General features: G+C 63.5%; 103 protein-coding genes (1 of these 103 only partly in view). 25 read left to right on the top strand and 78 right to left on the bottom strand.

Going from position 1 to position 113,463, the window contains the following annotated elements; genetic code table 11:
* Positions 1-37: 37 nt before the first annotated feature.
* Positions 38-412 carry a hypothetical protein gene (locus tag ACP7DW_RS11735; protein WP_426054867.1) on the top strand — a complete coding sequence of 125 codons (375 nt, stop codon included), beginning with the start codon at positions 38-40 and terminating at the stop codon, positions 410-412.
* On the opposite strand, the gene ACP7DW_RS11730 is transcribed toward ACP7DW_RS11735, so the two are convergent.
* Complete coding sequence (locus tag ACP7DW_RS11730; protein ID WP_426085208.1) at positions 413-3,394, bottom strand: sensor domain-containing diguanylate cyclase; 2,982 nt, start codon at positions 3,392-3,394, stop codon at positions 413-415.
* 324 nt (positions 3,395-3,718) lie between these two features.
* Between ACP7DW_RS11730 and ACP7DW_RS11725 the strand changes: the two genes are divergently transcribed.
* Both ACP7DW_RS11725 and ACP7DW_RS11720 read left to right on the top strand, forming a co-directional pair.
* The gene (locus tag ACP7DW_RS11725; protein WP_426054869.1) at positions 3,719-3,967 is read left to right on the top strand and encodes a hypothetical protein; all 249 of its coding nucleotides are present in this window, start codon (positions 3,719-3,721) and stop codon (positions 3,965-3,967) included.
* Between the two features lie 45 nt (positions 3,968-4,012).
* A complete protein-coding gene (locus ACP7DW_RS11720; protein ID WP_426054870.1) occupies positions 4,013-4,402 on the top strand; it encodes a helix-turn-helix domain-containing protein in 390 nt (129 codons plus the stop codon).
* Here ACP7DW_RS11720 and ACP7DW_RS11715 read toward each other — a convergent pair.
* Together ACP7DW_RS11715 and queC are read right to left on the bottom strand one after the other, a co-directional pair.
* The gene (locus ACP7DW_RS11715; protein WP_426054871.1) at positions 4,386-5,291 is read right to left on the bottom strand and encodes a sterol desaturase family protein; all 906 of its coding nucleotides are present in this window, start codon (positions 5,289-5,291) and stop codon (positions 4,386-4,388) included. The two genes, ACP7DW_RS11720 and ACP7DW_RS11715, sit on opposite strands and share 17 nt — an antisense overlap.
* Before the next feature lie 88 nt (positions 5,292-5,379).
* The gene (gene queC, locus ACP7DW_RS11710; RefSeq protein ID WP_096233648.1) at positions 5,380-6,093 is read right to left on the bottom strand and encodes a 7-cyano-7-deazaguanine synthase QueC; all 714 of its coding nucleotides are present in this window, start codon (positions 6,091-6,093) and stop codon (positions 5,380-5,382) included.
* Positions 6,094-6,316: 223 nt separating this feature from the next.
* Between queC and ACP7DW_RS11705 the strand changes: the two genes are divergently transcribed.
* The gene (locus ACP7DW_RS11705; RefSeq protein WP_426055189.1) at positions 6,317-8,215 is read left to right on the top strand and encodes an autotransporter assembly complex protein TamA; all 1,899 of its coding nucleotides are present in this window, start codon (positions 6,317-6,319) and stop codon (positions 8,213-8,215) included.
* On the top strand, positions 8,215-12,639 hold the full coding sequence (locus tag ACP7DW_RS11700; protein WP_426054872.1) for a translocation/assembly module TamB domain-containing protein: 4,425 nt from the start codon (positions 8,215-8,217) through the stop codon (positions 12,637-12,639). Before ACP7DW_RS11705 ends, ACP7DW_RS11700 begins: the two co-directional genes overlap by 1 nt.
* 170 nt (positions 12,640-12,809) lie before the next feature.
* On the opposite strand, the gene ACP7DW_RS11695 is transcribed toward ACP7DW_RS11700, so the two are convergent.
* Both ACP7DW_RS11695 and ACP7DW_RS11690 read right to left on the bottom strand, forming a co-directional pair.
* Positions 12,810-13,049 (bottom strand): hypothetical protein, encoded by a 240-nt coding sequence (locus ACP7DW_RS11695; RefSeq protein WP_034753464.1) that lies wholly within the window; start codon positions 13,047-13,049, stop codon positions 12,810-12,812.
* A gap of 241 nt (positions 13,050-13,290) precedes the next feature.
* Complete coding sequence (locus ACP7DW_RS11690; RefSeq protein ID WP_426054873.1) at positions 13,291-15,786, bottom strand: prolyl oligopeptidase family serine peptidase; 2,496 nt, start codon at positions 15,784-15,786, stop codon at positions 13,291-13,293.
* 184 nt (positions 15,787-15,970) lie between these two features.
* Here ACP7DW_RS11690 and ACP7DW_RS11685 point away from each other — a divergent pair, with 184 nt between their 5' ends.
* Positions 15,971-16,489, top strand: a complete 519-nt coding sequence (locus ACP7DW_RS11685) for a hypothetical protein (protein WP_426054874.1) — start codon at positions 15,971-15,973, stop codon at positions 16,487-16,489.
* 6 nt (positions 16,490-16,495) lie between these two features.
* On the opposite strand, the gene ACP7DW_RS11680 is transcribed toward ACP7DW_RS11685, so the two are convergent.
* The 8 genes from ACP7DW_RS11680 to ACP7DW_RS11645 all read right to left on the bottom strand — a co-directional run bounded on the left by ACP7DW_RS11680 (position 16,496) and on the right by ACP7DW_RS11645 (position 26,017).
* The gene (locus ACP7DW_RS11680) at positions 16,496-17,305 is read right to left on the bottom strand and encodes a hypothetical protein (protein WP_426054875.1); all 810 of its coding nucleotides are present in this window, start codon (positions 17,303-17,305) and stop codon (positions 16,496-16,498) included.
* A gap of 65 nt (positions 17,306-17,370) precedes the next feature.
* Positions 17,371-17,949: a nucleotidyltransferase family protein gene (locus ACP7DW_RS11675; RefSeq protein ID WP_426054876.1), complete on the bottom strand. Its 579-nt coding sequence runs from the start codon at positions 17,947-17,949 to the stop codon at positions 17,371-17,373.
* A gap of 4 nt (positions 17,950-17,953) precedes the next feature.
* Entirely contained in the window at positions 17,954-19,024 is a 1,071-nt protein-coding gene (locus ACP7DW_RS11670; RefSeq protein ID WP_426054877.1) for a DUF4424 family protein, read from the bottom strand.
* Positions 18,961-21,792 (bottom strand): ATP-binding protein, encoded by a 2,832-nt coding sequence (locus tag ACP7DW_RS11665; protein ID WP_426054878.1) that lies wholly within the window; start codon positions 21,790-21,792, stop codon positions 18,961-18,963. The genes ACP7DW_RS11670 and ACP7DW_RS11665 overlap by 64 nt, the downstream gene beginning before the upstream one ends.
* 8 nt (positions 21,793-21,800) lie before the next feature.
* Positions 21,801-22,535 (bottom strand): hypothetical protein, encoded by a 735-nt coding sequence (locus tag ACP7DW_RS11660; protein WP_426054879.1) that lies wholly within the window; start codon positions 22,533-22,535, stop codon positions 21,801-21,803.
* Entirely contained in the window at positions 22,528-23,898 is a 1,371-nt protein-coding gene (locus ACP7DW_RS11655) for a hypothetical protein (protein ID WP_116743079.1), read from the bottom strand. The genes ACP7DW_RS11660 and ACP7DW_RS11655 overlap by 8 nt, the downstream gene beginning before the upstream one ends.
* Before the next feature lie 244 nt (positions 23,899-24,142).
* Positions 24,143-24,904: a DUF3108 domain-containing protein gene (locus ACP7DW_RS11650; RefSeq protein WP_426054880.1), complete on the bottom strand. Its 762-nt coding sequence runs from the start codon at positions 24,902-24,904 to the stop codon at positions 24,143-24,145.
* Positions 24,905-26,017: a DUF3108 domain-containing protein gene (locus ACP7DW_RS11645; protein ID WP_426085207.1), complete on the bottom strand. Its 1,113-nt coding sequence runs from the start codon at positions 26,015-26,017 to the stop codon at positions 24,905-24,907. It lies immediately after the preceding gene.
* Positions 26,018-26,166: 149 nt separating this feature from the next.
* On the opposite strand from ACP7DW_RS11645, the gene ACP7DW_RS11640 reads away from it, so the two are divergent.
* Positions 26,167-26,889, top strand: a complete 723-nt coding sequence (locus tag ACP7DW_RS11640) for a PhaM family polyhydroxyalkanoate granule multifunctional regulatory protein (RefSeq protein WP_426054882.1) — start codon at positions 26,167-26,169, stop codon at positions 26,887-26,889.
* A 20-nt stretch (positions 26,890-26,909) separates the two neighbouring features.
* Here the strand turns inward: ACP7DW_RS11640 and ACP7DW_RS11635 are convergent, their stop codons facing one another.
* The 11 genes from ACP7DW_RS11635 to ACP7DW_RS11585 all read right to left on the bottom strand — a co-directional run bounded on the left by ACP7DW_RS11635 (position 26,910) and on the right by ACP7DW_RS11585 (position 38,330).
* Positions 26,910-27,125 carry a hypothetical protein gene (locus ACP7DW_RS11635; protein WP_010394693.1) on the bottom strand — a complete coding sequence of 72 codons (216 nt, stop codon included), beginning with the start codon at positions 27,123-27,125 and terminating at the stop codon, positions 26,910-26,912.
* 64 nt (positions 27,126-27,189) lie between these two features.
* Positions 27,190-28,920, bottom strand: coding sequence for a response regulator (locus tag ACP7DW_RS11630; RefSeq protein WP_426054883.1), 1,731 nt, complete (start codon positions 28,918-28,920; stop codon positions 27,190-27,192).
* Between the two features lie 11 nt (positions 28,921-28,931).
* Positions 28,932-29,651 carry a sensor histidine kinase gene (locus tag ACP7DW_RS11625; protein WP_426054884.1) on the bottom strand — a complete coding sequence of 240 codons (720 nt, stop codon included), beginning with the start codon at positions 29,649-29,651 and terminating at the stop codon, positions 28,932-28,934.
* A gap of 157 nt (positions 29,652-29,808) precedes the next feature.
* Positions 29,809-31,584: a family 2A encapsulin nanocompartment cargo protein cysteine desulfurase gene (locus ACP7DW_RS11620; protein WP_426054885.1), complete on the bottom strand. Its 1,776-nt coding sequence runs from the start codon at positions 31,582-31,584 to the stop codon at positions 29,809-29,811.
* Complete coding sequence (locus ACP7DW_RS11615) at positions 31,559-32,488, bottom strand: family 2A encapsulin nanocompartment shell protein (RefSeq protein ID WP_128141157.1); 930 nt, start codon at positions 32,486-32,488, stop codon at positions 31,559-31,561. Before ACP7DW_RS11615 ends, ACP7DW_RS11620 begins: the two co-directional genes overlap by 26 nt.
* A gap of 118 nt (positions 32,489-32,606) precedes the next feature.
* Complete coding sequence (locus ACP7DW_RS11610; protein ID WP_070305409.1) at positions 32,607-32,831, bottom strand: helix-turn-helix domain-containing protein; 225 nt, start codon at positions 32,829-32,831, stop codon at positions 32,607-32,609.
* Between the two features lie 7 nt (positions 32,832-32,838).
* A complete protein-coding gene (gene epsC / locus ACP7DW_RS11605) occupies positions 32,839-33,825 on the bottom strand; it encodes a serine O-acetyltransferase EpsC (protein ID WP_426054886.1) in 987 nt (328 codons plus the stop codon).
* A 19-nt stretch (positions 33,826-33,844) separates the two neighbouring features.
* Complete coding sequence (locus ACP7DW_RS11600) at positions 33,845-34,342, bottom strand: rhodanese-like domain-containing protein (RefSeq protein WP_298404932.1); 498 nt, start codon at positions 34,340-34,342, stop codon at positions 33,845-33,847.
* Positions 34,343-34,570: 228 nt separating this feature from the next.
* Complete coding sequence (gene mnmC, locus ACP7DW_RS11595) at positions 34,571-36,202, bottom strand: FAD-dependent 5-carboxymethylaminomethyl-2-thiouridine(34) oxidoreductase MnmC (RefSeq protein WP_426054887.1); 1,632 nt, start codon at positions 36,200-36,202, stop codon at positions 34,571-34,573.
* Positions 36,202-36,765 (bottom strand): DNA-3-methyladenine glycosylase I, encoded by a 564-nt coding sequence (locus tag ACP7DW_RS11590; protein ID WP_426054888.1) that lies wholly within the window; start codon positions 36,763-36,765, stop codon positions 36,202-36,204. The genes mnmC and ACP7DW_RS11590 overlap by 1 nt, the downstream gene beginning before the upstream one ends.
* Before the next feature lie 38 nt (positions 36,766-36,803).
* Positions 36,804-38,330 (bottom strand): PLP-dependent aminotransferase family protein, encoded by a 1,527-nt coding sequence (locus tag ACP7DW_RS11585; protein ID WP_426054889.1) that lies wholly within the window; start codon positions 38,328-38,330, stop codon positions 36,804-36,806.
* Positions 38,331-38,409: 79 nt separating this feature from the next.
* On the opposite strand from ACP7DW_RS11585, the gene ACP7DW_RS11580 reads away from it, so the two are divergent.
* The gene (locus ACP7DW_RS11580; protein ID WP_426054890.1) at positions 38,410-38,871 is read left to right on the top strand and encodes an OsmC family protein; all 462 of its coding nucleotides are present in this window, start codon (positions 38,410-38,412) and stop codon (positions 38,869-38,871) included.
* Positions 38,872-39,525 carry an FMN-binding negative transcriptional regulator gene (locus tag ACP7DW_RS11575; RefSeq protein WP_426054891.1) on the top strand — a complete coding sequence of 218 codons (654 nt, stop codon included), beginning with the start codon at positions 38,872-38,874 and terminating at the stop codon, positions 39,523-39,525.
* Here the strand turns inward: ACP7DW_RS11575 and ACP7DW_RS11570 are convergent.
* From ACP7DW_RS11570 to ACP7DW_RS11555, 4 genes are all read right to left on the bottom strand, one after another.
* Complete coding sequence (locus ACP7DW_RS11570) at positions 39,509-40,462, bottom strand: AEC family transporter (RefSeq protein ID WP_426054892.1); 954 nt, start codon at positions 40,460-40,462, stop codon at positions 39,509-39,511. The two genes, ACP7DW_RS11575 and ACP7DW_RS11570, sit on opposite strands and share 17 nt — an antisense overlap.
* A 97-nt stretch (positions 40,463-40,559) precedes the next feature.
* A complete protein-coding gene (locus ACP7DW_RS11565) occupies positions 40,560-40,997 on the bottom strand; it encodes a CHRD domain-containing protein (protein WP_426054893.1) in 438 nt (145 codons plus the stop codon).
* Between the two features lie 155 nt (positions 40,998-41,152).
* Complete coding sequence (locus ACP7DW_RS11560) at positions 41,153-41,710, bottom strand: winged helix-turn-helix transcriptional regulator (RefSeq protein ID WP_071080157.1); 558 nt, start codon at positions 41,708-41,710, stop codon at positions 41,153-41,155.
* 163 nt (positions 41,711-41,873) lie between these two features.
* Entirely contained in the window at positions 41,874-42,008 is a 135-nt protein-coding gene (locus tag ACP7DW_RS11555) for a hypothetical protein (protein WP_426054894.1), read from the bottom strand.
* 346 nt (positions 42,009-42,354) lie between these two features.
* Between ACP7DW_RS11555 and ACP7DW_RS11550 the strand changes: the two genes are divergently transcribed.
* Complete coding sequence (locus tag ACP7DW_RS11550; protein ID WP_426054895.1) at positions 42,355-43,161, top strand: response regulator transcription factor; 807 nt, start codon at positions 42,355-42,357, stop codon at positions 43,159-43,161.
* A gap of 9 nt (positions 43,162-43,170) precedes the next feature.
* Here the strand turns inward: ACP7DW_RS11550 and ACP7DW_RS11545 are convergent, their stop codons facing one another.
* The gene (locus ACP7DW_RS11545) at positions 43,171-45,738 is read right to left on the bottom strand and encodes a TonB-dependent receptor (RefSeq protein WP_426054896.1); all 2,568 of its coding nucleotides are present in this window, start codon (positions 45,736-45,738) and stop codon (positions 43,171-43,173) included.
* A 330-nt stretch (positions 45,739-46,068) separates the two neighbouring features.
* Positions 46,069-46,659 (bottom strand): nicotinamide riboside transporter PnuC, encoded by a 591-nt coding sequence (pnuC, locus tag ACP7DW_RS11540; protein WP_426054897.1) that lies wholly within the window; start codon positions 46,657-46,659, stop codon positions 46,069-46,071.
* 227 nt (positions 46,660-46,886) lie between these two features.
* Between pnuC and ACP7DW_RS11535 the strand changes: the two genes are divergently transcribed.
* On the top strand, positions 46,887-47,642 hold the full coding sequence (locus ACP7DW_RS11535) for a substrate-binding periplasmic protein (protein WP_426054898.1): 756 nt from the start codon (positions 46,887-46,889) through the stop codon (positions 47,640-47,642).
* A gap of 84 nt (positions 47,643-47,726) precedes the next feature.
* Here ACP7DW_RS11535 and ACP7DW_RS11530 read toward each other — a convergent pair whose 3' ends face one another.
* Positions 47,727-48,593 (bottom strand): pirin family protein, encoded by an 867-nt coding sequence (locus ACP7DW_RS11530; RefSeq protein WP_426054899.1) that lies wholly within the window; start codon positions 48,591-48,593, stop codon positions 47,727-47,729.
* A 119-nt stretch (positions 48,594-48,712) separates the two neighbouring features.
* Here ACP7DW_RS11530 and ACP7DW_RS11525 point away from each other — a divergent pair, with 119 nt between their 5' ends.
* Entirely contained in the window at positions 48,713-49,618 is a 906-nt protein-coding gene (locus ACP7DW_RS11525; RefSeq protein ID WP_426054901.1) for a LysR family transcriptional regulator, read from the top strand.
* A 46-nt stretch (positions 49,619-49,664) separates the two neighbouring features.
* Positions 49,665-50,468 (top strand): metallophosphoesterase family protein, encoded by an 804-nt coding sequence (locus tag ACP7DW_RS11520; RefSeq protein WP_426054902.1) that lies wholly within the window; start codon positions 49,665-49,667, stop codon positions 50,466-50,468.
* A 123-nt stretch (positions 50,469-50,591) separates the two neighbouring features.
* Here the strand turns inward: ACP7DW_RS11520 and bla are convergent, their stop codons facing one another.
* Positions 50,592-51,536, bottom strand: coding sequence for a subclass B3 metallo-beta-lactamase (gene bla / locus ACP7DW_RS11515; protein WP_426054903.1), 945 nt, complete (start codon positions 51,534-51,536; stop codon positions 50,592-50,594).
* A gap of 86 nt (positions 51,537-51,622) precedes the next feature.
* Here bla and ACP7DW_RS11510 point away from each other — a divergent pair, with 86 nt between their 5' ends.
* Entirely contained in the window at positions 51,623-52,480 is an 858-nt protein-coding gene (locus ACP7DW_RS11510; RefSeq protein WP_426054904.1) for a metallophosphoesterase family protein, read from the top strand.
* Here the strand turns inward: ACP7DW_RS11510 and ACP7DW_RS11505 are convergent.
* Positions 52,438-53,004 carry a dihydrofolate reductase family protein gene (locus tag ACP7DW_RS11505; RefSeq protein ID WP_426054905.1) on the bottom strand — a complete coding sequence of 189 codons (567 nt, stop codon included), beginning with the start codon at positions 53,002-53,004 and terminating at the stop codon, positions 52,438-52,440. The two genes, ACP7DW_RS11510 and ACP7DW_RS11505, sit on opposite strands and share 43 nt — an antisense overlap.
* 41 nt (positions 53,005-53,045) lie before the next feature.
* On the opposite strand from ACP7DW_RS11505, the gene ACP7DW_RS11500 reads away from it, so the two are divergent.
* Positions 53,046-53,633, top strand: a complete 588-nt coding sequence (locus ACP7DW_RS11500; RefSeq protein WP_426054906.1) for a TetR/AcrR family transcriptional regulator — start codon at positions 53,046-53,048, stop codon at positions 53,631-53,633.
* A gap of 7 nt (positions 53,634-53,640) precedes the next feature.
* On the opposite strand, the gene ACP7DW_RS11495 is transcribed toward ACP7DW_RS11500, so the two are convergent.
* The 28 genes from ACP7DW_RS11495 to ACP7DW_RS11360 all read right to left on the bottom strand — a co-directional run bounded on the left by ACP7DW_RS11495 (position 53,641) and on the right by ACP7DW_RS11360 (position 82,483).
* Entirely contained in the window at positions 53,641-54,318 is a 678-nt protein-coding gene (locus tag ACP7DW_RS11495) for a type 1 glutamine amidotransferase domain-containing protein (protein ID WP_426054907.1), read from the bottom strand.
* A 22-nt stretch (positions 54,319-54,340) separates the two neighbouring features.
* Positions 54,341-55,498, bottom strand: coding sequence for an iron-containing alcohol dehydrogenase (locus tag ACP7DW_RS11490; protein ID WP_426054908.1), 1,158 nt, complete (start codon positions 55,496-55,498; stop codon positions 54,341-54,343).
* Between the two features lie 94 nt (positions 55,499-55,592).
* A complete protein-coding gene (locus tag ACP7DW_RS11485) occupies positions 55,593-56,201 on the bottom strand; it encodes a TetR/AcrR family transcriptional regulator (RefSeq protein WP_426054909.1) in 609 nt (202 codons plus the stop codon).
* Between the two features lie 136 nt (positions 56,202-56,337).
* Positions 56,338-57,117: an enoyl-CoA hydratase gene (locus tag ACP7DW_RS11480; protein WP_426054910.1), complete on the bottom strand. Its 780-nt coding sequence runs from the start codon at positions 57,115-57,117 to the stop codon at positions 56,338-56,340.
* A 73-nt stretch (positions 57,118-57,190) separates the two neighbouring features.
* Complete coding sequence (locus ACP7DW_RS11475; RefSeq protein ID WP_100875372.1) at positions 57,191-58,387, bottom strand: acetyl-CoA C-acyltransferase; 1,197 nt, start codon at positions 58,385-58,387, stop codon at positions 57,191-57,193.
* A 60-nt stretch (positions 58,388-58,447) separates the two neighbouring features.
* Entirely contained in the window at positions 58,448-58,945 is a 498-nt protein-coding gene (locus ACP7DW_RS11470) for a PaaI family thioesterase (protein ID WP_426054911.1), read from the bottom strand.
* Between the two features lie 11 nt (positions 58,946-58,956).
* Entirely contained in the window at positions 58,957-61,356 is a 2,400-nt protein-coding gene (locus tag ACP7DW_RS11465; RefSeq protein WP_426054912.1) for a 3-hydroxyacyl-CoA dehydrogenase/enoyl-CoA hydratase family protein, read from the bottom strand.
* A gap of 14 nt (positions 61,357-61,370) precedes the next feature.
* Positions 61,371-63,161, bottom strand: coding sequence for an acyl-CoA dehydrogenase C-terminal domain-containing protein (locus ACP7DW_RS11460; protein ID WP_071079696.1), 1,791 nt, complete (start codon positions 63,159-63,161; stop codon positions 61,371-61,373).
* An 80-nt stretch (positions 63,162-63,241) separates the two neighbouring features.
* On the bottom strand, positions 63,242-63,844 hold the full coding sequence (locus ACP7DW_RS11455) for a TetR/AcrR family transcriptional regulator (protein ID WP_071079697.1): 603 nt from the start codon (positions 63,842-63,844) through the stop codon (positions 63,242-63,244).
* Positions 63,845-64,102: 258 nt separating this feature from the next.
* Positions 64,103-64,492, bottom strand: a complete 390-nt coding sequence (locus ACP7DW_RS11450) for an RNA-binding S4 domain-containing protein (RefSeq protein ID WP_426054913.1) — start codon at positions 64,490-64,492, stop codon at positions 64,103-64,105.
* The gene (gene clsB, locus ACP7DW_RS11445) at positions 64,489-65,652 is read right to left on the bottom strand and encodes a cardiolipin synthase ClsB (protein ID WP_426054914.1); all 1,164 of its coding nucleotides are present in this window, start codon (positions 65,650-65,652) and stop codon (positions 64,489-64,491) included. Before clsB ends, ACP7DW_RS11450 begins: the two co-directional genes overlap by 4 nt.
* A 9-nt stretch (positions 65,653-65,661) precedes the next feature.
* The gene (locus ACP7DW_RS11440; protein WP_426054915.1) at positions 65,662-66,483 is read right to left on the bottom strand and encodes an endonuclease/exonuclease/phosphatase family protein; all 822 of its coding nucleotides are present in this window, start codon (positions 66,481-66,483) and stop codon (positions 65,662-65,664) included.
* A 73-nt stretch (positions 66,484-66,556) separates the two neighbouring features.
* Positions 66,557-66,850 (bottom strand): hypothetical protein, encoded by a 294-nt coding sequence (locus tag ACP7DW_RS11435; protein ID WP_072457749.1) that lies wholly within the window; start codon positions 66,848-66,850, stop codon positions 66,557-66,559.
* A gap of 19 nt (positions 66,851-66,869) precedes the next feature.
* Positions 66,870-67,334 carry a dihydroneopterin triphosphate diphosphatase gene (gene nudB, locus ACP7DW_RS11430; protein WP_426054917.1) on the bottom strand — a complete coding sequence of 155 codons (465 nt, stop codon included), beginning with the start codon at positions 67,332-67,334 and terminating at the stop codon, positions 66,870-66,872.
* An 85-nt stretch (positions 67,335-67,419) separates the two neighbouring features.
* A complete protein-coding gene (aspS, locus tag ACP7DW_RS11425) occupies positions 67,420-69,222 on the bottom strand; it encodes an aspartate--tRNA ligase (RefSeq protein WP_170840575.1) in 1,803 nt (600 codons plus the stop codon).
* 63 nt (positions 69,223-69,285) lie between these two features.
* Complete coding sequence (locus ACP7DW_RS11420; protein WP_426054918.1) at positions 69,286-69,927, bottom strand: DUF502 domain-containing protein; 642 nt, start codon at positions 69,925-69,927, stop codon at positions 69,286-69,288.
* 40 nt (positions 69,928-69,967) lie between these two features.
* Entirely contained in the window at positions 69,968-70,276 is a 309-nt protein-coding gene (locus ACP7DW_RS11415; protein WP_099760875.1) for an FmdB family zinc ribbon protein, read from the bottom strand.
* A gap of 90 nt (positions 70,277-70,366) precedes the next feature.
* The gene (locus ACP7DW_RS11410) at positions 70,367-70,969 is read right to left on the bottom strand and encodes a methyltransferase (RefSeq protein WP_426054919.1); all 603 of its coding nucleotides are present in this window, start codon (positions 70,967-70,969) and stop codon (positions 70,367-70,369) included.
* 19 nt (positions 70,970-70,988) lie between these two features.
* Positions 70,989-72,560 (bottom strand): ubiquinone biosynthesis regulatory protein kinase UbiB, encoded by a 1,572-nt coding sequence (gene ubiB / locus ACP7DW_RS11405; RefSeq protein WP_426054920.1) that lies wholly within the window; start codon positions 72,558-72,560, stop codon positions 70,989-70,991.
* Positions 72,557-73,195: a ubiquinone biosynthesis accessory factor UbiJ gene (locus tag ACP7DW_RS11400; protein WP_426054921.1), complete on the bottom strand. Its 639-nt coding sequence runs from the start codon at positions 73,193-73,195 to the stop codon at positions 72,557-72,559. Before ACP7DW_RS11400 ends, ubiB begins: the two co-directional genes overlap by 4 nt.
* 152 nt (positions 73,196-73,347) lie before the next feature.
* Positions 73,348-74,289, bottom strand: coding sequence for a Tim44 domain-containing protein (locus ACP7DW_RS11395; RefSeq protein ID WP_426054922.1), 942 nt, complete (start codon positions 74,287-74,289; stop codon positions 73,348-73,350).
* A 31-nt stretch (positions 74,290-74,320) separates the two neighbouring features.
* Positions 74,321-75,055, bottom strand: a complete 735-nt coding sequence (gene ubiE, locus ACP7DW_RS11390; RefSeq protein WP_010394608.1) for a bifunctional demethylmenaquinone methyltransferase/2-methoxy-6-polyprenyl-1,4-benzoquinol methylase UbiE — start codon at positions 75,053-75,055, stop codon at positions 74,321-74,323.
* A 29-nt stretch (positions 75,056-75,084) separates the two neighbouring features.
* Positions 75,085-76,326, bottom strand: a complete 1,242-nt coding sequence (locus ACP7DW_RS11385) for an RNA polymerase sigma factor (protein ID WP_426054923.1) — start codon at positions 76,324-76,326, stop codon at positions 75,085-75,087.
* Between the two features lie 2 nt (positions 76,327-76,328).
* Positions 76,329-76,673 (bottom strand): YciI family protein, encoded by a 345-nt coding sequence (locus ACP7DW_RS11380; protein WP_426054924.1) that lies wholly within the window; start codon positions 76,671-76,673, stop codon positions 76,329-76,331.
* 98 nt (positions 76,674-76,771) lie between these two features.
* Positions 76,772-77,224 (bottom strand): gamma-butyrobetaine hydroxylase-like domain-containing protein, encoded by a 453-nt coding sequence (locus ACP7DW_RS11375; RefSeq protein WP_141171526.1) that lies wholly within the window; start codon positions 77,222-77,224, stop codon positions 76,772-76,774.
* A gap of 9 nt (positions 77,225-77,233) precedes the next feature.
* Positions 77,234-77,683, bottom strand: coding sequence for an HIT family protein (locus ACP7DW_RS11370; protein WP_426054925.1), 450 nt, complete (start codon positions 77,681-77,683; stop codon positions 77,234-77,236).
* Entirely contained in the window at positions 77,683-81,723 is a 4,041-nt protein-coding gene (locus ACP7DW_RS11365) for a DUF3683 domain-containing protein (RefSeq protein WP_426054926.1), read from the bottom strand. The genes ACP7DW_RS11370 and ACP7DW_RS11365 overlap by 1 nt, the downstream gene beginning before the upstream one ends.
* A gap of 268 nt (positions 81,724-81,991) precedes the next feature.
* Complete coding sequence (locus tag ACP7DW_RS11360) at positions 81,992-82,483, bottom strand: YqaA family protein (protein ID WP_071079715.1); 492 nt, start codon at positions 82,481-82,483, stop codon at positions 81,992-81,994.
* A 202-nt stretch (positions 82,484-82,685) separates the two neighbouring features.
* On the opposite strand from ACP7DW_RS11360, the gene ilvA reads away from it, so the two are divergent.
* The 5 genes from ilvA (at position 82,686) to rapZ (ending at position 88,156) form a co-directional block, all read left to right on the top strand.
* Complete coding sequence (gene ilvA, locus ACP7DW_RS11355; protein ID WP_071079716.1) at positions 82,686-84,221, top strand: threonine ammonia-lyase, biosynthetic; 1,536 nt, start codon at positions 82,686-82,688, stop codon at positions 84,219-84,221.
* Positions 84,222-84,302: 81 nt separating this feature from the next.
* Positions 84,303-85,145, top strand: a complete 843-nt coding sequence (gene queF, locus ACP7DW_RS11350; protein WP_426054927.1) for an NADPH-dependent 7-cyano-7-deazaguanine reductase QueF — start codon at positions 84,303-84,305, stop codon at positions 85,143-85,145.
* Between the two features lie 333 nt (positions 85,146-85,478).
* Positions 85,479-85,961 (top strand): PTS sugar transporter subunit IIA, encoded by a 483-nt coding sequence (locus tag ACP7DW_RS11345; RefSeq protein WP_096233534.1) that lies wholly within the window; start codon positions 85,479-85,481, stop codon positions 85,959-85,961.
* 36 nt (positions 85,962-85,997) lie between these two features.
* Positions 85,998-86,933, top strand: coding sequence for an HPr(Ser) kinase/phosphatase (hprK, locus tag ACP7DW_RS11340; protein WP_034753337.1), 936 nt, complete (start codon positions 85,998-86,000; stop codon positions 86,931-86,933).
* A 359-nt stretch (positions 86,934-87,292) separates the two neighbouring features.
* Positions 87,293-88,156: an RNase adapter RapZ gene (gene rapZ, locus ACP7DW_RS11335; protein WP_426054928.1), complete on the top strand. Its 864-nt coding sequence runs from the start codon at positions 87,293-87,295 to the stop codon at positions 88,154-88,156.
* On the opposite strand, the gene ACP7DW_RS11330 is transcribed toward rapZ, so the two are convergent.
* From ACP7DW_RS11330 to ACP7DW_RS11295, 8 genes are all read right to left on the bottom strand, one after another.
* Complete coding sequence (locus ACP7DW_RS11330; RefSeq protein ID WP_426054929.1) at positions 88,157-89,242, bottom strand: enoyl-CoA hydratase/isomerase family protein; 1,086 nt, start codon at positions 89,240-89,242, stop codon at positions 88,157-88,159. It lies immediately after the preceding gene.
* 135 nt (positions 89,243-89,377) lie between these two features.
* Positions 89,378-89,740: a ribosome hibernation-promoting factor, HPF/YfiA family gene (gene hpf, locus ACP7DW_RS11325; protein ID WP_141171519.1), complete on the bottom strand. Its 363-nt coding sequence runs from the start codon at positions 89,738-89,740 to the stop codon at positions 89,378-89,380.
* 69 nt (positions 89,741-89,809) lie between these two features.
* Positions 89,810-91,288 carry an RNA polymerase factor sigma-54 gene (locus tag ACP7DW_RS11320; protein ID WP_426054930.1) on the bottom strand — a complete coding sequence of 493 codons (1,479 nt, stop codon included), beginning with the start codon at positions 91,286-91,288 and terminating at the stop codon, positions 89,810-89,812.
* A 4-nt stretch (positions 91,289-91,292) separates the two neighbouring features.
* On the bottom strand, positions 91,293-92,048 hold the full coding sequence (lptB, locus tag ACP7DW_RS11315; protein WP_071079722.1) for an LPS export ABC transporter ATP-binding protein: 756 nt from the start codon (positions 92,046-92,048) through the stop codon (positions 91,293-91,295).
* The gene (gene lptA / locus ACP7DW_RS11310; protein WP_099760889.1) at positions 92,048-92,611 is read right to left on the bottom strand and encodes a lipopolysaccharide transport periplasmic protein LptA; all 564 of its coding nucleotides are present in this window, start codon (positions 92,609-92,611) and stop codon (positions 92,048-92,050) included. Before lptA ends, lptB begins: the two co-directional genes overlap by 1 nt.
* A gap of 25 nt (positions 92,612-92,636) precedes the next feature.
* Complete coding sequence (gene lptC / locus ACP7DW_RS11305) at positions 92,637-93,248, bottom strand: LPS export ABC transporter periplasmic protein LptC (protein WP_426054931.1); 612 nt, start codon at positions 93,246-93,248, stop codon at positions 92,637-92,639.
* Positions 93,249-93,293: 45 nt separating this feature from the next.
* Entirely contained in the window at positions 93,294-93,827 is a 534-nt protein-coding gene (locus ACP7DW_RS11300; RefSeq protein WP_141171517.1) for a KdsC family phosphatase, read from the bottom strand.
* Complete coding sequence (locus ACP7DW_RS11295; RefSeq protein WP_426054932.1) at positions 93,827-94,861, bottom strand: KpsF/GutQ family sugar-phosphate isomerase; 1,035 nt, start codon at positions 94,859-94,861, stop codon at positions 93,827-93,829. The genes ACP7DW_RS11300 and ACP7DW_RS11295 overlap by 1 nt, the downstream gene beginning before the upstream one ends.
* Positions 94,862-94,945: 84 nt before the next feature.
* On the opposite strand from ACP7DW_RS11295, the gene ACP7DW_RS11290 reads away from it, so the two are divergent.
* Positions 94,946-96,925: a monovalent cation:proton antiporter family protein gene (locus tag ACP7DW_RS11290; protein ID WP_298410290.1), complete on the top strand. Its 1,980-nt coding sequence runs from the start codon at positions 94,946-94,948 to the stop codon at positions 96,923-96,925.
* A gap of 14 nt (positions 96,926-96,939) precedes the next feature.
* On the opposite strand, the gene ACP7DW_RS11285 is transcribed toward ACP7DW_RS11290, so the two are convergent.
* From ACP7DW_RS11285 to ACP7DW_RS11275, 3 genes are all read right to left on the bottom strand, one after another.
* Entirely contained in the window at positions 96,940-98,100 is a 1,161-nt protein-coding gene (locus tag ACP7DW_RS11285; protein WP_426054933.1) for a DUF484 family protein, read from the bottom strand.
* Positions 98,101-98,134: 34 nt separating this feature from the next.
* A complete protein-coding gene (locus ACP7DW_RS11280; protein WP_426054934.1) occupies positions 98,135-98,986 on the bottom strand; it encodes an MOSC domain-containing protein in 852 nt (283 codons plus the stop codon).
* 128 nt (positions 98,987-99,114) lie between these two features.
* Positions 99,115-100,209 carry a type II asparaginase gene (locus ACP7DW_RS11275; protein WP_426054935.1) on the bottom strand — a complete coding sequence of 365 codons (1,095 nt, stop codon included), beginning with the start codon at positions 100,207-100,209 and terminating at the stop codon, positions 99,115-99,117.
* Positions 100,210-100,342: 133 nt separating this feature from the next.
* On the opposite strand from ACP7DW_RS11275, the gene ACP7DW_RS11270 reads away from it, so the two are divergent.
* Both ACP7DW_RS11270 and ACP7DW_RS11265 read left to right on the top strand, forming a co-directional pair.
* The gene (locus ACP7DW_RS11270; RefSeq protein ID WP_426054936.1) at positions 100,343-100,720 is read left to right on the top strand and encodes a hypothetical protein; all 378 of its coding nucleotides are present in this window, start codon (positions 100,343-100,345) and stop codon (positions 100,718-100,720) included.
* Positions 100,717-101,544, top strand: a complete 828-nt coding sequence (locus ACP7DW_RS11265) for a MipA/OmpV family protein (RefSeq protein WP_426054937.1) — start codon at positions 100,717-100,719, stop codon at positions 101,542-101,544. Before ACP7DW_RS11270 ends, ACP7DW_RS11265 begins: the two co-directional genes overlap by 4 nt.
* Here the strand turns inward: ACP7DW_RS11265 and ACP7DW_RS11260 are convergent, their stop codons facing one another.
* From ACP7DW_RS11260 to ACP7DW_RS11250, 3 genes are all read right to left on the bottom strand, one after another.
* On the bottom strand, positions 101,545-102,183 hold the full coding sequence (locus tag ACP7DW_RS11260) for a hypothetical protein (protein ID WP_426054938.1): 639 nt from the start codon (positions 102,181-102,183) through the stop codon (positions 101,545-101,547).
* The gene (locus ACP7DW_RS11255) at positions 102,183-106,412 is read right to left on the bottom strand and encodes an MBG domain-containing protein (RefSeq protein ID WP_426085150.1); all 4,230 of its coding nucleotides are present in this window, start codon (positions 106,410-106,412) and stop codon (positions 102,183-102,185) included. Before ACP7DW_RS11255 ends, ACP7DW_RS11260 begins: the two co-directional genes overlap by 1 nt.
* Before the next feature lie 63 nt (positions 106,413-106,475).
* On the bottom strand, positions 106,476-108,152 hold the full coding sequence (locus ACP7DW_RS11250) for a ShlB/FhaC/HecB family hemolysin secretion/activation protein (protein ID WP_426054939.1): 1,677 nt from the start codon (positions 108,150-108,152) through the stop codon (positions 106,476-106,478).
* 320 nt (positions 108,153-108,472) lie between these two features.
* Between ACP7DW_RS11250 and ACP7DW_RS11245 the strand changes: the two genes are divergently transcribed.
* Entirely contained in the window at positions 108,473-110,185 is a 1,713-nt protein-coding gene (locus tag ACP7DW_RS11245) for a PAS domain-containing hybrid sensor histidine kinase/response regulator (protein ID WP_426054940.1), read from the top strand.
* A gap of 67 nt (positions 110,186-110,252) precedes the next feature.
* Here the strand turns inward: ACP7DW_RS11245 and ychF are convergent, their stop codons facing one another.
* From ychF to ACP7DW_RS11230, 3 genes are all read right to left on the bottom strand, one after another.
* On the bottom strand, positions 110,253-111,344 hold the full coding sequence (ychF, locus tag ACP7DW_RS11240) for a redox-regulated ATPase YchF (RefSeq protein ID WP_099760900.1): 1,092 nt from the start codon (positions 111,342-111,344) through the stop codon (positions 110,253-110,255).
* Between the two features lie 151 nt (positions 111,345-111,495).
* Entirely contained in the window at positions 111,496-111,729 is a 234-nt protein-coding gene (locus ACP7DW_RS11235; protein ID WP_426054941.1) for a helix-turn-helix domain-containing protein, read from the bottom strand.
* On the bottom strand, positions 111,729-112,304 hold the full coding sequence (locus ACP7DW_RS11230; RefSeq protein WP_426054942.1) for a hypothetical protein: 576 nt from the start codon (positions 112,302-112,304) through the stop codon (positions 111,729-111,731). The genes ACP7DW_RS11235 and ACP7DW_RS11230 overlap by 1 nt, the downstream gene beginning before the upstream one ends.
* A 118-nt stretch (positions 112,305-112,422) precedes the next feature.
* Here ACP7DW_RS11230 and ACP7DW_RS11225 point away from each other — a divergent pair, with 118 nt between their 5' ends.
* A protein-coding gene (locus tag ACP7DW_RS11225; protein ID WP_426054943.1) for a serine hydrolase domain-containing protein crosses the window boundary here: on the top strand, positions 112,423-113,463 show its 5' portion. 57 nt of this gene lie beyond the right edge of the window; 1,041 of the gene's 1,098 nt are visible here — the first part of the coding sequence; the start codon lies at positions 112,423-112,425; its stop codon lies beyond the right edge, outside the window.

The following is a 113,463-nucleotide window of genomic DNA, read 5'->3' as shown; positions in this document are numbered from 1 at the left end:
TCATGCAACACCCCCTCCACCCACACTGAGGCTTACCATGAAAAAATTACTCACCTTCGTCCTCATCGTCATGCTCGCCTGCCTGTTGCTCGACAAGGTCGGCGGCAGCGACATGCACATGCAATTCCACGGCGACGATGTCGACGGTCCGCTGGAATGGCTGTTCGGCCTGGTGTTTGCCGGTGGCGGCTTGCTGGTCGCCGCCATTGCGCTGGTGTGCGCCGCCGTCGTCACGGGCGTGGTGCTGGCGGGAGTGGGCGTGGTGCTGATCGCCGTGCTGGCACTGTGCGTGGTACTGGTGCTGGCGCTGAGCACGCCCGTGCTGCTGCCGCTGCTGATTCCCGTCGCCATCGTCTGGCTGATCGTCAGCCGCAAGCACAAGCAGGCACAAGCGCACCAGCACAGCCTGTAATCACTGTGCCATGAACTTGCTGAGCACGCCGTCGCTGCCGCCATCATTCTGTTCGATGCGGTTGCGCCCGCCCCGCTTGGCCCGGTACAGCGCCTCGTCGGCGCGCGCCAGCACGGCGTCGCAATCGGCATCGGTGCCGGCCATGGCGGCCATGCCGATGCTCACGGTGATGGTGATCAGGATGCCGCCATCGGTGGTCAGCGAACTTTCCGCCACGCGCCGGCGCAAGCGTTCGGCAAACACGGCCGCCGCCGCCAGGTCGGTGCCCGGTAGCAAGATGGCGAATTCTTCGCCACCCACGCGCCCTGGCACGTCGACCTTGCGCAGCGCCTGGCACATCAGCGCGCCCAGGTGGCGCAGCACGGTATCGCCCACGGCGTGGCCATACTCGTCGTTGACGCGCTTGAAGTGATCGATATCGAGCATCAACACGCTGGCGCAACTGGCCATTTCACGCTGCAGCCGTGCATGCTCGTTTTCCAGTGCCGCCATGAAGTGGCGCCGGTTCGGCAAGCCCGTCAAAAAATCGGTGGTGGCCAGCTGCAGCAATTCCGCATTCATGCGCTTGCGCTCGGTGATATCGAGCGAGGACACCATGACGAAGTCCAGGCTGTCGGCATGGCCGGGCATCACCAGCAAGCTCAGCTCGTTTTGCCGCGCCGCGCCATCGAGACGCACGAAGCTGCTCTCGCACTCGTACAGGTGCGCACCACTGGCCAGCGCCAGCAGCGCATCGCCGAAACGGGGCAAGGCGCTGGCATCGAAATTCTGCGCCAGGCCCAGCGCGCCGCGCCGCTGGTCGCTCTCGTTGGCACGCACCTGCGCCAGCGCGGCGCCGTTCGCATCGATGATGCGCACCAGCCCCGCCAGCCGCTGCAGCGCGTCCGGATGGGCCTGGAAGTGGGCGCCCAGGTCGCGCACGCCCGCTTGTTCGAGCGCATCGAGCGCGGCGCGCACGGCCGACCAGTCCTGTTCCCACAGGGCCACGGGCGCATGGTCATACAGGCTGCGAAAACGCGCTTCGCCGGCGCGCAGAGCCAGCGCCACCTGCGCCTGTTCGATGGCCATGCCGGCCAGGTGCGCCGCCTCGCTCAGCCGCGCCAGATGCGCCGCGCCCGGCAAGGTAGGCTGGCGGTGATACGCCATCAGCACACCGAGCAACTTGCCCGAGCCGCCACGTACGGGCTCGGCCCAGCACGATTGCAGCTGGGCCCGCCACGCCAGTTCCATCGTCTCTTGCACATCGGCAACGGCATGCAGGTCGCCCACGATCACGCGCTGGCCGTCGCGCAGCGCTTGCGCGGCGATGCCATGCACGCCCTGCAGGGTATCGAGGTCATGGCCATGGCTGGACACGTTGAAAAACGCGGGCAAGCTCGGCGCCGCGCCCAGCACCAGGCGGTGGCGATTTTCATCGAGCAACAAGATGCTGCACAGCATGGCGGGATGGTCGGCTTGCACGCTCAGCACCACGCTTTCCAGCACCCGCTCCAGCGGCGCGCCCGTGGCCAGCATTTCCAGCACTTGCCGCCGCGTGTGCTCGCGCCGCTCCATCTGGCTGCGCTCGCTGATGTCGCGGAAGGTCCACAAGCGCGCCTGTTCGTTGCCCAGCTGCATGCTGCGCACGTATTGCTCGACCACCCGTCCATCGCGCAGGTGCAGCACGTCGCGCCGCTCGCGGTGGCCGTGCGGCGCGTGGGCGCGTGCTCGCAGGAAAGGCGCCGCCTGCTCCAGCTGGCTTTCCACATGGCGTACCAGTGCCGCGCCGTCCGCTTGCCAGTCGAGCGCATCGGGCACTTGCCACAGGTCGCGGAAGCGCCGGTTCGAGGTGAAGATGCGGCCTGCGATGTTGTCGACCAAAATCCCGTCGATGGTCGAATCGAGGATGCTGCGCAGCATGGCCTGACTGCGCTGCGCCGCCTCGGCCATCGCCAGCACGCTGGCCTGGCCCTGCTCCAGCTGATCCGTCAGCTGGCTCGAACGCGCCAGCGCCGCCTGGGCGCGGGCGCGGCCCGCCGCCAGCAGCCAGGCCGCCAGCGCCAGCACGATGCTGGCCAGTAAACCGGTCCAGGCCACCAGGCGGGGCCGCGCCAGCAGCTCGCCATCGAAGCCCGGCATGGCGCGCACGCGCAAGGTCCAGGCATGGCCGGCGACGCTGACCGCCTGCTGCGACACCATGCTGTCCGACGCGGCCGCCGCCTGCATGTCCGGCAAGCTGTCATACATCAGGGCCGCCTCAGCCTGTTGCACCCCATCATAGATTGCCAGGTCCAGCTGGCGCGCGCCCTCGCCGCCCACGCCCGCCATCAGGTCGACCATGCGGAACGGCGCAAACACCCAGGCGCGCAAGGCGGCGCGGCGCTGCGCCACGCTGGCATGCGGCAAGCCATTGTCATACACGGGCAGCACGATCAGGAAGCCATGCGCCTGGGCGCTGCCGCCATCTTGCACCAGCTGGATCTTGCCCGTCATGGCCGCTTGCCCCGTGTCGCGCGCCTGTTCGAGCGCGGCGCGGCGCACGGGTTCCGACCAGATGTCATAGCCGAGCGCCAGCAAGTTGCTTTCGTTTAAAGGTTCCAGATAAGTGATGGGCGCATGCCAGGCGCGCTGGCCCGGCGGACGCACGGCATAGCCGGGATAGCCCTCCGCGCGCACGCTCGCTTCGTGCCGCGCCAGCCCGGTACCGGGCACCAACGGCAGGTAGCCGATGCCGTGGATGCCGGGAAAATGCCGGTCCACCTGCTGCACCGCCAGATAGGCATGGAATTCGCTGCGCGTGACGTCCTGCGAACTGGCATACAGTCCCTGCACGCCGTGCAGCACCTGGATGTAGGTCTGCATGCGCACGACGATGTTGCCCACCAGTTCGCGCACGCGGAAGTCAAAATCGGCCTGCACCTGCTGTTCGCTGGCGTCGTGGGCATTGCGCCAGGCGCCATACGTCAGTCCCAGGCACAGCGCCAGCACCAGCGCAGCCAGCACGCGCGGCCCCACCCAGTGCGACACTGACCGAGCAAACCACGACGTAGACGCGCGTGTAGGCATGACAGGCGGACAAGCAGAATGGACATCAAACCGCTACACGGCCAGCAGCATGGCTGGCAGCGGGCTGCACGATTACCATCGGTAGTCGATGAGAATGATAGTACGTTACAGCGGGCGCCCTTGCAATGCTGAATATTGTATTAAAAAAATCACAAATTTCGCAAATGCAATAATGTGTACTTCGGGAACATTCGATGCCGTGACAACCATCCCCCGTCCGCCGGCATGCACGCCCCGCAATCCATCAGACAGGAGTCGCGTTTGCAGCAAGACGGCTGGCAGGGAACATTATGGCTGGCGCCCGACTTTGCCATCTTGCATGGCGCAGCGGGCGCCACGGACAGCCACGCCCATTATGCGCACCAGCTGATGCTGAGCACCGGGGCGCCCTTCACGGCAGAGCTCGACGGCATCGTCCACACGGCGCGACACTTGCTGATCGAAAGCCTGCGCCCGCACGCCATCGTGGCCGCGCCGGCTTTCATGCTGACCATCTATGCGGAACCATAGCGCCTGAGCGGCGCGGCATTGCTGGCGGCCGCCAACAGCGCAGGCGTGCCCAAACTCGACATCCTGGCCGCCGCGCTGCAGGCCCAGCCGCGCGAGCAGCTGGCCGACGCGCGCGTGCAGCGCGCGCTGGACCAGGTCGATGCGCTACTGTCGGGCAAGGTCAGCGCGGCCGCCGTGGCCGAGGCGGCGCATTTGTCGCTGAGCCAGCTGGAACGGCTGTTCAGCGCCCAGCTGGGCCTGCCCGTGCGGCGCCTGGTGCTGTGGCGCCGCTTGCGCCTGGCCATCCGTTTCATCTTGCTCGGCAGCACCCTGACGGATGCGGCCCACGGCGCCGGTTTTGCCGATGCGGCGCATTTTTCGCGCACCATGCGCAGCCTGTTCGGCGTGCGCGCCGACCGCAGCTTGCGCCGGCTCGACGTCAAGCTGCTCGATTGATGGCTTTACGCAAGTCCGCCGGCAATTCGGGCGCGCGCACGCCCTCTTCCGCGCGGAACGGTTCGATCAGTTGCGGCAGGTAGGCCACCGGGTAATCGGGCCGGCTGCCGATGCCCAGGTCCTCGCCCCGCATGCGGTAGCCCGGCGCATCGAAGGCGGTGCCCAGCAGGCGATCCCAGCACGTAAAAAACAGGCCGAAATTCACGTCGCCGGCCGTGCCGTATTTCATGTGGTGGAAACGGTGCAGCGGCGCCCAGGCGAATACATGGCGCAGCGGCCCCATGCGCATGTCGACATTCGCGTGCTGCAGCAACAGCTGGATCGCCACGGCAAACGCCAGCACGGCCATGACATGCTCGGGTATGCCCAGCAACAGCAAGGGCAGCATGCCGCCCGCCGCTTCCAGCAGCAGGTGCAGCGGGTGTTTCATCCAGCCATTCAAACCGTACAGGCGCTGCACGCTGTGGTGCACGGCATGCAGTTTCCACAGAAAATAAGAACGGTGGCTCAGGTAATGCACGAGCGTGATGCCGCAGTCGGCGATGACGATCGCCAGCAGCAGTTGTGCCCAGAACGGCAGCTGGACCGGCCAGAATGCGCCCAACGCCAGGTGCCCGGCCAGCAGGGGAAAAGCAGCCAGGCCCGGCAGGTACAGCGCCTCGTTGACGAGCGCGTGCAGCACGTCGCGCCAGCCGTCGCCGTGCGCATGGTTCCACGCGCCATCGTATGGCAGATAACGTTCGGCAAGAAAAGAGGTGAGCAGGGCCAGCAGCAGCAAGGGCGGCAAGAGCCAGAGAGAAGCGTGGCACGCGGCGATCAGGCAACTGGCGGCGCCGATGAAGCCGGCCCAGAACACGGGGCCGTACAGCGCGGCAAAGAGGGATTTCATGGCAAGACGCTCCTGTGGCAAAAACCACAGCATGGCTTGTCCCCCTGCCGCGCCGCTTGAAGAAACGGCGCAACTTACTACAACTTGCTTATTTCGCTGCCTTCCTCGCCGCGTATTGCTGGTAGCCATTCGCGCGCAGGGCACAGGCGGGGCACGTGCCGCAGCCATAGCCCCAGTCGTGCAATTGCCCCCGCTCACCCAGGTAGCACGTGTGCGTGCCGCTGCGGATCAGGTCGACCAGCGGCTGGCCGCCCAGGTCTTGCGCCAGGTCCCAGCTTTGCGCCTTGTCCAGCCACATCAGCGGCGTTTCCAGTTTCAATCGCGTATTCATGCCCAGATTCAGCGCCACTTGCAGGGCCTTCATCGTATCGTCGCGGCAATCCGGGTAGCCGGAAAAATCCGTCTCGCACATGCCTCCGACGAGCACCGTCAAGCCGCGGCGATACGCCACGGTGGCGGCCACCGTCATGAACAGCAAGTTGCGTCCAGGCACGAAGGTGTTCGGCAAGCCGTTTTCCTGCATGACGATCTCGACGTTCTGCGTCATGGCCGTATCGGAAATGGCGGCAATCAGGGACAGGTCGATCATGTGATCCTGCCCCAGGCGGCTGTCCCACTCGGGCGATTGCTGGCGCATCTGTTCGAGCACGCCGGGACGCACGGTCAGCTCGATCGCATGGCGCTGTCCATAGTCAAAGCCGATGGTTTCGACGCGGCTATAGTGCTTCAAGGCCCAGGCCAGGCAGGTGGTGGAATCTTGTCCACCGCTAAAGAGCACCAGTGCGGAGTCCGTTGCTAGCATAATTTCTTTCTTTTCAGTTTTACTCTGTTGCAATCGTGCGCGGGGAAACGTGATTCCCCGCGCAAAAAATACTTATTCGTCCGCCATCAGTTTACCTATTCCGGTAACATGCAGTCAGCATTTACTCATCTGGAGCACCATGTTTTCTGCACGACCCATACGGCATACGGCTGCCGGCAAGGCGATACGACCACGAATTTTGGCACAAGTAGTGACAAAAGTAATGGGGCAACTGACATTGGCGGCCGCCGGCGGTGCCATCTTGCTGTTCCCCATCGCCCATGCCGGCGCCCAGGAGGCCACGCAAGATGCTGCTCCAGAGAGCGCCAGCGCCACGGAAGCGGCACCCGCGCCGCTGCAGTACGAGGTCAAGGTAAACGCACCGGGCGACCTCGATGAGTTGCTGGAAAAAAACCTGGACCTGGAGCGCTTCCGCGGCAACCCGCGCATGGACCGCGAACAATTGCAGCGCCTCGTGCGCGATACGCCCGAGCAAGCCAAAAACCTCGTTGCCACGGCCGGCTACTACACGCCCGTCGTCACGGTGCGCGTCGATACGACGGGCGCCAAACCCGTCGTCATCGTCGACGTCGACCCGGGCGAACCGGTGACCATCGACAAGGTCGAGCTGGAATTGCGCGGCTTCGACCCCACGCCGCCGCTGGCCGCTTCCGAGCCCTTCGACACGGAAGCCCTGAAGCGCAGCTGGTCGCTGAAATCGGGCAACGTGTTCCGCCAGGCCGACTGGGAATCGGCCAAGCGCGCGCTGCTGCGCGAAGTGGTGCAGACGCGCTACCCGCGTGCCCAGCTGGTCGACACGCAAGCCGTGGTCGATCCGGAAACGCACAAGGTGTCCTTGCTGGTGGTGCTCGACAGCGGCCCTGAACTGCGCTTTGGCGAGCTGCGCATCGAAGGCTTGAAGCGCTACGATGCCAGCATCATCCGCAACCTCGACAAGATCCGCCCGGGCGACTATTACAGCGAATCGGCGCTGCAATCGTTCCAGGCGCGCCTGCAGGACACGGGCTACTTCGCCAGCGTGGAAGTGAGTGCCGACATGAGCAGCATCCTGGGCGAGCAGATCGAGGCGGGCCAGGAAAGCCAGCAAGCCGAGGCCGAAGGTGCCAGCGCCGGGGCCAAGCCCGCCAACCGCGGCCCCGCGCCGCTGCTGCCGCTGGTCGTGCGCGTGACGGAAAACAAGCAGCAAAACGTCAGCGCCGGTCTCGGTTTCAGTACGAATACGGGCAATCGCGCCCAGCTCAACTATGACAACCTGAACGTGTGGGGCACGCGCTTCAAAAGCGCGATCACCATGGAAACGAAGAAACAGGCGGCGCACGCCAATTTTTACTTTCCAACGACCGAACGCGGCTACAACGACAGCGCCGGCGCCTCGTTCGAGCGCAGCGACATTTCCAATGAAATCACGGCCGTCACCACCATCTCGGCCAAGCGCAACTGGGGCGGCACCAACCTCGAACGCAGCCTGACGTTCGAGTTCCTCAGCGAAGACAAGACGGTCGTGGGCCTGGAACAGACGCGCAGCAAGAGCTTGCCCCTGACCTATGCCATCACCAAGCGCAGCCTCGACAGTCTGCTGTTTCCCACCAGGGGCTATGTCATCAATGCCCAGGTGGGCGGCGCCCTGCTGCCCGTGCTGACGGACGAGCGCTTCGTGCGCGTGGCCGGCAAGGCCGTGTATTACCGTCCGCTCGGTGAAAAAGGCGAGCTGATCGTGCGCGGCGAAATGGGCGCGCTCGGTTCGAAGGAAAAACGCGGCGTGCCGGCCGTCTACCTGTTCCGCGCGGGCGGCGACCAGTCGGTGCGCGGCTATGGCTACCAGGAACTGGGCGTGAAGGAAGGCGACGCCACCATCGGCGGGCGCTACATGCTCACCGGCAGCGCCGAATACCAGTACTGGTTCAAGCCGAAATGGGCGATTGCCGCCTTCTATGACGCCGGCAACGCGGCCGACACGGTCAAAGCGGCCATGACGCCGAAATCGGGCTACGGCCTGGGCGGGCGCTACAAGAGCCCCGTCGGCCCCATCAATGTCGACGTGGCGTATGGCCACGCCGTTCAAAAATACCGTTTGCACTTCTCTCTGGGATTCACTTTCTGATGTCCGATATTACTACCGAGTCCCACGACGCCGCGCCGCCACCGCCGGCAAAAAAACCGCGCCGCTGGGTGCGCTACGTACTGATCGCCGTCGCCAGCCTGGCCGTGCTGCTGGGTGGCGCCTTCTGGTTCCTGGGCCGCGAATCGACCTTGCAGATGCTGGTGCAAAAAGTGGCCAGCGCCAGCGGCGGCGACATCGCAGTGTCGGGCGTGTCCGGCTCGCTGTACAACCGCATGCACCTGGGCCACGTCAGCTACCGCAGCAAGACGCAGCACATCACGGCCGACGATATCGACATCAACTGGTCGCCGTTCCAGTTCTTCTCGGAAGGCATCGCCATCAGCGAACTGCACGTGGCCAGCCTGTCCGTGACCAGCACGGCGCCGTCCGAGGAACCGTCGACGATGCCCGCCAGCCTGGCCTCGCCTTTTAAAATCGGCATTGCCGACGCGCGCCTGGACAAGGTCACGCTGGTGAGCGCGGGCGGCAACACGGTGTTTGAAAAAATCCATTTCACCTTGTCGGGCGACAAGACGCAATGGCAGCTGGAAGACGCCTCGGCGTTGACGCCGTTCGGCCAGGCCACGGCCAGCGCGACCATCGCCGCCACGCAGCCGTTCAAGCTGAGCGGCAAAGCCGGCTTGACGCAGCTCACCCCCGCCGCCGGTGAAAAGCCGGCCGCCCTGGCCCTGCAACTGGGCGGCGACTTGAATGTGCTGAACGTGACGGCCAAGGGCAGCGCGGGCGCGGCCACGGCCGATGCCCAGCTGGCGCTGGCGCCGTTCGACCCCGTCATCATCCTGCGCTCGGCCAACATCCGTGGACGCAACATCAATCCGGGCAAGTTCGACGCGACCCTGCCGCAGGCGGATCTGAGCCTGGAACTCGATGCCGCCATCGACACGCGGCCAACCAAGCAAACCGTGTCGGGCAAGCTGGCCATCCTCAACCACGCCACGCCGGGGCCCATCGACCAGCAAAAGCTGCCGCTGCGCCAGTTCGAAGCGCGCCTGGGCGGCACCCTGACGGCCACCACTTTAGAGTCGGCCATCATCGACTTCGGCAACGCGGGCAAATTCACGGGTAGCGGCAAGCTCAACCGCGACGCCGTTGATGCACCCATCGGCAATGCGCAGCTGACCTTGCACACCGACAAGATCGACTTGCAACATATCTACAGCAGCATCAACAGCACCAGGATCGTGGGCGATATCGTGCTCGACAGCGACGGCAAGACGCAAACCCTGCGCGCCAGGCTCGGTGAAGCCAAGCTGCGCCTGGACGTGGAAGCGACGCTTGCCGATTCCTTGGTGCAATTGCGCAAGGCGACCTTGCAAGCAGGCAAAAGCAGCGTGAACGCGACGGGCCAGATCAGCCTGAAGGATGAACAACCGTTCAAGGCCGTGGCCAGCGCCAGCCGCCTCAATCCCGCCGACTTCGGCGCCTTCCCCGTGGCCGACCTGAACCTCGACGTGCGCGCCAACGGCCACGTGGCCCCGCAATGGCTGGCGAATGCGGACTTCACCGTGCGCCCCAGCAAGCTGCTCGACCAGCCCCTGTCGGGCAAGGGCAAGCTGACGGCCGATGCGGCCCATTTCAGCGGTATCGATGTGCAACTGGCGCTGGGCAAGAATAATCTCACGGCCAAGGGCAACTTTGGCGGCGCCGGCGAAAAGCTCAACTGGAATGTCGATGCGCGGCAACTCTCCGCCCTGAAAAGCGACTTGCTGGGCAGCGTGCTGGCCAGCGGCGTGGTGCAGGGCACCTTGCAGCAGCCGCGCACGAGCTTTGTTGCCGATGCGAAGGGACTGGGCCTGACCAGCGGCAAGCGCCCCGCGCCGGACAGCGCCATCCATGCCAGCGGCGACGTGGGCTTGACGGGTCCGAAGCAGGCAGCGGAACTGAAAATGACGGGTTCCTTGCAAAAGATCAACCCGGCCGCCTTTGGCGCATCCCTACCCAACGGCAACGTGAATGCGGATTTCAACGGCAGCGGACGATTGACGAGCGACTGGCAGGTGGCCCTGAACCTGGCCCTGCGCGAATCGACCCTGCAAAACGCGCCGCTGGCCGGTTACGCCAAGCTGTCGGCCAACGCGAAACGCATCGACAGCGTGGATGCGGAACTGCGCCTGGGGCCGAACAGCCTGCTGGCCAAGGGCGCGCTGGGCGGCGCCACCGACAAGCTGACGTGGAAACTCGATGCGCCGAAACTGTCGACCCTCGGTCCCCGCTTTGCCGGCGTGCTGCAGGCGTCCGGCTCCGTCTCGGGCAAGATGGACGCGCCCGCCGCGCAACTGAGCCTCGATGGCCGTGACCTGACCTTCTTTGGCGAGCAGCAATTGAAATCCATCAAGGGCAGCGCCAGCGTGGGCGCCGGCCAGGGCGCGCTCGACCCCATGGTCAGCAGCCTGGAGATTACCGGCTACAGCACGCCCACCTTCAAGCTGGGCAGCGCACGCCTGAGTACCTCCGGCACGCGCGGCAGCCATACGGTGAGCCTGGCGGCGCGCAACGACGATGTCGACGCCAGCGTGCACATCCGCGGCAGCCAGAGCGGCGCCAGCTGGACGGGCAGCATCGACAGCCTGCAAAACAAGGGCCGCTATGCGCTGGTGCTGCAAGCGCCCGTGCCCGTGAAAGTGGCCGGTCCGGCCGGCAGCGGCGTGGCGGGCCTGGGCCAGCCGGAACAGATCAGCGTGGGCAACACCGTCATCAAATTGCCGGCAGGCAGCATCACCATGCAAAGCCTGGTCAAGAACGGCCCCCGCTGGAACAGTTCCGGCCAGGCGGCCGGCGTGGCGCTGACCTATCTGGCGCAAGTGATTCCCTCGCTGCAAGCCAATGCGCGCAGCGACCTGACCCTGGGTGCGCAATGGTCGCTCGACATGCAAGTGCCGACGGCCAAGCAGAAAGACCCGTCCCTGGCCGGCATGCTGCACATCTACCGCGAAAAAGGCGACGTGACGGTGGGCGTGGAACAGCCGCTGGCGCTGGGATTGCGCACCTTCGATGCGCGCATCGATGTGGCCAACCAGCAACTGCGCCTGGCCGTGAAACTCGACGGCGCGCGCGCAGGCCAGAGCGATATCAATGCCACCGTGCAAATGCTGAACGGGCGCATCAGCAATGACAGCGCCCTCTCGCTGACGGGCACCACCAGCATCGATACACTGGCCTGGCTGGCGCCGCTGACGGGCCAGCCAGGCCTGGAGCTGGGCGGCGCCTTGAAAGTGGCCCTGTCCGGCAGCGGCACCATCGGCGCGCCGCAATTGAATGGCGACATCAACGGCAGCAAGCTGCTGGTGAACTGGGCCGACCAGGGCTTGAAATTGCGCAATGGCGTGCTGCAAGCCAAGCTGGCCGGCGATCAATTGCAATTGCAGCGCCTGAGCTTTGACGGCGGCGATGGCAAGGTGCAGGCAGATGGCTGGGTACGCTTTGCGAATGGCGAAGCGAGCCTGGAACTGAAACTGCTGGCCGACCGCCTGCAGGCGCTGTCGCGCCCCGACCGCACCTTGATCCTGTCGGGCAACAGCACCCTGGTGCGCAACGACAAGCGCTTCAGCTTCGAAGGCAAGTTCAAGGCCAACCGCGCGCTGATCGAACTGGCGCCGCAAGATACCCCGACGCAAAGCAGCGACGTGGTGGTGCTGGGCAAGGAGGTCAAGGGCGGCAAGGAAGCGCCGTCACTGCCCCTGAATATCGACCTGGAATTTGACCTGGGCAATGCCTTCCACCTGCGCGGCATGGGTCTCGACGCCGACCTGGCGGGCAATGTGCGTGCCCGCGTCATCAACCGCGCCGCGCCGCGCGTGACGGGCAGCATCAAGGTCACCAACGGCCAGTACGCGGCCTACGGGCAGAAACTGTCGATCGAACGGGGCTTGATCGCCTTCACGGGCGCCTACGACAACCCGTCGCTGAATATCCTCGCCGTGCGCAAGCGCCCCGAGGGCGAAGCCTTGTCGGAAACGAATGTGGAAGCGGGCGTGGAAGTGCGCGGCACGGCCCAGGCGCCGACGGCCAAGCTGGTGTCCACGCCGAGCGTCTCGGACAGCGACAAGCTGGCCTGGCTGATCCTCGGCCACGGCGCGGAAACGGCGGCCGGCGATGAAATGGCCCTGCTGACGACGGCCGCAGGCGCCCTCTTCGGCGGCTCCGGCGGCGGCTTGCAAGGCAAGCTGGCCAATTCGCTGGGCCTCGACGAAGTGGGCCTGTCGCAGGCAAAGGGGCTGGAAAGCACGGTTGTCACGGTCGGCAAACGCCTGTCCTCGCGCGCCTACCTGACGTTCGAGCAAGGCACGAGCACGGCGACGAGCCTGGTGAAACTGCGCTACAAGCTGAACCGCCGCATCACCCTGCAATTCCAGACCGGCACCAACAATGCGCTGGACGTGTTGTACACGTGGGCATTTGATTAGAGTGGCGGCCAACAATGTTGTCGGATTACGCGTGGCGTTGCCGCGCTAATCCGACCTACGGACCACGTGCATGTGCGTAGGTCGGATTAGCGGCGCAGCCGCGTAATCCGACACCACCAGAAACAACAAAGGGCGCCTCGGCGCCCTTTTGTTTGGCTGCAGCAAACAGCTTACTCGGCCACGTCGAGCCCCCGCTCGATCATGCCTTCGACGTAGGCGCGCAGGTATTGCTCCAGCGCGGGGCCGGACAGCACGTTGGCCGTCAGCGCGCCGTGCGGCGAGCCTTTCAGCACGCCATCGTGGTACACGCGCGCAATCCAGGCCACGTCCGCGCCCTGGGTGTAATCGAGTTCATAGTCAAACGATTCTCCGCTGACTTTGCGTGTGTAGACTTCCTTGACAATTGCCATCTGAAACAGCCTTTCTTGAGATTAACTGGGGTGCGGGTGCGGCACCGGATCGTCCTGCGGCACCGGGTGCGCGGGCCCCGGATGGTGCCCGGGCGCTTCTTGCGGCTCCGGCGCCGGCATGGGTTCATCGACAGGCGCCGGGTCGGGCGCGCGGTGGGCGTGGATGACGGACATGGCTGGCCTCCCTGCAGACAAAAGAAGACCATACCACGAGATGTGCGCCACCTGCCCTGCGCGCCCCTTATTTCGCTGCCGGCTTGACGTCGGCGGCCGGCGGCGCGGCGTTCTTCACATATTTCTCCAGCCAGTTGTTGCTTTCATACAGCATCTGCATGATCGATTCGCGCGCGCGGTAGCCATGGCTCTCGTTCGGCAGCATCACCAGGCGCGCCGTGCCGCCCAGTCCCTTGACGGCCTGGAACATGCGTTCGCTCTGGATGGGGAAAGTACCCGAGTTGTTGTCCTGCTCGCCGTGGATCATCAGCAGCGCATCCTTGATCTTGTCCGCATAGTTGAACGGCGACATGGCCTGGTAGACGGCCGGCGCCTGCCAGAACGAGCGCTCTTCCGCCTGGAAGCCGAACGGCGTCAGGGTGCGGTTATAGGCGCCGCTACGGGCGATGCCGGCGCGGAACAGCCGCGTGTGCGCCAGCAAATTGCCCGTCATGAAGGCGCCATACGAGTGGCCGCCGATGGCGATACGGTTGCGGTCGGCCACGCCACGGCGCACCACTTCATCGACGGCCGCTTCGGCATCGGCCACCAGCTGCGGCAGATAGGTGTCGTTCGGCTCCTGCTCGCCGTTGCCGACGATGGGGAACGATGGATTGTCGAGCACGGCGTAGCCCATGGACAGGAAGGCGGCCGGGCCCCAGTAGCTGACGGCATTGAATTTGTACGGCGAGCCCTTGGTCTGGCTGGCCGCGCTGGCCGTCTTGAATTCCTGCGGATACGCCCACATCAGGGTCGGCAATGGGCCGTCGCGTTTGACGTCGTAGTTCGGCGGCAGCATCAGGGTGGCCGTCAAGTCCACGCCATCGGCGCGCTTGTAGCGGATCAGCTCTTTCTGCACGTCCTTCAATTGCGGCAGCGGATGGGGGAAGTGCGTGAGGGCCGTCAATTGCGCCTCGCCCTGCTGTTTCAGGTTGCGCACATAGTAATTCGGCTGCTCGGTGGGCGACTCGCGCGTCGACAGCAAACGGCTGCCGTCCTCGTCCAGCACGGCCACCACGTTTTCATAGTAGGGCGCGGCGCTCTGGAACAGGCGCTGCTTCTGTTTCGTCGCCAGGTTCAGGCGGTCGATGAAGGGACGGTCGCCGTCCTTCGAGGCGCCCTGGCCGTCGAGCAGGATGGAACCATCGGCGGCGATGAGCAGGCGCGGCAAGCCGGCCGCATCGGCGCGCATGACGGGCTGGCCCGGATCGTTGTAGCGGTCTTCGAACGAACCCGCATACACGAGGTCGGCTGGCGTGGAAGGTTGATCTGGCGAAATCTTCCACTGCTTGACGGCGCGCGTCTTGTACCACGCTTCGCTGAGCAGGGCCAGGTCGCCGCGGCCCCAGGCCACGCCCGCATAGCGCGAACCCAGCCTGGCCAGCACGGCCGGCTTGTCGGTAAACGGCGCCGCCTGCGTATAGACGATGTCGCGGATCTCCGCCGCCTTGGCCGGATCGCCGCCGTCCTGCGCTTCAGCCCACACCAGGGTGGCGGGCGCATCGACCCTCCAGCTGACGGAGCGCACGCCGGCGGACACGGCGTCATTGCCTGGCGGCAGCCCTTCCTCCAGCGGCAGGGCCGCCACCGCATGCTCCACCTTGCCATTCAGGTCGCGTACATCGATCTGGTGAGCAAAGTCATGCGCCGGCACGATGTACGAATACGGACGCACGATGCGGGTCGTCAGCAGGTGCTTGCCATCGGGCGAGGCCGACACGCGCGAGAACTGGCCCGGCTGGCCCACCAGGCGCTGCTTGCCCGCCACGTCCAGCAAGGCCAGCTGGACGGTGATGTAGTGTTCGAACAGCTGCGCATCCTGTTCGTTCTTCAACAGGTCGGGATAGGTGCGCAATTGCTTGACGCCACCGCCCGGCACGCTATCCTGGACGGACGGCCCCGTCGGGATGCCGCTCGCCACGGGCGCCCCACCCAGCTTGGCCGGCTTCAGCTGCACCAGCAGGGTCTTGCTGTCCGGCATCCAGGAAAAACCACGGCCATACACGGTCGACAGGGGCGCGCTGGCCAGCTTGCGCGCCGCTTTCGTCTGCACGTCGAGCAGCCACAATTGCACGCCCGATTCCTTCACGCCCTTGGCGGGATCGGCATAGGCGACATGCGTAAACGCCAGGTAGCGCTGGTCGGGCGACCAGGCCAGGTCGGCGATGCGGGGCGAGACAGGCAAGCCGCTGACCTTGATTTCCTTCTGCGTATCGATGTCGAGTAAACCCAGTCCCGTGTGGAAGCTGAAGCGGCTTGCCGAATAGGTGCGCGGATTGATGCGCAAACCCGCCAGCTTCAGTTCCGGCTGCGCCACTTCGCTAATGCCGGGCAAGGATGGCGTGGGCAGCACGGCCGCCAGGTTGCGTTTCGGGCTCAGGCTCAGGGTCGGCGCGCGCGGCGCATCGACGATGGCTTGCAGGGGCGCTGGCGGGGCTTGATAAGCGCCATCTTGCGCCATGGCCAGGGAAGACGAGGCCAACAGGCCGACAGTGATGGGCAGCAAAGGCAAACGAGTAGACATGAAACTCCAGTGTATGAAGGTGGTGACAAGAATGCACCGCACCGCTCATGGCGGTGCATTGTGACAAGGCATAGTGCGTTCATGCCATGTAAATGTCAACCAGCAACTTTTACCGTTTGACAAGCATCGCCGCCCGCCCCCATCTCGCTTACAATCGCTGTTTTACCCGCACCCGATTGCCTACATGGAAACCACCACCCTCGCCCTGCTGTTCCTGGTCCCGCTGCTGGTCTGGCGTATTTATTCGCGCCTGAAGAAACTGGTGGCGCGCCAGAAGTCGCAGCTGTGGCGCCACTGGAGCGTGGCGATCGCGTTTCCCGCGCTGCTGCTGTTCCTGGCGACGACGACGAAATTCGACATCCTGCCCCTGTCCAGCCTGGGCGCGGCCGCGCTGGCCGGTGGCTGGCTGGGCGTGCTCGGCTTGAAGCTGACGCGCTTCGAGCAAGTCGGAAAAGATTTCTTTTTTACCCAGCACCGCTACCTGGGGCTGGCCATCACGATGCTGTTCATCGCCCGCCTGCTGTACCGCGGCATGGAAATCTACCTGAACACGCGCCAGGACGTGCCCGTACCGCCGCCACCGTTCGGCCAAAGCCCGCTGACCATGGCCGCCTATGGCCTGGTCATCGGCTACTACGCCATGTATGCGTGGGGCTTGCTGCGCTGGCGCCAGCGCAACAAACCCTTGGAAGCCGCAGAGTAAGCCAGGTCAGTAGTACTGGCACAGGCCGGTACACGTCGTCACCGCCAGTGCCTGGCGTATCGTCGCCAGCGCCGGCGCCAGGGATGGATCGAGATCCTTGTCCGCATCGGCCAGGCTGGTCAGCAGGCGCTCGCGCAACGGTGGCGCCATCAGATTGGCATTCGCCGTGGCGTGCTGCGCGGCCGTTGCCAGCATCCGTTTCTTTTGCGCCACATTCCAGAACGGCACCTGCACGAATTGCACCACGTTCGCAAACATGGTGCTCGATCCCTTGCTGAAGGCGCGGGCGCGCATGCGCTCGGCACCGCTCACGTCCTGCGCCGGCTGCGTACTGAACTCGGCTTCCATCAAGCCGATCAAGTGCGCATGGCAATGCACGCCGAAGGCAAACAGGGCGGCCATTTCATCGCCATAATTGGCCAGGTTCTGCGTCACCTGTTCCTTGCGCGCCTGCTGCAGCTCGGTGCCGGACAGCGGCAGCGGCAATTGCAGGCCAAACGTGTAATACGCCTTACCCAGGTTGGTCGCCCGCTCGCACACGGCCACGCTCTGGTTCACGTCCTGCAGCGCGGCGACAGGCGCCTGGAACAGGCGCGGGCCGGCGGCGATGTGGGAAAACAGCTGCGCCACGGCAGGATCGCGCAGGCGCGGCAAGCCGCTGTGCGGCGTCGCCTTGGCCATCAGCGCTTCCAGCTGGCCGCTGGCTTGCTGAAAATCGGTGTAGCTGTCAGCCCAGGCGGCGGACGCCATGAGGGCGGAGGAAAGGCAGAACAGGAGGCCGAGGCGGCGCAGCGGCGAAGAAATCAAAAAGGACATGGGATCAGGAGAGCACTATTGGATAATTGGCAATTATAGGCAATCTATATCCATACTGCATCGAATCAGGCGATGATGGTGACGCGTGGCCAGCGCGCCGCATAGTCCTTGCTGGCCAGGCGCTGCGCATAGCCGTCTGCGCTGATGCGCGCCGGGTTGCGCCGCACCACCATATTGAACAGGTCATCGAGGCCATGCGGCGCGAGGATGCCGATCTCGCCGTCAGGCTGCAGCCAGACGCCAACCGAGGTGGCAAATTCGGGCCAGGTAGCGATGGCGTCGTCGAGCGAGCGCAAGGGCGGCACGGCGTAGCCAAACTCAGCTTCGAACCACAGGTGCACCCGGGCCTGGTTGCATACCTCCCACGGCACGCCGGGCAGCAAAGTTGCCAGGCGCTGGCGCAGTTGCACCTCGCTTTCCGCAAGCAAATCGTGCGCATCGAAATACGCCACGTCGATGTCGCTCAATGCCGATGGTTGTGAGTAAGCATGCAAGGCGTCCCACACCAGGTTGCGCACGGCGCCGGCGCCGATGCAACAGTGGGACAAGCCCAGCTGCGCCACGGCGTGCAGCGCTTGCATGCACCACGGCGTGGCGCGGGCGATGGCGCGCAGATGCGCGGCCAGCGCTTCCTGCGTGCGCATGCGGCTATGGCCGGATCTGCGGCGCCACGCCATCGTGGCTGACCGTGCCCTCGACATTGCCGAAGTACACATCCAGATCCTGCTGCGGATGGAAGTTGCGCAGCTTGACTTGCAAGGTGGTGGGGTTGATTTTGGTGAACGTGCCGGGGAAGCACAGGCTGACCAGCTCGTCCGACTTGCCCTTGACCAGGTTCAAGGTAAAGTCTTCGATGCCATTCTTCCAGGTGTTACCCGTCGTCAAAATATACGACACCCACACGGCATTGACGAAGCCGCTTTCGCCCTGCTTGGCCGCCAGGCGGTTCCACGTCTTGTAAAAGGCCTTGTCGCCGCAGTATTTCTTTTCAAAGGCATTCCCATCGCCCAGGTAGGACGCACCGGGGCCGGCCGCGACGAATGGCGCATATTGATGGCGCACGCGCACGACTTTACCGGCGGGAAATTTCTGCTGCCACAGGTAGATGACTTTCACGGTCCAGGCCGGCACCCATTCCTCATCGTACAGCTGGGCCAGCAAGCCTTCGCCGATCATGATCTTGCTTTGCGCGGCCGTCAGCGGCGCCACTTTCTTGTCGAACGGCGTGTGCGAGGGGAAATACGCGATCTGCGCGTCCGACAGGCCCAGCTGGCGCAGCCGGGCCGTCACGTCTTTGGCGTCGAGCTTGGCGACAAACGTGGTTTGATAGTCCTTGCGCTTGCCATCCACGTCAACAGTAAACTGCTGCGGCTGGCCATAATACGTGGGCGAGCCATGGTAGCCGGCCGCGTATTCGGGCAAGGGGAAGAAGATCGTCTCTTCCACGTCCTTGGCCGATTCATTGAGGAATTCGTACTCGACCTTGATCAATTCCGCGCTCACGCTGAGCACTTCCTTTTTCATGGCCACGGCATCGGTCTTGCCGAACAGGATGCCGCCCGCGCTGACGGAACCGATGCCGTCGTTGGCCGCAGCCGTCCCCGCCAGCACGGCCAGCGACACGGCGATGGCCGAAACCAGCTTGCGCACGGCCATCACGCGGCCTTGCCCGATACGGGATCGATGCGCCGCTGCAGCACGAAAATCGGTTGTGCCCATTGGCTATCCTTTTTCTTTTTGCTGGTGATCAAGGTCAGTTCCGACGGATCGTAGACATCGGTGTTGTGCGTCAACGGCGTCGTCATCAGGTATTGCGCTTGCGTGTTTTTCAGGAATTCGCCGACCAATTGAATGTTGCGGATATCAAGGTGGGCAAACGGTTCGTCGATGAAGACGAAGCCGCCGGAACCGTCTTCCGATTTCAGCAAGCCGATCAAGAGCACCAGCGACTTCATGACCTGCTGGCCGCCCGACGCTTCGCCATCGTTCATGCCGATCACGCCCTTGCCGTCAAATTTGAAACGCACGTGCAAGCCCGCCTGCGACAGCTGCACGTCGTCGTTTTCCAGGCGCACGGGGTCGGCATGCACTTCGATGCCGGCCAGCTCGCCCAGCTCCTTGATATTCTTGCTGTAGGTCTTGATGGTGTAGCGCAAGCGTTCCATGTAGGCGCCGCGCGCATTGCCCGTCGCTTCGATGGCGCGATTGTTCTGGTAGCGGCGCTCGTCCGTTTCCGACTGGCGGCCATGCAGCTGGTCCGACAGGCGGTGATGCTGATCGATGACGGTGGCGTCGAGTTCCCAGTCGTCGCGCGCCAGGCTGTTTTGCAGGCTGGCCACGCGCAGATCGACCTGGTGCGCATTCTGGTGCTCGGCGACGAGCGCCGCGCGGCGCGCGGGACGGCGCCAGCTTTTCGGCAGATGGCGCCATGCATGGCGCAAGGCCAGCAAGGCGCGCGCATGCTCGGCGCGTTGTTCAATCTGCTTCTTGTAGCCGAGGCGCGCACCGGCTTCCGCTTCGGACAACGCCAGGCGCGCGTTTTGCCACACGGTATCTGCACGCGTGCGCGCCACGGTGGCGTTCTTCGTCAGGTTTTGCAGCTCGCCCAGGCGCCCGCCCACTTCCAGGCGCTCTTCCTTGAGCGGCTTCGAGTTGCGCAGCGCTTCGGCAAATTCTTCCTGGCGCGCACTGAGTTCCTTGGCCGCGTCGACGCCGGCGATGCGCGCTTTCAGGGCGCCCACTTCGGCCGCCAGTTTCGAGATCGCCAGGGTCAGCGTATCTTCCTGTCCTTCCAGGCCCGGCAAGGAGCGCAGCAGCGCTTCCAGGCGGCCGCTGCGGCCAGCCTGGCCGAAGCGGTAGCGCGACGCTTCCACGAACAGCGAGCGCCCGCCGCGGCGTTCGCGGTGATACGCCTCGGGCGTGATCCACTCTTCGTGGTTGCCCAATTTAAAACCTGCTTCGACGGAATCGACACGCGCAATGCGCGACAGCTGCTCGATCAGCCAGCTTGGCACGGGAGCGGAAAATTTCACCACCGCCAGCAAGCTCTCGTCTTTCGCGACAGGCGCCGTGACCAGCTCGGGCACGATGAAGTGGCGGTAGCGCTCCTTCTCGGCCAGGCGGTAGGCGGCCGCCGCATCCTTGGCCTTGTCGAGCAGCACCACCGAAGCGTAACCGCCCAGCACGCCTTCGACGGCGCCCTGCCAGCGGCTGTCCGTCACTTCGACGATGTCCGACAGCATCGCGTGGGATATCCCCGCGTCGCGCAGCGCGCGGCGCATGCCGCGCACATTGTCCGGCTCCGGCATGGCCGTCTTGCCTTGCAGCGCGGCAATCGTCGCCTGCTCGCCCGCGATGCGCGCCGACAGGGCGTCGCGCTGCTGGCGCTGCTGCAGCAATTGCGCTTCCTTCTGTTCCAGCTGCGCCGTCACTTCGGCGATGTCGCTGCCCGAGTCAGCTGCCAGCTTGTGCAAACGGTCCTTCTGTTCCAGCAGGCTGTCCAGCGGTTTGAGCTTGCTATTGATCAGGGACAAGCGGCTCTGCAAGCCGATCGATTCCTGCTCCAGCAAGGTTTCGTTCATCTGTGCGTCGGACAGGGCCTTCGCTTGGGCCGCCAGCGCATTGCGTTTATCGGTCAGCTGCTGGTCCGCCTGCGCCATCGGTTTGCGCGCATCGCGCAATTGCCGGCTGGCCTGAGCCGCCTTTTCGCGCGCCTCGTGGTATTGCAAGCTGGGCAGCACTTCTTCCAGCAAGTTGCGGCGCTCTTTATGCAGCCCTTCCCACTGGTGGTAATTGGCTACGCGCAGGCGCAAGCCTTCCAGGTTGGTCTTCGACGCCTCGAGTTCCGTCTCGAAGCGTTTCAGCTCCACTTCCGTATCGCGCTGGTGGCGCTTGGCTTCGTCGTAGGCGTCCAGCACTTCCTTGTCGCCGAACACCTGGAACACCAGGTCGAGCAACTGGCGCGGCGCGTATTCGCACAATTTGTCCGTCTCGCCCTGCTCCAGCGCCAGCACTTTCGACATGGCGGGCGACAGGCCCGCATTGGCCAGGCGCTTGCGGTAGTTTTCCACGCCGAGCCAGTCGTTGGCGTCCGTGATGTCTTCGATCTGCACATTGCCTGGACGCATCAGATACTGGCGCTTCCAGTCGCCGCCATTTTTCTGGATCTGGCAAAACAGCGTCACTTCATCGTCGCTGAAGAAGCCGGAGCTGCGGAACGGGCGGTTCGACAGCTGCTTGCCCACGTTCTTGTTGTCGACCACGGCGCGCAGCCAGGCCGTCTGCTGGCCCGAGTGGCGCGCATAGTGTTTATACGTGCGGCCCATCGAGCAATCGAGGCCGAACAGAGTGCGCAAGGCGTCGAGCAAGGTGGTCTTGCCCGAGCCGTTCTGCCCCGCGATGGTGATGATCTTCGCGTCGAGCGGAATATTCTTGATGCGCTGCCAGTAATCCCAGTGCACCAGTTCAAGTGATTTGATATGAAACATGGGCGCTTTCAGTGAGGGAGGTCGGACGCAGGCTCGTCGCCGGCGTCGGGCAAGCCGCCGATGTCGGCGGACAGGTCGTCTGCCAGGTCGGCGTCAGGATCGACAGCCACCAGGCGCGCGGGCGCCCGCTTGAACACGTCGGCCAGGGCGCCGTTGATGATGCGTTCTTTCAGGACGTCGGTATCCATCATCAGGTCCAGCAGCGGGCCTTCCAGGATGAAGTCGCCGCGCCGCTCGATGAAGCCCAGCTTGGCCAGGGTGCCCAGGTTCATGTCCATGCGCGTCTTCTTGCCCAGCTTGTCGCCGAAGTCCGACAGCAGCGCCTTGTAGGAAATGCCGATCGAGGCGTCTTCCGCGCGCGGCAGCGGTTTTTCCGTGCCAAACATATCATTTTGATCGTCATCGGCATGCTGGTGCGTTTCCTGGCGTTCGCGCTTGGGCAGGATGATCTGCGCCCACAGCACCACCAGCAAGGCCACGCCATCGCGCGCCAAACCGAAATTATTGTTTTGCCAGACGTCGCGCGCGCCGAAGATCTTCGGCTCGATGGTGCGCGTCAGGGCCAGCGTCACATGGTCGGCATATACGTTGTCGAGCAATTTCAAGCCGCAGGCCAGCAGGCGCGCATCGATCTCGGCGCGGAACAGCTCGTCGGACAGCACGCGCTTGACGAGCTTGTCGTCGCGGCGCAGGGTTTGATGCGTGAGCAGGCGCGCAATCAGGATTTGGGAATCGTCATTCATCGGCAGTGCCGCTATCTAAATCAAGTGAAACATTCAGTGAAAGCGAGGCGATCGACATGGCCGCCACGTGGGGGTCGGTCAGTTGGACCATCTCGTCGGTCGGTGTAAAGGTGATCGGCAAACGGGCCAGTTCGGCCGTGGATCCCTGCAAGCTCGCTTCGGACACGTCGCCGAGCAGCGGCAGCATCGAGGCGCGGTACGAGGCCACGGCAAAGCTGGCCGGCAGCAGCGAGTCCTGCACCGGTACGCTCTTCGGCCCTTCTTCGCCGATGCTGGGGAAATTGCCCAGGCTGGCAAAGTTCGACAGGCGTTCGAGCAAGTCATCGAGTTCAAGCTGCATGGCGGGTCCGTCGCTGATGGTGGTGGGCGCGTCCTCTCCGCTGGGCAGGCCCGTGTTGATGACACCTGCCGCCCGTTCGGACAGCAGTTCCGTTTCGGCCACGTCGATCATCTCGGCCGGCGTGGAAAACAGGGGCACGACGGGCTGGTCGATGGCGCCCTCGGCCAGGCTGGCCAGGTCGTCATGCAGCAAGAGCCAGCGCTTGATGTCCGTGGTCGACAGGCCCGACTGGCCCAGGTGCACGCGCTGGCGCTCGATCTGGTTCAGCGCGCGCGAAAACATGCCTTGCATGTTCAACAATTTACTTTGCGCGCGGCCGATCGCCTGCGCCGCCTTGTGCGTGGCGCTGTCCGCGTTTTCATCGGACGTAATCGCCACGAGGATTTCCGAACCTTTTTCCACCCAGTCGCAGGCCATGTTCCACTTCGCCTGCGCCGTGCGCAGCCGGAATTCGGAACCGGAGGCAATCGCGTCGGAGAACTCTTCCGTCAAATCCACCAGGCGGCCCAGCAAATGCTGCAGTTGCTCGACCGACACGCCGCCGACGGCTTGCGCACCGGCCACCTGCGACAGCAAAAAGCCCATTTCCGCTTCGTCTTCCGTCTGGCCCAGGCCCAGCAGGCTGTCGATGGCGGACAGCACATTGCGCGCCATGGGCGTGACGCGGTACACGCCCTGCTGCGCATCCCAGGCCAGCAGCTGGTTCGAGCGCAGGCGCAGCAAGACCGTTTCCAGGCTTTCCGGCAACAGATACGCCAGCTTGGTGTTGATATCGGCGCGCGTATAGGCGGACGTGGCCGCATCGGACGCCAGCTCGCGCAACACCAGCAGACGCACCAGCACGCCATCGAAACCGCCATGAAACAGGGCCGTAAACACTTGCAGCAAAGGCTGCGCCCGCTTCAAGTGAAACACCTGCTCGATCTCGTCGGCCGAAATATTGGGCTGGAAATGCGCCTGCAAGGAATCGTGATGCTCTTGCTCTGTCTGATGTGCATCCGTAGCCACGGCTGCACTTGCCATTATATCAATCATTCTTTTCCGGATGAGTGTTCAGCGGGCGGCGCAGCGGGCTAGCGCAGCGCTGCGGGGCGGGGGCGTCAGTATATCAGTTCTGACATGCAATTCGACTGATCGCCGGAGGCGGCAGTCCGGGGTCAGACCCGCCTGGGGGAATGCCTTCCAATGGAAGGCATTCCAATCCGCCAGGACTGACCCCAGCACTTGCTTTGGGGTAAGAAAATCGAATACAAGCAAGCGTAGAAACCTACTTCTTGACGATCTTTTGCAAGGTTTGCTCGACGTAATCGCCGTCTTCATCGGCGAACGTCACCTTCACGGGATACCATTCCAGCGACGGCGCCAGCCACAGGTCCACTTGCTGGCCCTTCTTGTCCGGCGGCGGCGCCTTGACCAGGTGGATGGCGGCGACCTCTCCCATACCGGTGGCGACCTTGTCCTCCTTGACGACCTTGAAGGTCCACGGCTCGGCATCGTGGCGGCCGGCCACGAAGAAGCTCCATTCCGAACCGGGCGTGAATTTTTCGGGCGTGGCGCGCGCCACGCTGACCAGTTGCCAGACGGTGCTGTTGCGGTCCTGTTCGCCGCCTTTCAGCGGATAGCTGTCATCGCCCTCGCTGAAGACGATGGTCTTGCTGTCGCGCTTGAACGTGGTGGTGGCCGCTTCCTTGCGGAAACGTTTTTCCACGAATTGAGAAGGCGCCAGGCCGAAATCGTCGACCGTGCCTTCGCTGCGCTGCTCCAGAATCTTGCCGAACAGGGCCGCCTTGGTTTCGGCCAGCAGCGAATACTTGCCATCGCCCGCACGCCAGTTGCTGACCGATTCGCCGGACAGCCCGATGCCGCGCTGTTTCGCCTTGATCGAATAGACGAGGTCAGCCGATGGCGCCAGCTTGTAGGGGCGCTTGATGACGGGATGCTCCACGGGCGCGTCGGCCATGGCGGGAGTCAGGGCGGCGGCCAGCAAGCTGGCCAGCACCACGCGTTTTAAAGTACTCAAAGTCATCATTTATTTTCCTGTAGCGTCATTGACGCGAATTTGGGTCACGGTTTGCGTGGTCAGCGCCCCGCTCGCCTCGGTATTGCGTATTTGTACCGGATACCATTGCATGGACGGCGCCAGCCAGATATCGAGCTGCGACGAATACGTGCCGGGCTTCGGTGGCCGGCGCAGATGCCAGGTCACCAGACGGCCCATTTTGGTATCGAGTTCTTCCTCGCCCACCAGCTGGAAGCGGAACACGGTCGCTTCCTTTTCCTCGCCGACGAGGATGTCGATATTGCCGGCCAGCTGGTTGACGTCCGCGCGGCCGATGGCGGCCAGCTGGAACGGCACCGTGGCCTTGTCCTGCGCCCCCTCCTGCCATGGCGCCGTGGCCGTCGTGGCCGAAAACGTGATGGCCTTGGCGTCGCGCTTGAAATGCGTGGCCGTTTGCGCGCGGCCCTTGCGTTTTTCCGTGGCCGTGACGGGCACGATGCCGCTGGCATCGATCACGCCCTCGCTGGTCAGCACCAGCAGGTTGATGCGCGTGATCAGCATGCTCAAGCCCACTTCCAGTGTCAGCTGGTAGGTATCGCCTTTGTTGTCCCACGCCATGGCGGCCACGCCCTGCCACTTGGTGCCGTCGGCATCGCGCCGGTCCACATGCAGGTCGAACTGGGCCGAGGCAGGCACATTCGTCTTGTAGTGCCGTGCCTGCTCGACGGGTGGCGGCGCGGCAGCTGGCGCGGGCGCAGCCGCCACGGCGGGCACCGGCGCCGTGATGGCCGGGGCAGCCACCGCGGCCGGTTCGGTCGTGGCCGGGCCTTGCGGCACCTCGCTGGCGGGCGCCGTCCACTGGGGCGTTTCGCTCGACGCCAGTTCCGTCGGCGGCGGCGGTGGCGGCGGCCTGGGCTTGGGCATGGGGAACTCGGGCGGCGGCGGTGGTGGCACCACTGGCAGGGGCCTGGGCGGCTCGGCGATCAAGGCCATGCTGACCATCTGCGCATGATGCTGCCCCAGCGGCACCATGCGGGCATGCGAGGTGAGCCATTCCAACGCCACGTAATGCAGTGCGCCGATGACCGCGACAAAGATGACGGTGCGGCGGCGCGGTGGCGAAAAGAAGGAGTCGGGCATCATAGGCCGTAGTGTACCGCTTCCACCCCACTTCCCGCTTCTTGCCCGCGCTCAACTCCTGATGTTTAATGTAAGAAAATGTTGGCAGCGTTGCGTCAGTTGCAAGCTGATATCTGCTACGCTAGGGACATCCACCTACCAGGAGATTTCGCATGGCAAATCCGCAAATGCCCCAAATACCGGGCGCAGCAGTTGTGACCGATACCCTCGACTTCGTCAAAAACCTGTGGGGCAGCATGAGCGTGCCCGGCATGGGCATGCCCGGCATCACGGCGCCCACCATGTCGGTGGAAGAGCTGGACAAGAAAATCAGCGATCTGAAAGCCGTCGAAGCATGGCTGAACCTCAATACCAGCATGCTGCGCGGCAGTATCCAGGCGCTGGAAGTACAGCGCGGCACCATCGCCACGCTGAAATCGATGGGTGCTTCACTGGCGGCGGCCATCACTCAGCCGGGCGCCAGCGAGAAAAGCGTCTTTGAATCGGTGCCCTACGCTTCCGCGTTTTTCCAGCAGGCAGCACCTGCGGCACCCGCGCCTGCACCGAAACCGGTGCCCGCACCTGCGCCCGCGCCGGAACCGGTTGCGGCGGTGCCCGACGATGCCGGCAACCAGGCAGCAGCCCAGTTGGCCAATCCAAGTGCTTGGTGGAATTTGTTACAAGATCAGTTCAAGCAGGCCGTGTCGACGGCAATGTCGCCCGACGCCGCCAGTGCGGCAGCGGCCAGTTTCGGCGGTGGCGCCAAGGCCAAGCCAGCGGCCAGCAAGTCCGCCAAGCCTGCGGAAGCAGGCACGGCAGCCAAGGCCAAGGCCCCGCTGCGCAAGGCGCCCGCGAAACGCGCAGCGCCCAAGGCTAAAGCACCAGGCAAGGCCTGATACGCAAGCCAGCGATATGATCAGGCGATACGATGAATGCGGATCGCCTCGATCATGTTGTCGGCCTGGCGTTTTACGTCACCGATCGTGATCAGGCCTTCGTCGGCCAGCGCCTTGGCGTGCTCGTACGAAGACTGGAATGTTTCCAGCGTGTCTCCCTTGGCGGCGACCGGGCGTACCCAGGCAATACTGCCGACCTTCATTTTTTTGTACACTTCATTGACCACATCACGCATAGTTTCTTCCTTATTGTTGTAAAGCAACTCAAGCACGGGCGAACCCACGCTGGCCCCTAGTTTATCATCCGGCACGCTCGCGCACGGATTTTCCCCCTTTTTCCGGCGCCGGCGGCGTTTTTTCCGGCACTTCGATGGCCTGTTCCGGCCCGGGCGGCGGCGTCAGCTGCACCAGTTGCTCCATCAATTGCGCAAAGCGCTGCTGTCCCGGTGCAATTTTGTCTACATACAACAACACTTCCATGGCTTCGGCCGCCAATTCCGCCTGGTAACCGCGCTGCTCCAGGAAAGACACGATGATTTGCGCGGAATTGAACAGGATGCGCAGGTTGTTGGGCAGTTTTTCGCGTGCCGCGCGCATCCAGGCGACCGCCTCGTTGAGCTTGTCCGTCTTCCACAGCAGCACGCCCTTGTTCATCAAGTCCGACGCTTCCTTGCGCGCAGCGATGATCAGGCTGGTGCCTTCGTCGCCCATCTTCGCCTTGTCGAAGATCTTTTGCACCTCGTCCTGTACCACCTGGTTGTCGTGGTTGTTCTTCACCACGTAGCACAGCAGGCCGGCCGGCGCATCCTTGACGCCGACGGCGAACAGCAAAGTGGCCAGTTCCATGCAGATACTTTTTTCGGGCCGCGCCGGGTCTTCCAGCAGCATGGCTTCGAGTTCGTCGCCGCACTTGCGCGCGCGCCGGTAATCGCCCGTTTCGTGGTGCACCATCCCTTCCGTGATCTTCGCGCGCAAACCGATCTGCTCGGGCGGGAATTCACGCTGCGCCAGCAACAGCCATTGCAGCGCCTCCTTGGCATCCTTTTTCAGTCCGCACACGCGCGCCAGGCCCAGGTAGGCATCCGGCGTCTTCATGACAGAAAATTCACCGATGGAAATACACTTGCGAAAAGCCTTTTCCGCCATGCTGACATTGCCGACCTTCAAGGCGGCCAGCCCCAGATTGCGCTGGCGCGGCACGGAATTGGGCGACAGGCGCGCCGCCTTTTCCAGCACGCCGCAGGCTTCCTCATGCTGGCCCATCAGCTGGTACGCGACGGCCATCTGATCATAGGCATCGATGTAATACTTGTTTTCGACGATCACGCCCTGGAAGATCTGCCGCGCCGCCTCGTGCTCGCCGTTATTCATGCGGATCTTGCCCAGACCCGCCCTGGCCCAGCTGTAATCGCGCTCGGCCAGCACTTTTTCATACACGGCGCGGGCCTTTTCCGGCTCGCCGCTTTTCAGCAGCAAGGATGCCTTCATGCGCAGCAATTCCAGCGCGTGCAGCTTGTTGAGCTCGATCTGCGCGTCGCACAATCTGGCCGCGCGCAAATAGTCCTTTTCCATGCAGGCCTGGTCGATTTCGCGAAACACCTGCTTCTTGTGCCATACGCGGTTCAGCCGCGTCAGCAGCACGCCTTCCGTGATCGGCTTGATCAGGTACGCGTCGGGCTGGTGCTCGGCCGCACCCATCACCGATTCCACGCTTTTCTCGGCCGACACCATCAGCCACACGCTCGACGGCGCCGTCAGGTTGCGCACGCGCGTCTCTTCCAGCACTTGCTGGCCATTCTTGCCTTCACCGAGGTTGTAATCGCACAGCACCACGTCATAGCGCGTCTTGGCCAGCAGCTTCATGGCTTCGCCGCCGCTGGCCGCCTGGTCGATATGGCGCGCACCGAGGTTGCGCAAGGATTCGCGCAGCAGGATGCGGATGCCGATGAAATCGTCGACCAGCAGATAATGCTTGTCGGCCCAGTCGGTGCTGCCCGCTTCGGCGGCGGTGGCGTGGCTCTCTGTCGTCATGAATTCCTCGTTCAGGGCAGGCGCAGGATGAAACAGCCGCCGCCCAGCGCGCCGCTATTTTCCAGGGCGATGCTTCCGCTACGGCCCCGGTGCTTGTGCATCTTCGCCACTTCGCTGGAAAAATACAGGCCCAGTCCCGTGCTGTTGGTGGAAAAGTTCACGCCGGCCGCCATGCCATCCATGGCTGCGCTGCCCGCGTCGAGCAGCGCCTGCGAGTAGCCGTCGCCATTATCGTCCACGCGCAGCTCGAGCATGTCGTCGTGCTCGCGCACCGACAGGCGGATCGTGTCCTTCGTGTAGCGGATGGCGTTGTTGATGGCATGCGCCAGCACGCCGATGACCAGGTCTTCATCGAGGGTCCAGATCAGCTCGGCCGGGCAAGCCGTCTCCAGGCGGATGCCTTTCGAGGCCAGCAGGATCTTTTCCTGGTCCACCACCTGGTCGATGACCTGGCTCACCAGTTGCGGCTGCACGTCGAACGGGTAGCCGGGCTTGCCCACTTCCTTGTACAGGGCCAGCAGCTGGATCAGGTTATCGTTGAGGCGCTTGGTCTGGTACAGCATCTGCGCCATCTGCAGGTAGGCGGGGTCGGCCTGGGGCGCGGGCTTGGCCTGCTCGGCCGCCAGCAGCGACTCCAAAGTGCCGCTGACCACGCTGATCGAATTTTTCATGTCGTGCACGGTCGACGCCAGGAACAGGAAAAGCTCGGGCGAGCTGTGTTGATTTTCCACCGGGTATCTCCTTGGGGCCGCAGCTTGAATATTGCCAAGGATAAATTATACCGCCAGCCTGCGGACGCCAGCGAGCCGCGCGCAAAGACCGTGACCTGACGCAACAACGCCGCCCCCGCTGGCGCAAGGGCGGCATAGTCTTGACAAGCCGGCAAGATCAGCGGCGCGCACCCGCCAGGCGGCGCACCACCGCGATCAGCCGGTCGATTTCCTCATACGTGTTGTAGAAGGCGAAGGACGGGCGCACGGTCGCTTCCACGCCGAAGCGGCGCAAAATCGGCTGGGCGCAGTGGTGGCCCGAACGCACGGCGATACCCTCGTCGTTCAGAGCGCGCCCCACTTCCGCCGGCGCGTAGCCAGCCAGCACGAACGAGGCCACGCTGGCCTTCTCCAGCGCCGTGCCGATCAGGCGCACGCCGGGAATGGCCTGCAGGTGGTGCGTGGCGTATTCCAGCAGCGCGTGCTCGTAGGCGGCGATGTTGTCCAGGCCGATGCGCTGCACGTAATCGATGGCCGCGCCCAGGCCCACGGCATCGGCGATATTGCCCGTGCCCGCCTCGAAACGGTTCGGCACGCCCTGGTAGACGGTGCGCTCGAACGTGACGTCGGCGATCATGTTGCCGCCGCCCTGCCACGGCGGCAATTGCTCCAGCAAGTCCGCTTTGCCATACACGGCGCCGATGCCCGTCGGGCCGAACACCTTGTGCCCCGAAAACACGTAAAAATCGGCGCCCAGCGCCTGCACGTCCACGCGCAGGTGCGACACGGCTTGCGCGCCATCGACCAGCACGCGCACGCCGGCCGCATGCGCCAGCGCGATGATCTGTGCCACGGGCGTGACGGTGCCCAACGCATTCGACACCTGCGTCACGGACACCAGTTTGGTGCGCCCGTTAAGCAGCTTGCGGAATTCATCGACGATGATCTGGCCGCTGTCGTCGACGGGAATCACGCGCAGAGTCGCACCCTTTTCCGCCGCCAGCTGCTGCCACGGCACGATGTTGGCGTGGTGCTCAAGCTGCGAGACAATGATCTCGTCGCCGCTGGCTATGTACTTGCGGCCGAAGGTATTGGCGATCAGATTGATGCCTTCCGTGGCGCCGCGCACGAAGATGATTTCATTGGCCGACGCGGCGCCAAGAAAATTGGCCACCTTGGCGCGCGCGGCCTCGTACGCATCGCTGGCGCGCGCCGCCAGTGCGTGCGCCGCCCGATGGATGTTCGAATTCTCGTGCGCATAGAAATACGACACCCGGTCGATCACCGATTGCGGCTTGTGCGTGGTGGCCGCATTGTCGAACCACACCAAAGGCTTGCCGTTGACCCGTTCGGCCAGCACAGGAAAATCGCGCCGCACGGCGTGCACGTCGAACGGCGCGGGCGCCTGGCGTTGGCCCGGCGGCGTCGCTGCGGGCAGCTCGGTCTGGAAATAGAACGCGGGCTGGCTGTTGGCCGGCGATACGGGCAGCTGGCGCGCGGGCGAGCGCTGCGGCGTGGCATCGGGGGCCACCTGCCCCAGCCCCTGCTGCGCCAGGCCATCGAGCTTGCCGTTCGACGCGGGATAGCCATGCGCGCCACCGACAAAATAGTAGGGCGACGGTGCACCAAGGCTCGACGCGCGCGGCGTTGGCACGGAAGCCGGCGCCGGCGCAATCGGCGACTCCAGCGGCGCCGTCACGGGCGGCACTTGCGCCGTCGCCACGCCGGGGGCGATGGCGGCGAACGAGGGACCGGGCTGCGGCGGCGGCCGGTTGGCGTAGCGGGGCGCCGCATCGAGCACGCTGCCGAAACCACCGAGGCTGGGCGACTTGTCCAAGCCCGGCAGGCGTGCAAAAAATTCACCGGCCAGCCGATTCAGGGTCGCTTCATCGGGCAACAGGGACGACGGCGCCAGGGCCGCCGCGCCATCACTTGTAGGTGTCTGGGTAGTCATGGTATTTACCGATCTCCACATCTTCCAGTACGGCCAGCGCATCGTCGGTCAGCACGGCCAGCGAGCAATACAGCGAAATCAGATAGGACGAAATCGCGTGGCGGTTGATGCCCATGAAGCGCACGGACAGGCCAGGGCTTTGCTCACCCGCCAGGCCAGGCTGGAACAGGCCGATCACGCCCTGGCGCTGCTCGCCCGCGCGCAGCAGGATAATTTTCGTCTTGCCGTCTTCGATGGGCAGTTTGTCGGATGGCACCAGCGGCACGCCGCGCCAGGTCAAAAACTGGGAACCGAACAGGCTGACGGTCGGTGGCGGCACGCCGCGGCGCGTGCATTCGCGGCCGAAGGCGGCAATGGCCAGCGGGTGCGCGAGGAAAAAGCCCGGCTCCTTCCACACTTTCGTCAGCAGTTCGTCGAGGTCGTCCGGCGTGGGTGCGCCCGTCAGGGTAAAAATGCGCTGGTCGTCGTGCACGCTGGCCAGCAGGCCGTAGTCGGGATTGTTGATCAGTTCGCTTTCCTGGCGCTCCTTGATCGTCTCGATGGTCAGGCGCAGCTGCTCCTTGATCTGGTCGTGCGGGCTGCTGTACAGGTCCGACACGCGCGTGTGCACATCGAGCACCGTGCTGACGGCATTGAGAAAATACTCGCGCGGCTGGTCGTCATAGTCGACGAAGGTTTGCGGCAGTTCCGACTCGTCGCGCTGCGAGCAGGCCACGCGCACGTCCTTCGGATTTTTCACGCGATTGAGGCGGTAGATACCCGCTTCCACGGGCAGCCATTGCAGCAGGTGCACCAGCCAGCGCGGCGTGATCGTGGATAACTGGGGGACGCTCTTGCTTGCATTGGCCAGCTGGCGCGCGGCGTTATCGCCCAGCGCGAACTGGTTCTCTGTTGCTACTGTCATGACTACTCCTGATGAGAAAAGTGAATATGCTTATCTGAAAAACGAATAAAGTATCGGACGTCTCCCCTCTTCTCTCAACATGCTATCGCCATCAACGCGACGTTTTCATCGACCCGCTTTAATCCACCAATTCCGGCTCGCAGCGGGCCATCAATCCCGCCAGGCCGACGCCCAGCGCGACGGCCAGTTTTTCCACCGTCAGCAGCGACGGCGTGGCGGCGCCCCGTTCGATTTCGCCGATGAACGAGCGGTTCAAGTCGGCCGCTTCGGCCAGCCGCTCCTGCGACCAGCCATGCCCTTCGCGCAACTGGCGCACGGCCAGTCCAAACTGTTTGATCAACATGCTGTCCTCATGGGTGGTGGGCAAAAGCGGGGGGCGATGGCGCCGGCAAATCCGTTGCTTCCTGCTGGTTATGCGCCTGCGTGACATGGCTGCCGGGCGCCACGCTGCGGGTCAGCCAGACATTGCCGCCGATGACGGAACCCTGGCCGATGGTCACGCGCCCGAGTATGGTGGCGCCCGCGTAGATGACCACGTCGTCCTGCACGATGGGGTGGCGCGCCAGTCCCTTTTTCAGCACGCCGTCGGCGCCGGCGGGAAAGCGCTTGGCGCCCAGGGTGACGGCTTGATAAATGCGCACCCGTTCGCCGATGATGGCCGTCTCGCCGATCACCACGCCCGTGCCATGGTCGATGAAAAAGCTGCTGCCGATGTTGGCGCCCGGGTGGATGTCGATGCCCGTCTGCGAATGGGCCACTTCGGCGATGATGCGCGCCACCAGCGGCGCGCCCAGTGCATACAGGGTGTGCGCCAGGCGGTAGTGGATGATGGCCAGGATGCCCGGATAGCACAGCAGCACTTCATCGACGCTGTGTGCGGCCGGGTCGCCATGGAAGGCGGCCGCCACGTCCGTATCGAGCTGGGAGCGGATGCGCGGCAATGCGCGGGCGAAGCGCTGCACGATGGCCAGCGCCTGCTGTTCGATGGAGACCGTCTGCTGCAAGCCGTGCTGGCGCGCGTGGTAACTGAGTTCGCGCCGCACCTGTTCGTGCAGGCCCGTGAGCGTCGTGTCGAGCGTGTGGCCGACAAAAAAATCTTCGCTCTCCTGCTGCAGGTCGAGGGGGCCCAGGCGCATGGGAAACAGGGCCGCGCACAGGGCTTTGATGATGTCGTGCAAGTGCTGGCGCGACGGGAATTCGCGCGCGCCGCACTCCTGGCTGCCGGCCAATCCTTCGCGCCACTGCGCGCGTACGGCGCGCAATTCGTCGACGATCTGGCGCAGTTCCCATTGCGGCTGCGCGGCAAGGGAGACAGGGGGAATGGCTCGCTGGTGCATGGTGGCTCCGGGAAGAGATTTAATCTTGCAGCCAGGGCAGCGCATGCCAGCGCCAGCCGCCGCTGTGGCCACGCTGTTGCTGCGCGTCGAGGTCGCCCTCGAAGCCTTGCGCGATATTGAAGACGTGCGTGAAACCGGCCTTGGCGGCCGCTTCGGCAGCCGCGGCCGAGCGCTTGCCGCTGCGGCACAGCAGCACCACGACGGCATCCTTGCCGCCCGCCTTCGCTTCCAGTTCGCGCGTAAAGCGGGGATTGCGGTGCATGGCCGTGCCGGTGGCCCACGCCACGTGCAAAGATTGCGGCACGTAGCCGACGAACGTGCGTTCCTCATTGGTGCGCACGTCGACCAGCACGGCTTTGCCAGCCTGCACCAGCTGCCAGGCATCCTGCGCGCTGACGATGCCCGCATACGGCAAGCCCTGCGCCTGCGCCTGGGTGCGCGCGAGATGGAGTACTTCGTCAAAAGCCGCCTCGCCGTGCGCGGCGCGGGGGTCGAAAATCAGTTCTGCAGCAGCCATCGTTCCACCTCTTTATTCCGTCGTCAAAAACCAGCACGAGTCCACTGTAGCGAACTTATGTTGTTCGGAAAACAAATTAAAAAGAGTTTGGAAAGCTGAAAAACATATATAGGGACTACGCGCGGAGCGTCCGCATATGGGGTCAGACCCTCATATGCGTTGGCGCCAAGCTTTGCGTCAGCGGTGTTGGGGGTCTGACCCCAGCCCTCGCCTGCTCTGCGCCAACGCTCAAACAGCGCGGCGGCGTTCCCGCAGCAGGAAGCGGGCAGGATCAAGCGCCTCTGCCAGTTGGCGCTCCAGCGGCAACGGCTCCCCCTCCAGCTGGCACGCCAGCAGCTCGGCCGCCAGCGGCGCCCAGATCAGGCCGCGCGAAGCGTACCCCAGCAAGCCAAACAGGCCGGGCCAGCGCGGCACGTCGCGCAGGCGCTCGCAGCGGCCTGGCACGCCGGGATCGGGCAAGGCGCCCGCCAGCGGCAGGCGGTCCGGCGCCATGCAGCGAAAGCCCGTGCGCCCGGCCAGCGGCGCCTCGAACGGAGATAGAGCGAGGATGTCGGCGATCTTCGCGATATTGTCGTGCTGGCTATCCATGCGCAGGCTGCTGTCTGCATCGGCAGCATAGGTCGCGCCCACGCATACGACGCCCTGGTATGCCGGCGTCATGTAGGCCTCGCGGCAGACGACGAACGGCAAGGATGGCAGACTGCCTTCGGCCAGGTGCGTGACCTGGCCGCGCACGGCGTCCAGCGGCAGGCCGGCCGCCTGTTCGAAATCGACGGCACCCGTGCCGGCCGCCAGGATGACGGTGGGCGCCGCCGCGATCAGGGCGCCGTCCGCATCGCGCACCAGCCACTCCTGATCGCCACGTTCCAGGCGCAGGGCGCTGCTGGAAAAGCGCCGCGTGAGCAAGGTGCCGCAAGCGTCCAGCATGGCCGCGCAGACGGAAGACGGACGCGCCCAGCCGCCCTGTGCGAACCACCAGGCGCCATCGGGCGCCGGCGCGCCCAGCATGGCGCTCGCCTCGGGCGCTTCCAGCCAGCGGGCGAATTCACGCGGATACAGGCCGCTGGCGGCGATCTGCCGCTGCACCTGCGCATGCGCGCCGTCGCGCGCCAGGTGCAGCACGCCGCTTTGCGCACCCTCGATGGCGGCGCCGATGCCGCCCAGGTCTTTCCAGCGACGCAGCGAGTACAGATAGGCGGCGCGCGTCAGGCGCGTGGCGATATTGTCGTCCTTCGACAGCAACGGCATGAAGATGCCGGCCAGGTTGCCCGACGCTGCGCTGGCCGGCTGCGCGTGGCGCTCGATCAGGGTCACCTTCCAGCCGCGCGCGGCCAGCCGTTCGCAGGCGGCCGCGCCGGCCACGCCCGCGCCGATGACGATGGCGCGCCGCTCGGGCACGGTGACGGCCGCGTACTCTGCGCGCCGCGCATAAAACACGGCGCGCAAGCGGCTTTCGTCGAAGACAAAACCATTCCTTTGCAACTCCGCGCGCTGTGTCTCGTCCAGGTGCAGCGCATGCAGCTGGCCGCCATCGACCATCAGGCGCGCCAGCACCGCCATGGCGGCAGGCACCCACGCCAGCAGCACTTCATCGACACGCGCCGACAATTGCGCCAGGCAGGCATCGGGCTCGCCGATCAGCACATCGAGCGTGACGAGGCCGTCGTGCGAGACCATGCGGTGCAGGCCCGACACGCAAAGCGGCCACTGTGCGCGCCACTGCTCGGGCAAGTGGCTGGCATCGACGGGACGCGGCGCCAGCGCGATGTAATGCAGGCGCCGCCCGCCATGCGCCGTGCAGGCGGCGCGCAAGCGGGCAGCGTCAAAATCCGTGTCGAGCAGGACCAGCGGGCGGCGCATCAATGCCCCGCGCGGCAAAAGCAGGCCGGCGCATGGTCGTTGACCATGCCGATACCCTGCATGTAGGCGTAGACGATGGTCGAGCCGACGAACTTGAAACCGAGCTTGAGCAAGTCCTTCGACAACGTGTCGGACAAGGCCGTCTTGGCGGGAAACTCGCCCGGCTGCCAGCTGTTGACGATGGGCTGGCCTTCGACATACGCCCACAAAAAGCTGTCCAGGGTCTGGCCTTGCGCGCGCAGGCGCAGGTAGGCTTGCGCATTCGTGATGGCTGCCGCCACCTTCAGGCGGTTGCGCACGATGCCGGGGTCCGCCAGCAGCTGCGCCACCTTCTCCGGGCCATACGCGGCGATCTTCTCCGCGTCCCAGTCATCGAAAGCGGCGCGGTAGGTGTCGCGTTTATTCAAGATGGTTTCCCAGCTCAGGCCAGCTTGCGCGCCTTCCAGGTTCAGCATCTCGAACAGCCGGCGCTCGTCGTGGCAAGGCACGCCCCACTCCGTATCGTGGTAATCAAGGTAGCGGGGATTGGCCGGATTGGCCCAGGCGCAGCGGGTAATAGTCATGGTCGTGTTCTTCATGTGCGGGCAAGCACCAGTATAGTTTATCGGCCGCGCAGCAGGCGCCCCAGTTCCAGCAGGCCGTGCTGCATCTCTGCCGGGGCAATGGCGGCAAAGCCCAGCAGCAGTCCGGGCGGCGTGGCGCACGCCGGCCCAGCCGCCGGATCGGCATAGTGCCCCAGGGGACGCAGTTCGATGCCCCGTTCCAGCCCCGCGCGCGACACCGTTTCTTCATCGTGGCCGGCGCGAAAGTACGCGCACAATTCCAGGCCGCTGTCGGCCGGGCCGCACGCGAGCTGGTCGTCGAGTTCGCGCGCCAGGCCGCGCAGCAGCTGGTCGCGCCGTTCGGCATTGCTGTCGCGCGTGCGGCGGATATGCCGGCCAAAGTGGCCCTCGGCGATGAAGTCCGCCAGCGCCATCTGCGGCACGATGGCCGTGTGGCGGTCCATCACCGCCTTGGCCTGCACCAGCGCCTCGGCCAGCGCGGGCGGCGCCACCATGTAACCGAGGCGCAGGCCGGGGAACATCACTTTCGACAAGGTACCCACATACACCACGCAGCCATCGCGGTCCAGGCTTTGCAGGGACGCCAACGGCGCGCCCGTGTAACGGTATTCGCTGTCGTAATCGTCCTCCACCAGCCAGGCCTTGTTGTGTGCGGCCCAGGCCAGCAGGGCCAGGCGGCGCGGTAAACTCATGCTCACGCCCAGCGGCATCTGGTGCGACGGCGTCACGTAGGCCAGCTTGGCCTGCGGGCAGTGCGCCACGCCATACGCCACGTCGAGCCCCTGCGCATCGACGGGCACCGGAAAGACGCGCGCGCCGGCCGCGCGCAGTGGGCCGCTGGCGCCCCGGTAGCCGGGCGACTCCATCCAGGCCGCGTCGCCCGGTGCCAGCAGGATGGTCGACAACAGAAACAGCGCCTGCTGCGAACCCGAGGTGATGACGATCTGCTGCGGCGTGCACTGCACGCCGCGCGAGGCCTTCAGGTACACGCACAGCAGCTCGCGCAGCGGCAGGTAGCCGGCCGGGTCGCTGTAGCCGAACTGGTGGTCGGGGCGGCGCCAGCGCCGCGCTTCCAGGCGGTTCCACACGTCGAATGGAAAATGGTCGATGCGCGGCATGCCGACGCGGAAAGCGCGCAGCGGGCCCCGGTGGAAGGCCACCTGGCGCATGGCCGCCACCACGCCCTGCCCGCGCGCCGACAGGGGCCGCAGCAGGCCGGGCGCATCCATCTTTCCGGCCGGCGCGGCCACCGGTACGGACAAGGGAACGTCGCGGCTGACAAAGGTGCCGCGCCCCACGGCGCCATCGAGATAGCCTTCGGCCGCCAGCTGCGCGTACGCATTGAGCACCGTCTGGCGCGACACGGCCAGCAGGCGGCAAAAGTCGCGCGTGGGCGGCAGCTGCATGCCGGGACTCATGCGGCCATCGAGGATGGCAGCCTTGATGGCCGCATACAGCTGGCGAAACAGCGGTTCGGTGGTGCCGCGCTGCAGCGGCAAGGCGGCGATGATCTGGTTCAGGTGGGAAGCGGGCATGGCGGACGGTACTTGAATTGGTAGCTTCAAGATAGCACTTATTGGCTGTTTTAAATAGCCAAGACTGGCGCTAAGATGACGCATCCCCTCTGACTCCCGTGGAGCATCCATGCATCAGTTTTTCGCCACCGTGGCCTGGCAGCGCGACGGCCAGGATTTCGCCGGCCAGCGCTACAGCCGCGGCCATGAATGGCAATTCGACGGCGGCCTGACAGTCCCCGCCTCGTCATCGCCCCTGTCCGTGCCGCTGCCCATGTCGGTAGCGGAGAATATCGATCCGGAAGAAGCGCTGGTGGCCGCCACGTCGAGCTGCCACATGCTGTTCTTCCTGTCGCTGGCAGCGCAGCGCGGCTACGTCATCGACGACTACCGCGACGACGCCGTCGGCGAGCTGGGAAAAAATGCCGCGGGCCGCCTGGCCATGACGCGCATCGCGCTGCGCCCGCGCATCGCCTTCGCGGGAACACCGCCCTCGCCAGAGGCATTGGCCACCCTGCACCACGACGCGCACGAGCGCTGCTACATCGCCAATTCGCTGACGGCCGACGTGGTCGTGGAAGGCGTCGCCTAGATGTACACGCCCGCCACCTTCCGCGAAGAACGCCTCGACGTGCTGCATGGCCTGATAGCCGCGCATCCGCTGGGCGCGCTGGTGCGCCACGGCGCCGATGGCCTGTGCGCCGACCATCTGCCGTTCGAGATCGCCGCACCCACGCTTGACGCCCCATTCGGCATCCTGCGCGCCCACGTGGCGCGCGCCAACCCGCTGTGGCGCGCGGCCGGCGAAGACGATGAATGCATGCTGATCTTCCAGGGGCCGCACGCCTACATCACGCCCGCCTGGTATCAGGAAAAGCAGCGCAGCGGCAGGGAAGTCCCCACCTTCAACTATGCGGTGGTGCACGCGCACGGCCCCCTGCGCGCCATCGACGACGCGGCATGGCTGCTGGGATTGGTGGAGCGGCTGACGGCGCGCCATGAGGCAGATCAAGCCGCGCCGTGGCGGGTGAGCGATGCGCCGGCCGACTATATCGACAAGCTGTTAAAAGCCATCGTCGGCATCGAAATTCCCCTCACGCGCATCACGGGAAAATGGAAGCTGGGACAGAACCGCAGCATGCAAGACCAGGCCAGCATGGCCCACGGCCTGGCGCTGAACCATCAAGCCGGCGCGGCGCAGGCACTCGGTGCGCTGATCGCCGCGAACATCACGCCAGCCAGCTGACGGCCGCCGAAAACGTCAAAAACGACAGCGCCGTCGACACCAGAATGATGCGGGCGATGCGCGCCGTGTTCGCCCCGAAGCGCTCGGACAACAGCGACACATTGCTGGCGCTGGGCAGGCAAGCCACCAGCACCATGCAGGTCAGCGCGAACGGATCGAGCGGCGCGCCCAGCGCGATGGCCGCGTGACCGATGCCCCATACCAGCAGCGGATGCAGCAGCAGTTTTTTCAGCGCCACCGGGACATATTCGCCTAGCGGCGCCGGATCGCTGGTGCTCATCTGCGACCGGGCCAGCACGGCGCCGATGGTAAACAGGGCCACCGGCGAGGCGGCGTCGGCCAGCAGGCCCACCGTCTGCGTCAAAGGCTTGGGCAAAGCCAGTGCCTGCCACGACGTCAAGGCACCGAGCACGATCGCCCATGGCATGGGGTTGCCCGCCATGCCCTTCATGGCGTTGACGACGGCCGCGCGGCTGCCGTGCGCGCCGCCGCTGCCGATGCGCGACAGCGCGATGCACAACGAGCTGGTAATGAGCAAGTCGACGACGATGGTGACGATGACGGGGCCCGAGGAACGGGGCCCGAGCAAGGTCAATAGCAGCGGCACGCCCATGAAGCCGGTGTTCGGGAAGGCCGCCACCAGCGCGCCGAAGGCGGCGTTGTTCCAGTCGATGCGGTGGCTGAGCGTCATGGCCGTGGTGACGCCCACCATGATCAGCGCGCATAGCAGGTAGACGCCGAACACGCTGGCGTCGAGCAGTTGGGCGATGGGCGTGGCGGCGCCGAAGCGGTACAGCATGCAGGGCAGAGCGAAGTACAGGACAAAACTGTTCAAGCCACCGATGGCGGCCAGCGGCAGCAGCGTGCGCCGCACGGCCAGATAGCCGCACAGCACCAGGGCGAAGAACGGAAAGGTGATGGCGAGGATGGTCAGCATGGAGCACCATTGTAGCGCGCCCCGTGCAGCATCCCCTGGCGCAAAAAAAGGCCGCTCGCGCGGCCCAAGGAGGTTTCCGGAAAACGCCGATGGCAGGCTAAGGCTTGAGCTGGGCGCGGATCTCGCCGGCCGGGTAGGCGGCGCTGTGCACGTTCACGTACAAGTTGCCGGCCTGGTAGCTCGCATGCTGGGACGGCGTGAGCAGGGTGCCGGCCGGTACGGCAAACGTGCCTTCGGCGGTTTTCACCAGCGGCACGATGACGGGGCCGTTGGCGCCCACCGGCGCTTCATGGATATGCGCGACGGTAGCCAGCATGCCCGTGTAGCGCACGCCGCCGCTGACGCTGCGGTCGTGGGCGACGCGGATATTGCTGCTGCCGCTGGCCGTGCTGGTATTGGCCGGCACTTCCTGCGCGCCAGTCAAGGTGACATCATGACCGCCCGGATGATGCGGACCATGGGAACAGGCACCCAGCAAGGCGGCCAGCGCCAGCACGGTGGCGGCGCGGCGTACGTGTTGTTGCAATATGCTCATCGCAGATCTCCTTCAACGGACAGCGGATCAGGGAGGGCGCCCGGTCCGCATAAGCGGGCCTGCGCCGCACTGGTGTTGCATACTGCGACGGTAACGCCATACCGTCGTACACGCTTTGCTGTGCGCCAAACTTGCTGCTCGCCTGCCGTCGCGCCTCAGGCCAGATGCCCTTCCGCCACCCAGCCCCGGTTGGCTGGCGCTGGCTTCGGTTTGGGGGCGATGCCGCTGCTTTTTTCCGCATCGAGGATGATGCTGCGCATGCTGTCGCTGGCGGCCGGCCCCGGCGCGAACGCGTAGTACTCATCATTGATGGGCAAGCCCGTCATGGCATCGACCAGCACGGGATCGGCAGCCAGGCCCGTGTCGCGGCTGGCGATGACGAGGCTGGCGCCTTCCGGCGCGAAATTTTCATTGCCCCAGGCGATAAAGGCCAGCAAGACGGGCTTGAAGGCGCGCCCGGACTTGCTCAGCACATAGTCGTAGCGCGGCGGCTTGGCGCAATACAGGCGGCGCGTCATCAAGCCGCCCTCCACCAGGTCGGCCAGGCGGCGCGTCAGGATGGTGGGCGCGATCTTGAGGCTTTTTTCAAATTCGTCGAAGCGCGTCTTGCCATAAAACGCTTCGCGCAGGATGAGGATGCTCCACCATTCGCCCACCTTGCCCAGGCTGCGGGCAATCGGGCAAGGCAAATTGTTAAAGTTGGTATGTTTCATGACCATCTCCTCACATTAATTCAACACAACAATCGAAAAAATCTCAGTTGCAACACGGAAACATATGTTTTCCTGCGCGACGGGGCCAGCCTCGGCACGGACAAGGCGGAGCTTGAGCATCAGGGAAGCAGAACCGGCATTCACGCAGCGCCTGGCTTGACAGTCAACGGTGGCCGTGATGCCCGACTTGCAGGTATCGGGCGCCGGTGCCGCTCAGATACACGGCCGTGTCGGCGCCACGCGGCAGCAGTGCCGTGCTGGCGGCAACGATAAGGTGGGGGGAAATAACTCGCAACATGATACCTCCTGATGATCGAACATCATTAATGAGCCCGTCAATATGAAGGACGTCGAGGATAGTCACGGTATTGCCGGCGTTTTTTGGGGCACGCAAACCAGGACAACAAAATATCAGCGCCGAGAGCCAGGAACCTGAGGGCGTCGGTTTTTTTGCCGCATTTACAAAACAGATTTTTTAACCATCGACATTGCTTTAAGTCAATGCATGGGTGAATTATTAGCGATCTGGGAAATCGCCGCTTCTTCTGGCGGAGAAACCTCTTTTGAAACACGAGAAAAGCAGAAAAAAAGGAAAAGCGAGGCATAATAAGCCACACTTGCTTTTTGGTTAAGTCATCCATGCCATGCCATTGACCAGCGAAACCGTCAAAAAAAAAATCTTGATCGTGGACGATTCCGCGTTCGAGCAACGCATGCTGATGGAGCTGCTCAGCGAGCAGCCCTACCGTTTCACCATCGCGTTCAACGGTTACCAGGGCTACCAGCTGGCATTGGCCACGCTGCCCGACCTGATCCTGCTCGACGTGCGCATGCCCGAGATGGATGGCTACACGGCATGCCGATTGCTCAAGGCCAATCCCGAAACGGAACAGATACCCGTCATCTTTCTCAGCGGCGCCGATGCCGCCAAGGAACGCATCATGGGCTTGCAGGTGGGCGGCGTCGACTATATTTCGAAGCCGTTCACGCCGGAAGAACTGGCCGCGCGCATCCATATCCACCTGGGGTTGATGCGTAAGAGCAACAGTACCTTGCCAGCCACGACGCCTATCCGCGACAAGCCCCAGCATCCCGACCTGGTGTTCGTCAATGCGGTCAAACAGCTCATTATCGACAACCTGGGCAGCCTGCCCAACCTGTCCGAGATCGCCCGCAGCGTGGGCACCTACCGCGAAAAGCTGACCCTGATGTTCCGCGAACAAACGGGCATGACGGTGTTTGCCTTCATCCGCGAAGCGCGCATCGCCCGCGGCGTGGCATTGCTGCAGCAGACAGACATCGACGTGCAGGATATCGCCCTGCTGATCGGCTTTCACAACGCGGGCAACTTCGCCACCGCCTTCCGCGAGCGTATGGGCATGACACCCAGCGCCTACCGCCAGCGCCTGCAGGAGCAGACGGGCCAGCGGCAGGTGTCAAACGGGCATTAGCACTGCAGATCAGAACTTGTAGTTCAGCTTGAGCGAGGCGAAACGGCCGCGCGGGTCGGCCTGTGTATAGTCGAAGCCCGAGGCTGAGTAATCCCACGGCGCGCGTTTGTTGGCCAGGTTTTGCACGATGAAGGTGACGTTCGCCTTGGGTGTCACCTGCCAGCTGCTGGTCACGTCGAAGGTGCTGAACGCGGCCACCGATTCATCGGGATGCGTGTTTTGCGCATAGCTGCCCACGTAGTTCCAGGTCAGCGTGGATGACCACTTGCCCTGCTCCCAGGTGGCCGAGGTGACGCCGCGCCATTTCGGGATGGAGCCGAAATCATTGGTGCCGGCGCCGTTCGTCAGCGGTGCGCCATCGGACAGCGGCTCGGCAAAGCGCAGCACGCGGCTCAGCTGGCCGGCCAGGGTCAGCTTGCCCCAGTCCTGGTCGACGAAGCGCTGGCGCAGGTCGAGGTCGATGCCCGACACTTCACGCTGTCCCTGGTTGCGGTACTGGCGGTACAGGGTCGTGATGCGGCCATCGGCGTCGCGCGTGATCTTCTGCGGCGCCGACGCTTCATTGGCCAGCGTGGTGGTGGCGCTTTCCGTGCCGATCACGCCATCTTGCTTGATGCGGTAGTAATCGAGGCCGATGCTCGAGCTGCTGGTCGGCGAGACCACCACGCCCAGGTTCAGGTTATTCGACCGCTCCGGACGCAGCGCCGTATTGGCGATGGTAATGGCCGTCACGCCGCGCGTCTGCGTCGGTGTGACGGGGTCCTTCGGATCGAGCACGCTGACATAGCTGACGGCCGTGCTTTGCGTGATTTCCGGCAGCGACGGCGCACGGAAGCCGCGCGACACGGTGCCGCGCACCAGCAGCCACGGCGCGGCCTGGTAGCGCGCGCTGGCTTTCGGCGAAAACGCATTGCCGAAATCGCTGTAATGGTCGGCGCGGCCCGCCACGTTGACGGACAGGTCTTTCAGCACCGGCACGTTGAATTCGGCAAACAGGGCCGACACGCTGCGCGAGCCGTTGATGATGTTGATCGCCGGGCGCAGCTCCGTGCCCGACAGCACGGCCGTCGAGGTTTGCGAATCCATCTTTTCGCGGCGCCACTGCGCGCCGGCGGCAAAGCCCAGCGGACCGGCCGGCAGCTGCCACAAGTCTTTCGCGGCCGAAAAGTCGACGGTGTCGAGGGTCGACTCGGCCGGACGCAGGGTCGACAGGCGCAGGCGGTTGCGCACCGCTTCGCTGTTTTGCGACTGGTCAAAGAAGTTATAGCTGCCGTCGGCCAGCACCTTCTGGAATGCATAGCGGTTGACGAAGTTCTGCACGGTTTCCTCCAGCTTGCTGCTCGAGTGGCCCACGGCCGCATCCCAGTCCCAGCCCGCCAGGGTGCCCTTGGCACCGGCCAGCGCGCGGTAGAAGGTGACCTTGTCCTGCTTCAGGCGCGGTCCCAGGTCGAACAGGGTAGCCGTGAACGGCAGCGGCGTGGCGCCCGGATTGTTCGGATGGCCGACAGGCAGCACGACGGGGATCGTGTCGAGCGCCTGGGTGGCGTTGTTCCACACGCGCGTGGCATTGTTGACGGTGAGCGGCGCGCTGAAGGTCTGGTCGGCGCGCGAATAGCTGTGCAGCAAGTCGACATACGCTTGCGTGTCCGCGTTCAGTTTGAAGGTGGCGCGCGCGGCCGTGTGGATGCGCTCGATGCCGGGAATCAGGGTTTTATACGGCGACGGGTTGTACGCCAGCACGTTCCCCGTCTTGCCGGGCGTGATATCGCCATAATTGACCAGTTGCAGTGGTCCACGCACGCCGCCCAGGGTGCGGGTCGGGTCGGTGCCCGCGTAATTGGTGATGGCCCAGCCCAGGCTGCCCCGCTGCTGCTGGCGGAAGTCCGCATCGCGCATCCACGCCACGTCGCTTTGCTGCAGCTTGTCGCGCTGCTGCGCATCGACCGAGAAGACCAGGCTGTAGCCGTCTTCCTCGAGCTTGCCGAAACCCGTCTGCAGCGCCGCGCTCTTTTCATGCTGGCCCGTGCCTTCGGTCGAGCCGCCCCACTGCGCCGTGATGTCCGTGCCCGTGAATTCCTGGTACAGGATGATGTTGACCACGCCGGCCACGGCGTCGGAGCCGTAGACGGACGAGGCGCCATCCTTGAGCACCTCGATGCGCTGCACGGCCGCCATCGGCAAGCTGTTCAGGTCGACAAAGGTTTCCTGCAGGTTTTGCGCCGTCGCATAGCTGGCCACGCGCTTGCCATTGACGAGGATCAGGGTATTTTTCTGGCCGATGCCGCGCAGCGACAGGCCCGAGGTGCCGGCCGAGAAACTGCCCGTATATTGTTCGTTGTAGCTGTTGCCGCTGTTGGCGGAGATGGCGCGCAGCACATCCGACACGCTGGTCTTGCCGCTGGCTTTCAACTCCTTGGCCGTGATGACCTGCACCGCGCTGGCGCCCTCCTTTTCGCTGACGCGGATATTCGAGCCGGTGACGTTGACCCGCAGCATGTCCTCTTCGGCGTGGACAAGGGTAGGGAAAGCGGGAAAGGCGGCGGCAATGGCAAGACTGATGGCGAGTGGTTTGAACATGGTTTCCTCTTATTGGGATTGCAGCCTTTTTCAGATAAAAAAGGCCGAGCAGGGACACGCGGACCGGATGGGCCAGCGGGCAAAACGACGACGGGGGTATGCAGGAATTACGGGATGCGTGGACGGGCACGCACCGGCATCGACTGCGCCATGCATTGCATGGTCAGCTGGTGCGGGGCGGCATAAAAACAGGCGGAAAGACTAAAGCGCAACATAAAAGACACCGGTAAGCGGGGAAATGCCACTATATCCCGGTGTCTTTATGGCGTGAACGAATTAAAAATTGATTGTATATACGATTTGAATCTAAGGACTTGGCGTTTGGCAATATCAGGCGTCGGCCATCGCCTGCGGCGCGGCCGCCGCGCGGCGTGCCTGCACGCCCCACCAGTACCAGGAAATCAGGGCGTTGACCCAGTACGCCGCATACAGCACGGCCGTCAGGTGCAGGCCGCGGCTGTAATAGAGCGGCACGGCCACGGTATTGACCAGCAGCCAGAAGGCCCAGGTTTCGATGCGCCGGTTCATCAGCAAGAATTGCGCGATGATGCTAAATACCAACACTGCCGAATCGATGAAGGGCGCGTAGGCATTCGTAAACCGGTGCAGCAACATGCCGTAGATCACCACGGAAGCGATGCCGGCTGGCACCACCCAGGCCAGGCTGCGCCAGCCCGTGCGCGTGATCGGCAACGGTTTGCCGCCGGCGCCACGCCGCCATTGCAGCCAGCCGATGACGCAGGTGACGATGAAAAACAGCTGCAGCATCACGTCGGCGTACAGATTAACCTGGAAAAACAGCACGGCAAACAGCACGCAGCCGACGATGCCGATCCACCAGGAATGAATATTATTGCGTCCGGCCAGAATGATGGAGGCAGTCATCAGCACATTGGCGGCGATCTCGAGCGGGGGAGTCAAGCGGATTTCCTTTGCGGGGCAGTGGTGGCACCGCGCCACTATAGCCGATTACACTACCCGGTGTTCGCCACGCTGGAGGCGAAACCAGGGGAGAAAGCGGCAAAAAACGCGCCAATATCGAGGAAATGCGAACCAGGCCAGCCTTCAGCCGCCGCAGCCCTTGACTTCCATGGCCATTCTGGCAAATTGAATATCAAGTTGAAACTCCAGGAAGCTCTCTTATGCGCATGCGCCATCTCCTGTTTGCGGCAGTGCTCGGCATATCCGCCCTGCCCGCCGTAGCTTGCCGCATGACCATGGCGCTGGAACAGTGGCCGCCGTATCTCTACCGCGATGCCCAGGGCCGCGCTACGGGCCTGGACCTGGAACTGCTGCGCGCCATTTTCAAGGAAGCACACTGCACCCTCGTCACCCTGCCGGAACTGCCCACGGCGCGGCGCCAGTTGCTGTTCCAGAAAGGGGAGCTGGACCTGATGCTGGCCGCCTCCGACACCTCGGAGCGCCATGCGTATGCGCGTTTCAGCGTGAGCTATCGCGACGAAACCGTGGGCATCTTCGGCAAGGCCGGTACGCACGCAGCGCAGCGCCATGTCGGCAGCTTCGCGCAGCTCGCGCGCGGCAAGGCGACCTTGCTGGCGCCCAAAGTGGGCTGGTATGGCGCGCAGTATGCGGCGGCCCGGCCGGCGCTGGAAAAGGCAGGTCGACTGAATACCTTCGGCAGCTTCCAGCAGGGCGTGCGCATGCTCGAGGCGGACCGCGCCGACCTGCTGCTGGGCGACGTGCTGGCCGTGCGCCACGAAGCGCGCCTGCAGGGCGTTGCCTTGAACACCCTGCCCTTCCTGGTCCTGCGCGCCCCCGTGCACCTGATGCTCAATGCGCGCACGACCAGCGCCGCCGACCTGGCGCGCATGAACACCGCCATCACGCACCTGGAACAGCGCGGCGCGCTGGCGGCGATACGCAACAGCTACGAAGCGCCGTAGCGGCGTTCAATCCCTGGCAGCGGCCGCGAGGATATCCGGCTTTTGCACGCCTGGTGTCACGGGATGCGGTGGAGACGGTACACATTACGTCGCGATGCGGGCGAAGCGGCCGCTGTTGAAGTCCTCGAACGCCTGCGCGATTTCCGTTTCCGTATTCATGACGAAGGGGCCATGGCCGACGATGGGCTCATCGATCGGCTCGCCGCTCAGCAGCAGCACCACGGCGTCGCTGTTCGCCTCGACGGTGATGCTGTCGCCATCGCGTTCGAACAGCGCCATCTGCGCTTCGCGCACCACGCTCTCGCCATTCACCAGTACCGTGCCGTGCAGGACGATCAGCGCCGTACTCCAGCCGGCGTGCACCGGCAGCTGCGTCAGCTTGCGCTGCGCCAGGCGCACGTCCCACACCTGCATAGTCGAGAACGTGCGGGCCGGGCCATGCTGGCCGTCGAAGTCGCCGGCGATCACGCGCACGGAACCGCCGCCGTCCGGCAGCGCCACCGTGGGAATCGTCTCGCTGCTAATCGCCTGGTAGCCGGGCGCCGTCATCTTGTCTTTCGCCGGCAGGTTCACCCACAGCTGCACCATTTCCAGCGTGCCGCCCGACTGCGTGAAGGCGGGCGAATGAAACTCTTCATGCACGATGCCGGCACCGGCCGTCATCCACTGCACGTCGCCGGGGCCGATCACGCCGCCCTGGCCCGTCGAATCGCGGTGCGCCACTTCGCCCTGGTAGACGATGGTCACCGTTTCAAAGCCCCGGTGCGGGTGCGAGCCGACGCCGGGCGGACGCGTGCCGGGAGCAAATTCGGCAGGGCCGGCATAGTCGAGCAGCAGGAAGGGACTCAGCTGCTTGCCATGGCCGCCGTAGGAAAACATCGAGCGCACGGGAAAACCGTCGCCGACCCAGTGCTGGCGTGGTGCGCTGTAGATACCTGTGACTGTGTTCATCTCGATCTCCTGTTGGGGGTTGCCATACGATGGAGACAGAATACGCTTGCAACGATGAAGGCGGTAGACGGTAAAATTCGCCATCAGCGTTCCAAAAATAGAACGATCAAGGAGGCGGCATGCAGGACCTGAATGACTTGTATTACTTTGTGCAGGTGGTCGATCATGGCGGCTTCGCCCCGGCCGGGCGCAAGCTGGGCATGCCGAAATCCACACTGAGCCGGCGCATCGCGCTGCTCGAAGAGCGGCTCGGCGTGCGCCTGCTGCAGCGCACGACGCGGCATTTTTCCGTCACCGACGTGGGCCAGACGTTTTACGAGCATTGCAAGGCCATGCTGGTGGAAGCGGAGGCGGCGCAGGAAGCGATCGAGCTGACGCGGGCGGCGCCGCGCGGCACGGTGCGCCTGTCCTGCCCCATCGCCCTGCTCCATTCCCTGGTCGCGCCCATGCTGGCCGGTTTCATGCGCGAGCATCCGCAGGTGACCGTGCTGCTCGAAGCGAGCAACCGCCGCGTCGATCTGGTGGCCGAGGGCATCGACGTGGCCATCCGCGTGCGCCCGCCGCCGCTGCCCGACAGCGACCTGGTGCTGCGCGTGCTGGCCGAACGCAGCCAGTGCATGGTGGGCAGCCCGCTGCTGTTCGCCGGCGCGACGCTGCCGCAAGCGCCGGCCGACCTTGCCGACTGGCCCAGCCTGGCCCTGGGCACGCCGCAACAACAGTACCAGTGGGATTTGCATGGCCCCGATGGCGCGCGCGCCCAGCTGCGCCACACGCCGCGCTTCGTCACGGGCGACATGCTGACCCTGCGCGACGCGGCCGTGGCCGGCGTGGGCGTGGTGCAGCTGCCGACCATGATGATCACCGCGCAGGTGGCCAATGGCAGCCTGCTGCCACTGATGGCGCAATGGCGGCCGCAGCGCGAAATCATCCACGCCGTCTTCCCGTCGCGGCGCGGCCTGCTGCCGGCCGTGCGCGCGCTGATCGACTACCTGGCGCACGGCTTCGCCGCGCTGGAGGAAGAGTGAGGCTTTTCAGGTACGATGGCGTACTCGCCAATCGCCCGGATACCGCATGCGTTTATTGATCTTGTCGGACCTGCACCATGAGTTATGGCGCGAGGATGCGCCGCAAGGCGACCTCGCGCTCAGCCGTCCCGACGCCGTGATCCTGGCCGGCGACATCGACACGGGCACCCGCGCCGTCGCCTGGGCGGCCAGTACGTTTGCGGGCCTGCCGGTGCTGTACGTGCATGGCAACCACGAAGGCTATGGCCACCATCTGGACAAGGTGCGCCAGGAGCTGCGCAGCGCCTGCGCCGCCACGCAGAACGTGCATTTTCTCGACGCCGACAGCCATGTCATCACCGGCCAGGCCGGCAACGCCGTGCGCTTCCTGGGCGCCACCCTGTGGACGGATTTCCGCCTGCTGGGCGACGACACGCGGCAAGCGGCCATGCGCGATGCGGAAACCATCATGAACGACTACCAGCGCATCCGCCTGGCCAACATGGGTTATCGCAAGCTGCGCGCGGCCGATACGGCCATGTTCCACGCGCAGCAAAAAGCCTGGCTGGCGCACGAACTGGCGCAGCCCTTCGAAGGCCGCACGGTGGTCATCAGCCACATGGCGCCGTCGCTGCTGTCGGTCGATGATGCCTACGGCAGAGAAGCGTGTTCGCCCGCCTATGCTTCGCGCCTGGACGAGCTGGCCGCGCAGGCGGACCTGTGGGTGCATGGCCACCTCCACGTCTCGCGCGACTATCGGATCGGCCAGTGCCGCGTCGTAGCCAACCCCTGCGGCTACAAGACGCGCAGCGGCACGCCGCAAAATCCCGCTTTTGATCCGAACTTCATCGTCGAGCTGCCGGCCCGCTAATCGTCAGGCTTCAAACGCCCCGCCAGCCATTGCTGCAGGCGGTGCTTGCCGGCCGCCACCAGCCGATTGCGCGGCTTGGGCGTGGTTTTCACTTTGATTTTCATGGCGCATGCGCCAACGTTGTTAATTTGTCGCAGCCGCTTTTTCTTTCGCGATGCGGGCATCGAGCTTGGCTTCATTTTTGGCAGCGTAATGGCGGCACGCCTGCGCATCGATGAAGGGATTCGGCGTGACGCCTTCCAGCAATTGCGTCAGCTTGCCGTCGCCGCCGGAGTGGTCGGGGTGGGCCGAGATCAGGATGTCGCACGGCAGTTTGGCGAAGTCCTGCATGACGCGGCGGAAGGCCGGCGTCAGGTCCGCGTGGCGCTCATCGCCCAGGTAATGAAAATCATCGGCCGCCACCGGCGTGAGGCTGGCGCCGAACACCACGTTCAGGCATTCCTGACGCTGCGCATCCTCGCACGAGACCCAGGTCCAGCTGGTGCTGCCCGGCGTATGCCCGGGCGTGTAGCGCGCCGTGATGGTCACGTCGCCCAGTTGCAGGGTTTCGCCATCGGCGATCTCGCGCACGTTTTCCACGGCCGGCATGGGATCGATTTCGCCCGCTTGCGGGTCCATGGCGAGCACCGCTCCCGCGCGCAGCGCCTCCGCTCCCAGCGGACTGGCCACCACTTGCGCGCCGCTGTCGCGGGCCAGGGCGGCGATGCCGCCCGAATGGTCGAAATGCGCTTCCGTATTCAGGATGAACTTGATGTCTTGCAGGCGAAAGCCCAGCTCGAGGATATGTTCCTTGATGGCGGCCACCGATTGCGGCAAGGCACCATCGATCAGGATCAGGCCTGCGCGCGTATCGATCAGCACCACGCTCAAACCGCCCACGCCCACGTAATAGGTGTCGCCGTGGATGCGCGCCGGTTGCTGCGCACGGTTCCACTGCGCCGCATACGGCGAGGCGATCGGCTGCGTCAAAGGATCGATGGCGGGCGTGGCGGCATGCGCCGTCAACGGCAGCGCCATGGCGGCCAGCGCGATACTGAGCAAGGTCTTGGGAAAGAAGAAAGGCGGCATGCGGCTCCAGGAAGATAGGCGGGATGAATCGATGCCATAGAGTAACGTCGCCAGCCTGGCGCGGTCAAGCGGACGGACGCGGCCACTTGCGCTACGATAGAGGCCCATCGACTGCCGCGCGCCTTGCCGCGCCCACTGCCATGCGTTTGCTGATCCTGTCCGACCTGCACCTGGAAGTCTGGGGTGAAGACACGCCCGCCATCGACCTTGCCACCAGCCGCCCCGACGTGGTGATCCTGGCCGGCGACATCGCCACGGGCAACCATGCCATCGCCTGGGCCGCGCGCACCTTCGGCGCCCTGCCCGTGCTGTATGTGCACGGCAATCACGAGGGCTATGGGCACCAGCTCGAACACATGCAGGACGCCGTGCGCGACGCCTGTGCCAGCGCGAATGCGCAGGGCGCCAACATCGGCCTGCTCGACGGCGACGCCGTGGTCTTGCACGGCGTGCGTTTTCTCGGCATCACGCTGTGGACGGATTTTCTGCTGTTCGGCGCCGAGCGCCAGGAAGAAGCGCTTAACGCGGCGCAAGCCTATATGCCCGACTACAAGCGCATCAGCACGGGTGGCGACGCGCCGCGCCTCTTGTGCGCGGCCGACACGGCGCAGCTGCACGCGCGGCACAAGACCTGGCTAGCCGGGCAACTGGCGCAACCGTTCGCCGGCAAGACCGTCGTCATCACGCACATGGCGCCCTCGATGCTGTCGGTGGAAGAGCAGTACGCGACGAACCTGGGCTCGCCCGCCTTCGCCTCGCAGCTGGACGACCTGGTGGCGCAGGCGGACCTGTGGGTGCATGGCCACATGCACGCCTCGCTCGACTACCAGATAGGCGAGTGCCGCGTCGTGTGCAACCCCTGCGGCTACAAGCGGCCGGACGGCACGCCCGAGAACGAACGCTACGATCCCGGCTTCATCGTCGACATCGCCAGCGCGGTGTAATTTTTTCGATAGCGCAGCTGCGCCACGCCGCTGGGCAGCTGGCGCGTGCCGTCCAGGCGCCAGTCGCTGCGCGGCAAGCCATCCTCGAACAGGCGCACGCCCTTGCCCAGCACCACGGGCAGCACGGACAAGGTGACACTGTCGATGACGCCTTCGCGCAAACCAGCGCGGATGACGGCGCCGCCATCGAGATACACGTGGCGGCAGCCCTCCTCTGCCAGCCCCTCCAGCACTGCGCGCACGCCGCCTTCGCGGCGCTGCTCGCCATGGCGTGGCGCGAAGTCGCGGTGGCTCAATACCACCACGCGCTTGCCCGCATACGGCCACGGCTCGAACCCCAGCACGGCGTCATACGTGGTGCGGCCGATCAGCAGGGTATCGACCTGCTCCATCAAGGCCGTGTAGCCGGTGGCGTCGGGCGAGTCGGGCGCCAGCTCGGCCAGCCAGGACAGGTCGCCATTCTCTCCCGCGATACAGCCATCGATGCTGATGCCGAGAAAGGCACTGACGAAAGGTTTTTGCATGAAGCACTCCCCGATTAATTCTACAGTGTAGAATTATGCCCATGAAAACCGAAAAAATTCAAGCCATCACCTCTCCCGTGCGCCGCGCCGGGCGTCCGCGCCGCGCCGCGCCCGCGCTGGACAGCGCCAGCATCCTGCACGCTGCCCTGGCCCTGCTGGAAGAACAAGGCGAAGCATTTTCCATGCGCGCGCTGGCGCACAGCCTGGGCGTCGACGCCATGGCCGTGTATCACTACTACGCGGGAAAAGAGGAATTATTGCTGGCCTTGATGGCGCAGCGTTTTGCCGCGCTCGATCCGCACCAGCCGCCGTTTAACCAACGCCAGGGGCCGCAGCGCCGCCTGCTCGCGCTGTGCGCGCTGTACCTGGAACTGGTCAGCGCCACGCCGTATTTCGTGCGCCTGATGGCGCGCGGGCTGGTGGAACAAGCCGACGTGGCCGAGCGGTTCACGGCGCTGTTCGAGCAGGCCGTCGACGGGCTCGCGCTGGACAAAAAAACCCGGCTGCGCGGGCGCGACGCGCTCGTCGATTTCCTGCACGGCTATGCGCTGGCGGGCAGGCCCGCCAGCGAGACAGCCTGGCATGCCTCGGTCGGCCTGCTCCTGGCGGGCATGACCGCCCGGCACTAGCCGAGCATCAGGCCAGCAGCTTGAGCAGCGCCTGGGCGGCCGCTTCCGACGACGCGGGATTCTGGCCCGTGACCAGCAAGCCATCGGTGACGGCGTACGGCTGCCAGTCGCCCAGCTTCGAGTAGACGCCGCCGTTTGCCTTCAGCATGTCCTCGACCAGGAAGGGCACGATGGCCGTCAAGCCGACGGCGTCTTCCTCGGTATTCGTAAAGCCCGTCACCTGCTTGCCGCGCACCAGCGGCGTGCCATCCGCCGCCTTCACATGGCGCAACACGCCGGGCGCGTGGCAGACGGCGGCGACGGGCTTGCCGGCGGCGATCATCTGTTCGATCAGCGCGATCGAGTGCGGATCTTCGGCCAGGTCCCACAGCGGACCATGGCCGCCCGGGTAAAACACGGCGTCAAAGTCGGCCGCCTTCACGTCGGCCAGCTTACCCGTGTTGGCCAGCACGGCTTGCGCAGCGGCGTCCTGCTTGAAACGGCGCGTGGCGTCCGTTTGCGAATCGGCCTCGTCGCTTTTCGGGTCCAGCGGCGGCTGGCCGCCGTTGGGTGACACCACCGTCAGCTTCGCGCCCGCTTCCTGCAAGGCATAGTAAGGCGCGGCGAATTCTTCCAGCCAGAAGCCGGTTTTCTTGCCAGTGTCGCCGAGTTGATCGTGCGAGGTCAGTACCATCAGGATGTTCATGTTGTGTCCTTTTATGTCAGGGTTACAGTGCTGCTTCGAGGATACGGCGGCTGCGCGCGAGGTCGATATCGCGGTGTTCGCCGAGGGAGGTCATGCCATGTGCTGCCAATTGTTTCAGTACCGCTTCCACCGCTTCCTGGCCCAGCTGGTAAGCGGACAAACGGGTCGGGATGCCCAGGCCTTCAAAGAAGGCGCGGGTGCTGGCGATGGCCATGTCGATGCGCTCGTCGTCGCTGCCCTCCGTGATGTTCCAGACACGCTCGCCATACTGTAGCAATTTGCCGCGTTTCGGCTCGCGCTGTACGTCCAGCAGTGCCGGCAGTACCAGGGCCAGGGTGCGCGCGTGGTCGATGTCGTACAGGGCCGTCAGCTCGTGGCCGATCATGTGGGTGGCCCAGTCCTGCGGCACGCCGGCGCCAATCAGGCCATTCAGGGCCAGGGTGGCGGTCCACATCAGGTTGGCGCGGGTATCGTAATCGTCGGGCGCGGCGATCGCCTGCGGCGCGATCTCGACCAGGGTCTGCAGCAAGCCTTCGGCAAAGCGGTCCTGCACCATCGCCTGCACCGGATAGGTCAAATACTGTTCCGTCGTGTGGACAAAGGCGTCGACCAGGCCATTGGCCACCTGCGTGGCCGGCAAGGTAAACGTCTTGCTGGGGTCGAGCACGGAAAATTGCGGGTACAGCAGCGGACTGCGGAAACTCAGCTTGTCATGCGTGGCTTTTTTCGTCACCACGCCGCCGTTGTTCATTTCCGACCCCGTGGCCGGCAAGGTCAGCACCGTGCCGAACGGCAGGGCGCGCTGCACGTTGGCGCCGCCGCGCTCGGCGATTTCCCACGGCTCGCCGTCGTACAGGGCGGCGGCGGCGACGAACTTGGTGCCATCGATCACGGAGCCGCCGCCGACGGCCAGCAGGAAGTCCACTTTCTCGTCGCGTACCAGGGCGACGGCGCGCATCAGGGTTTCATAGCTGGGATTGGGTTCGATGCCGCCAAACTCCTGCACCGTGCGCTGGCCCAGCGCAGCGCGCACTTCGGCCAGGGTGCCGGTCTTTTCCGCACTGGCGCCGCCGTACAAGATCAGCACGCGCGCATCGTGCGGCACCAGGGTGGACAATTTGGCGACGGTATCAAGACCGAAGACGATACGGGTCGGGTTATGGAATTCAAAATTTTTCATGCTGTCGCTCCTTATTATTAGACTGGTCGTCTACAATTCATTCAAAAAAGCGCGGACGTGCTACGTCCGCTTGCTGGCTTGCTTTGTTTGCTGCCTATCGGTAGCTGTCCGGCGACAGCTGCAGCATGTCCAGGGTCGCCTGCCAGGCCGTTTGCAAGGCGCTGGCGTCGCGCCGCAGCTTGGTCAGCATGGCCGCGCCCAGCCACAGCTGGTACAAGGTGGCGGCCATTTGCCCCGGATCGGCCACCGTTGGCAGCGAAGCGTCCACCCTGCCCCGCGCGATGGCCAGGGCCAGCCTGGCGATGATGCGGTGGGTGCCGTCGAGCAGCGCCACGCGCATCGGTTCGGACATGTCCGCCACTTCGCTGCTGAGCTTGACCACCAGGCAACGGCAATCGCAAGCGCTGCCATCGAGGCTCTCGCTGGTCCAGCTGGCCCAGTAATCCATCAGCGACTGCGCCGCGCTGCGGCCAGGCTGGCCCAGCACGTCTTCCATCCCTGCCAGGTAGCCCGTGACGTAATCTTCCAGCATCGCCTCGCCAAACAATTCCTTGGACTTGAAGTAATGGTAGAACGAGCCCTTGGGCACATCGGCGGCCGACAAAATCTCGTTCAGCCCCACGCCGGCAAAACCCTTGCGCGTGATGATGGCCTTGCCCTGGTCGATAATGTGCTGGCGCACGTCGGTGTATTCAGCTTTCATGCAATGATTGTAGCACAATTAGACCAGTCGTCTAGTTCAAATGAAACCCAGAAACAAATTCTGGGGTCAGACCCTCAAGGCCGCCAACTCAGCGGCTTGCACTCACGGGCGCGGGGGTCTGACCCCGGCGGTCAGCTCAGGCAAACTTCTTAAAATCCGGCTTCCTCTTTTCAAAGAAGGCCGTAAACGCTTCCTTCGCTTCGGCGCCGCCCAGCATGGCGCTGAACAGTTTGTTTTCGTCGGCGATGGCGGCCTTCATCGGTTCCATGCGGCTTTGCTTCATCAGGCGCTTGGTGGCGCGGATGGACGCTGCCGGCAGGGCCACCAGCTTGGCGGCCTGGCCTTGCGCGAACGTCATCAGGTCGTACAGGGGCACGACTTTCGACACCAGGCCCATTTCCAGCGCTTCGCTGGCCGGGAACGCTTCGCCCAGCATCAGCTTTTCCGCCGCGCGCGGGTAGCCGGCCAGTTGCGTGAGCAGCAGGCTGGAACCGAATTCCGGGCACAGGCCCAGCTGCGTGAACGGCATCGAGAAGCTGGCGTTGTCGGCCGCATACACCAGGTCGCAGTGCATCAGTAACGTTGTGCCGATGCCGATGGCCGGGCCGGAGACGGCCGCCACCACGGGCTTGCTGCTGCCGTACAGGGCGCGCATGAACTGGAACACGGGACGGTCATGGTCGAGCGAGCCATCCTTCGGGCGCGCCGTCTTCATGAAGTCATCGAGGTCGTTGCCGGCCGTGAAAATCTCGCGCTTGCCGCAGATCAGGATGGCGCGTACTGCATCGTCGGTCTCGGCCGCCACCAGCGCATCGGCCAGGGTCTGGTACATGGCGCCCGTGATCGCATTCTTGCGTTCCAGGCGGTTGAATTCCAGGGTCAGAATGCCCTCGCTCTTGCTGCACACAATATCCATGTCGTCTCCAAAAAGATAAAGGGCGCCGGGGTAATCCCGCAGCGCCCTGTTGTATTGCTTTAGTCCGTCAAGCTTATACGCGTTCAAAAATTCCGGCGGCGCCCATGCCGGCACCCACGCACATCGTGACCATGCCGTACTTCTGCTTGGTGCGCTGCAGCGCGTGGATCACGGTGGCGGCGCGGATGGCACCGGTGGCGCCCAGCGGGTGGCCCAGGGCGATCGCGCCGCCCATCGGGTTGACCTTCGATGGGTCCAGGCCCAGGTCGCCGATGACGGCCAGGGCTTGCGCGGCAAACGCTTCGTTCAGCTCGATCCAGTCCAGCTGGTCTTGCGTGATGCCGGCGGCGGCGCACGCCGCGGGAATGGCGAATTTCGGACCGATGCCCATGATTTCCGGCGGCACGCCGCGCACGGCGAACGAGGAGAATTTCGCCAGCGGGGTCAGGTTATGTTCGCGCAGGATTTTTTCGCTGACGATCAGCAGCGCGCCGGCGCCGTCGGACATCTGCGAGCTGTTGGCGGCCGTGACGGTGCCCTTGGCGGCAAACACGGGTTTGAGTTTGCCCAGCGACTCCATCGACGAATCGGCGCGCGCGCCTTCGTCGGTGTCGACCGTGCGGCGCGATACATCGACTTGGCCGGTAGCCAGGTTCGGCGTGCGCGTGATGATTTCGACGGGCGTCGTTTCGGCCTTGAAGAAACCGGCTTGCTGCGCGGCGATGGCGCGGCGGTGCGATTCAACGGAGAACGCGTCCTGCTGTTCGCGCGACACTTTCCATTGCTGCGCCACTTTTTCGGCCGTCAAGCCCATGCCGTAGGCCATGCCGATGTTTTCATCGCTGAACATGTCCAGGTTCATCGATGGGTGATGGCCCATCATCGGCACCATCGACATCGATTCGATGCCGCCGGCGATCATCACGTCGGCTTCGCCCACGCGGATGCGGTCGGCCGCCATGGCAATGGCCGTGATGCCCGAAGCGCAGTAACGGTTGACGGTGACGCCGCCCACGGTTTTCGGCAAGCCGGCCAGCAGCACCGAGTTACGCGCAATATTGAAGCCCTGCTCCGCTTCCGGGAACGAGCAGCCGATGATGGCGTCGGTGATCAGCGCCGGGTCGAGGCCAGGCGCTTGCGCCAGGGCCGATTGCAGCACGCGCACCAGCAGGTCGTCCGGGCGGGTGTTTCTGAACATGCCGCGCGGCGCCTTGCCGATCGGGGTGCGGGTTGCAGAGACGATGTAGGCGTCTTGAAGTTGTTTGCTCATTTTATGCTTTCAAAGATGTTGAACGAGGTTCGTGTTCTGTCGAATGTCCGGGATGCTGGCCTATCGCTTCTGCGACAAATACCAGTCCACCGTCACCTGTGCCGCCAGCGTGCCTTCGGCGTCGAAGATATCGACTGCCACGGGAAACGCCACCTTGCCGTCCTGCGCCAGCTGCGCCTTCAATGCCGCCAGGTCGCCCGGTACCCGGCCTTCGGCGCGCGTCGCGCCCCGGGCCAGCTTCTGGTAGGCAATGCGGGACTCCTTGGCCACCGGGCGCAAGCCCAGTATCAGCTCGGCGAAGCCGCCAGCCATGGCCGCGCCGGACGCCGTTTCGGCCAGGGTAAACAAGGCGCCCGCATGCTGCGTGCCCAGGTGATTATTCAGTCTGGGATCTTCCGGCATCGACACCTTCGAGGTGCCGGCGCCGATGTCGTCGATGCTGATCCCCAGCAACCGCACGAAGGGCAAGGTGTCCATCATCTGTTGTTTGATACGGTCATACACCATGCTTGGCCTCACGCGCAGCAGTACTTTAAAAACGAGTGACAGGATCGTCATCGACGTTGTGCTTAGTTGCGAACCGGCTTACCGGTCTGCATCATGCCCATGATCCGTTCCTGGGTTTTCGGATGGTTCAACAGCTCCAGGAATGCCTTGCGTTCCATATCCAGCAGCCACTGTTCGCTGACAAAACTGCCCTGGTCCACGTCGCCGCCCGATACGATCTCGGCGATCATCTCGCCCAGCTTGAAATCGTGCGCCGAAATGAAGCCGCCGTCGCGCATGTTGACCAGCTGCGCCTTGATGGTACCCCAGCCGTAGCGGCCCGTGACCTGGATCAGCGAAGGGAGCGCTGGACGGAAGCCGGCGTCAAACATGGCGCGCGCTTCGACCTTGGCCACGTGCAGCAGCTCGTAGGCGTTGAACACGATGACGTCGTCTTCTTTCAGGTAGCCCATTTTTTTCGCTTCCAGCGCCGATTTCGACACGTTGGCGGTGGCCGCATTGGTGAAGCCCGTTTTCAGGAATTGCAGGATATCGTTACCCTTGGCTTCCTTGTAGGCGCGCTGCGCCGCTTCCTTCAAGCCGCCGCCGGCAGGAATCAGGCCCACGCCCACTTCCACCAGGCCGATGTACGACTCGATCGAGGCCACGCGCTTCGATGCGTGCAGCGCCAGCTCGCAACCGCCGCCCAGGGCCAGGCCAGCGACCGCGGCGATCACCGGCACGTTCGCGTATTTCAGCGACATGAAGGTGTTCTGCAGTTCGGCGATGATCGGATCGACCGCTTTCACGCCGCCTTGCATGAACGCTGGCAGGGCCGATTGCAGGTCGGCGCCGGCCGAGAAGGCGCCGCCTTCGGCTGCGTCGGCATGCCAGATCACCAGACCCTTGAAGTTCTTCTCGGCTTCGGCCAGGGCCAGTTTCAGGCCATTGATCACGCCTTCGCCGATCACGTGCATCTTGGTCTTGAACGAGATGATCAATACGTCGTCGCCCGTATGCCAGACGCGCACGGATTCGTCTTCGAAGACGGTGGTGCCTGCGGTTTTTCCATCCACTGCGCCGCTGCCGATGACGGGCGCGCGGAATGGCTGGCGGTCATACACGGCCAGGCTCGAACGCGGTACGAAGCTGTTCGACACGGCCGAGTAGGAACCTTCGGGCGTATGCACGCCGCCTTTTTCAGCGACCGGACCTTCGAAGACCCAGGCTGGCAAAGGTGCGTTGCACAGCGCGTGGCCGGCGTCGATGTCTTCCTTGACCCAGTTGGCCACTTGCAGCCAGTTCGATGCCTGCCACGTTTCAAACGGACCGACGTTCCAGCCGAAGCCCCAGCGCATGGCGAAGTCGATGTCGCGCGCATTGTCGGCGACAGTATCGAGGTGGATGGCGATGTAGTGGAAAGCGTCGCGGAAGATCGCCCACAGGAACTGGCCTTGTGGATTCGTCGATTCGCGCAGCGCCTTCATCTTCTTGACCGGATCCTTTTCTTTCAGGATGCGGGCGATGATGTCGGCAGCCTTGGCGCCGCCAGCGACGTATTCACCGGTGGCGAAATCGAGGCGTTGAATCTCCTTGCCGACTTTCTTGTAGAAGCCGGCGCCGCTCTTCTGGCCCAGCGCGCCTTTTTCCACCAGCTGCGCCAGCACGGCCGGCGTCTTGTAGACGGCAGCGAACGGGTCGTTCGGCAGGTAGTCCTGCATGGTCTTGATGACATGGCCCATGGTGTCGAGGCCGACCACGTCCGCCGTGCGGAAGGTGCCCGACTTGGCGCGGCCCAGCTTGGAGCCCGTCAGGTCATCGACGACGTCCACGGACAGGCCGAATTTCTCGGCTTCGTGCACGATGGCCAGGATGCCGAACACGCCAACGCGGTTGGCGATGAAGTTCGGCGTGTCCTTGGCGCGCACGACGCCCTTGCCCAGGGTGGTGGTCAAAAAGCCTTCCAGCTGGTCGGCGATCTCGGGGCGGGTAGACTCGGTCGGGATGATCTCGACCAGGTGCATATAGCGCGGCGGGTTGAAGAAGTGCACGCCGCAGTAGCGCGATTTCAGGTCGGCGTCGAAGCCTTCGGCCAGCTTGGTGATCGACAGGCCCGAGGTGTTCGAGGCGAAGATCGCGTTCGGGCCGATGTGCGGGGCGACCTTTTGATACAGGTCGTGTTTCCAGTCCATGCGCTCGGCGATGGCTTCGATGATCAGGTCGCAACCGGCCAGCAGGTCCAGGTTGTCTTCGTAGTTGGCCACCTGGATCAGCGATGCGTCATCCTTGTTGCCCAGCGGCGCAGGCGACAGTTTTTTCAGGTTCTCGATGGCGCGCAGCACGATGCCATTCTTCGGGCCTTCCTTGGCAGGCAGGTCGAACAGCACGACCGGCACTTTCGCGTTGATGCAATGGGCGGCGATCTGCGCGCCCATCACGCCGGCGCCGAGGACGGCTACTTTTTTAACGATGAAATTGGTCATATTTTCCTCAAGTCTTAGAACAGGTCTGCGTCGAGTGCCATCAGGTTGGCCGAACCGGAACGCGCCTGACGGATCAGGGTTGCCGTTTCAGGCTGCAAGCGGGCGAAGTAGAAACGTGCGGTAGCCAGTTTGGCGGTGTAGAAGGTGTCGCCGCTGGACTCTTTTTCGAGGGCGATCTTGGCCATCTGCGCGAACAGGTAGCTGTAGATCATGTGGCCGACGACACGCAGGTATGGCACGCATGCCGCGCCCACTTCGTCAGGATTCTGGAAGGCTTTCATGCCGATTTCCATGGTCAGCTTGGTGACTTTGTCGCCCAGGTCGCCCAGTGGGGTGACGAATTCGCTCATCGCTTCATCGGTACCGTTGTCTTCGACAAACGCCTTGATCTTTTCGCCGAACTTGCGCAGCTTGGCGCCGTTGTCGCCGAGGATCTTGCGGCCCAGCAGGTCCAGCGACTGGATCGTGTTCGTGCCTTCGTAAATCATGTTGATGCGCGCGTCACGCACATACTGCTCCATGCCCCACTCCGCAATGTAGCCGTGGCCGCCGAACACTTGCATCGCGTCCGAGGTGGCGATCCAGGCGTTGTCGGTAATGAAGGCCTTGATGACAGGGGTCAGCAGCGCCACTTCGTCGGCCGCTTCCTTGCGCACGTCGGCGTCCGGGTGGTGCAGTTCGCGGTCGATCTGCAGCGCCACGTAGGAAGTGAAAGCGCGCGCGCCTTCGGCGTAGGCTTTGCCCGTCAACAGCATGCGGCGCACGTCAGGGTGCACGATGATGCGGTCGGCCGGCAGTTCCGGGTTCTTGATGCCGGACAGCGAACGCATTTGCGTGCGGTCCTTGGCGTAGATCAGCGCATTCTGGTAGGCGATTTCCGTCAGACCCAGCGACTGCATGCCCACGCCCAGGCGGGCCGCGTTCATGAAGACGAACATGGCGTTGAGGCCCTTGTTCGGCTGGCCGATGATCCAGCCCTTGGCGCCGTCCAGGTTCATCTGGCAGGTCGAATTGCCGTGGATGCCCATTTTTTCTTCGATGGCGCCGCAGGTGATCGGGTTGCGCTCACCGACCGTGCCGTCCGCGTTCGGCAGGAATTTCGGCACCAGGAACAGCGAAATGCCTTTCGAGCCTTCCGGCGCGTCCGGCACGCGGGCCAGCACCAGGTGCAGGATGTTTTCCGCCATGTCGTGCTCACCGGCCGAGATGAAAATCTTGTTGCCGGTGATGGTCCAGGAACCGTCCGCCTCAGGCAGCGCCTTCGAGCGCAGCAGGCCCAGGTCGGTGCCGCAGTGCGGTTCGGTCAGGCACATGGTGCCCGTCCATTCGCCCGAGACCAGTTTCGGCAGATACACTTCCTTCTGGTGGTCGGTGCCGTGTTCCTTCAGGCACTCGTAGGCACCGTGCGACAGGCCAGGGTACATGGACCAGGCCTGGTTCGACGAGTTCAGCATTTCATAGAACGAATTGTTCAGCACGACGGGCAAGCCCTGGCCGCCGTATTGCGGATCGCACGCCAAGGCCGCCCAGCCGCCTTCGACGTACTGTTTATACGCTTCTTTAAAGCCTTTAGGCGTGGTCACGCTTTTCGTGACCGGATCGTGGTGGCAGCCTTCGCGGTCGCCGGAGTGATTCAGAGGGAACAACACTTCGGAAGTGAACTTGCCGCCCTCTTCCAGTACCTGGTTGATGATATCGGCGTCGACGTCGGCGTACGACGGCATTTGCTTCAGTTCTTCTTCCACTTGCAGGAACTCATGCAGAACGAATTGCATATCCCGGATTGGCGCGACGTATTGACCCATAATTTTTCTCCTGAAGGCGTTTAGCTAAAGTGTTGTACTTGTGAACTGCGTGTGCGTTGCTGCGGATACTGCCTGACGGCTTATTTGCTTGTTACTGAATTCTGGTACGACGCCAGCAAGCGGACAAATCCTGCCTGCGCCCGTTCGATGCTGCCCGGCACGCGCAGGAAGCGCGCATCGTGATGCAGGGCCAGGATCAGGCCATACATCTCGTACACCAGCTGCTGGGCGTCCGTATCCGCTTTCAGGTCGCCCGTGGCAATCGATTGCTCGACACAGCGCAGCAGCGCGCCTTGCCAGGCCCGTACCATGGCCACCAGGGAGTCGCGGATGGGGCCGGGACGGTCGTCATACTCGACGGCGCCGCTGATATAGATGCAGCCGGAAGCGATTTCCACGCTGACCCGCTTGACCCAGCGCGCAAACATCGATTGCAATCGCTGGATGCCGCGTGGCTCTTTCATGCTGGGGAAAAAGACTTCTTGCTCGAAACGATAGTGGTAGAGCTTCAGCACTTCCATCTGCAAGTCTTCGCGCGAGCCAAAGTGGGCAAACACGCCCGACTTGCTCATGTTCATTTTGTCCGCAAGCAACCCAATGGTCAGGCCTTCCAGGCCGTCGCGGCTGGACAAGTCCAGCGCCACGTCGAGGATGGCTGCACGGGTCAGTTCGCCCTTGCGCATGAATTTGACTGAAGTATTCAAGAGGTCCGTTCTAAAAGTGATGTTGCCGATTTGGCGGACTGAAGCGAGGGTAAAAAAAAGCACGCTCCGAAAAAATCCGAACGCTCGTACTATTATCCACTACCACGTAAAAGTCAAACGGGAACTTTAGAGCCGGTGTTCTATTGGTGCAGCGCAGCATTTTTTGCCTGCGTGTTTGTAGCGATTTCAGGCAGGAAAAAGCGGTGCACGCCCTTGCCTGACAGCAACAAGCGCGCCTCAGTCGAGGCCGCCTGCCTTGCTCAATTGACGGCGGTCGCGCTTGGTCGGCCGCCCCTTGATGGTGGTGCCCGGCTCGCGGAACAGCTTGCGCTCCTCCGCCAGCTGCTCGCGGCGGGCGATGCTGGCCGGTGTTTCCGCGTAGAGCAGACGCGCCACGCTTGCCGCGCCGCGCTTGTCGGACAGGCCCAGCACGGCCACTTCCCACGTCTCCGCGCCATTGTCGATGGCCAGCGCGTCGCCCACGCGCAGGCTGCGCGCCGGTTTCACGCGCTCGCCGCCCACTTTGACCTTGCCCGTGTCGACCGCCTCGCTGGCCAGCGAGCGCGTCTTGAAGAAGCGCGCCGCCCACAGCCATTTATCCAGCCTGACCGTTGTCATCTCGTTCATGCGTACTTGCCTACTGAAAAAATGCGCATCACCAGCCGGTACACGAGGAAGGCGGCTTCGTAGCCGATGCGCCGGACACGGCCGATGTGCTTGAAATCGTCCTGGTGAATCACGATGCCGTCGGCCACGCCCTGCTCGATGTGCTGGCGCAAGCTTTGCGCGAACGCCACGTCCTTGATGACGACGTTCGCTTCCTGGTTGAGGAACAGGCTCAGCGCGTCAATATTGCTCGACCCCACCGTCGCCCAGTCATCGTCGACGACGGCCACCTTGGCGTGCAGCTGCGTCTTGCGGTATTCGACGATTTTCACGCCGGCAGCCAGCAGTTTCGGATAAAACGAGTGCGCCACGGCATCTTGCAGGCGGAACTCGCCCACACCGATCAGCAAGACCACGTCGACGCCCCGCTGGGCCGCCTGGGCCAGCGCGTGGCGCAGCTTGTGCCCGGGCGCGAAATACGGGTTGGCCAGCATCACGCTTTTCCTCGCCTGGCCCAGCGCCTGCAGGTAGGCGCGCTGGATGGTGCGGCGGTTGCGCAGGTTGTCGCGCACGACGAAGCCGGCCACGACGGGGTTCTTCGCCAGCTCCTTGCTGACGACGCGCATCTTGCGATACAGCTTGATGCGCCGCACCAGGTTCATCTTGCCCAACCGTGCCCACTGCGCATGCGCCTCTTCATGGATGGCGTCGACCAGCGGCCCCTTCACCTGCACGGCGAAGTCCCAGCGCGGCGCTTCCAGGCTGATGCTGTGGTCGTAGTCGCAATACATGTCGTCGTTGATATTGATGCCGCCCACCAGGGCGATTTCGCCGTCGGCGACGCAGATCTTGCGGTGCGTGCGCGTGATGCCGCGCCGGAACCACGGGTTGAAGATACGGTGATGCACGCCGGCCGCTTCCAGCTGCGCATGCATGGCTTTCACACGGCGATTGCCCGTGCCGAACCAGTCCGTGATCATGCACACCAGCACGCCGCGCGCGGCGGCACGCTTGAGCGCATCGAGCACCAGGGTACCCGTGGCGTCATCGGCAAAGATATACGTCTCGAAATACACTTCCGAACGCGCGCCGTCGATGGCGGCTATCAACGCAGGAAAGTACTCGGTGCCGCAACACAGCAGCTCGATGTCGTTGTGGGCGATGAAGTTGACTGTACGCATGCCGGCAGTCTACGCGAGTTTCAAGGCAGCAACGATCGGCGCGTGGTCCGACAATTTTGCCCACAAGGTGCCATGCATCACTTGCGCGCCTTCCACATGGAAACCGCGCACATAGATGCGGTCCAGGCGGAACCACGGCAAGGCGGCGGGAAAGGTGCGCGCCGGCACGGGCACGGGCGGCTTCGTCTGGCGCCGCGCCAGGGTGCGCACCAGGTCACCCAGGGCCGAGTTCGACGCGCGCTGGTCGAACACTTCCACCACGCCGAGCGCATTGCGCAGCTTGTCGCTGAGCGTGTTGCGCCAGTCGTTGAAGTCGCCGGCGATGATGACGGGCTCGCCATTCGGCGCCGATTCCAGGACGGCGTCGATCAGCGCCTGCGTCTGGCGGCCCCTTCCCGACTCGAACAGGCCCAGGTGCACGACATAACAATGCACGTCGGCCTGCGGCGTCTTGAGCACGCAATGCAGGATGCCGCGCTGCTCGTAGGCATGGTCGGACACGTCGTGATTGGTTTGCGAGGCGATGGGAAACTTGCTCAGCAAGGCGTTGCCATGATGGCCATGGTCGTACACGGCATTCATGCCATACGCGGAATGGTGCTCGGCGCCGGCAAAGAATTCATGCTGCGACGCTTCCGGCCAATGCTTGTGGCCGTTGTTCTCGGCGCCATAGCGGGCCGCATTGCGGTCATGCTTGCCTTGCACTTCCTGCAAGAAGACGACATCGGCATGGAAGAGAGCGATCGCCTGCTTCAAGGCGTGCACCCTGGGCAAACCCCGCACGGAGGAGACACCCTTGTGTATATTATAAGTTGCTACGCGGATTTTCATGCCTTGATTCTACTCCCAGACGGGCCCCGCGCGGCGCCTGCGTAGGTGCGCGTGCGCACCTAAATGCACACAATCACGCCAGCATGCGTCCCACGCCCGCCGTCACGCTGACGAGCAGCGCGGTGATGCCGGCCGCCCAGACGATCTTGACCAGCAACGGCGCGCCGCGCCAGGCCACGGTGCGCTTGCCCTTGGCAAAGGCGCCCGGATGCAGCAGCCAGCCAATCGCCATCAGCGGCATGCCGATCGGCGGCGTACGGCCGGGCACGGTGGAGCTGAACAGCAGAAAAATGAAGCACAGGCAGAAAACGATGCCCAGGGTGCCCAGCAGTTTTTGCTGCGCAGTCAAATGTAACCAGTTCAACATGGAATGCTTTCTAGGGAAATCAGGTGGGACGCGCCAGGCCCGTCATGGCCGGCAATTGCAAAATCGCTTCCGCGTTGGACGACGAGAAACAGCGGTCGGCCGCCGCCAGATACGGCAGCCACGCGTACTGCAGGTGTTCGCGGGGACTCAGCGTAATCACCGTGTCGCGCGGCACTTGCACGCTGAACACGTGTTCCGTGTTGCGCGTCACGCCGGGCGCATAGCGGTGGCGCCAGATCGGATAGATCTCGTACACATTCGACAAGTTCCAGTCGCGCAGCACGATGTCGTGTCCATCGACGACGATACCGGTCTCCTCGCACAATTCGCGCGCGGCCGTCTGCAGCAGCGGTTCGTCGACGGCGTCGACGGAACCGGTCACCGATTGCCAGAAACCAGGCTGGCCCGCGCGCTCGATCAGCAAGACGTCAAGGTCAGCCGTATGAATGACGACCAGCACGGAAACGGGAATTTTATGGGTCATATCAACAATGAAAAAGGCGCCTCGTCAGCGCCTCTTTGTGCATAGCATTATCAAACAGCGGCCGCCGCAGCGGCCGCATGCTGCATTACGCTACTTTTGGCTCGGCGCCGCGCAAACGGATGTGCAGTTCGCGCAATTGCTTCTCGTCCACTTCCGACGGCGCTTGTGTCAGCAGACACTGGGCGCGCTGGGTTTTCGGGAAGGCGATCACGTCGCGGATCGAATCGGAACCCGTCATCATGGTCACGATACGGTCCAGGCCGAATGCCAGGCCGCCATGCGGTGGCGCGCCGTATTGCAGGGCGTCGAGCAGGAAGCCGAACTTCAGTTGCGCTTCTTCGGCATCGATTTTCAATGCGCGGAAGACCTTGCTTTGCACTTCTTCGCGGTGGATACGGATCGAACCGCCGCCCAGTTCCCAGCCGTTCAAGACCATGTCGTAAGCCTTGGCGATGCAGGCGCCCGGATTGGTTTCCAGCATGTCTTCATGGCCGTCTTTCGGCGCCGTGAATGGATGGTGGGTCGCCGTCCAGCGGTCCGCTTCTTCATCGTGTTCGAACATCGGGAAGTCGACCACCCACAATGGCTTCCACACGTCTTCGAACAGGCCGGCTTTCTTGCCGAACTCGCTGTGACCGATTTTCACGCGCAGCGCGCCGATGGCGTCGTTGACGACCTTGGCCTTGTCCGCGCCGAAGAAGATCAGGTCGCCGTCTTGCGCGCCCGTCTGCTCGAGGATCGTGGCCAGCACGTCGGCAGGCAGGAACTTGACGATCGGCGATTGCAAGCCTTCAGGGCCCTTGGCCTTCTCGTTGACCTTGATGTAAGCGAGGCCCTTGGCGCCGTAGATGGCGACAAATTGCGTGTAGGCGTCGATTTCCGAACGCGGCATGCTGCCGCCTTGCGGTACGCGCAGGGCCACCACGCGGCCGCCCTTCATGTTGGCGGCGCCGTTGAAGACCTTGAATTCGACCGTTTTCATGATTTCGGTCAAGTCCGTGAAGGCCAGCTTGACGCGCATGTCCGGCTTGTCGGAACCGTACAGGCCCATCGCTTCGGCGAAATCCATCACCGGGAACGGGTTCGGCAGGTCGATGTTCAGGGTGTTCTTGAAGACGACGCGGATCATGTCTTCGAACAGGTCGCGGATTTCCTGTTCCGTCAGGAACGAGGTTTCGCAGTCGATCTGCGTGAATTCAGGCTGGCGGTCAGCGCGCAAGTCTTCGTCGCGGAAGCACTTGGTGATCTGGTAGTAACGGTCGAAGTTAGCGACCATCAACAGTTGCTTGAACAACTGTGGCGATTGCGGCAAGGCGAAGAAGCTGCCCGCGTTCACGCGCGACGGCACCAGGTAGTCGCGCGCGCCTTCTGGCGTGGACTTGGTCAGCATCGGCGTTTCGATGTCGATGAAGCCCAGCGCGTCGAGGTACTTGCGCACTTCCATCGTCACCTTGTAGCGCAGGCGCAGGTTGTTCTGCATTTGCGGGCGGCGCAGATCCAGCACGCGGTGCGTCAGACGCGTCGTTTCCGACAGGTTGTCGTCATCGAGCTGGAACGGCACGGGCACGGACGGGTTCAGCACTTCCAGTTCCGAGCAGACCACTTCGATCTTGCCCGATTTCAGGTTGTTGTTGATGGTGCCGTCGATACGGTTGGTCACGACGCCCGTCACGCGCAGGCAGAATTCATTGCGCACGGCTTCGGCGACCTTGAACATTTCCGCTTGTTCCGGGTTGCAGACGATTTGCACCAAGCCTTCACGGTCGCGCAAGTCGATGAAAATCAGGCTGCCGTGGTCGCGGCGGCGATGTACCCAGCCGCACAGGCTGACGGTTTGTCCCAGCATGGCTTCGGTGACGAGGCCGCAGTATTCAGTACGCATAGACATAAAATTCTCAGTTCAGGTTAGTGAGTGTTCAATCCGGCCACGTCCCGCGTGGGACGCCTGCCTTTATTCTTTGGCTACCGGGGCCGGTACAGCAACAACTTCCGCAGGCGCTACCACGCCCATCGAGACGATATATTTGAGCGCCGCATCGACGCTCATGTCGAGTTCGACGACATCGCTGCGTTTCATCATCAGGAAAAAGCCCGATGTCGGATTCGGCGTCGTCGGCACGTACACGCTGACATAGTCGCCTACCAGGTGGTTCGCCGCATCGCCGCCCGGCACGCCCGTCAGGAAAGCGATGGTCCAGGAATTCTGGTGCGGATACGGCACCAGCACGGCCTTGCGGAACGCATTGCCCGACGGGGAAAACAAGGTATCGGACACTTGCTTGACGCTGGAATACAGGGAATTGACGATGGGTATGCGTTGCAGCAATTTTTCCCACAGTTTCACCACGTAATTGCCGATCAAATTATTCGTCAGCAAGCCCGTGAAGAAGACGATCAGTACCGTCAATACCGTGCCCAGGCCTGGAATGGTGTTCAGCGCGGGCACCTGGTGGCCGAACCAGACGCTGGGCTTCGTACTGCCGGGCACCAGCAGCAGCGACTGGTCCATCGTGCTGATCACCAGATTCAAGACCCAGGCCGTAATGGCCAGGGGCACCAAAATCAGTAATCCGGTAATAAAGTATTTACGCATCGGTTTCTCGGTAATGGAACGTATCGGCGCGGCGCGCTTTTCAGTCCGCTTTCGGCGCAGCGGCAGCCGGGGCGGACGCAGGTGCGGCCGCAGGCGTGCTCTCGGCGGCTGGGGCGGGCTTGGCGCCATCGGCCGGGCCCGTCGGAATGGCCGTGGTGGGCGCCGTGCCGCCGCGGAAATCGGTCGCGTACCAGCCGGTGCCCTTCAATTGGAAACCGGCGGCCGTCAATTGTTTCTTGAAACTGGGCTTGCCGCACGACAGGCACACCGTCAGTACTGGATCGGAGATCTTTTGCAAGACGTCCTTGGCAAAACCACACTCGTCACAACGGTAAGCATAAATCGGCATCTCTACTCCGAGAAAATCATCAAAAACCCTGAATTATAAAGCTTTTCCGCCCTTCCCAGCGGAAAATGCCCGCTCGCCCGGCCTGCAGGCTCAGTCCACCCTGCGGCGCCAGCGCATCCAGCGTTCCTTGCCGGCAAAGACGGCGATGGAATCGTCCACGGCCTCATCGGCCAGGCAGTCGAAATGCGGCGCCAGCAAGGCCTGCAATTGCTCAGAAGATATGCCGAACGGCGGTCCCTTGGCATTGTCGTCAAAGAAAAAGTAGCCGGCCAACATGGCGCCCGGCGCCAGCAGCTGCGCCCAGCGCTGCGCCACTTGCGGCCACATGGCGCGCGGCATGGCGCACAGAAACGCCCGTTCATAGATCAGGTCCAGCGGCGCTGCTGGCTGCCAGGCAAAGAAATCGGCTTGCACCACCTGCCCTGCCCGTTCGCCCAGCTGCCCGCGCGCGGCGGCCACGGCGGCCGGCGAAAAGTCGATGGCCGTGGCATCCCAGCCGTGATCGAGCATGAAAACCAGTTCATAGGCCGAGCCGCAGCCGGGAATCAGGCAGCGCAGCGGCGCCGGACTGCCGGCAACGAAGCGGCGCAAACGCGCGGGCACGCCGCCCTGATCCCAGGGCGTAAATTGCTTCTCGAAACGCTCATCCCAGAAGGCGGGCGAGAGCGGGTCGCGGGTATGGAAGTCAGCCATCACTTACGTCCTGATCCAGTTAAAACGGCAGTTGATGCCAGCGCATGAACACTTGCAAGCCCAGCGCGCCGAGCGCGAAGGCGCCCACGAAGTACACGATAAAGCTCAGCAATCGATTCGTCTGGCGTTGCTCTGCCAGCAAGGTTTTCATCAATTCCACGTCGTTTTCACGCGGTTCGCCATGCACCGTCAAGGCCTGGTGCAGCAAGCGCGGCAGTTGCGGGAAGATGTGCGCATAGCGGGGCGCCTCGGCGCGCAGGCGCTCCATGAAGCCTTGCGGCCCCACCTGGTTGCTCATCCATTTTTCCAGATACGGCTTGGCCGTTTGCCACAGGTCGAGTTCCGGATCGAGCTGGCGGCCCAGGCCTTCAATATTGAGCAAGGTCTTTTGCAACAGCACCAGCTGCGGCTGCACTTCGACGTTGAAGCGGCGCGAGGTCTGGAACAGCCGCAGCAAGACCTGGCCGAACGAGATATCCTTCAGCGGACGGTCGAAGATCGGTTCGCAGCAGGCGCGCACGGCCGCTTCCAGTTCATCGACGCGCGTGTCTTTCGGCGCCCAGCCCGATTCAATGTGCGCCTCGGCCACGCGCTTGTAGTCGCGGCGGAAGAAGGCGAGGAAGTTTTGCGACAGATAATCCTTGTCGTAATCGTTCAACGTTCCCACGATGCCGAAGTCCAGCGCGATGTAGCGGCCAAACGATTCGGGCGCGATCGACACGAGAATATTGCCCGGATGCATGTCCGCATGGAAAAAGCCGTCGCGGAACACTTGCGTGAAGAAAATCTCCACGCCATCGCTGGAGAGCTTGCGCAAATCCACGCCGGCCGCCACCAGGCGGTCGATCTGCGACACGGGAATGCCCACCATGCGCTCCATGACGATGACGCTGCTGGAGCAATAATCCCAGTGCATTTCCGGCACCAGCAGCAAGTCCGAGTTGGCGAAGTTACGGCGCAGCTGGCTGGCGTTGGCCGCCTCGCGCATCAGGTCCAGCTCGTCGTGCAGGTATTTGTCGAACTCGCCCACCACTTCCTTGGGTTTCAACCGCTTGCTGTCGGCCCACAGGCGGCTGGTCCAGTCGGCCGCGATATGCATCAGGGCCACGTCTTCGTCGATCAGCTTTTTCATGCCTGGACGCAAGACCTTCACGGCCACTTCACGGCCATCTTTCAGGGTGGCGAAGTGCACCTGGGCAATCGAGGCGGACGCCACCGGCTCGCGCTCGAAGCTGGCAAACAGTTGATCCGGGTGCGCGCCCAGCGACTTGACGATCTGCGCCACGGCCAGGTCGGAATCGAACGGCGGCACCCGGTCTTGCAGGCGCGCCAGTTCTTCGGCGATGTCGAGCGGCATCAGGTCGCGCCGGGTCGACAGCACCTGGCCGAATTTGACGAAGATGGGCCCCAGCTCTTCCAGCGCCAGGCGCAGGCGCAGGCCCCGTGGCGACGACAGGTCGCGCCAGAAAATCAGGGTGTCGATCAATTTGGCGGTGCGGGGAACTTGCAGACCAGAAATCGCTATCTCATCCAGACCGTACTTGATGGAAACACGGATGATTTTAAACAGGCGCAGGAATTTCAATATCATGTAGACAAATCCGGTGAGGAGGACTGCGGCTGGACGGCGGCGGCCGCCTTTTCCAGCCGGGCAAGGCGCTTGGCCAGGCGTTCGACATCATCGCGCACGCGCGTCACGCCGGTGGAATACTCTTGCAGGGTAGCAGGACGGATCAGCATCGGCTGTTCATCGAGAAAATATTCGGCCACGTTTTCCGCCAGCTTTTGCTGGCCCGTACGCACAAAGGCGACGGCATCCTTGGCGCCGGCAACAAGGCGCGTAGCGAGCATGGGACCGAGTACTTTTTCCAGGTCGTGCTCGGCTTCCCAGCGCAAACCCTTGCTCAATTGCGAAATCGCATTGGCAAACTCGGCATCGCCTTCGATTTTTACATACGAAAACGCCCGCTCGCGGTTTTGCAGGATCAGCGGCACATCGGACAATTTGACGCGGATGGTGACGTTGGCCGGCATATCGGCCGGCGCCGCTGCCAGCATGCCGGCGCTGTCGACACGCAGGCGCAAGGCCACGGCACCCGTGTCGATGCAGGCCAGCTTGCCGGCGTGCACGGCCAACTGCTGGCGCGCCCACGGCTCTTGCGCCAGCAAATGGTTGATGGTCGCGATGACGGGCGTCATCAGGGAGAGATCGGAAAGTGGTGCCATCTATATACAGCGCGCCAGGCGCGCCCCTAAAAAGAAAAAACCGCCCGTAAAACAACGTGGGCGGTTTCGATCTTACCAGTTCGGCAGGAAATATCTGTCAAGCATCATGCATTGCGCATGAACTTAAGCCATTATTCAGCAAGTTTTGACAATTAATTCAATTGCTGGATGCCAGCCAAGACCCAGCCGCTGTTGCCGCTGACGGGTTTCGACATATTCCACACTTCCGCGAATGGCTCGGCTGCCGCGCCCGGCGCCGAACGGATCAGGCCCGTAAACTTCACGCTGGCCAGGTAGTCGTTGACGCTCGTCTCGATGCCCAGCAGTTCGGCATCGATGGTGACGACATCGGTAAAGTCTGGCTGCGCGCCCCGTTCCTGGATTTGCATGCGCAGTTCGCCATACACTTCCGGCGACGTGAATTCACGGATATCGTTGACGTCGGCCTTGTCCCAGGCCGCTTGCAGGCGAATGAAATTGCTTTTCGCGTGGCGCAGGAAGGCTTCCTTGTCGAAGTCGGCAGGCACGCCCCATGGCGCGGCCACCGGCGCCGGTTTGTCCAGGCCGACGCCGGACGAGACGGGTTGCAGCGGTGGCAGCGGTGGAATGCGCGAACCGATGTCGGGCACGTTGCCCGCCGGTGCAGGCTGGTTGCCGAAGCCAGCGAACGGCGCATTGCCGTTGGCGTTACTGTCACGCTTGCCGCGCACCATGCGGTAGATGAAGTAGGCCACGCCGGCCAGCAAGGCCACCATCAGCAGGGTACTGATCATGCTAGCCAGGGCGCCGCCCAGGCCGAAATGCGACAGCAGCGCGCCCAGGCCCAGGCCCAGCAAGGCGCCGCCCAGCAAGCCCTTCCAGCGGCTCGGCGCCTTGGCGGCAGGTGCCGGTGCGGGGGCTGGCGCAGGTTGCACCTGGCGTGGCGCGGCGGCCGGTGCCGGGGTCGGCGCCGGTGCGGGCGCCTGACGGCCCACGTTTTGCGACTGGCGGCCAAACGAACGGCCACCCCCCATGGGACGGGCCAGCGCCTCACCCAGCATGGATACCGTGGTCGCGGCCAGCATCATGCCGACCATAAATTTCTTCAATTTCATTCCATCTCCTAAAATCACCAACATTGATGCATTACATCTTGATGCCGGTATGCAAAGCGGCAATGCCTGCCGTCAAATTGTAGTACTGCACGCGCTCCAGGCCCGCCGTTTCCATCATGGTCTTCAGCGTCTCCTGGTCCGGGTGCATGCGGATCGATTCTGCCAGGTAGCGATAGCTTTCCGCGTCGCCGGCGATTTTCTGTCCGAACCACGGCAAGACCGAGAACGAATACAGGTCATACGGCTTTTGCAGGGGAGCCGCCACCTTGGAAAACTCCAGCACCAGCAGCTTGCCGCCCGGTTTCAGCACGCGGCGCATTTCGGCCAGCGCCACATCCTTGTGCGTCATGTTGCGCAGGCCAAAGGCCACGCTGACACGGTCAAAATAATTGTCGGGGAACGGCAGTTTTTCCGCGTCACACAACAAGGTGGGGGTGAGCAAGCCGCGATTCAAGAGGCGGTCGCGGCCCACGCGCAACATCGACTCATTGATATCGGTCAGCCAGACTTCGCCAGTAGGACCGGCCTGCCTGGCGAACGCCTTCGACAGGTCACCCGTGCCGCCGGCGATGTCGAGCACCTTGAAGCCGGGGCGCACGCCCGCGTTGGCAATGGTGAACGTCTTCCACAGACGGTGCAGCCCGCCCGACATCAAGTCGTTCATCACGTCATATTTGGCAGCGACGGAATGGAACACCTTGGCGACTTCGCGCACTTTGTCGTCTTCTGCAACTGTTTTGTATCCGAAATGGGTCGTATTGGTCATGGTAGGCAGTCTGTTTGAACTTGCACGCATTATACAAGCGGCAGGCGCATTTCCCCCTGACGCCGGAGAAGGTATTGCCTTTCCACTGCATTTGAAGCAAGCATTGCCGCCTGTGCATACGCCGCCAGCGCGCCTGAGCGGTCACCCTGGCGGCGCAGCAAGTCGGCCCGGGCCGCATGCAGATAATGCGAGTTGACAAGGCTGGGCACGGCTTCCAGGCGCGCCAGCCACGCCAGGCCGTGTGCGGCGCCATGCGCCATGGCGCAGGCGATCACCGCATTGAGCAGGATCATGGGTTCCGGCTTGTGCCGCAGCAAGGCGCCATACAGGACGTGGATCTGGCGCCAGTCCGTCTGGCTGGCCGTGGCAGCTTGGGCGTGCAAGGCGGCAATGGCGGCCTGCAGCTGGTACGGCCCTGGCGCGCGCGCCGGCAAGGCCAGCGCCAGCACGGCCAGTCCCTCGGCGATCAGGGCGCCATCCCACAGGCGCCGCTCCTGCTCTTCCAGGGTCAGCAACTCACCGCCTGGCGAGAGGCGGGCCGGGCCGCGTGACGCCTGCAGCAGCAGCAAGGCCAATAAGCCCTGCACTTCCGGCTGGCCCGGCTGCAGGCTGTCGAGCAGCCGCCCCAGGCGCAGCGCTTCCGCGCACAGGTCGGCGCGCAGCAAAACATCGCCGCCGCTGGCGCAATAGCCTTCGCTGAACACCAGGTAAATCACGTGCAACACTTGCGCCAGCCGTTGCTGCAATTCTTGCTCCGGTGGCAACGCGAAGGGGATGCGCGCTTCGGCGATCTTGCGTTTGGCGCGCAATAGCCGCTGCGACAGGGCCGCTTCCGCCACGCCGAAGGCGCGCGCGATCTCGGCCGTGGACAAGCCACACAGGGTGCGCAGGGCCAGCGCCACCTGCGCCTCGGGCGCCAGCGCAGGATGGCAGCAGATGAACAGCAGGCGCAGCCGATCATCGTCGATGGCGTGTGGTTCTTCCATCGCGGATGCCGGCAGACTCGACAGGATGACCTCGGCATCGACGACGCTCTTGCCCGCGCGGCGCACCTGATCGAGGCCCGCGTTGCGCGCCACGGCACTGAGCCAGGCGGCGGGATGATCGGGGATGCCCGTGCGCGGCCACAGTTCCAGTGCCTTGCGGCACGCTTCCTGCAACACATCTTCCGCCAGGCCCAGGTCGCCGAAGCGCCGCATCAGGCCGGCCAGCACCCTGCCCCGCTCCTGGCGAAAGACGTGCTCGACGGCCGACAGGGCGTCGCCGGCCATGCTCAGGCCGTGACGGGCCGCACTTCGATGCTGCCCAGCGAGGCTGCCGGACAACGCCCGGCCCAGGCCAGCGCCTCGTCCAGGTTGGCGCAGGCTAGCAGGTAATATCCGCCCAGCTGCTCCTTGGTTTCCGCGAACGGCCCATCCGTGATGACAGGCTTGCCATTGCGCACACGCACGCAGGTGGCGCTGCCCACGGGCGCCAGTTCGGCCCCGCCGCGCAGCACGCCGGCCGCTTCCAGGTCCTGCGTATAGCTGGCAAAGTCGGCCATCAGGCTGGCCATCTGTCCTTCCGGCATCGTCTCATAGCGGGATTCATCGGCGTAGATCAGGATCAGGTATTCCATAGTCTCTTCTCCAAAAGAAAAATGCCCGCAAGCGCGGGCATTCATACGACGAATGGATATGCGGCAATCCGACAAGCTTACCGCATTATTTTTTCACCTTAGTGTTTGTGCCCGCAACTTGGGCCGTGAACATGACCGCCGGAAGATTGCTTGACCGTCATGTCGGCCTTGGCGTCGCGGCCGCTGTCACCGGGGTAGCCAGCCGCCGTCAGGCGGTCCAGGTAATCCTGCCACAGGGTCGCTTGCTGCGCGCCCAGCTTGTACAGATAGGCCCAGGTGTACAGGCCGGAATTGTGGCCATCGCTGAAGGTCGGTTGCACGGCGTAGTTGCCGACCGGCTCCAGACCCGTGATGCCGACCAGGCGCTTGCCTAATTGCAAGGTTTCCTGGCCCTTGCCATGGCCCTGCACTTCGGCCGACGGCGAGTACACGCGCAGGTATTCGAACGGCAACGCAAATGTGCTGCCATCGTCGAAGGCCACATCGAGCACGCGCGACTGGTTGTGCACGGTCAAGCCGGTCGGTTGGGGTGTTGCTGTTTTTTCAGTCATGACGATACTTTATGCGGATAAACGTTGAATGATGGCGGCGCGCAGTGCCGGCAGCAAGGCGCGGCGCGTGGCCAGTGCTTCCGGCGCCGTCTCGCGCTGGACCACCGCCCAGCTGGGATTCGGGAAATGCGCATCGTCGCGGTAGCGGGGAATCACGTGCCAGTGCACGTGCGGCGTCATGTTGCCGAAACTGGCCAGATTGACCTTTTCCGGCTGCATCACTTCACGCACGGCCAGCTCGACTTGCCACACGACTTCCATGACGTAATTGCGCTCGCCGGGCGTCAAATCCGTCATTTCCTTCACGTGCTTGTTCCAGATCACGCGGCAAAAGCCAGGATATGCAGGGTCGTCGACGGCCACCACGGACAAGCGCTCGCTGCGCCACAGCAAGGTCTCCAGACCCTGCTTGTTGGCGTAGCCGTCGAGCAACTGACATAGATCGCAAGGCGTGGACATTACACGAGCACCCGTTCGATGCCGCCGTCATTGGCGCGTTTCACGTAATCCGGCATCCAGTTCTCTCCCAGCAAGTGTTTGGCGATCTCGACGACGATGTAGTCGGCCGTCGTGCCCGAATCATCATTGTAGCGCGACAAGCCTTGCAGGCACGACGGGCAGCTGGTGAGGATTTTCACGTCACCCGTGAACCCGTCGCCGCGCAGCTTGTCGGCGCCCTTGACCATCTCTTCTTCCTTGCGGAAACGCACTTGCGTGGAGATGTCGGGACGCGTGACGGCCAGCGAACCGGATTCGCCACAGCAACGGTCATTCTTCTCGATCTTCACGTTATCTACCGTGCTGATCAGGGAATTGATGGTCTTGCCCGATTCCTGCAGCTTCATCGGATTGTGGCATGGCTCGTGGTACATATAGCGCGTGCCGTTGACGCCTTCCAGCTTGACGTTTTTCTCCAGCAAATACTCATGGATATCCATGATGCGGCAGCCGGGGAAAATCTTTTCAAACTGGTACGTTGCCAGCTGGTCATAGCAGGTGCCGCACGAGACGAGCACCGTCTTGATGTCCAGGTAATTGAGCGTGTTGGCCATGCGGTGGAACAGGACGCGGTTATCCGTCATCATCTTCTCGGCCTTGTCGAACTCGCCCGCGCCCCGTTGCGGATAACCGCAGCACAGGTAGCCAGGCGGCAAGACCGTCTGCACGCCCACTTCCCACAGCATCGCCTGCGTCGCCAGGCCCACTTGCGAGAACAGCCGTTCCGAACCGCAACCGGGGAAGTAAAACACGGCTTCCGTATCGGCCGTGGTCGTCTTCGGATTGCGGATGATCGGGATGACTTTATCGTCTTCGATGTCGAGCAGCGCGCGCGCCGTTTTCTTCGGCAAGTTGCCCGGCATCTTTTTGTTAATAAAATGGATCACCTGCGCCTTGACGGGCGGCTTGCCCGTCGATGGCGGCGGCGCCTTGGTTTGCTTCTTGGCAAATTTCTTCAGCAAGTCGTGACCCAGGCGCTGCGCCTTGTAACCCCAGCCGATCATGACCTTGCGCGTGGCGTTGATGGTCACGGGATCGGTGGCGTTGAGGAACAGCATCGTCGCCTTGGTGCCGGGATTAAAACTCTTCTTGTCCATCTTGCGCAGCAAGTTGCGCATGTTCATCGACACGTCGCCGAAGTCGATGTTGACAGGACAGGGCGTGACGCATTTATGGCATACCGTGCAGTGGTCGGCCACGTCCTCGAACTCTTCCCAATGCTTGATGGAAATACCGCGGCGCGTCTGCTCTTCGTACAGGAAGGCTTCGATCAGGGAGGACGTCGCCAAAATCTTGTCGCGCGGCGAGTACAGCAAGTTGGCGCGCGGCACGTGGGTTGCGCAGACGGGTTTGCACTTGCCGCAACGCAAGCAATCCTTGACGCTGTCGGCGATGGCGCCGATATCGCTTTGCTGCATGATCAAGGACTCATGCCCCATCAGGCCAAACGATGGCGTGTAGGCATTGCGCAAGTCGGCGCCCATGCCCGGCAGGTTCAGCAATTTGCCCTTGTTGAAACGGCCTTCCGGGTCGATGCGCTGCTTGTAGCTGCGGAACTCGCCGATTTCCTCTTCCGTCAAAAATTCCAGCTTGGTGATGCCGATACCGTGTTCGCCGGAAATGACGCCATTGAGCGAGCGGGCCAGGATCATGATGCGGCCCACGGCTTGGTGGGCATCCTGCAGCATTTCGTAATTGTCCGAGTTGACGGGCAAGTTCGTGTGCACGTTGCCGTCGCCCGCATGCATGTGCAGCGCGACAAATACGCGGCTACGCAGGATGCGCGCGTGAATCGCCGTCGCCTCGTCGAGGATCAGCTTGAAGGCGGCGCCGTTGAAGACCTGGCGCAGCTGGGCGCGAATCTCTTGCTTCCAGGTCACGCGCACGGTGCGGTCCTGCACCACGTCGAACAAGGTGGCGTCCGGCTGGGTTTCCAGGCGCGCATCGAAGACGGGCAGCAAGCGTTCCATGCCCAGCTCGGCCAGTTCGCCCTTCACGTCGGCCAGCGGGCGGTCCAGCTGGGCCAGCAGACAGGTCCAGCGTGCCGTCACTTGCGCCAGCAACTGCTGCGCCTGCTCAGCGCGGTCGCCCAGCATTTCCGCGTCGTCGACGCGGTCATCCGAGGCGTCGTCGCTCTTGCCAATTGGCAAGTTGCCCTTGGTAAAGAATTCACTGAGGGCATCGGCCAGTTGCAGCTTGTTCTTGATCGACAGCTCGATATTGATGCGCTCGATGCCATCCGTGTATTCGCCCATGCGGTTGAGCGGAATCACCACGTCTTCATTGATCTTGAACGCATTCGTGTGCTTGGCGATCGCCGCCGTGCGGGCGCGGTCGAGCCAGAATTTCTTGCGCGCTTCCGGGCTGACGGCGACAAAGCCTTCGCCCACGCGGGTGTTGGCGATGCGCACCACTTCCGACGCCGCTTGCGCGACGGCGTTTTCATCGTCGCCGACGATGTCGCCGAACAGGGCCATCTTCGGCAGCACGCCCCGCTTCGACTTGGTGGCGTAGCCGACGGCGCGCAGGTAGCGCTCGTCCAGGTGTTCCAGGCCCGCCAGGCGGATGGTCGTGTATTGCTCGCCCTTGGCCGGCAAGCCATCGAGGTAATCCTTGATTTCCACGATCGACGGGATCGCGTCGCGCGCCTGGCCAAAGAATTCCAGGCAGACGGTGCGGGCGAATTTCGGCATCTTGTGCAGAATCCAGCGCGCCGACGTGATCAGGCCGTCGCAGCCTTCTTTCTGGATGCCCGGCAAGCCGGCGAGGAATTTGTCCGTCACGTCCTTGCCCAGGCCCTCTTTACGGAACTTGCGGCCAGGAATTTCCAGGATTTCCGTCTTGAACGGCGCGTTCGGTTTCGTCGCGTCGCGCGTGCTCGGGTGACGCCATTCCAGCTGGAAACGTGCCAGTGCGATATCGTGAATCTTGCCCAGGTTGTGGTCGAGGCGCGTGACATCGAGCCAGTCGCCGTTCGGGTCGACCATGCGCCAAGACGCCAGGTTGTCCAGCGCCGTGCCCCACAGCACGGCCTTCTTGCCGCCCGCATTCATGGCGACGTTGCCGCCGATACAGGAAGCGTGGGCCGAGGTCGGGTCGACCGCGAACACGAAACCGGCTTTTTCCGCCGCTTCCGACACTTTATTTGTGATTACGCCCGCGCCCGAATGGATCGTCGCGTATTCGTGCGTGAGGCCCGGCAAGACCGTCATTTCCACGGCGCCCAGGGTGATGAGCTTTTCCGTATTGATGACGGCCGACATCGGCGTCAGGGGAATCGCGCCGCCCGTGTAGCCGGTGCCGCCGCCGCGCGGGATGATGGTCAGCCCCAGTTCGATACAGCCCTTCACCAGGCCGGCCATTTCCTCTTCCGTGTCGGGCGTGAGCACGACGAACGGGTATTCCACGCGCCAGTCGGTGGCGTCCGTCACGTGCGACACGCGCGTCATGCCGTCGAAGCGCACATTGTGCTTTTCCGTGTAGCGGCCCAGCACCTTGACCGTGCGCTTGCGCAAGTCATAGGTCTTGCGGAATTCGTCGCCAAAGTCGGCCACGGCCTTGCTGGCCGCTTTCAGCAGCAGTTCCACGTTGGCGCTGCGCGACTTGGCCACTTCGGGCGCTTCGCCACTGGCGGCGACGTCGCCGCCGGCCGCATCGATGGACAGGCGGCGCTTGTCGACTTCGGCCAGGCGGTGATGCAAGGCGTCGATCAGGCCCTGGCGGCGCTTCGGGTTGTCCAGCAAATCATCCTGCAGATAAGGATTGCGGCGCACGACCCAGATGTCGCCCAGCACCTCGTACAGCATGCGGGCCGAACGGCCCGTCTGGCGGGCGCCGCGCAGCTCGTCGAGCAGGCGCCAGGAGTCCTCCCCCAACAGGCGTATGACGATCTCGCGATCGGAAAACGACGTGTAGTTATACGGGATTTCGCGCAGGCGGCTTGCTGCGGGACCATTCGGCGTTTCTGCCAGTAGAGCTTGGATATGTGCGGGAGCGTTCATGGAGTGTGGTGACGATGTGGACTGGACCCTAAAGGGCCATTTTATCTTATTGCGCCGCACCATGCCGGAACAGCCTTAGGCCGCCTAAGGTTTAAGCACCTCATCCGCCGCCATAGCAAATACGGAAAAGCCTACTTTTGCATGAATAAAAAACCAGTTTCCGTGATTTTTTGACGCAAAAATGCCAAGAATCGGACTCTACTGCAAACTATCGAACTGCCCAAAAATAGGGCAAACAGGCGTTGCATTACGCCCGTTTGCGTGCCGTTTACGCCAGCATTTGTCCGATCCGGTGCCATACGCCATCGGGCACGTACAACAGCAAAGCCGTCATGCTCAGGTAGCGCGCGCACTTGCCGATGGCCATGTAGGCCACGCTGGGCCAGAACGGCAGCTTGAGCCAGCCCGCCAGGGTGCACAGGGGGTCGCCCACGAGGGGCAGCCAGGCCAGCAGCATGGTCTTGGCGCCATAGCGGGCCAGCCAGCGGAACCAGCGCGTGTCGCGCTCCTTGGCAAACGCCTGCTTGGCCCGGTAGCCCATCCAGTAGTCGACCATGCCGCCCAGGGTATTGCCCAGGGTGGCGACGCCGATGGCGGCCCAGAACAGTGCAGGATTGGCCTTGATGACGGCAAACACGGCCGGCTCCGAGCCAAGCGGCAGCAAGGTGGCGGAAATAAAACTGATCAGAAAGACCGAGGTCAGCCCGACTTCCGGTGCTGCGATCAGCTGCAGCAGCCAGGCGATTGCGGATTCGATCATGGAACACTTCGCGATGCAGTAAGGCTCTCCATTATAATGAAGAGCAGCCTGGGCGCCGCACACATCGCGCCAACCGGCAAAGGCATACCCGCCCGCAGTTCCACAGAGCATTATTTGTCGCCAGGCTATCCGCCGCGGCGCCGCCGCTATCGCCCGACACGCTCCAGACCCTTTCTGGCCCAGAATCACTTGCTTGCAGACTATGAACATCGACTACCTCAAGAAAATCCTGACCGCCCGCGTCTATGACGTCGCCACCGAAACGCCGCTGGAACTGGCCCCTGCCCTGTCGCAGCGCCTGAACAACCAGATTTACTTCAAGCGCGAAGACATGCAAAGCGTGTTCAGCTTCAAGATTCGCGGCGCCTACAACAAGATGGCCCAGCTCAGCGATGCGGAACGCAAGCGCGGCGTCATTTGCGCTTCGGCCGGCAACCATGCTCAGGGCGTGGCCCTGTCGGCCGCGCGCATGGGCTGCCGCGCCGTCATCGTCATGCCCACCACCACGCCCCCCGTCAAGATCGACGCCGTCAAGGCGCGCGGCGGCGTGCATGTGGAAATCGTGCTGCATGGCGAGTCCTACACGGACGCCTACAACCACGCGCTGACCCTGGAAAAAGAACAGAAGCTGACCTTCGTGCACCCGTTCGACGATCCGGACGTGATCGCCGGCCAGGGCACGATCGGCATGGAAATCCTGCGCCAGCATTCCGGCCCCATCCACGCCATCTTCGTCGCCATCGGCGGCGGCGGCCTGATCGCCGGCGTGGCTGCCTACGTGAAACAGATTCGCCCCGACATCAAGATCATCGGCGTGCAAACGGTCGATTCGGACGCCATGGCGCGCTCGCTGAAAGCGGGCGAACGGGTGACCCTGCCCGACGTGGGCCTGTTTTCGGACGGCACGGCCGTGCGCCTGGTGGGCGAGGAAACCTTCCGCCTGGCGCAGCAATATGTCGATGACATCATCATCGTCGACACGGACGCCATCTGCGCCGCCATCAAGGATGTGTTTACCGATACGCGCTCCATTCTGGAACCGGCCGGCGCGCTGGCCATCGCGGGCGCCAAGGCCTACGTGGAGCGGGCCAGCCTGAGCAAGCACCCCATCGTCAACCAGACGCTGGTCACCATCGCCTGCGGCGCCAACATGAATTTCGACCGCTTGCGCTTCGTTGCCGAGCGAGCCGAGCTGGGCGAATTCCGCGAAGCCGTGTTTGCCGTCACCATGCGCGAACAGCGGGGCAGCTTCAAGCGCTTCTGCTCGCTCATCGGCGCGCGCAACGTGACGGAATTTAACTACCGCATCAGCGATGAAAAAGCCGCGCACGTGTTCGTCGGCATCCAGATTGCCGACCGGCATGAATCCGGGGCGATGGCGAAGAAATTCGAAGAGCATGAATTCAAGACGCTGGACCTGACCCACGACGAGCTGGCCAAGTCGCACATCCGCCACCTGGTCGGTGGCAAGAGCCGCCTGGCGCAGGACGAGCTGCTGTACCGCTTTGAATTCCCCGAGCGCCCCGGTGCGCTGATGCGCTTCCTCGACAGCATGGCGCCGAACTGGAATATTTCGCTGTGTCATTACCGCAGCCAGGGCGGCGACGTGGGCCGCATCCTGGTGGGCCTGCAAGTGCCGCCCGATGAAATGGGAGAATTCGCCCGCTTCCTCGATACCCTGGGGTACCGTTACTGGGATGAAAGCAGCAATCCTGTGTATAAGCTGTTTTTGGGTTAAGCATTCCTCCCAACGGCGGCTACTCGCCGTTGGGGGAATTAGGCTACCATGCGTGCTTGACTGAATTCACGCCACACGACCATGACCACCACCAACGACCTCGCCGAACAATCTCCCCTGGGCAAAAGCTCCGCCTACCGCAGCCATTACGCGCCGGAACTGCTGTTTCCGATTCCGCGCCAGGGCAAGCGCGACGAACTGGAACTGCACGGTACATTACCGTTCTTCGGCCTCGATATCTGGAATGCGTACGAACTGTCGTGGCTGAACCAGCGCGGCAAGCCGCAGGTGGCCATTGCCAAGGTCAGCGCGCCGGCCGACTCGCCCAACATCATCGAGTCGAAATCGTTCAAGCTCTACCTGAACTCGTTCAACCAGACCAAACTGGATAGCCCGGATGCGCTGCTGGCACTGCTCAAACAGGATCTGTCGAACGGTTTTGGCACGCCCGTGCAGGTGGAACTGACCTTGCAGGAAGACTTCGGCAAGCTGAAAATGGGTGAATTCGACGGCGTGCTGCTCGATCGCCTTGACCTGGAAATCACGCAATACACGCCCTCGCCGCTGCTGTTGAAGGCGGCACTCGATGCAGCACCGGTGGAAGAAAAACTCGTCTCGCACCTGCTCAAATCGAATTGCCTGGTGACGGGCCAGCCCGACTGGGGCAGCGTGCAGATCACGTATGCGGGACCGCAGATCGACCAGGAAAGCCTGCTGCGCTATCTGATTGGTTTCCGCGAACACAACGAATTCCACGAGCAATGCGTGGAGCGCATCTTTGTCGATATCTTGCGCCAGTGCAAGCCACAAAAACTGTCCGTGTATGCGCGCTATACGCGCCGCGGCGGCCTCGATATCAATCCGTGGCGCAGCAACTACAGCACGGGCACGATGCCGGGCAATCTGCGCAATGCGCGCCAATAACCTCGCGCAACACCTTGAAAGCATGCCAACAGGAATGTTGGCTGTGTTTTAAAACAACGTTGCAGTAGTGCCTCAGTGCATGTCAAAGACGCTGAAAAATCGGAAAATCGGCATTCGGCGGCGGAAAAATCTGTTCGCCGCGTGTTTTTAATCAAGAAATAGCCGCTACACCACGATGTTATTTTTTTGCTAAAATGATGGTGACATGGGCTGTCGCGCCCACTGCGCCCGCAGCGCGCGTATACTGTTGAGAATTGGCGTTACAGGCCGCGGAAACAGGCCTATAATTCGGCTCGCAAGCCCTCTGCGCATTGCACCATTTCATTGAGTGTCATGACTAATCTTAGCAAAATATTATCTCTCGAAAACGTCCTGCTGGACCTGGAAGTGTCCAGTAAAAAGCGCGCCTTCGAGCAAGCCGGCCTGATCTTCGAAAACAATTACGGCATCGCCCGCTCTACCGTTTCGGACAATCTGTTTGCCCGCGAACGCCTGGGCTCGACAGGCCTGGGCCATGGCGTAGCCGTGCCGCATGGCAGAGTCAAGGGCAGCAAGACCCTGAAAGCGCCGCTGGGCGCCTTCGTGCGTCTGGCCGAGCCGATTCCGTTCGAGTCGCCCGATGGCAAGCCCGTCAATCTGCTGTTTTTCCTGCTGATTCCCGATCATGTCACCCAGCAACATCTGGAAATTTTGTCGGAAATCGCCGAAATGTTTTCCGACGATGCTTTCCGCACGGCGCTGGCCACGGATCCGGAACCGAAATCCGTGCATTCGCGCATCGTCAATTGGCAACCCAGTCTGCAAGCGACGGGTTAAACTTCAGGTATTCCTCCACTCCTGAAGAAGACTGCCATGTTGCAAACGCCGCTGACGATACAACGCCTGTACGACGATAATCGTGAAAGTCTGCAACTGGGCTGGTTCGCCGGTTTCCCCGGCGGCGAGCGCCTGATCTCGGGCGATGTCTCGTCGGCCGCCGACCAGGTGGGCCACTTGAACCTGATCCATCCGGGCCGCATCCAGGTCTTCGGGCACCAGGAAATCAATTATTATCAGCGCCTGAAGGTCAACACGCGCACCCATGTGATCGGTGAACTGATCGCCGGCGGCCCACCCGCGCTGATCATCGCGCAAGGGCTGGAAACGCCGCCCGACATCCTCGCCATCTGCGACGAGCAAAACATTCCCCTGTTCTCGACCCCGCTGCCGGCCGCGCAAGTGATCGACTTCCTGCGCGTCTACCTGTCGAAAAAACTGGCGCAACGCATCATCATGCATGGCGTGTTCATGGACGTGCTGGGCGTGGGTGTGCTGATCACGGGCGATTCGGGCCTGGGCAAGAGCGAGCTGGGCCTGGAACTGATCTCGCGCAGCCACGGCCTGGTGGCCGACGACGCCGTCGAATTCTCGCGTATCGCACCCAACATGATCGAAGGCCGCTGCCCGCCCCTGCTGCAAAACCTGCTGGAAGTGCGGGGCCTGGGCTTGCTCGACATCAAGGCCATCTTTGGCGAAACAGCCGTGCGCCGCAAGATGCGCTTGAAACTGATCGTGCACCTGGTGCGCCGCAACGCGCTGGAAGAGGAAGTCGAGCGCCTGCCCTTCCTGTTCCCCACGGAAGACGTGCTCGGCTTGCCCGTGCGCAAGGTCGTCATCCCCGTCGCCGCCGGCCGCAACATCGCCGTGCTGCTGGAAGCGGCCGTGCGCAACACCATTTTGCAACTGCGCGGCATCGATACCTTGCAGGAGTTCATGGAACGGCAACGTTTGGCAATGAGCGGCGATTAGCGTTGCAAGGAGTTCACCCATGCATGGGTGAACCGTTACGCAGGCGGAGAGCAAGGCTCTCCGAAACCCCTGCTCCACCAACGACTCGCCATGAGTGGCGACTAGCGTTGCCAAGGAGTTCGCCCTTGCAAGGGCGAACCGTTACGCAGGCACGCAGCAATGCCGCGTGAATTCCCTGCTTCACCAGAGATTGGCAATGAGTGGTGACTAATTACCGGGGTCCGACCCGACGGGTCTGACCCCACATTGACGCCAATGGCAACAATTAAATACAAGCAATGCTCGAACAATAACTGCAATCATTTGTAAAGATCATTGCCTTGGGAGCGCAGCGCCAATCTTTATTGTATGATCGGCGTATGCATATCGTCCTTATCACCGGAATATCCGGCTCCGGTAAATCCGTCGCGCTCAATGTGCTGGAAGATACCGGCTACTATTGTGTCGACAACCTGCCGCCGGCCTTGCTGCCAAGCCTGGTGCAAACCTTGCTCGACGAAGGCACACCGCAATTGGCCGTCGCCGTCGATGCGCGCAGCGCCGAGTCGCTGGCCAGCCTGCCGAACAATGTGGCCCTGCTGCGCGACCAGGGGCACGATGTCAAGGTGATGTTCCTCACTGCCACCACGCATTCGCTGGTGGCGCGCTTCTCGGAAACGCGGCGCAGCCATCCGCTGTCGCACGAATTGCGGCCGAACCATAACCCCGCCAGCCGCCGCACCCTGATCGAATGCATCTCGGAAGAACGCGAGCGCCTGTCGGCCATTGAGCAATTGGGCCATGTGATCGATACCTCGGAACTGAGCGCCAACAAATTGCGCGCCTGGATCAAGGATATCGTCGCCTCCGAACGCGCGCCGCTGACCCTGTTTTTCGAATCGTTCGCCTTCAAGCTGGGCGTGCCGCTGGACGCCGATTTCGTCTTTGACGTACGGGCCTTGCCCAATCCCTATTACGACCTGGCGCTGCGCCCGCTCGACGGACGCGATGCGCCCGTGATCGCCTTCCTCGACGCGCAACCGAGCGCGCTGGAGCTGCTGGCCGACATCCGCGCCTTCATCGAGAAATGGTTGCCATCATTCAAGTCCGACAACCGCAGCTACCTGACGGTGGCGCTCGGTTGCACGGGCGGCCAGCACCGCTCCGTGTACATGGCGGAACGGCTGGCGCAATACTTCGGCCCCAACGAAAGAGTCGTGCTGCGCCACCGCGAGCGCAGCTAATTAATCGAGGTGGCGCAGCGGATGCGCCGCGGCCGGCCAGACAGGCGCAAAGAAGCGCGCCACCATGGCTGCGTCAACCTTGTCCAGGCTGGCGGGGTTCCAGCGCGGCGCATTGTCCTTGTCGACCACCAGCGCGCGCACACCTTCGAGCACTTCGCCATGCGCGAAATTGTGGCGCACCACGCTGCGCTCCAGGCGCAGGCAATCGGCCACGCCCAGGTGGGCACCGCGCCGCAGCAATTCCAGGGTCACCGACATCATCAAGGGAGAACGCAGGCGCATGGCCGCCAGAGCCTTGCCCGCGAACGCGCTGTCGTCCTGCGCCAGCGAGGCCATGATGGCGGCCACGGAAGGGGCGCCGAAGTGGCGGTCCAGCGCCGCGCGCGCGGTAGCCAAAGGAGAAGCCCCCGCCTCGGCCTGGAACGGCGCGGCCAGCGCCTTGATGGCCACCGGCAAGGCCTCGCCCGGCGTCGAGTCGAACAGGGCCAGCAGCGCCCCCATCTGCGCCTCGGGCAGGTAGACATCGGCCAGCCCCGTGTACAGGGCATCGGCCGCGTTGATCGTCAAACCCGTCAAGCCCAGGTACAGGCCCAGCTGGCCGGCCAGGCGGGACAGGAAATAACTGCCGCCCACGTCCGGGAACAAGCCGATATTGACTTCCGGCATGGCCATGCGCGTGCGGCCCGTGACGATGCGCAGGCGGTTGCCAGGCCCGGCTTGCGCCACGCCCATGCCGCCGCCCATCACCACGCCATCCATCACGGCGATATACGGTTTCGGGTAGAAATGAATCACATGATTTAACGCGTATTCTTCCGTAAAGAAATCTTCCAGCAAGGCGCTGCCACCTTGCGGCGTGGCCCGGCCCGCATCGTAAAAGAAGCGGATGTCGCCGCCGGCGCACAGGGCTTTGTCGCTGCTGGAACGGATGACGACGGCGTCCACCTGCGGATCGTCGCGCCAGGCCAGCAGGGCAGCACTCAGGGCGCGCACCATCTCCAGCGACAGGGAATTGAAGGCTTTCGGACGGTCGAGCACGATATGCCCGGTGCGGTTGCGGATGGAGGTCTGGACGAAGTCGCTCATGGCAGGCAGGAAAAAAGTGAAAGTGCGAATATTCTAGCGCCTGCGCGGGGAACATTGCGTTCAACAGGTCCAGACGCAAAAAAGGGCGCAAGATGTGCGCCCTTAGTTGATCACAACTGCTGGAAGCGGGTGGCCTTAAACGGCGACGACGGCGTCTTCCTCGGAGTTGTCTGGCAGATGCTTGATCGCCTCTTTACCGTGCCCTTGCACTTTGGTTTTGTATTTCATCACTTGCCTGTCCAGCTTGTCGATCAGGATATCGATGGCGGCATACAGGTCATGCGCCAGGCTTTCCACATAGACAGTTTTGCCACTCAGACGCAGGTTGACTTCGGCCTTTTGACGTTTTTCTTTCTCTTTGAGGTTATCCACGGTCAGAATCACGGCGATATCGATAACTTGATCGAAATGACGTTTCACGCGCTCCAGCTTCGTTTGTACGTATTCACGGATGGCTGGTGTCACTTCGAGATGATGTCCGCTGATGGTGAGATTCATACACACTCCTAAAGATGATCGGGTTCGTGCGGTCCATCCTATCCGGCCCGCAGAGGAACCGAAAAAAACTTACAAACACTTACGCAGGCTCACTGGCGGAATTTTCAACGCTTCCCGGTATTTGGCAACAGTACGTCGCGCAATCACCATGCCTTGTTCCCCCAGCATGTCCGCAATCTTACTGTCGGATAAAGGATTTTTAGGGTCTTCTGCTCCTGTCAGTTGCACGATCAATGCCCGTATCGCCGTCGATGACGCTTCGCCCCCCGCTTCGGTGGCGACGTGGCTACCAAAGAAATATTTCAACTCGAACATGCCGTGCGGGGTCAGCATGTACTTTTGAGTTGTTACCCGCGAGATAGTACTCTCGTGTAAACCCAGTGTATCAGCTATTTCACGGAGCACAAGGGGGCGCATGGCAACGGCCCCATGCGAGAAAAAGTTCTTTTGTCTTTCTACTATCGCCTGCGCCACGCGCAGGATCGTGTCGAAGCGCTGGCGCATATTCTTGATCAGCCACTTGGCTTCCTGCAACTGTGCGCCCATGGCGCCCTCGCCCTTGCCCTGCTTGAGCAAGTTGGCGTACATGGCGTTGACGCGCAGGCGCGGCATGACGTCGTTGTTCAGGGTGACTTGCCAGCCATTGCGCGCGCGCTTGACGACGACGTCGGGCACCACGTAATCGGACACGTCCGAGGCGAACACGGCGCCCGGATGCGGATTGCACTGGCGAATCACCGTCTGCGCCTCGCGCAAGTCTTCCTCGTCGCAATCGAGGGCTTTTTTCAGCTTGTTGAAATCGCGCTGGGCAAACCAGGCCAGGTGCTTTTCCACGATGACGAGGGCCATGCGCCGCGTCACCATGGCGACCTGCGGCAAGCGCTTGATTTGCAGCGCCAGGCATTCGGACGCATTGCGCGCGCCCACGCCGGGCGGATCGAAACTTTGCAACAGGGACAAGGCCGTGCGCATCTCGTCGGCGTCGATTTCCAGCTCTTCCGGCAGGCGCGCCAGGATGTCGTCGAGCGACTCTTCCAGGTAGCCATTGTCGTCGAGCGCGTCGATGATCAGCTCGACCAGCGCGCGGTCGCGCAATTCGAGCACCGTCACGCGCATCTGCTCCATCAGGTGTTCGCGCAGGGTACAGTGATGGGCCTCCAATTGCGGACGCGAATCTTCGTCGTCGGGCGCCTTGCCCCGGCTCGCCTCGCTCCAGTCGCTGTCGCCGCCGTCCGCGGCGGCCGGGCCCTCGCCCGCCTCGCCGTCAAACGCCTCCGCTTCGGCCGGCGCCGCAGGCGCCTCCTGGCCGGGCGGCTGGGGCGGCGCTTCGGCCGGCGCGGCCGTGGAACTCAGGGCCCCGTCGGACAGCAGGCGCAGCGAATGATCGAGCGGATCGTCGAGGCGCTCGAGCAAGGGATTGTCCGTCAGCAGTTGCTCTAGTTCCTGGTGCAATTCCAGGGTAGACAATTGCAACAGGCGTATCGATTGCTGCAACTGCGGCGTCAGTGCCAGGTGCTGCGAAGTGCGCAGCTGCAATGATTGTTTCATTGGCTCACATGCGGAAGTGTTCGCCCAGGTAGACCCGGCGCACCGACTCGTTCGCGATGATGTCGTCGGGGCGTCCCGACGCCAGCACCGAGCCCTGGTTGATGATGTAGGCACGGTCGCAGATACCCAGCGTCTCGCGCACATTATGGTCGGTGATCAGCACGCCGATATTGCGCTCCTTCAAGAAGCGCACGATGCGCTGGATCTCGATCACGGCGATCGGGTCGACACCGGCGAACGGTTCGTCGAGCAGCACGAAACGCGGGTCGGTCGCCAGCGCGCGGGCGATTTCCACACGGCGGCGCTCGCCGCCCGACAGCGACAGCGCCTGGTTCTCGCGCAACTTTTCAATTTGCAAGTCGGCCAGCAATTTATCCAGGCGCTCCTCGATCTCGGCCTTCTTCAGGGGGCGGCCTTCGACGGTCTGGATTTCCAGCACGGCGCGGATATTGTCTTCCACCGTCAGCTTGCGGAAGACGGACGCTTCCTGCGGCAGATACGACAGGCCCATCTGCGCGCGGCGGTGGATCGGCAGGCGGGAAATGTCCACGCCGCTGATGTCGATGGTGCCGCCGTCCGACGGCACCAGACCGACGATCATGTAGAACGAGGTGGTCTTGCCGGCGCCGTTCGGGCCCAGCAATCCCACCACTTCGCCGCATTCGACTTGCAGCGAGACATCATGCACGACTTGCCGCTTGCCATAGGTTTTTTGCAGCCCGCGAACGATCAGGGTGCTGCCGCAACGTGTATTGTCCATTAGTTCTTTCCTGGTGCGGGCGTGGCCGGCGCCTTGGGCTTCGGCTGGATCACCATGCGCACGCTGCCGCCATCGGGCGTGCTGGTGCCGCTGTCGGAATTTTCCATTTTGAATACTTCCTTGCGGCTGTCATACGAGATGAAGGCGCCGTTGGCCACGTCGGTCACTTTCGTGCCTTCCAGGCGCGTCAGCTTGGCCTTGGAAAACAGTTTCACCACTTCCGTCTTGTTATCGTATTCCACGCGCTCCGCCTCGCCTTCCACCCACAGGTCGCCGGCGCCATCGCGCTTCTGGCGGAAGGTGGCCAGCTTGCCGGGATCGGCCCAGAAGGTGATGAACTGGTAGCCTTGCGGGTCTTCCGTGATCAGGGCCCGGCCCGCCTTCATGGTCAAGGTACCCTTGACCAGCACGACGTCGCCCGTCAGGGTACGCACCTGCTTGACGTCATCGACGTGGCCGCTACGTGCCGTGATGACGGCTTCCTTCTCGGAATCGGCCTTCTCGGCATGCGCCACGCCCATCATGGCCAGAGAAAATACGGTCAACAGCAAGATATTCTTCATAGTATGGTTTCCTTGTTTCATTCTGTCATTTTGCCGCCGCGGCCGGGCGCGGTTTCGGCGGGAGGACCATGCGCAGCGCATTCTGCACTTCCACCACGCCAGTGGCGTTATTGGCCTTCATGCCGATGCCATTGATGCGCGAGGCGCCCGTCAGGATATCGACAGGCACGTCCGTTTCCATTCTTTCCTCATCCGGAAATACCGTCAGCGCTTCCGTCCTGACCGTCAGGTTCTGCGCCTTCGGACTGGCCACGCGGTCGATCACGACATTGCGGTGCAGTTGCAGCCGGGTATTGTCCTGGTCGATATGCGCCAGTTCCGCATTCATGTTCATCGGCGGCATGCCTGGCGTGAGCTTGCGCACGAAAGGCTGGTCGATATCGGAGGAATCATCGAGCGGATAATGCGTGAGCTTGGTACCCGATACGATATAGCTGGGCTTACCCGTCAAGTCCATGCGCACCAGGCTGAAATTGGTGATGAAATAGTCTGGCTCATCCAGATGCTTGCTGGCCTTGATGTCCTGGGCATTCTTGTTCATCACTTCCAGCAGCCAAAAGCTGCCCAGCGCAAAGACGACGGCCCCCAGCACGGTAAAAATCATGCGCCAGCGATGGGCGCCTCCTGGCTTATGCATAGGGTTTCACTCTTTCCAATCTCACTGGCGGCATGGCGATGCGCCTCACTCCAGGAACGGCGCCATGACGCGCGCATAGTTATCCTGAGCGCGCAGCAGGAATTCGCAGATCTCGCGCACCGCGCCACGGCCGCCGCCGGCCTGCGTCACATGGTGCGCCAGGTCCAGCGCTTCCGGACGCCCGCCCGGCACGCTGACGGCAAAGCCCACGCGGCGCAGGATGGGCGCATCGATGACATCGTCGCCGATATAGCCGCATTGCTCTTCCGTCAAGCCCGTCAGCGCCAGCAGTTCGCGAAACGGCGTCAGCTTGTCGTGACCGCCCTGGTGCACATGGGTAATGCCCAGGTCTTGCGCGCGGCGCGCCGTGATGGCCGAGCGGCGCGCGCTGATGATGGCCGTCTGCACGCCCGATTCCTGCAGCAGCTTGATGCCCAGGCCATCATACACATTAAACGTTTTCATCATCTCGCCATCGGGGCCGAAATGCAGGCTGCCGTCGGTGAGCACGCCGTCGACGTCAAAGATCATCAGTTTGACCTTGGCCGCGCGCGCCAGGTTGTCCGCTACGCTGTCCATCAGATCACCTTCGCTTGCGTCAGATCATGGATATGCAGCGCGCCCACCAGCTTGCCGTCGGCATCGACGACCAGCATCTGGTTGATGCGGAACTGCTCCATCACGGCCACGGCGTCGACGGCCAGGCGTTCGGGCGCGATGCTGCGCGGCTGCGCATGCATGACGTCGCGGATCGCCACTTGCGTGAAATCCTGCACGCGCTCGAACATGCGGCGCAAGTCGCCATCGGTAAACACGCCCACGGGACGGTCGTCCGCATCGACGACGGCCGTCATGCCCATGCCCTTCTTCGTCATTTCTTCCAGCGCCTGCAGCAAGGAAGCGTCCACGGGCACCTTCGGCACCCGTTCGCCGCTGCGCATGACGTCATGCACATGCGTGAGCAGGCGGCGGCCCAGGGCGCCGCCCGGGTGCGAGCGGGCGAAATCTTCTTCCTTGAAGCCGCGCAAGTCGAGCAAGGCCACGGCGATCGCGTCGCCCAGGGCCAGGGTCACGGTGGTGCTGGCCGTCGGCGCCAGGTTCAGCGGACAGGCTTCTTTCTCAACAGAAATATCCAGGTGCACGTCGGCCAATTGCGCCAGGCTGGAGTTCGGTTTGCCCGTCATGGAAATGAGCACGCCGCCCATGCGCTTGACGACGGGCATGATGGCCATCAGTTCCGACGATTCGCCGGAATACGATATGGCAATAAAAGCATCGTCCGAGGTGACCATGCCCAGGTCGCCATGGGCCGCTTCGGCCGGATGCACGAACAGGGCCGGCGTGCCGGTGGAAGCGAGGGTGGCGGCGATCTTGCGCGCGATATGGCCGGACTTGCCGATGCCCGAGACGACGACACGCCCTTTGCATTGCAGCAACATCGCCACGGCGCGGCCCACGCTGTCGTCCGTGGCCAGGCGCGCGTGCAGCGCAACGATGGCGTCGGACTCGATCTGCAAGGTGGTGCGGGCCAGCGCGACGGCGCGCTCGGTCGTCGCTTGCATGTCAATTCGATCAAAAGCTTTCAGCATTGTTTTTTCATGGGTTACACTCATGCCCAAAGTATAAACGAATTAGGAAAGCAAAAAACTTGCCAGTCACAACAAACAACGATTTCCATTGACCGCACCGGGCAACCCATGTTTTCCTCGCTTGAACTGACCCTGATGTTACTCGGCAGCGCCGTGCTGGGCGTGGTCGCTTTCAGAATGTTGCATCTGCCGCCCATGCTGGGCTACCTGGCCGTCGGCATCGTCATCGGCCCCCATGCGCTGGGCCTGGCGGCGGAAAACGAGGCCAGCCATACCCTGGCCGAGTTCGGCGTCGTCTTCCTGATGTTTTCCATCGGGCTGGAATTTTCTCTGCCCAAATTCCTCGCCATGCGGCGCATCGTCTTCGGCCTTGGCATGGCGCAGGTGGTCACCACCATCATCGCCACCGTCGTCTTCGGCTGGTTCGTCGGACGCTACCTGTCCGCCTACATCCACCTGAGCTGGCAAGCCGCGTTCGCCCTGGGCGGCGCGCTGGCCATGTCGTCGACGGCCATCGTCTCGAAAATGCTCACGGAACGGCTGGAACTGGAAAGCGAACACGGCCGCAAGATCATCGGCATTTTGCTGTTCCAGGACCTGGCCGTGGTGCCCCTGCTGATCCTGATTCCCGCCCTCACGCGCGATTCGGACAATCTGGCCGAAACCCTGGCCTGGGCCGGTGGCAAGGCCCTGGTTGTCCTCATTTTGCTCTTGTTCATCGGCCAGAAGCTGGTGCGCGGCTGGCTGACCATCGTCGCCAAGCGCCGCTCGCAGGAATTGTTCATGCTCAACCTGCTCTTGATCACCTTGGGCGCGGCCTGGATCACGGAACGGGCGGGGCTGTCGCTGGCCCTGGGGGCGTTTGTTGCCGGCATGCTCATTTCCGAGACGGAATTCAAGCACCAGGTGGAAGAGGATATCAAACCGTTCCGCGACGTGCTGCTGGGCCTGTTCTTCATCACCGTCGGCATGCTGCTCAACATCCGCGTGGTACTCGACAACTGGTGGCTGGTCTTGCTGCTGCTGTGCGGCCCCGTGCTGCTGAAATTTGCCCTGATCGCGGGCCTGGCCCGGCTGTTCGGCTCGAGCAACGGCGTGGCCTTGCGCACAGGACTGGGACTGGCGCAGGCGGGCGAGTTCGGCTTCGTGCTGCTGAACCTGGCGGGCGGCATCAAGCTGATGGACCCGTTCGTCGTGCAGGTGGTGCTGGCCTCGATGGTGCTGTCGATGCTGGTGGCGCCCTTCCTCATCGCCAAGTCCGATGCCATCGTCATGAAGCTGGCGGCCAACGACTGGATGATGCAATCGCTGGCGCTGACCAAGATCGCCACGCGCACCATGGCGTCGCAGAAACACGTGCTGATCGCCGGCTTCGGGCGCAGCGGGCAAAGCCTGGCCACCCTGCTGGCGGAAGAAAAGATCGAGTACCACGCGCTGGACCTGGACCCGGAACGGGTGCAGGAGGCGCAGCTGGCTGGCGCCCACGTCTCGTATGGCGACGCGGGCCGGCGCGAAAGCCTGGTGGCGGCCGGTATCTACCGGGCCAGCGCCGTGGTGATCACGTATGCGAATACCCCCTCGGCACTGAAGTTATTGCATTTACTCAACGACATGGCGCCGACCTTGCCCGTCATCGTGCGCAGCCACGACGACAGCGACCTCGACCAGTTGAAGAAAGCGGGCGCGGCCGAAGTGGTGCCGGAATTGATGGAAGGCAGCCTGATGCTCGCCTCGCACGCGCTGATCATGATGGGCGTGCCCCTGCGCCGCGTGGTGCACCGGGTGCAGGCGGCACGCGAGGAACGCTATGCCTCGCTGCGCGGCTATTTCCATGGTTCCAGTGACGCGGGCGACGATGCCGAGCTGGAACGCCTGCATACGGTCACCGTCAGCGAGAGCGCGCAGTGTGTGGGCTTGCCCTTGAGCATGCTCGACGTGGCTGGCTGCGGCGCGACCGTGACGGCCATCCGCCGCGGCCGTGGCCGCCTCGATGTCACCCCCGAGACGCAGCTGGCCAGCGGTGACGTGGTGGTGCTGCGCGGCACTGCCGACGCCGTGGCCAAGGCCGAAACATTATTATTGAAATAGTCAGCCGATCTTGGTCAGCCGATCTGCGCCTGCCAGCTGATGACCTTGTTGCGTCCGCCCGCCTTGGCCTGGTACAGGGCCTGGTCGGCGTGCGCCACCAGCTGCTGCGCCACCGTTTCGATCGGTAGCAAGGCCACGTCCGCTTCCAGGCTGGCCACGCCGATCGACACGCTGACCCACGCCTGTGCGCTGCCCGGCAAGTCAAACATGGTGCCGGCGATGCTGGCGCGGATGCGTTCGGCAACGAAGGTCGCGCTGTCGAGGTCGGCATCGATCAGCAGGACGACGAATTCCTCGCCGCCGAAGCGGCCCAGCGCATCGGAGCGGCGCAATTCCGTGCGGATGCGCTGGGCCACTTCGCGCAGCACTTCATCGCCGCCCTGGTGGCCATAGGTGTCATTGACCAGCTTGAAATGGTCGATATCGATATACATACACGAAATGCAATAATTCTGGCGCCGCGCGCGGCCGATTTCTTCCAGCAGCCGGCGGTCGATATAGCGGCGGTTATAGACGCCCGTCAGGGAATCGGTCAAGCCGATGTATTTCAGCATTTCATTGCTGATCACGTTTTCCAGGCAAATGGCGATGATGGAGGCCATGTGCTTGATGAAATCCGTGCCCAGCGAAGGCGTGAAGCGCATTACGTCGCCGCTGGCCAGGTTCAGGCTGCCAATCAGCCGCTTGTTGCGCAGCAAGGGCACCAGCGCCACACTGCGCAGGGGAGCGTCAATGCCCGGAAAACGCGGGCCATGCACGGCGGCGTCGAACTGTCCCAGCAGGGGCGACGGCGGCAAGGCCGCTTCCCCTTCGGCTGCGGGCTTTGGTGCAGCAAAACCCAGCTCCGCCACGGCATGCACGAACAGCAACTGCGGAAAGGCGCTGAAATCGACGCCCAGCTTTTCCATCACCAGCACGATATCGTCATCCTCGTCGAGCAGGCTCAAGGTGACGCCGTCGAGGTCGGAAATCACGGGCAAGGTGCGAAAGATGGTGCCGATCAGTTCGGGAAACGTGGACGCGCCGACGATTTCCAGGTCGAACGCCTGGTGGCGGCACATGATGTCGTGGTTGCGCTCGACCTGTTCCAGCAGGAAAGCCATGCGCGCGCGCAAGGCCTGGTTTTCGGCTTCGAGGCTGGCAATGCGCGGGTCCGGCGGTATTGCTTGATTCATAAAAACCTTAAACCCTTGTGTGCGGGCGCCATGCTTAAAATGCCAGTTCGAAACCGATGTCCTGCCCCACCACGATGCGCTCGTCGCCGCCGTCGGTGACGATGGCGTTCATGCCGAAGCAGATGGCGCCATCGAGTTCGGGCTTGGCGCGATAGCCATGCATGACGTCGAGCGGGTCCGGTCCGGGCACGCCCGTGGCCTGGTCCACCGACGGGATCGGGCAGCGCGAGCACGGCTTGACGGGTGTTAACACGGTGGCGCCGAACCGCAGGAAGTCGGCGTAGTCTTCCTCGAAGGCGCCGATGTCGCCGATCACCAGATTGGGACGGAAACGGTTCATCGGCAGCGCCTCGCGCCCGGCGGCGCGCAGCTTGTCATTCACGTCATCGAGCGAAGCACTGCCGGCGATCAGCACCGGGTAGCCGTCGGCAAACATGGTCGCGGCGGCAATGCCATTCGTCCATTCCGTGCTGGTGGCGCGCACCACGTCCGGGTGAAAGCGCACCAGGCGGCACGGCACGCCGATGGCGTTGGAAAACCAGGTGGCCGTGACGTCGTCGCAATCGTAGGCGCGCACGCTATCGTCCCACACCTGCACTTCCAGCATGGGCGCCAGTTGCGGATGTGGCAAGCCCAGTTCGATTTCCAGGCGCAGCATGCCCGGCGCGCGCAATTCCAGCGTGGTGGCCTTGATGGAAGGCACGATCAGCGCCATGCGCGGATGTTCGCGCTGGGTGAGGAAACGGCCCTGCGCATCGACCACCATCCATTCGCGGTCGAACACGTGTTCGCTCATCAGTCCGGAATGCGTGAGCACTGCCTCCTGCAAATGGATGCCGGCGCACGATTTGATCGGATACAGGATGATGTCGGACAGGATAGCCATGAACAGGGGACAAGGAACAGTATTGCTGCTTCTGCCAGGAAATTATTCAGGTGCGAAGTATGGCAGCAAAGCGGGCTAGCGTAAATCAGCCAGGCTCAGCCAATAAGGCTGGCCTGGCGCGAGAAGGATCAATACGTATAGAAAATACGCTGGATTTCTTGCGTGCTGTTGGTCTTGGTCAAGGCCAGCATCAGCAGGATGCGGGCTTTTTGCGGGTTCAGGGTATCGGACACGACACTGTCGAGTTCATCGTCGTTGGCTTCGCCATTGCGCGCCACGATGCCCTGGCCGACGCGGCTCGAACGCACGATCAGCACGCCCTTCTGGCGCGCTTCCACCAGGGCCGGCTTCATTTGCGCGGCCACGCTGCCATCGCCCACGCCCGCGTGGATGATGCCCTTGGCGCCGGCGGCAATAAACGCGTCCATGCCGACACGGTTCATGTTGGCGTAGCCATACACGATGTCCACTTGCGGCAAGGCATCGAGCTTGCTGATGTCAAATTCCGATTCCAGGGTGTGCTTGCGCGTCGACTGGCGGTAGAAAAAGGCCTTGCTACCCTGGATGTAGCCGAGCATGCCCAGTTCCGGCGATTTGAAGGTATCGGTGGTCGAGGTGTTCGTCTTGGTCACTTCGCGCGCCGCGTTGATCTGGTCATTCAAGGCCACCAGCACGCCCTTGCCCACGGCTTCCTTGCTGCCAGCGAGCATCACGGCGTTGTACAGGTTGATCGGGCCGTCAGCCGAAATGGCCGTCGACGGACGCATGGCGCCCACCACGACCACGGGTTTGTGGCTCTTCACGGTGAGGTTCAGGAAATACGCCGTCTCTTCGATGGTATCGGTGCCGTGCGTGACGACCACGCCATCGACATCGTTCGAGGCCAGCAGCACGTTGATGCGTTTGGCCAGCGCCAGCCAGTGGCTATTGCCCATGCTTTCACTGGCGATCTGGAACACTTGCTCGCCTTTCACATTGGCCACTTTCTTCAGTTCCGGCACGGCCGCGATCAGGCGCTCGACGCCCACGGTGGCCGAGGTGTAGCCGACGGTGGTGGTGCTGTCGGCGCCGCTGCCGGCGATGGTGCCGCCCGTAGCCAGAATCACCACATTCGGCAATTTGACGGCCGCTTGCTGCGCGCGCGCGGGGGACGCGGCGACAAAGCCCATCATCAAGGTGGCCAGCATCAGCTGTGCACAAGAATGGAATTTACGTGAAAACATGGTGCTCCTGTTCGGTGATATGTCAAAAATAACAAAGTCGTGTGCAAATTATATGTCATCCATGCCGGCGCAAATCCCGAATTCATGCGTATCGCGCAAACGTGCGCGCCCGCACATGCGCTAGAGTGGCGCCATGCCCACACCGCTCCCCTTCCGCGCTTGCCTCATCCTGCCGCTCGTCCTGATGGCGCTGGGCGCCTGCTCGACGCAAATCGAACTGCGCACGGCGGCGCAGCAGGAACAGTTCGCGCGGGAGGCGGCCAGCCAGGGCGACTGGGAGCGGGCCATGCGCAACTACGCAGCCGCGGCCGAGAATGCGGAACTCGGCCATGGCGATGCTGCCTGGCAAGCCCGTTTGCACTACCAGGCGGGACGCGCCGCCAGCGCCGCCTGCCGCGATGATGCGGCCGCATTTCATTTCCGCCAGGCCATCGCGCTGGCAAAGAAACCGGACACATTGACGGATCTGGCATCGCTGCCAGTCGGCAAGCCCTGCGGAGTCCGGCAATGAACATCGCACGCACCTTGCTGGCCGCCTGCCCCCTCTTCGCCAGCATGGCGCCAGCACTTGCCGCCGAGCCAGCCTTGCCATTATGGGAAGCGGGCGTGTTTGGCGGCACGGCCATCACGCCCGCCTATCCGGGCGCCAGCGAACGCTCGACGCGCAGCCTGGCCCTGCCCTATCTGATTTATCGCGGAAAAGTATTGCGCGCCGACCGCTCCGGCGTGGGTGCGCGCCTGCTCAATACGGACCGAGTGGAATTCGACGTGGGTTTCGCCCTGTCCTTGCCGGCCAGGTCCAGCGACGTGCCGGCCCGGCGCGGCATGCCGGACCTGGGCACCCTGGTGGAATTTGGCCCGCGCCTGAAAATCAAGCTGGCCGAGCCGACGCAACACAGCCGCCTGGGCCTGGAACTGCCCTTGCGCGCCGTCATCGAAGCACGCGGCGGCCTGCGCCGCCAGGGCGCCACGTTCGAGCCACGCCTCGTATATGCACTGCAAGGCGAGCAGCAGGCATGGCACGTCGATGCCAGCCTGGGCGCCGTACTGGGCAATGCCGCCATCAACGATTATTTTTATGGGGTCAACCCCGCGTTTGCCACCGGTCAGCGTCCGGCGTATGCGGCAAAAAGCGGGCTGATGCTCACGCGCCTGGGCCTGGGTGGTTCCTACCGGCTGCACCAGGACTGGCGCGCCTTTGCCTTTTTGCGCTATGACAACTACGCAAGCGCCGCCAACCGTACCAGCCCCCTGCTGCGGCAGAACAGCGGCACCTCGGCCGGCATCGGCCTGATGTGGACGTGGCAACGTTCGGGCAGCATGGCCGTCGAATGATTATTGCGCCGGCGAGAGCGGGAACACGGCGCTGGCCGGTCGCGTTTCTGGAAGGATATACACGATGCCGTCGGACTGCCTGAAGGCCGGGCTGACGACACCATGGTAAAACTTGGCCGGCACATTGATGCAGCCATAGGAAATGCGATTGTCGAGCGGCGTGGCGCTGGCCAGGCGCTGCAGCCGGTGTTCGCGCGGATTGCTGGTGATCACCGGATGCAGGGAAAGGGCGGCGTCGTAATCGACCCACAGGATTTCGCCGCCGTGCAGGTTATGGCCCAGCGAAGCGACAAAACGGCCCGCCGGCGTGGTGCGCTCCTCGGGCAGGATGTCGGCCAGCTTGCGCGTGCCGATGCCGGGCGCCGAGTCATCGCCCGACGACTGTCCCAGCAAGGCGGGCGAGGCGCCACGCAAGCCGCCGTCGGCGCTGAAGACAAACACCCTGGCGCCCTGCTTGTCGACGATGACGAACGGCAGCCGGCCATTGTCACCGGAATCGACGATCCAGTCCGCCAGCCTGCTCGCTTCGGAAGAGGCCGGCTCCAGCTTGAAGTCGGCCCGCCCCCCGGCCGCCAGCGCCCAAGGCGCCGCAAGCACGGCGCTCAGCACGTACAGCAGGCGGCCCCATCGTCTGGCCATCAGTTGCGATCCTGTTTGCGTGGACGCGACACCGGCACATAGGGCGGTGGCGGCGCTTCCCGCAGCGTGACAGGCGGCGCTGGCGGCGCTGGTGGCGCGGCGACCGGTACCGGCGGCGACACCGGCGGTGCAGGCGGCGGCAGCGTGAATGTCGTATCAGGCGGCAAGGCCGGCGGCACCACCTCCAGTGTCACGATGGGCGGCACCACGGGTGTCACGTTATTCGGCGGCACGACCACTGGCGGCAGCGCCAGGACAGGTGGCACCGGCACGGGTGGCACCAGGACGGGCGGCACCACGACGACGGGAGGCACCACGGCCGGTGGCACCACAACAGGCGGGACGACGAGCGGCGGGGTGACCACAGGTGGCACGACGACGGGCGGGACAACCACAGGTGGCACGACGACCGGTGGGACAACCACAGGTGGCACGACCACCGGCGGGACAACCACCACAGGTGGCACGACGACCGGTGGGACAACCACAGGTGGCACGACCACCGGCGGGACAACCACCACAGGTGGCACGACGACCGGTGGGACAACCACAGGTGGCACGACGACCGGCGGGACAACCACCACCGGTGGCACGACGACCGGCGGGACAACCACCACCGGTGGCACGACGACCGGTGGATCAACCACCACCGGTGGCACGACCACCGGCGGCACGACCACCGCAGGGGTCACGGCCAGAACGCCATTCACATAAGTAATGGCGTAATTTGACGGTGTAAAGCTGCCACCCGTCGCATTGCCAGGCGTAATCGCGTATGGTCCGGGCGCGGCGGCGTCCGCGGCGGCGCCGGGGCTGCCGCCGGTCACGCTGCCGATGCTTTCGCCGTTCTGCAGTGCGCTCGAGGTAAAGCCGCTCAAGTCCGGCGTCTCGCCATACGCCTTGGTGACGTTATTGGCGGTGATGCTCAACGGCGCCGGCGTGACCACCAGTACGCCATTGACATAGGTGATCGCATAGTTCGATGGCGTAAAGGTGCCGCCCGATGCCGCGCTTGGAATGATGGCATACGGTCCGGCCACCGGCGCGTTGGCCAGCGTGCCGGGGCTCGTTTCGGTCACGCTGCCGATGCTTTCGCCATTCTGCAGCGCTGTCGTGGTGAACGCGGACAACGTCGGCGTCTGGCCGTAGACCTTGCTCGCATCCACGGCCGTGATCGTCAACGGCGCCGGCGTGACCACCAGCACGCCATTGACATAGGTGATCGCATAGTTCGATGGCGTAAAGGTGCCGCCCGATGCCGCGCTTGGAATGATGGCATACGGTCCGGCCACCGGCGCGTTGGCCAGCGTGCCGGGGCTCGTTTCGGTCACGCTGCCGATGCTTTCGCCATTCTGCAGCGCTGTCGTGGTGAACGCGGACAACGTCGGCGTCTGGCCGTAGACCTTGCTCGCATCCATGGCCGTGATCGTCAACGGCGCCGGCGTCACCGCCAGCGCTCCGTTGACATAGGTGATGGTGTAGTTCGACGGCGTGAAGGTGCCGCCGCCGGCCGCGCTGGGCACGATGGCGTACGGCCCGGCAACCGGTGCGGTGGCGGACGCGCCGATACTCGTTTCGGTCACGCTGCCGACCGTTTCGCCGTTTTGCGTGCCGGCATAGGTGAAGGCCGACAGGGTCGGTGTCTGGCCATAGACCTTGCTGGCATTCGATGCCGTCACCGTCAGCAACGCCGGCGTGATGTTGGCCGTGGTCGATGCGCTGCTATTGACCGTGTAATTGCTGGCGTCCGCGCCGGTCAGGCCCATGCCGGTGCCCAGCACCGCCTTGTTGTTGCCGACATTCTTGTTGTCAAAGGTGGCCGAGCCGCCCGTGTAGCTGACGCTCGCCGTATCGGCCGCGAGCACACCAATCAGGCCGCGGCTGGTGATATCGGCGCCCTGGTTGCCGTCGTAGACCTTGCTGGCGGCACCGATCACCCCGACGATCGCCAGCGCGCTGATATTGGCAGAGCTGCTGCCCGTGCCGTTGCCGAACAGCGCGAAGCGCGCCACGTCTCCGCCGCCGAGGCTGTAACCGCTGTAGGCGACGGCCTTGCCCGTGCCGACGTTCTTGTCGCTGAAGGTGGCGATGCCAGGCACCAGCGTGACGTCGCCACCGGCGCGCGGATCGCTGATGAAGCCCATGCTGGCGCCATTGGTGGCGTCGTACACTTTATTGTCGGCGCGGGCGAACGTCCAGGCGCGCGCGTCGAGCGCGCCGACCACCTTGGTGCCGTAGTCGGCGATTTCGGCGGCCGTATTGGCATAGCCGTTCGGATTGAAGAGGATCACCGTGCTGTCGGCGCTGACCTTGCCGACACCGGCAAACACCACCGTCCCGCCGGCAGCGCCAGGACCGGTGCCGTCATTGTCGGCACGCAACGTCACCCGGCCGCCATCGACGCTGACCAGGTTATTGATGGCGATGCTATTGTCGGCGATCATCATCAGCGAGCCGCCGCCATTGGCGCTCAAGGCGCCGTTGATCGCGATATTATTGGTCGCGCGCATGGCCGTGGAACCACCGCCGTCGGTCGTCAGCGCGCCATCGATGACGATGTTGTGCCCGGCATCCAGGCTGACCAGCGACGCGTTGCCGCTGGCGGTAATGGCCGCCGCCGCATTGAGCACCACGTCATTCAGCGCGACCAGCTTGATGCCGGAACCGGCCGTGCTGGCGGTGATCGTCGCATTGACCAGCACGTCGTGGCCGGCGTTCAGTTCCAGCGTTTGCGGCGTGCTCCACGTCAGCGCGCTGCCCACCGTGATGTCATTCGTCGCGGTGATCACGCGGTTGCTGCTGGCCAGGCTGAGGGCCACCTGCGCCGGCGTTTCATCGCCGCCGACGAGCGCGATCGTATAGTTGACCGGATCGAGCAGCCAGGTGCCGGTCTTGCCGCGTGGCGCCAGCGTGTTGACGTACGCGTCGGCGCCGCGCACCACGGTCTTGCCCGAGGTTTCAATCAGGCCGCCATTGCCGGACAGCGCACCGCCGCGCGCCGTCAGCGTGCCGTCGAACGAGGTGGTACCGTCCGACCAGGCGACGATCTGGCCGCCATCGCCGCGGCCCAGCGCATCGGCATGCACCTGGGCGCCGCTGGCTATCGTGACGGAGGTCGCATGCGCTTCCGCACCCTTGCCCTGATAATTGCCGCCGATTAGCACCGTGCCGCCGCCGGCATCGCCGGATACATCGACAGCCGCCGTGCCGGTCAGCGCAATATGCTGGCCCAGCACGGTCACCCGGCCGCCGCGTTCGCCTGCGCCGCGGCCCGTTGCCTCGAGCGTGCCGGACTGCGTGACGCTGCCGCCGGCCGTGTCGCCGAGCAGGCGAATCACGCCGTTATGGTTTTCCAGCGTACGGGCGCGTATCACGCCGCTGTTGTTGACGGCGCTGCCCAGCAGGCCGCCCGCGCCTTGTGCGCTGAGCATGACCTGGCCGCCATCAGTCTGGATCAGGCCGCCGTTCTGCGCCAGTGCGCCAAGGGCGCCGCGATCGACCGTCACGTTGAGCAACTGCCCCCCGAGCACATCGAGCGTGACGGCGCTGCCGGCGGCCAGCGCCACCATGCCGCGGTTGGCCACGATGCTGCCCTGGTTATCGACCTTGCCGCCAACCAGCGCCACATAGCCGCCACTGGCCGTGATCGCGCCCTGATTGACGACATGCGCATTGCCCGCACCGCTGAACTGATAGCGTCCGGCCATGAAATCACCGTCGCTCAGGCCCAGGGTCGAGCCGACCAGGCCGCCCACATTGACGGATGCGCCCTTGCCGAACAGGATGCCGTTCGGGTTGACCAGGAAGACCTTGCCATTGGCGTTCAGCGTACCGAGGATGCTGGACGGATCGCTGCCGGTGACACGGTTGAGCGCCACCGAATTGCTGTTCGGCTGCACGAACTGCACGCTTTCGCCGGCGGCGATATTAAAATTCTGCCAGTTGATCGCCACGTTCTGCGTCGACTGATTGATCACCATGCTGCCTGGCTTGGTGTGGTTGATGGTGGCGCCGCCGGCGGTCACGGTGCCGCCAGGCGGCAGCGCATACACGTTCGCGCCCAGCGCCATCATCAGCGATACCGACAAGGTCTTCAGGGCGAACAAGGCCGCGCTGGCGGTGCTGCCGCGCACTGGCGACGAGGCCTTGCCGGCGCTGCTGGTGTTTTCGGAAACGGCGACATAGGCGCCCGTCTTTTCATTCCATATCGAGCGGTAAATGTGGTTCATGGTGTCTCTCTGTTCTGTGTTGGGCGTGGCGATGGGTCGGACTGTGCGTGCAGGGCCGCTGGCTTAGAAATACTTCACAGCCTGGATCCAGAAGCGTCCGCCCTTGTCCGGTGCCGAGGTGGCCACGGCGCCACCCAGCTTGTGCGCGTAATACGCGCGCACCACGAAATCATTGTTATTGGCCCAGCTCAGGCCAATACCGGCACCACTCAAGGTGCGCTTGTTGTCGCCCGCCGCCCACTGGTTCTTGTTCAGCGAGACAGTGCCGGTATCGACAAAACCGATCAGCTGCATCTGCCCCGGCAGCGTGGCCGGCAGCGGCGGCAGTTGCAGCCGCGCTTCCAGGTTCAGCACATAACCCTGGTCGGCATACGCCTCGCCTTCCGGATAGGCACGCACGCCGTTGATGCCGCCGAGCTCCATGCGCTCGGACACATCGAGGTTTTTCGACGCCAGCTGGCCATTGATCGCCGCATACAGCGACACCGTGTCGCTGACGCTTTGCAAACGCGATGCGCTCAAGGCGAGCTTGCGATAGCCGCCATTGCTGCGTGCCGTCAGGGCATCGAAAGCGCGCACGTCGGCCGTCTGGATGTCGAGGTCGCCACTGGTCAGCGCCAGCGCATAGTTGCTGATGCCGCCACCGCCAAGACTGTCGCGGTGGTCGCCGGCCAGGCCGATGGTGGCGGCGCGCACCTTTTTATCGTTGACGACCGACGCCACCTGGACCTTGTCCTGGAAGGTCTTGTCGTCGTACGACAGCTGCGCATACAGGTTGTTGTCGCGCGAACGGATCAGCGGATAACTGCCATAGATGCCGGCGATGCTCGCCGTGCCCCGGGCGCCGAGGCTGTCGAATTCCTTGCCCAGCTTGTACTCGAGCCGGCTGTAGGCGGCACCCACCGTGGCGCGCCCCACCTGCAGCTGGTACGCGGCGCGCGCATATTTCAAGCCGTCGCCGGAGGTCAGCACGCGCAGGCTGGCGACGTCGCCCAGGCCAAACGGCTGGTTCAGGTTGACGGTTGCACCGATGCGGTAAGCGCCCGTATAGCGGCTGCCGGCATTGTCGGCGTCGATGCTGCCGGTGACGCGTTGACCGGGCTGGACATCGACCAGCAGGTCGGACGTGCCGGGCGTGGCGCCCGGCGCCAGCGTCGACTTGACGATCACGCCAGGCAAGTCCGACAACAGCAGCAAGCGCTGCTCCAGCGGCTCGCGCATCACCGTGTCGCCGCTGTCAATGCCGGCCAGCAGCGCACCCACTCTGCCGTCGGACATATTCGTCTGGTTCTTCAGGCCGATCTGGCCATACTGACCTTCCAGCACCGCGATCGTGACCGCCCCATCCTGGATATCCTGCGCGGGCAAATACGCCTGCGCGACGAAATAACCATTGCTGCGGTAGTGCTGTTCGATCATCAGGGCCATGGCATTGAGTTCGGCCAACGTCAGCCGGCTACCTGGCTGGAAGCCTGTCTGGGCCAGCAGCGCCGCTTCCGGATAGACCCGGGCGCCCGTCACGCGCAAGCGCCTGACCTCGATGCTCGCGGTCGACGAGGGCATGTTGGCGGCCACCGGCTCGGCGGCCTGCTCGACGCGCAGGCGCGGCGGCACTTGCTGCAGTGCCGGTGCGGGCGGAATCTGGTGCAACTGGCTGCCCGCGCTGGGCACCTGTTGTGCGAATGCAATGCTTTGCGTGAGCGCCAACACGGCGAATGGTAGGAATTTGGTGGTCGACATGCTGGCCTCGCGTTGAGTGTTTTTTAAAATGTAAAATTTCATTACCCCTATATTGCCTGCTGGGAAAATTCTTATCTGCCGGTTACCGAACACAAGGATATTTGCTATGAAGCAACATGCGGGGGAGCCAGGCCGGGCGTCCGTCTTGTCCGCGTGAGCGGCGCGGCGAGGGGGAGGAAATTTGCTAAAATGTCGCTTGTCGTGTGGTTTTGCAACACAGACAGCAGCGTCTTTCACAAGACAACAGCGCCTGTCGCTCAACAATGTGCAGCCAGCCCAATCCGACCGGAAGCGGCCGTTGCGAACCAAGGGCAGTAAGCATGAACGACATTCACCGTGCCGGCATCGCCGCGCGCGCAGCCCAGCCTGCGCTCCTGAAAGCGGGCGTACTACAGGAAGCCATCTTCAACAGCCCCTATTTTTCCTGCATCGCCACCGATGCACAGGGTGTGATCCAATTATTCAATGTGGGCGCCGAGCGCATGCTGGGCTATCAGGCAGACGAGGTGATCAACCAGATCACGCCGGCCGGCATATCCGATCCGGCCGAGGTCATCAGCCGCGCCACCGCCCTCTCCGAGGAAATCGGTACGCTGATCGCGCCCGGTTTTGACGCGCTCGTCTACAAGGCGTCGCGCGGCATCGAAGACAGTTATGAGCTGACATATGTGCGCAAGGATGGCAGCCGCTTCCCCGCGATCGTCTCGGTGACGGCGCTGCGCGATGCGGACGACGCCATCATCGGCTATCTGCTGATCGGCACCGACAATACCGTGCGCAAGCATGCGGAACAGGAGCGCGAGCTGCTCAATCGCGTGCTGAGCGACAATAGCGTCGAACTGGAAAATGCGCGTGCGCAAGCGGACAAGGCCAACCGCGCCAAGTCGGAATTTCTGTCGAGCATGAGCCATGAGTTGCGCACGCCGCTCAACGCGGTACTGGGCTTTGCCCAGCTGATGGCGTCGGACACGCCGCCGCCCAGTGCCTCGCAGCAACGCTCGCTGGACCAGATCCTCAACGGCGGCTGGTATCTGCTACGCCTGATCAATGAAATTCTCGACCTGTCGATGATCGAATCGGGACGGGTCGCCATGTCGCGCGAGGCGATGGCGCTCACCGAAGTCTTGCGCGATTGCCGCGCGATGATCGCACCGCAGGCGCAAAAGCGCGACATCACGCTGTCCTTCCCGACACTCGACCAGCCGTTCTACGTCCATGCCGACCTGACGCGCGTCAAACAAGTGGTCATCAATCTGCTGTCGAATGCGATCAAATACAACCGCACGGGCGGCAGCGTGCAGGTGGAATGCAAACGGCATGGCGACAAAGTGCGCCTGAGCGTGCGCGACACCGGCAACGGCCTGAGCGCCGAGCAATTGCAACAATTATTCCAGCCGTTTAACCGGCTGGGACAGGAAGCCGGCACCGAGGAAGGCACCGGCATCGGCCTCGTGGTCACCAAGCAGCTGGTCGAGCTGATGGGTGGCACGCTGGGGGTGGAGAGCGAGGTCGGGGTCGGCACGCTGTTCTGGATCGAATTGGCGGCCTCGTCTGCTCCCGAACTGCAACTCGGCGAGCATGCCGGGAATATGGGCCGGGAGCCATCGGCTGATGCGCCGCTCGATGCGCCGCGCCGCAAGGTGCTGTACGTGGAGGACAATCCGGCCAACCTGATCCTGGTCGAGCAATTGATCGCCCGCCGCAGCGACCTGGGCATGCTCAGCGCCGTCGATGGCCACCTCGGCATCGCGCTGGCGCGCCAGCACCAGCCCGATCTGATCCTGATGGACATCAACCTGCCCGGCATCAGCGGCACCGAGGTGCTGGGCTTGCTGCGCGTCGATCCGCTGACGGCGCACATCCCCGTCATCGCCTTGTCGGCCAACGCCCTGCCACGCGACGTGCGCAAAGGCCTCGACGCCGGCTTCCTGCGCTATCTGACCAAGCCCATCAACGTACCCGAGTTCATGGAGGCGCTCGACACGGCGCTCAGCTTGACGGCAGCATCGGCAAAGGGCGCCACAACGCCATAGCGTGCTGTACGCGCGCCAGAAACAAAAAAACCTCGCATGCCGCGAGGTTTTTTTATCTGTCCGACAATCAGACGTTAAACAGGAAGTTCAGCACGTCGCCATCCTTGACCACGTATTCCTTGCCTTCGGCGCGCATCTTGCCTGCTTCCTTGGCGCCCGCTTCGCCCTTGTAGGTGATGAAGTCGTCATAGGCGATGGTTTGCGCGCGGATGAAGCCGCGTTCGAAGTCGGTGTGGATCACGCCAGCCGCTTGCGGCGCCGTGTCGCCCACGTGGATGGTCCAGGCGCGCACTTCCTTCACGCCGGCCGTGAAGTAGGTTTGCAGGCCCAGCAGCTTGTAGGCGCTGCGGATCAGGCGGTCCAGGCCGGGTTCTTCCAGGCCCATGTCAGCCAGGAAAGCGCCCTTGTCGGCGGCATCCAGATCGGCGATTTCCGCTTCCATCGATGCGCAGATGGCGACGATGGGCGCGTTTTGCGATTGTGCGTAGGTGGTCAGCTGGTCCAGCAGCGGGTTGTTGGTAAAGCCCGTGTCGGAGACGTTGGCCACGAACATGGCCGGCTTGGCCGTGATCAGGCACAAGGGCTTGATCAGTTCCATTTCGTCGGCGTCGAGGCCCATCGCGCGCACCGGCTTGGCATCGTTCAGGTAAGGCATCATGCGTTCCATGATGGCCAGCAGCTTGGCCGCGTCCTTGTCGCCCGAGCGGGCTTTCTTGTTTTCGCGGTGAATTGCTTTTTCCACGGTGCCCATGTCGGCCAGCGCCAGTTCGGTCTGGATGACTTCGATATCGTCGAGCGGGCTGATCTTGCCGGCCACGTGGATGACGTTATCATCTTCAAAACAGCGCACGACGTTGACGATGGCGTCCGTTTCGCGGATGTGCGACAGGAACTGGTTGCCCAGACCCTCGCCCTTCGATGCGCCAGCCACCAGGCCGGCGATGTCGACGAATTCCACGATGGCGTTGACCGTGCGTTCCGGCTTGACGATGGCGGCCAGCGCATCCATGCGTGGATCCGGCACTTCGACGACGCCGACGTTCGGCTCGATGGTGCAGAACGGATAGTTTTCAGCCGGAATGCCGGCTTTCGTCAGTGCATTGAACAGGGTGGACTTGCCGACGTTCGGCAAGCCGACGATACCGCATTGGAGACTCATGGAAAACCTTTAAATAATCAATATTGCCGGCAAGCGGCTGGTGCAAAACGGCCGTTGCGGGCGTTTTCTGGATAATCTTGCTATATTAGTGCTCTAGGGGTCAATTGTACCTCTATGCACCCTACTCTTCAAAAAAACCGCCCCGGTGACGCTAACTGTCGCCATCTGCACCGTCCGGCTGCGACGCATCGAATTCCAGGAGGTCGCCGGGCTGGCATTCGAGCATCTCGCAGATTTTCGACAGGGTATCGAAACGCACGCCGCGCACCTTGCCCGACTTTAAGAGCGACAAGTTCTGCTCCGTGATGCCGATAAAGGCGGCCAGTTCCTTCGATTTCACTTTTTTCCTGGCCAGTACCAGGTCGAGGCGCACGACGATACCCATCAGATGAACCCGCTGTTTTCATCGGCCAGGCGCACGCCTTCATGGAGGATTTGTGCCAGCGCAAAGAAAACGGAACACAGCAGCAGGGTCCACAGGTCGCCGCCCGTGATGTCGATGACCAGGCGCAGCTGGCTCGCCCCGTCTTCCAGCAAGCCAAACAGCATGCCGCGCACGGTCGGCTCCAGCAAGGTCAACACCGTTCCCAGCAGCAAGCCGCCGGCGAAGCGGCGAAAGTGGCGCGCCACCTGCGGCGTGAAATACACGCCCTGTTCGAACTGGCGCAAGACCAGGGCCAGCTGGCGCACGGCGTCACCCAGCACGCACAAGGCCGGCAAGGCCAGCGCCAGGCCCAGTCCACGCTGCCACAGGGGCATGGCGGCCAGGCGTTCGAATGGCTGGCTCTGCAATTGCAGCAACAGTTCATACATGCCGGCGCCACCGACCGCTCCCTGCACGGCAGGCGCGGGCGCCAGCCAGCCCAGCACCGTCAGCAGCAGGTACAGCACGAAGAAACCCGAAACGCCGTAGCGCACGCGCCGGCTCAGCGCTGCCGGCCCCGTTGGATTTTTTTTCATATTTAAAAGTATACGAGAACGTCAAGTATGGTTAGAATAAATTATCGTAAAACAATAATTAAATCATGTTTTGCGACTATTTTAACATGTTCACCCCACCCTATCGACTGGAGACACCATGAAAACCCTGCTTGCCTCGCTCGTTTGCAGCACCGCCTTTTTGCTCAGCGGCGCCGCCCGCGCGCATGACTTGAACACCCTGCTGCAGCAGGCGCTGGCCGACAAGAGCGTGCCGGCCATGGCCATACTGGTGATCCGCGACGGCAAGATCGATGCGCAGGCGCAGGCGGGCGTGCGCGCCAATGACGGGCATGACGCCGTGCGCGCCGATGACGTGTGGAATATCGGCTCCGACGGCAAGGCCATGACGGTGACCCTGATCGCGCGACTGGTGGAACGGGGCGTGCTGTCGTGGGATGCGCCGCTGTCCGACATGCTGCCCGCGCTGGCCGGCGGCATGCGCGCCGAATACCGCGACGTCAACCTGATGGATCTGCTGTCGCACCGCGCCGGCCTGCCGCCCAATCCCGATGAGGCATGGATCAATTCCACCTACACAGACCCGCGTCCATTGCCGCTGCTGCGCCTGGAATACGCGCAGCGCGCGCTGGCCGACGCGCCGGTGGCCGCGCCGCGCGGCGAATCGCACTACTCGAACAGCGGCGCCATGATCGCCGCCGCCATTGCCGAGCGCGTCACGGGCAAGACGTATGAGGAATTAATGCAGGCTGAAGTGTTCGGCCCGCTGGGCATGCAGGCCGCGTTCGGTCCCACCGTGCGCGGGCAGAACCTGGGGCACAAGGAAGGCAAGCCGATTGCCGGCTTGATGGCCAGCAATCCGTTGATGATGGCGCCCGATGGGGAAATTCACCTGAGCATGCAAGACTGGGCCAAGTTTGCGCTCGATCAACTGCACGGCGAGCATGGCAAGGGGAAACTGCTGAAACGGGAAACGTATGTCTTGCTGCACACGGCGCAAGGCGACACGAATGCGGCATTGGGCTGGGGCGTGATGCACTTTCCGCCGCAGGCGCCGCAGCGCGTACTCACGCACCTGGGCTCGAACGGCTACTGGCACGCGCTGATCGCGCTGGCGCCCGGCAGCGGCGACGGCTTGCTGATCGCCGCCAACGCGGGCGAAGGCAGCAGTGCCCAGGCC

The sequence above is a fragment of the Janthinobacterium sp. PSRC1-1 genome, assembly GCF_049897525.1.
In the GTDB taxonomy this organism is placed as follows: domain Bacteria; phylum Pseudomonadota; class Gammaproteobacteria; order Burkholderiales; family Burkholderiaceae_D; genus Janthinobacterium; species Janthinobacterium tructae.
Note: the sequence above shows the minus strand (reverse complement) of the source record. Positions and strands in the feature narration are given on the sequence as shown.

What these genes read in the sequence shown, in the direction of transcription:
- ACP7DW_RS11685 (WP_426054874.1), top strand. Translation starts at nt 15,971, where the DNA reads ATGGAAACCACCACCCTCGCCCTGCTGTTCCTGGTCCCGCTGCTGGTC.
- ACP7DW_RS11410 (WP_426054919.1), bottom strand. Translation starts at nt 70,969, where the DNA reads ATGGCTGACTTCCATACCCGCGACCCGCTCTCGCCCGCCTTCTGGGAT.
- ACP7DW_RS11395 (WP_426054922.1), bottom strand. Translation starts at nt 74,289, where the DNA reads ATGAAATTGAAGAAATTTATGGTCGGCATGATGCTGGCCGCGACCACG.
- ACP7DW_RS11530 (WP_426054899.1), bottom strand. Translation starts at nt 48,593, where the DNA reads ATGAACACAGTCACAGGTATCTACAGCGCACCACGCCAGCACTGGGTC.
- ACP7DW_RS11560 (WP_071080157.1), bottom strand. Translation starts at nt 41,710, where the DNA reads ATGAAACATACCAACTTTAACAATTTGCCTTGCCCGATTGCCCGCAGC.
- ACP7DW_RS11620 (WP_426054885.1), bottom strand. Translation starts at nt 31,584, where the DNA reads ATGACTACCCAGACACCTACAAGTGATGGCGCGGCGGCCCTGGCGCCG.
- ACP7DW_RS11550 (WP_426054895.1), top strand. Translation starts at nt 42,355, where the DNA reads ATGCCATTGACCAGCGAAACCGTCAAAAAAAAAATCTTGATCGTGGAC.
- ACP7DW_RS11575 (WP_426054891.1), top strand. Translation starts at nt 38,872, where the DNA reads ATGTACACGCCCGCCACCTTCCGCGAAGAACGCCTCGACGTGCTGCAT.
- ACP7DW_RS11700 (WP_426054872.1), top strand. Translation starts at nt 8,215, where the DNA reads ATGTCCGATATTACTACCGAGTCCCACGACGCCGCGCCGCCACCGCCG.
- ACP7DW_RS11450 (WP_426054913.1), bottom strand. Translation starts at nt 64,492, where the DNA reads ATGAACGAGATGACAACGGTCAGGCTGGATAAATGGCTGTGGGCGGCG.
- clsB (WP_426054914.1), bottom strand. Translation starts at nt 65,652, where the DNA reads ATGCGTACAGTCAACTTCATCGCCCACAACGACATCGAGCTGCTGTGT.
- ACP7DW_RS11705 (WP_426055189.1), top strand. Translation starts at nt 6,317, where the DNA reads ATGGGGCAACTGACATTGGCGGCCGCCGGCGGTGCCATCTTGCTGTTC.
- ACP7DW_RS11500 (WP_426054906.1), top strand. Translation starts at nt 53,046, where the DNA reads ATGAAAACCGAAAAAATTCAAGCCATCACCTCTCCCGTGCGCCGCGCC.
- ACP7DW_RS11300 (WP_141171517.1), bottom strand. Translation starts at nt 93,827, where the DNA reads ATGGACAGCGTAGCGGACAACCTGGCGCGCGCGGCCAAGGTCAAACTG.
- ACP7DW_RS11400 (WP_426054921.1), bottom strand. Translation starts at nt 73,195, where the DNA reads ATGGCACCACTTTCCGATCTCTCCCTGATGACGCCCGTCATCGCGACC.
- ACP7DW_RS11230 (WP_426054942.1), bottom strand. Translation starts at nt 112,304, where the DNA reads ATGAAAAAAAATCCAACGGGGCCGGCAGCGCTGAGCCGGCGCGTGCGC.
- ychF (WP_099760900.1), bottom strand. Translation starts at nt 111,344, where the DNA reads ATGAGTCTCCAATGCGGTATCGTCGGCTTGCCGAACGTCGGCAAGTCC.
- ACP7DW_RS11535 (WP_426054898.1), top strand. Translation starts at nt 46,887, where the DNA reads ATGCGCCATCTCCTGTTTGCGGCAGTGCTCGGCATATCCGCCCTGCCC.
- ACP7DW_RS11420 (WP_426054918.1), bottom strand. Translation starts at nt 69,927, where the DNA reads ATGCGTAAATACTTTATTACCGGATTACTGATTTTGGTGCCCCTGGCC.
- ACP7DW_RS11570 (WP_426054892.1), bottom strand. Translation starts at nt 40,462, where the DNA reads ATGCTGACCATCCTCGCCATCACCTTTCCGTTCTTCGCCCTGGTGCTG.
- mnmC (WP_426054887.1), bottom strand. Translation starts at nt 36,202, where the DNA reads ATGCGCCGCCCGCTGGTCCTGCTCGACACGGATTTTGACGCTGCCCGC.
- nudB (WP_426054917.1), bottom strand. Translation starts at nt 67,334, where the DNA reads ATGACCCATAAAATTCCCGTTTCCGTGCTGGTCGTCATTCATACGGCT.
- ACP7DW_RS11455 (WP_071079697.1), bottom strand. Translation starts at nt 63,844, where the DNA reads ATGCGCAAGGGCGAACTGACCCGTGCAGCCATCCTCGACGTGGCGCTG.
- ACP7DW_RS11495 (WP_426054907.1), bottom strand. Translation starts at nt 54,318, where the DNA reads ATGAACATCCTGATGGTACTGACCTCGCACGATCAACTCGGCGACACT.
- hpf (WP_141171519.1), bottom strand. Translation starts at nt 89,740, where the DNA reads ATGAATCTCACCATCAGCGGACATCATCTCGAAGTGACACCAGCCATC.
- ACP7DW_RS11665 (WP_426054878.1), bottom strand. Translation starts at nt 21,792, where the DNA reads ATGTTTCATATCAAATCACTTGAACTGGTGCACTGGGATTACTGGCAG.
- ACP7DW_RS11255 (WP_426085150.1), bottom strand. Translation starts at nt 106,412, where the DNA reads ATGAACCACATTTACCGCTCGATATGGAATGAAAAGACGGGCGCCTAT.
- ACP7DW_RS11580 (WP_426054890.1), top strand. Translation starts at nt 38,410, where the DNA reads ATGCATCAGTTTTTCGCCACCGTGGCCTGGCAGCGCGACGGCCAGGAT.
- ACP7DW_RS11470 (WP_426054911.1), bottom strand. Translation starts at nt 58,945, where the DNA reads ATGACGATCCTGTCACTCGTTTTTAAAGTACTGCTGCGCGTGAGGCCA.
- ACP7DW_RS11735 (WP_426054867.1), top strand. Translation starts at nt 38, where the DNA reads ATGAAAAAATTACTCACCTTCGTCCTCATCGTCATGCTCGCCTGCCTG.
- ubiB (WP_426054920.1), bottom strand. Translation starts at nt 72,560, where the DNA reads ATGATATTGAAATTCCTGCGCCTGTTTAAAATCATCCGTGTTTCCATC.
- ACP7DW_RS11360 (WP_071079715.1), bottom strand. Translation starts at nt 82,483, where the DNA reads ATGATCGAATCCGCAATCGCCTGGCTGCTGCAGCTGATCGCAGCACCG.
- lptB (WP_071079722.1), bottom strand. Translation starts at nt 92,048, where the DNA reads ATGGACAATACACGTTGCGGCAGCACCCTGATCGTTCGCGGGCTGCAA.
- ACP7DW_RS11565 (WP_426054893.1), bottom strand. Translation starts at nt 40,997, where the DNA reads ATGAGCATATTGCAACAACACGTACGCCGCGCCGCCACCGTGCTGGCG.
- ACP7DW_RS11490 (WP_426054908.1), bottom strand. Translation starts at nt 55,498, where the DNA reads ATGAAAAATTTTGAATTCCATAACCCGACCCGTATCGTCTTCGGTCTT.
- ACP7DW_RS11645 (WP_426085207.1), bottom strand. Translation starts at nt 26,017, where the DNA reads ATGATGCCCGACTCCTTCTTTTCGCCACCGCGCCGCCGCACCGTCATC.
- ACP7DW_RS11435 (WP_072457749.1), bottom strand. Translation starts at nt 66,850, where the DNA reads ATGTTGAACTGGTTACATTTGACTGCGCAGCAAAAACTGCTGGGCACC.
- ACP7DW_RS11370 (WP_426054925.1), bottom strand. Translation starts at nt 77,683, where the DNA reads ATGTCCACGCCTTGCGATCTATGTCAGTTGCTCGACGGCTACGCCAAC.
- ACP7DW_RS11600 (WP_298404932.1), bottom strand. Translation starts at nt 34,342, where the DNA reads ATGGCTGCTGCAGAACTGATTTTCGACCCCCGCGCCGCGCACGGCGAG.
- ACP7DW_RS11380 (WP_426054924.1), bottom strand. Translation starts at nt 76,673, where the DNA reads ATGGAATACCTGATCCTGATCTACGCCGATGAATCCCGCTATGAGACG.
- ACP7DW_RS11295 (WP_426054932.1), bottom strand. Translation starts at nt 94,861, where the DNA reads ATGAGTGTAACCCATGAAAAAACAATGCTGAAAGCTTTTGATCGAATT.
- ACP7DW_RS11505 (WP_426054905.1), bottom strand. Translation starts at nt 53,004, where the DNA reads ATGCAAAAACCTTTCGTCAGTGCCTTTCTCGGCATCAGCATCGATGGC.
- ACP7DW_RS11630 (WP_426054883.1), bottom strand. Translation starts at nt 28,920, where the DNA reads ATGACGACAGAGAGCCACGCCACCGCCGCCGAAGCGGGCAGCACCGAC.
- ubiE (WP_010394608.1), bottom strand. Translation starts at nt 75,055, where the DNA reads ATGACCAATACGACCCATTTCGGATACAAAACAGTTGCAGAAGACGAC.
- ACP7DW_RS11250 (WP_426054939.1), bottom strand. Translation starts at nt 108,152, where the DNA reads ATGTCGACCACCAAATTCCTACCATTCGCCGTGTTGGCGCTCACGCAA.
- ACP7DW_RS11465 (WP_426054912.1), bottom strand. Translation starts at nt 61,356, where the DNA reads ATGACCAATTTCATCGTTAAAAAAGTAGCCGTCCTCGGCGCCGGCGTG.
- ACP7DW_RS11655 (WP_116743079.1), bottom strand. Translation starts at nt 23,898, where the DNA reads ATGGCAAGTGCAGCCGTGGCTACGGATGCACATCAGACAGAGCAAGAG.
- aspS (WP_170840575.1), bottom strand. Translation starts at nt 69,222, where the DNA reads ATGTCTATGCGTACTGAATACTGCGGCCTCGTCACCGAAGCCATGCTG.
- ACP7DW_RS11235 (WP_426054941.1), bottom strand. Translation starts at nt 111,729, where the DNA reads ATGGGTATCGTCGTGCGCCTCGACCTGGTACTGGCCAGGAAAAAAGTG.
- ACP7DW_RS11545 (WP_426054896.1), bottom strand. Translation starts at nt 45,738, where the DNA reads ATGTTCAAACCACTCGCCATCAGTCTTGCCATTGCCGCCGCCTTTCCC.
- ACP7DW_RS11480 (WP_426054910.1), bottom strand. Translation starts at nt 57,117, where the DNA reads ATGGATATTGTGTGCAGCAAGAGCGAGGGCATTCTGACCCTGGAATTC.
- ACP7DW_RS11640 (WP_426054882.1), top strand. Translation starts at nt 26,167, where the DNA reads ATGGCAAATCCGCAAATGCCCCAAATACCGGGCGCAGCAGTTGTGACC.
- lptA (WP_099760889.1), bottom strand. Translation starts at nt 92,611, where the DNA reads ATGAAGAATATCTTGCTGTTGACCGTATTTTCTCTGGCCATGATGGGC.
- ACP7DW_RS11375 (WP_141171526.1), bottom strand. Translation starts at nt 77,224, where the DNA reads ATGACTGAAAAAACAGCAACACCCCAACCGACCGGCTTGACCGTGCAC.
- ACP7DW_RS11280 (WP_426054934.1), bottom strand. Translation starts at nt 98,986, where the DNA reads ATGGCTATCCTGTCCGACATCATCCTGTATCCGATCAAATCGTGCGCC.
- ACP7DW_RS11635 (WP_010394693.1), bottom strand. Translation starts at nt 27,125, where the DNA reads ATGCGTGATGTGGTCAATGAAGTGTACAAAAAAATGAAGGTCGGCAGT.
- queF (WP_426054927.1), top strand. Translation starts at nt 84,303, where the DNA reads ATGACCACCACCAACGACCTCGCCGAACAATCTCCCCTGGGCAAAAGC.
- ACP7DW_RS11520 (WP_426054902.1), top strand. Translation starts at nt 49,665, where the DNA reads ATGCGTTTATTGATCTTGTCGGACCTGCACCATGAGTTATGGCGCGAG.
- ACP7DW_RS11660 (WP_426054879.1), bottom strand. Translation starts at nt 22,535, where the DNA reads ATGAATGACGATTCCCAAATCCTGATTGCGCGCCTGCTCACGCATCAA.
- ACP7DW_RS11615 (WP_128141157.1), bottom strand. Translation starts at nt 32,488, where the DNA reads ATGACAGTAGCAACAGAGAACCAGTTCGCGCTGGGCGATAACGCCGCG.
- epsC (WP_426054886.1), bottom strand. Translation starts at nt 33,825, where the DNA reads ATGCACCAGCGAGCCATTCCCCCTGTCTCCCTTGCCGCGCAGCCGCAA.
- ACP7DW_RS11245 (WP_426054940.1), top strand. Translation starts at nt 108,473, where the DNA reads ATGAACGACATTCACCGTGCCGGCATCGCCGCGCGCGCAGCCCAGCCT.
- ACP7DW_RS11590 (WP_426054888.1), bottom strand. Translation starts at nt 36,765, where the DNA reads ATGACTATTACCCGCTGCGCCTGGGCCAATCCGGCCAATCCCCGCTAC.
- ACP7DW_RS11320 (WP_426054930.1), bottom strand. Translation starts at nt 91,288, where the DNA reads ATGAAACAATCATTGCAGCTGCGCACTTCGCAGCACCTGGCACTGACG.
- ilvA (WP_071079716.1), top strand. Translation starts at nt 82,686, where the DNA reads ATGAACATCGACTACCTCAAGAAAATCCTGACCGCCCGCGTCTATGAC.
- rapZ (WP_426054928.1), top strand. Translation starts at nt 87,293, where the DNA reads ATGCATATCGTCCTTATCACCGGAATATCCGGCTCCGGTAAATCCGTC.
- ACP7DW_RS11485 (WP_426054909.1), bottom strand. Translation starts at nt 56,201, where the DNA reads ATGAAAGCTGAATACACCGACGTGCGCCAGCACATTATCGACCAGGGC.
- ACP7DW_RS11265 (WP_426054937.1), top strand. Translation starts at nt 100,717, where the DNA reads ATGAACATCGCACGCACCTTGCTGGCCGCCTGCCCCCTCTTCGCCAGC.
- ACP7DW_RS11525 (WP_426054901.1), top strand. Translation starts at nt 48,713, where the DNA reads ATGCAGGACCTGAATGACTTGTATTACTTTGTGCAGGTGGTCGATCAT.
- ACP7DW_RS11695 (WP_034753464.1), bottom strand. Translation starts at nt 13,049, where the DNA reads ATGGCAATTGTCAAGGAAGTCTACACACGCAAAGTCAGCGGAGAATCG.
- ACP7DW_RS11670 (WP_426054877.1), bottom strand. Translation starts at nt 19,024, where the DNA reads ATGGGCACAACCGATTTTCGTGCTGCAGCGGCGCATCGATCCCGTATC.
- lptC (WP_426054931.1), bottom strand. Translation starts at nt 93,248, where the DNA reads ATGCATAAGCCAGGAGGCGCCCATCGCTGGCGCATGATTTTTACCGTG.
- ACP7DW_RS11260 (WP_426054938.1), bottom strand. Translation starts at nt 102,183, where the DNA reads ATGGCCAGACGATGGGGCCGCCTGCTGTACGTGCTGAGCGCCGTGCTT.
- ACP7DW_RS11715 (WP_426054871.1), bottom strand. Translation starts at nt 5,291, where the DNA reads ATGAAATCCCTCTTTGCCGCGCTGTACGGCCCCGTGTTCTGGGCCGGC.
- queC (WP_096233648.1), bottom strand. Translation starts at nt 6,093, where the DNA reads ATGCTAGCAACGGACTCCGCACTGGTGCTCTTTAGCGGTGGACAAGAT.
- ACP7DW_RS11475 (WP_100875372.1), bottom strand. Translation starts at nt 58,387, where the DNA reads ATGAGCAAACAACTTCAAGACGCCTACATCGTCTCTGCAACCCGCACC.
- ACP7DW_RS11555 (WP_426054894.1), bottom strand. Translation starts at nt 42,008, where the DNA reads ATGTTGCGAGTTATTTCCCCCCACCTTATCGTTGCCGCCAGCACGGCA.
- ACP7DW_RS11415 (WP_099760875.1), bottom strand. Translation starts at nt 70,276, where the DNA reads ATGCCGATTTATGCTTACCGTTGTGACGAGTGTGGTTTTGCCAAGGAC.
- ACP7DW_RS11365 (WP_426054926.1), bottom strand. Translation starts at nt 81,723, where the DNA reads ATGAACGCTCCCGCACATATCCAAGCTCTACTGGCAGAAACGCCGAAT.
- ACP7DW_RS11290 (WP_298410290.1), top strand. Translation starts at nt 94,946, where the DNA reads ATGTTTTCCTCGCTTGAACTGACCCTGATGTTACTCGGCAGCGCCGTG.
- ACP7DW_RS11330 (WP_426054929.1), bottom strand. Translation starts at nt 89,242, where the DNA reads ATGAGCGACTTCGTCCAGACCTCCATCCGCAACCGCACCGGGCATATC.
- ACP7DW_RS11440 (WP_426054915.1), bottom strand. Translation starts at nt 66,483, where the DNA reads ATGAAAATCCGCGTAGCAACTTATAATATACACAAGGGTGTCTCCTCC.
- ACP7DW_RS11675 (WP_426054876.1), bottom strand. Translation starts at nt 17,949, where the DNA reads ATGCGCACGCAGGAAGCGCTGGCCGCGCATCTGCGCGCCATCGCCCGC.
- ACP7DW_RS11690 (WP_426054873.1), bottom strand. Translation starts at nt 15,786, where the DNA reads ATGTCTACTCGTTTGCCTTTGCTGCCCATCACTGTCGGCCTGTTGGCC.
- ACP7DW_RS11275 (WP_426054935.1), bottom strand. Translation starts at nt 100,209, where the DNA reads ATGTTTTCACGTAAATTCCATTCTTGTGCACAGCTGATGCTGGCCACC.
- ACP7DW_RS11385 (WP_426054923.1), bottom strand. Translation starts at nt 76,326, where the DNA reads ATGGCCGGCGACGCCCTGTCGGCCGTCGAGCACGTCTTTCGCCAGGAG.
- ACP7DW_RS11345 (WP_096233534.1), top strand. Translation starts at nt 85,479, where the DNA reads ATGACTAATCTTAGCAAAATATTATCTCTCGAAAACGTCCTGCTGGAC.
- ACP7DW_RS11650 (WP_426054880.1), bottom strand. Translation starts at nt 24,904, where the DNA reads ATGATGACTTTGAGTACTTTAAAACGCGTGGTGCTGGCCAGCTTGCTG.
- hprK (WP_034753337.1), top strand. Translation starts at nt 85,998, where the DNA reads ATGTTGCAAACGCCGCTGACGATACAACGCCTGTACGACGATAATCGT.
- bla (WP_426054903.1), bottom strand. Translation starts at nt 51,536, where the DNA reads ATGCCGCCTTTCTTCTTTCCCAAGACCTTGCTCAGTATCGCGCTGGCC.
- ACP7DW_RS11285 (WP_426054933.1), bottom strand. Translation starts at nt 98,100, where the DNA reads ATGAATCAAGCAATACCGCCGGACCCGCGCATTGCCAGCCTCGAAGCC.
- ACP7DW_RS11270 (WP_426054936.1), top strand. Translation starts at nt 100,343, where the DNA reads ATGCCCACACCGCTCCCCTTCCGCGCTTGCCTCATCCTGCCGCTCGTC.
- ACP7DW_RS11610 (WP_070305409.1), bottom strand. Translation starts at nt 32,831, where the DNA reads ATGTTGATCAAACAGTTTGGACTGGCCGTGCGCCAGTTGCGCGAAGGG.
- ACP7DW_RS11460 (WP_071079696.1), bottom strand. Translation starts at nt 63,161, where the DNA reads ATGGGTCAATACGTCGCGCCAATCCGGGATATGCAATTCGTTCTGCAT.
- ACP7DW_RS11680 (WP_426054875.1), bottom strand. Translation starts at nt 17,305, where the DNA reads ATGTCCTTTTTGATTTCTTCGCCGCTGCGCCGCCTCGGCCTCCTGTTC.